Origin of the sequence: Pseudomonas poae (genome assembly GCF_001439785.1) — a bacterium.
GTDB classification, from domain to species: Bacteria; Pseudomonadota; Gammaproteobacteria; order Pseudomonadales; family Pseudomonadaceae; genus Aquipseudomonas; species Aquipseudomonas poae.
Genome location: NZ_JYLI01000004.1, coordinates 57,672 through 173,014 on the forward strand (window position 1 = coordinate 57,672; position 115,343 = coordinate 173,014).

Below are 115,343 nucleotides of genomic sequence, written 5' to 3' on the forward strand. Positions count from 1 at the left end.
AGCGCATCATCACCGTGATCAAGGGCGCAGGTATGGTGCTGACCGTGGACGGCCAAGAGCAGCGCGGCCTGCTGCCGCTGCAACCCTTCGCCTTCAGTGGCGACAGCGAGGTGTCCTGTCGCCTGATCACCGGACCGATTCGCGATTTCAACCTGATCTATTCGCCCCAGCGTTATCACGCGCGTTTGCAGTGGGTGGACGGCTTGCAGCGGTTTTTCAGCACGGCGCAGACGGTGCTGGTGTTCAGCGTGGCGGATGAAGTGAAGGTGCTGAACCAGAAGCTGGGTCATCACGACTGCCTGCAAGTGGAGGGTAATACCGGCTTGCTGGATATTTCCGTGGCAGGCCGTAGCTGCATTATCGAACTGACCGCGCGCGGTTAAACATGTGGGAGGGGCTTGCTCCCGATAGCAGTGGGTCATTGCCAAATGGGCTGACTGACACACCGCCATCGGGAGCAAGCCCCCTTTCACATTTTCTCTGCGGTGTTTACAAAACGGCGCACCAATTTGTTACCGAATGCCCCAGCGTGATGCAGCTCCAGTGTTTCGCCCTCGTTAAAAACACCCACCCGGGAAATTTCAAAAAGCCCCCAAAGCCTTAATTCGCAAGGCTCCCGTGTACTCAAAAAAAATTCCCCATGACTGACTCACCGAGTTGGCCGCTCGATTGCATATGCTTGTACATACAAGTAAAGGTGTGTGTAGGACTCTTCTTCCCACACGCCTGTTCGCGCATCGATCGCCGAGGAGTCAGTGTTGTGACCAAGCCTACCCAGTACCGTGACGTCGAAATCCGTGCCGCCCGCGGTAACAAGCTCACTGCCAAAAGCTGGCTGACCGAAGCGCCGCTGCGCATGTTGATGAATAACCTTGACCCGCAAGTGGCCGAGAACCCGAAAGAACTGGTGGTGTACGGCGGCATTGGCCGTGCGGCGCGCAATTGGGAATGCTACGACCAGATCGTCGAAAGCCTTACCCATCTGAATGATGACGAAACCCTGCTGGTGCAATCGGGCAAGCCGGTCGGCGTGTTCAAAACCCACAGCAACGCGCCGCGCGTGCTCATTGCCAACTCCAACCTGGTACCCCACTGGGCCAGTTGGGAACACTTCAACGAGCTGGATGCCAAGGGCCTGGCCATGTACGGCCAGATGACCGCCGGCAGCTGGATCTACATCGGCAGCCAGGGCATCGTCCAGGGTACCTACGAAACCTTCGTCGAAGCGGGTCGCCAGCATTACGATTCGAACCTCAAGGGCCGCTGGGTACTCACCGCCGGTCTTGGCGGCATGGGCGGCGCGCAACCCTTGGCAGCCACCCTGGCCGGTGCATGCTCGCTGAACATCGAATGCCAGCAGGTCAGCATCGATTTCCGCCTGGCCAGTCGTTATGTCGACGAGCAAGCCACCGACCTCGACGACGCCCTGGCCCGTATCGCCAAATACACCCAGGAAGGCAAAGCCATCTCCATCGCCCTGCTGGGCAACGCGGCAGAAATCCTGCCGGAGCTGGTCAAGCGCGGCGTGCGCCCGGACATGGTCACGGACCAGACCAGCGCCCACGACCCGCTCAACGGCTACCTGCCGGCCGGCTGGAGCTGGGACGAATACCGCGCCCGCGCCAAAACCGAGCCGGCCGTCGTGATTCAGGCCGCCAAGCAGTCGATGGCCGTGCATGTCAAAGCCATGCTCGAATTCCAGAAGCAGGGCATCCCGACCTTCGACTACGGCAACAACATCCGTCAGATGGCGCAGGAAGTGGGCGTGGAAAACGCCTTCGATTTCCCGGGCTTCGTGCCGGCCTATATCCGCCCGCTGTTCTGCCGTGGCATCGGCCCGTTCCGTTGGGCCGCGCTGTCGGGCGACCCGCAGGACATCTACAAGACCGACGCCAAAGTCAAAGCGCTGATCCCGGACGACGCCCACCTGCACAACTGGCTGGACATGGCGCGCGAACGCATCAGCTTCCAGGGCTTGCCGGCGCGTATCTGCTGGGTTGGTTTGGGCCAGCGCGCCAAGCTGGGCCTGGCGTTCAACGAAATGGTGCGCAGCGGCGAGCTGTCGGCCCCGGTGGTGATCGGCCGCGACCACCTGGACTCAGGCTCCGTGGCCAGCCCCAACCGCGAAACCGAATCCATGCAGGACGGCTCCGATGCCGTGTCCGACTGGCCGCTGCTCAACGCCTTGCTCAACACCGCGAGCGGCGCGACCTGGGTCTCGCTGCACCACGGCGGCGGCGTGGGCATGGGCTTCTCTCAGCATTCGGGCATGGTCATCGTCTGCGACGGCACCGATGAAGCGGCCGAACGCATCGCGCGGGTATTGCACAACGACCCGGCCACCGGGGTGATGCGGCATGCGGACGCCGGTTACCAGATCGCGATCGACTGCGCCAGGGAGCAGGGCCTCAATCTCCCGATGATCAAATAGGCAATGTGGAAGAGCTTTTGTGGGAGCTGGCTCCCAAAGATGAGCGGTTTTAGTACCCAACACTCCATCAGAGGTTGAACCCACATGGCGGCAAACGACACCCCACCGCTGATCGAAAAACGTTCGATCGACTACATTCCGGAAGCAGAAAGACACGGTCGTCTCTTGAGCCAGTTCACCCTGTGGCTCGGTGCCAACCTGCAGATCACTGCTATCGTCACCGGGGCCCTGGCCGTGGTGTTGGGCGGTGATGTGTTCTGGTCGTTGATCGGTCTGTTGATCGGCCAGCTGATCGGCGGTGGCGTCATGGCCCTGCATGCGGCACAAGGGCCCAAGCTCGGCCTGCCGCAGATGATCTCCAGTCGTGTGCAGTTCGGGGTATACGGCGCGGCCATCCCGATTGTGCTGGTGTGCCTGATGTACCTGGGCTTCACCGCCACCGGCACCGTGTTGTCCGGCCAGGCACTGGGCCAGCTGTTCGGCGTCAGTGACAGCACCGGTATCCTGATGTTCGCCAGTGTCATCGTGCTGGTCACGGTACTCGGCTACCGGGTGATCCATTTTATCGGCCGCGTCGCCAGCGTCATTGGGGTGATGGCGTTTGTCTATCTGTTCAGCCGTCTGATGAGCCAGGCCGACATTGGCGCGCTCCTGCAAATCCGACACTTCAGCTGGAGCAGTTTCCTGCTGGCGGTGTCGCTCGCGGCCTCATGGCAGATCGCGTTCGGCCCTTACGTGGCGGACTACTCACGCTACCTGCCGAGCCGTACGTCCTCACTGAAAACCTTCCTCGCCGCCGGTGCCGGTTCGGTGATTGGCGCGCAGGTGGCGATGATCCTCGGTGTGTTCGCCGCCGCGTTGTCCAACGGGCAATTCGCCGGTCACGAAGTGGCCTACATCGTCGGCCTGGGCGGCACGGGGGCCACCGCTGCGTTGCTGTATTTCAGCATCGCGTTCGGCAAGGTCACGATTTCCACCCTGAACTCCTACGGCAGCTTCATGTGCATCGCGACCATCATCAGCGGTTTTCGCGGTCGTCTCGACGTCACGCGCTGGCAGCGTCTTGGGTTCGTGCTGGTCATCGTCGGCGCGGCAACCCTGATCGCGCTGCTCGGCCAGCACTCGTTCCTCGGTGCGTTCAAGTCGTTCATCCTGTTTCTGCTGGCGTTCTTCACGCCGTGGAGCGCGATCAACCTGGTCGACTATTACTGCATCACCCGCGAGCGCTATGACGTGCCGGCCCTGGCCGATCCGAACGGACGCTACGGGCGTTGGAACCTGCTGGGCATCAGCGTCTATGTATTTGGCGTGCTGGTGCAGTTGCCGTTCATCTCCACCAAGTTCTACACCGGGCCGCTGGTGGCCGCCCTCGGTGACGTGGATATCTCCTGGATCATCGGCCTGGTGCTGCCCGCCGGCCTGTATTACCTGTGCGCAAAAAAATGGCACAGCGCTGTACCTGACCACCTGATCCTGCCGCCAGAGCAGGGCGCTGCGCCAATAATAACCAGGCCGGTTGCACAGGCCTGATGGGACGTGGACAGGGCAGGACGCCTACTGACTGCCGTCATCCATTTCAAGATTGGGAGCGTCACCACAATGAAAATACATAAGACCCTGCTGGCCACTCTGTTCTTGGCAAGCGCCGGCGCCCAGGCTGCCGGTTGGTGCGAATCCGGCAAGCCGGTGAAGTTCGCAGGCCTCAATTGGGAAAGCGGCATGTTGCTGACCGACATCCTGCAAACCGTGCTGGAAAAAGGCTACGACTGCAAAACCGACAGCCTGCCGGGCAACTCCATCACCATGGAAAACGCCCTGAGCAGTAACGACATTCAGGTATTCGCCGAAGAGTGGGTGGGCCGCAGCGAAGTCTGGAACAAGGCCGAGAAGGCCGGCAAGGTCGTGGGCGTTGGCGCGCCTATCGTCGGTGCGATCGAGGGCTGGTACGTGCCGCGTTACGTGATCGAAGGCGACGCCAAGCGCAAGCTCGCCGCCAAGGCGCCGGACCTGAAGAACATCGCGGATCTCGCCAAGTACGCCTCAGTGTTCAAGGACCAGGAAGAGCCGTCCAAGGGCCGCTTCTACAACTGCCCGGCCGGCTGGACCTGTGAGCTGGACAACAGCGAAATGCTGAAAAGCTACGGTCTGGAGAGCACCTACACCAACTTCCGCCCAGGCACCGGCCCGGCGCTGGATGCGGCGGTGCTGTCGAGCTACAAGCGTGGCGAGCCGATCCTGTTCTACTACTGGTCGCCGACGCCGCTGATGGGTCAGGTCGACCTGGTCAAGCTGCAGGAAAAACCCGGCGTGGATAAAAGCGTGAGCATCAAGGTCGGCCTGTCCAAGGCATTCCACGAGCAGGCGCCGGAACTGGTGGCCGTGCTGGAAAAGGTCAACCTGCCCATCGACCTGCTCAACCAGAACCTGGGTCGCATGGCCAAGGAACGTATCGAATCGCCGAAACTGGCGAAAATATTCCTCAAGGAACATCCTGAGGTCTGGCACGCCTGGGTCAGCGACGAGGCCGCCAAAAAAATCGACGCGGCCTTGTAGGTCAAGCGCGTCCGGCTACCCTGAAGGGCTGGCCGGGCGCCCGGCCACAACCCATTGGACCGAGAGCACGCTATGTTTCCCGAGAGTTTTACGTTTTCCATCGCCGACTGGGTCAACGGTTGGGTGGACTCATTGGTCACCCACTACGGCGATGTGTTCCGGCACATCTCCGACACCCTGCTGTGGGCCATCGTCAACCTGGAAGGTCTGCTGCGCGCCGCGCCCTGGTGGCTGATGCTGGCGATTGTCGGCGCCATTGCCTGGCACGCCACGCGCAAGGTAGTCACCACCGCCGTGATCGTCGGTTTGCTGTTTCTGGTGGGCGCCGTGGGCCTGTGGGACAAGCTGATGCAAACCCTGGCGCTGATGATGGTGGCCACGGTGATCTCGGTGTTCATCGGCATTCCGCTGGGCATCCTGTCGGCGCGCAGCAATCGCCTGCGTGCGGTGCTGATGCCGCTGCTCGACATCATGCAGACCATGCCCAGCTTCGTGTACCTGATCCCGGTGCTGATGCTGTTCGGCCTGGGCAAGGTGCCGGCGATTTTCGCCACGGTGATCTACGCCGCGCCGCCGCTGATTCGCCTCACTGACCTGGGCATTCGCCAGGTTGACCGCGAAGTGATGGAAGCCATCAACGCCTTTGGCGCCAACCGCTGGCAGCAACTGTTCGGCGTGCAATTGCCGCTGGCCCTGCCGAGCATCATGGCCGGTATCAACCAGACCACCATGATGGCGTTGTCGATGGTGGTAATCGCCTCGATGATCGGCGCCCGTGGCTTGGGTGAAGACGTATTGGTCGGCATCCAGACCCTCAACGTTGGCCGTGGTCTTGAAGCCGGCCTTGCGATTGTGATTCTCGCGGTGGTCATCGACCGCATTACCCAGGCCTATGGTCGTCCACGGCATGAGGCGAGCAAATGAGTACCGTCAGCAAAATTGAAGTCAGGAACGTATTCAAGATTTTCGGCAATCGATCCAAAGACGCGCTGGCCATGATCGGCCAGGGCAAGACCAAGGATGAGGTGCTGGCCGAAACCGGTTGCGTGGTCGGCGTGAATGACCTGTCCCTGAGCATCGCCACCGGTGAGATCTTTGTGATCATGGGGTTGTCGGGTTCCGGCAAGTCGACCCTGGTGCGCCACTTCAACCGCCTGATCGACCCCACCAGCGGCGCGATCCTGGTGGACGGTGAAGACATTCTGCAACTGGACATGGATGCCCTGCGCCAATTGCGTCGGCACAAAATCAGCATGGTGTTCCAGAGCTTCGGCCTGCTGCCGCACAAGAGCGTGCTCGACAACGTTGCCTATGGCCTCAAGGTGCGCGGCGAAACCAAACAAGTGTGTGCCGAGCGTGCCCTGCACTGGATCGAAACCGTAGGCCTCAAGGGCTACGAAAACAAATACCCGCACCAGCTTTCCGGTGGCATGCGCCAGCGCGTCGGCCTGGCCCGCGCGTTGGCGGCCGACACCGACATCATCCTGATGGACGAAGCCTTCAGCGCCCTCGACCCGCTGATCCGCGCCGAGATGCAGGACCAGTTGATCGAGCTGCAAAAGACCCTGCACAAGACCATCGTGTTCATCACCCATGACCTGGACGAGGCCGTGCGCATCGGCAACCGCATTGCGATCCTCAAGGACGGCAAGCTGATCCAGGTGGGTACGCCGCGCGAGATTCTGCACTCGCCGGCGGATGAGTATGTAGACCGGTTCGTTCAGCGACGGGCGGCGGTGGTCTGATCAGGGTTTTGTAGTGAGCCGGCCGGCCTCATCGCAGGCAAGCCAGCCCACACATTTGGAATGCATTTCCCTGTGGGAGCTGGCTTGCCTGCGATGAGGCCAGTGAAGCTGCAAAGCAATTGAAGAAGGTACAAAGATGCCCCAGCTCGCAACAATTCTCATCGCCGACGCCCCCCTGCGCTGGCAGGACGTGGTCGCCGTCGCCCGCCACGGCGCCGTGTTCGAACTCTCTGACCAGGCCTGGGCGCGCATCGACAATGCCCAGGCCATCGTGCAGCGCATCGTCGCCAGCGGCGAGCGCGCCTATGGCGTCAACACCGGGCTGGGTGCGCTGTGCAACGTGTCGCTTGAGGGCGAGCAGCTCAGCCAGCTGTCGCGCAACACCCTGCTGAGCCACGCCTGCGGCGTCGGCCCGGCACTGAGTGACGAGCAGACCCGTGCGATCATCTGCGCCGCCATCATCAACTACAGCCACGGCTACTCCGGCCTGCATCGCCAGGTGGTGCAGGCGCTGCTGGCGTTGCTCAACCACGGCATCACCCCGCAAGTGCCGTCCCAGGGTTCGGTGGGTTACCTGACCCATATGGCCCATGTCGGCGTAGCCTTGCTGGGGATTGGCGACGTGAGCTATCGCGGGCAGATCATTGCGGCGCAAGACGCATTGAAAGCCGAAGGGTTGCAGCCCGTGATACTCGGCGCAAAGGACGGCCTGTGCCTGGTCAACGGCACGCCATGCATGACCGGCCTGAGCTGCCTGGCCCTGGCTGACGCGCATCATCTGCTGCAATGGGCCGACGTGATCGGCGCCATGAGCTTCGAGGCCCAGCGCGGCCAGCTCGATGCGTTTGACGAAGAGATCCTCGCCCTCAAGCGCCACCCCGGCATGCAGCGCGTCGGCCATAACCTGCGCGCGCTGCTCGACGGCAGTGAGGTGATCGCCGCGAGCAGGGGCATCCGCACGCAGGACGCCCTGAGCCTGCGCTCGATCCCGCAGATCCACGGTGCCTCGCGCGATCAGGTGGAACACGCCACCCGCCAGATCGAAACCGAGCTCAACGGCGCTACCGACAACCCGCTGCTGCTTGGCACGCCGGACCATTACCGCGTGGTGTCCCAGGCCAACCCCCACGGTCAGTCCGTGGCCATGGCCGCCGACCTGCTCGCCATCGCCATGGCCGAAATCGGCGCGGTGGCCGAGCGCCGCCTGGACCGCCTGATCAACCCGCACGTCAGCGGCCTGCCGGCCTTTCTGGTGAGCGACCCCGGGGTGAACTCGGGGATGATGATCGCGCAATACGTCGCTGCGTCGCTGTGCGGGCAGAACCGGCAACTGGCGCAACCGGCGGTGCTCGACAACTTCGTTACCTCGGGCCTGCAGGAAGACCACCTGAGCCTGGGCACCAACGCCGCGCTCAAGTTGCACCAACTGCTGGCCAACGTGACCCGGATTCTCGCCATTGAGTACCTGCTGGCCGCCCAGGCGTTCGAGTTTCTCAAGGACCAACGCTTCGGCGCAGGCACCGACCGCGCCTGGCGTCTGCTGCGCGAGGTCGTCCCCGCGTATGAGCAGGACCGCTGGCTGGCGCCGGACATTGAAGCCGCCGCCAGGGTGCTCACCGACACTGCATTGCCGAATTTGTATTGAAATCAAAAAATAATTCACAAGGAGCATCAACGTGACTGCACTCAATCTGATTCCAGGCCAACTGAGCCTTGCCCAACTGCGCACCGTCTACCAGCAGTCGGTCACCCTCAGCCTGGATGACAGTGCATCGAGCCAGATCGAAGCCAGCGTCGCCTGCGTGGAACAGATTCTCGCCGAGAACCGCACCGCCTACGGCATCAACACCGGGTTCGGCCTGCTGGCCTCGACCCGCATCGCCAGCGAAGACCTGGAAAACCTGCAGCGCTCACTGGTGCTGTCCCACGCCGCCGGCGTCGGCGAGCCGATCAGCGACGCATTGGTGCGGCTGGTCATGGTGCTCAAGGTCAACAGCCTGAGCCGTGGCTTTTCCGGGATCCGTCGTCAGGTCATCGACGCGCTGATTGCGTTGATCAACGCCGAGGTCTACCCGCACATTCCGCTCAAGGGGTCGGTGGGTGCCTCCGGTGACCTCGCGCCCTTGGCGCACATGTCTCTGGTGCTGCTGGGCGAGGGCAAGGCGCGCTACAAAGGCGAATGGCTGACGACCGTGGACGCGCTGAAAATCGCCGGCCTCACGCCGCTGACCCTCGCCGCCAAGGAAGGTTTGGCGCTGCTCAACGGCACCCAGGTGTCCACCGCCTATGCCTTGCGTGGGCTGTTCGAAGGCGAAGACCTGTTTGCCGGCGCCCTCGTCTGCGGCGGTCTCACGGTGGAGGCGGTGCTGGGCTCGCGCTCGCCATTCGACGCGCGTATTCATGCCGCGCGCGGCCAGCGTGGGCAGATCGATGCGGCGGCGGCCTACCGGACGCTGCTGGGTGACAGCAGCCAGGTGTCGCAGTCGCACCAGAACTGCGACAAGGTGCAGGACCCATACTCCCTGCGCTGCCAGCCGCAAGTGATGGGCGCCTGCCTGACCCAGTTGCGCCAGGCGGCCGAAGTGCTGGTGGTCGAAGCCAACGCTGTGTCGGACAACCCGCTGGTGTTCGCCGCCGAGGGCGACGTGATCTCCGGTGGCAACTTCCACGCCGAGCCGGTGGCGATGGCCGCCGACAACATGGCGCTGGCGCTGGCTGAAATCGGCGCGCTGAGCGAGCGGCGCATCTCGCTGATGATGGACAAGCACATGTCGCAATTGCCGCCGTTTCTGGTGGGCAATGGCGGGGTCAACTCCGGTTTCATGATCGCCCAGGTCACGGCTGCCGCGCTGGCCAGCGAAAACAAGGCCCTGGCCCATCCCCACAGCGTCGACAGCCTGCCCACTTCCGCCAACCAGGAAGACCATGTGTCGATGGCCCCGGCGGCCGGCAAGCGTCTGTGGGAAATGGCCGAGAACACCCGAGGTATCCTTGCCGTGGAGTGGCTGGCAGCCTGCCAGGGCCTGGACCTGCGCGATGGCCTCAAAACCTCGCCGGTGCTTGAACAGGCCCGAGGCTTGCTGCGCGATAAAGTGGCGTTTTATGACAAGGATCGTTTTTTTGCCCCGGACATCATCGCCGCCAGCGAACTGCTTGCCAGCCGCTGCCTCAATGAGCTGGTGCCGGCGCCGTTGCTGCCGAGTCTGTAACGAGGAGGTTGGATGAAAACCCTTTGGCAACACTGTCATGTTGCAACCATGGCTGACGGCAAGTACTCGATCATCGAGGATGCCGCCTTGGTCACCGCCCACTCGCTGATCGAATGGATCGGCCCGCGTAGCCAGTTGCCGGTGGCTGACTACGCTCAGGTGCATGACCTGCAGGGCGCCTGGGTCACCCCCGGGCTGATCGACTGCCATACCCACACGGTGTTCGGCGGCAACCGCAGCGGCGAATTCGAGCAGCGCCTTCAGGGTGTGAGCTATGCCGAGATCGCCGCTCAGGGCGGGGGCATTGCCAGCACCGTGCGCGCCACGCGTGCTGCCAGCGAAGACGAGCTGTTCGCCAGCGGCCACAAGCGCCTGCGCAGCCTGTTGAAAGACGGCGTGACCACAGTGGAGATCAAGTCCGGCTACGGCCTGGACTTGGCCAACGAACGCAAGATGCTGCGCGTGGCCCGGCGCCTCGGTGACGCGCTGCCGGTGAGCGTGCGCGCCACCTGCCTGGCCGCCCATGCGTTGCCACCGGAGTACAAGGACCGTGCCGACGACTACATCGACCACATCTGCAACGAAATGCTGCCGGCCCTGGCAGCAGAAGGCCTGGTAGACGCCGTGGATGCGTTCTGCGAATACCTGGCATTTTCCACGGAGCAAGTGGAGCGCGTGTTCAAGGTCGCCCGGCAACTGGGCCTGCCGGTCAAGCTGCATGCCGAGCAGCTCTCGTCGTTGCACGGTTCCAGTCTGGCTGCGCGCTATCACGCGCTGTCGGCCGATCACCTGGAATTCATGACCGAAGAAGACGCCATCGCCATGGCCGCCGCCGGTACCGTCGCCGTGCTGCTGCCGGGGGCGTTCTATTTTCTGCGCGAAACCCAGTTGCCGCCGATGGATGCCCTGCGCAAACATGGGGTGAAGATCGCTATCGGCAGTGACCTTAACCCCGGCACCTCGCCAGCACTGTCGCTGCGGCTGATGCTCAATATGGCATGCACCCTGTTGCGCATGACCCCGGAAGAAGCGCTGGCCGGCGCCACCCTGCATGCGGCCACCGCGCTGGGCATGGGCGACAGCCATGGTTCGCTGGAGGTGGGCAAGGTCGCTGATTTTGTCGCCTGGCAGATTGATCGCCCCGCCGACCTGGCCTACTGGCTGGGCGGCGAACTGGACAAACGCGTGGTGCGCCACGGCGTCGACGTTACTGTGTAAGGAGCATGGTTGTGGATAAGGTTCTGAACTTCAAACAAGGCCGCACCCCGCTGCTGATCAGCATGCCCCACGCTGGCCTGCGCCTCACGCCTGCGGTCGAGGCCGGATTGGTCGCCGAGGCGCAAAGCCTGCCGGACACCGACTGGCACATCCCGACGCTGTATGACTTTGCCGAGGAACTGGGCGCCAGCACGTTGTCGGCAGAATATTCACGGTTTGTCATCGACCTTAACCGGCCGTCGGACGACAAGCCGCTGTACGCGGGGGCAACAACGGGGCTGTACCCGGCGACGCTGTTCGACGGTGCGCCGTTGTTTCGCGAAGGGCTGGCGCCCTCTGAGGAGGAACGGGTGAGCTACCTGCAAAAGATCTGGGGGCCGTACCACCGTCAACTTCAGGAAGAGCTCGCGCGGCTCAAGGCCGAGTTCGGCTATGCGCTGCTGTTCGACGCGCACTCGATCCGTTCGGTAATCGCGCATCTGTTCGACGGCAAGTTGCCCGACTTCAATCTGGGCACCTTCAACGGGGCGGCCTGCGACCCGCAGCTGGCCGGCCAATTGGAAGCTATTTGCGCTCGGCATCCGCAGTACACCCATGTGCTCAACGGACGCTTCAAGGGCGGCCATATCACTCGCCACTATGGCGATCCGGCGCAGAATATCCACGCGGTGCAACTGGAGCTGTGCCAGAGCACCTATATGGAAGAGGTCGAACCATTCCGCTATCGCCCTGATCTGGCCGAACCGACGCGTGTGGTGCTCAGGCAATTGCTTGAACAGATGCTGGCCTGGGGCCGGGCGCGCTATGCATAGACACAACACAGAACGCCTGTGGAAGGGCGTGAGCCTGCGTTCGGCCAGCGTGTTCGACGGGGCGCCTCAGATCAAAAGCAAAAGCGCGGCGGCCTGTTAGAACCGACCGGTATGGGTGAGTGTGAACGCGATCAAATGTGGGAGCGGGCTTGCCCGCGAAGGCGTCGGCCCAGCAAACATTGATGTTGACTGACCCACAGATCCACTGTGGCGAGCAGGCTTGTCCTGCGTTGGGCTGCGCAGCAGCCCCAAAACCAGGCGCTGAGCCTTATCAGGTACACCGCGTGTTGCTGGATTGGGGGCGCTTCGCACCCCAACGCGGGGCAAGCCCGCTCGCCACAGGGGCTCCAGTTTGCGACGTGACAGCGCTAAGTGCCCCGCATTGGAGGGTATTCACAGCGTTGCCTGCGCAAGGACATGCTCATTGCACAATTCGGGTTTATGATGCCAGACGGCAGAATAATAGAAGTCCCCTCAGGGATGAACCCGACACCCTACGGAGCGCGCAATGCAGACTTGGTACCCGCAGATCAAACCCTACGCTCGGCACGATCTGGCTGTCGATGACACCCACACCCTGTATGTCGATGAAAGTGGCTCACCCGAAGGCTTGCCCGTGGTGTTCATCCACGGTGGCCCGGGCTCCGGTTGCGATGCGCAAAGCCGCTGCTACTTCGATCCGAACCTGTACCGCATCGTCACCTTCGACCAGCGCGGCTGCGGGCGCTCCACCCCACGCGCAAGCCTGGAAAACAACACCACCTGGGACCTGGTCGCCGACCTTGAGCGCATTCGTGAGCACCTGGGCATCGACAAATGGGTACTGTTCGGCGGCTCATGGGGCTCGACGTTGTCCCTGGCCTACGCCCAAACCCACCCCGAGCGCGTGCATGGGCTGATCGTTCGCGGCATTTTCCTGGCGCGCCCGCAGGACATTCACTGGTTCTATCAGGAAGGCGCCAGCCGCCTGTTCCCCGATTACTGGCAGGACTACCTCGCGCCGATCCCGGCGGACGAGCGCCACGACATGATTGCGGCCTACCACAAGCGTCTCACCGGCAACGACCAGATTGCCCAGATGCACGCAGCCAAGGCCTGGTCCGGCTGGGAAGGGCGCATGCTCGGCCTGTGCCCGAGCCCGCAGCATGTGGAGCGGTTCTCCGAACCGCAGCGCGCGCTGTCCATCGCGCGTATCGAGTGCCACTACTTCACCAACAACTCCTTCCTTGAACCCAACCAGCTGATTCGCGACATGCACAAGATCGCCCATCTGCCTGGCGTCATCATCCACGGTCGCTACGACATGATCTGCCCGCTGGATAACGCCTGGGAGCTGCATCAGGCCTGGCCCAACAGCGAGCTGCAAGTGATCCGCGAAGCCGGGCATGCGGCGTCCGAGCCCGGCATCACCGATGCTCTGGTGCGTGCGACCGGCGAGATGGCACGGCGCCTGCTTGATCTGCCGCCAGAAGAAGCATGAAGGGCCTGCTGCAGCGGGTGCGTGGCGCCCGGGTCGAAGTGGCGGGTGAAGTGGTAGGGGCCATTGACCAGGGGTTGCTGGTGCTGGTGGCGGTCGAGCCTTCAGATACCCCGCAAAGCGCCGACAAATTGCTGCACAAGCTGCTTAACTACAGGGTGTTCAGCGATGACGAGGGCAAGATGAACCTGTCGTTGAAGGACATTGACGGCGGCTTGCTGCTGGTGTCGCAGTTCACACTGGCGGCGGATACCAAAAGCGGGCTGCGTCCAAGCTTCAGCACGGCAGCACCGCCGGCCCTGGGCGCGGCGCTTTTTGATCACTTGTTGTTACAAGCGCAACAATTGCATGGCAAGGTGGCTTCGGGGCGTTTCGGCGCCGATATGCAGGTGCATCTGGTCAATGATGGCCCTGTGACCTTTCTGTTACAGACGTGAATGCATCAAAAACGACTTCAATGCCTAAAAAACGTGGGGTTTCGCTATAAATACTTCGTTGACCCTGATGCGTTGTCTCGCGGGCTGCTAGATAATCGCGCGCTACGGGGATCAGCGTGGTTTGGTCCAATTTGACTTATGTAGAGACTTGTCTGACGACCAGCGGGGAATCATTTTGTCCCATGGGAGTCGGAACAATGCTCGCCAACCTGGCATTTAGATAGCTGGCCGTTGGTTTTTTGATCTGTTTTCGGCGAGGGTTGCTCGTGATTGTTAGTCCCTGTAATGCACCAAAATTGTCTGCCAAACGGTTACGAAACGCACTGGTAACGGGCTCTGCCCTGTTTTGCCTGTTCGGCGCGGGTCAACTGTGGGCATTCAGTCTGGACGATGTGTCGGCCAAGGCTAAAGAGCTGGCTGGGCAGAAATACGAAGCTCCGCGCAGCAATCTGCCGAACGAATTCCGCGAAATGAAATTTGCGGACTACCAGAAAATTCGTTTCCGCAACGAAAAAGCCGAGTGGGCCGATCAGAACACCCCGTTCAAGCTGTCCTTCTATCACCAGGGTATGCACTTCGATACACCGGTGAAAATCAACGAAGTGACCGCCGACAGCGTTCAGGAAATCAAATACGACCCGTCGCGCTTCGATTTCGGCGACGTCAAGTTTGATCCAAAAGCCACCGAACAACTGGGTTACGCCGGTTTCCGTGTGCTGTACCCGATCAACCAGAACGACAAGCAAGACGAAATCATGACCATGCTCGGCGCGAGCTACTTCCGCGTCGTCGGCAAGGGCCAGACCTACGGCCTGTCCGCGCGCGGCATGGCGATCGACACTGCCTTGCCGTCCGGCGAAGAATTCCCGCGCTTCACCGAGTTCTGGATCGAGCGCCCGAAGCCGGGTGAAAAACAGCTGGTGATCTTTGCCCTGCTGGATTCGCCACGCGCCACCGGTGCCTACCGCCTGACCCTGCGCCCTGGCAGCGACACCATCGTCGACGTCAAATCGCAAATGTTCCTGCGTGACAAAGTCAGCAAGCTCGGCGTTGCACCGTTGACCAGCATGTTCCTGTTCGGTGCCAATCAGCCGTCCAAAGTGCTCAACTACCGTCGCGAGCTGCACGATTCCAGCGGCCTGTCGATCCATGCCGGCAACGGCGAGTGGATCTGGCGCCCTCTGAACAACCCTAAACACCTGTCGGTCAGCAACTTCGGTGTCGAGAACCCGCGTGGTTTCGGCCTGCTGCAACGGGGTCGCGACTTCAGCCACTATGAAGACCTCGACGACAACTACGACAAGCGCCCAAGCGCCTGGATCGAGCCGGAAGGCGACTGGGGCAAAGGCACCGTCGACCTGGTAGAGATCCCGACCGCTGACGAAACCAACGACAACATCGTTGCGTTCTGGAGCCCGGCCGAGTTGCCGAAAGTCGGCGAGCCGCTGGACGTTTCCTACCGCCTGCACTGGACCATGGACGAAAAAGCCCTGCACCCGACCGACAGCGCCTGGGTCAAGCAGACCCTGCGTTCGACCGGCGACGTCAAGCAGTCCAACCTGATCCGTCAGCCTGACGGCACCGTGGCTTACCTGGTGGACTTCGAGGGCCCGTCCCTGAAGAACCTGCCGGCCGATGCCCCGGTACGCAGCCAGGTGAGCGTTGGCGACAACGCCGAACTGGTTGAAAACAGCGTGCGCTACAACGAGCACACCAAGGGCTGGCGTTTGACCCTGCGCATGAAGATCAAGGACGCCGGCAAACCGACCGAAATGCGTGCCGCGCTGGTGCAGGACGTTGCACCGCCTGCGCCTGAGCAGGACACCAGCCACGTGCTCAAGGCTGACAAAGTTCTGGCCAAGCAACACGAGAAACAGGCCAAGAAAGACGCCAAGGAAGCGAAAGACAAGGAAGCCAAGCAGCCGGACGCCGCCCCAGCCACACCAGAACCGATCAAGACCGAACAAGTCCTGACCGAGACCTGGAGCTACCAGTTGCCAGCCGATGAGTAATTCTCAAGTCAAGCCAGAGACGTTGTCCGAGTACCTGGCGCATCTGCCGATGACCGCTGAGCAACGTGCCGAACTGGCCGGTTGTTCATCCTTCAGCGAGCTGCACGAACGCTTGTCGTCCGCCACCTTCGACGCACCGGTCGACGCTGCCCAGGCGTCGGTTGGCCGGCGCCTGACGCTCAACAGCGCCGAAGAGCTGCAGGACGCGGAAATGCTCGCGCTCGACGCCAGCGGTCGCGTGTGCCTCAAGGCCACGCCGCCGATCCGGCGCACCAAGGTCGTACCGGAGCCATGGCGCACCAATATCCTGGTGCGCGGCTGGCGCCGTATCACCGGGCGCTCCAACCCTCCCGCGCCACCGAAGGACGAGCGCGTATTGCCGGCCGCGCGCTGGCGTACTGTGGGTTCGATCCGCCGCTATATCCTGCTGGTGCTGATGCTCGGCCAGACCATCGTGGCCGGCTGGTACATGAAAGGCATCATGCCGTACCAGGGCTGGTCGCTGGTCGACTTCGACGAGATCCGCAACCAGACCCTGCTGCAAACCGCCACCCAGGTCCTGCCTTACGCCCTGCAAACCAGCATCCTGATCATGTTCGGGATTCTGTTCTGCTGGGTGTCGGCGGGTTTCTGGACCGCGTTGATGGGCTTCCTGGAGTTGCTGACCGGCCACGACAAATACCGGATCTCCGGTAAAAGCGCTGGCGATGAGCCCATTCCGAAAGACGCGCGCACTGCGCTGGTGATGCCGATCTGCAACGAAGACGTGCCGCGTGTATTCGCGGGTTTGCGCGCCACGTTCGAATCGGTGGCCGCCACCGGTGACCTGGATCGCTTCGACTTCTTCGTGCTCAGCGACAGTAACGAAGCCGACATCTGCATCGCCGAACAGCAAGCCTGGCTCGACGTATGCCGCGAAGCCGGCGGTTTCGGCAAGATCTTCTATCGCCGTCGTCGCCGTCGCGTCAAGCGCAAGAGCGGCAACCTCGACGACTTCTGCCGTCGCTGGGGCGGTGAATACAAGTACATGGTGGTGCTCGACGCCGACAGCGTGATGAGCGGCGAATGCCTGACTAGCCTGGTGCGCTTGATGGAAGCCACGCCGGATGCCGGGATCATCCAGACCGCGCCACGGGCGTCGGGCATGGACACCCTGTATGCGCGCATGCAGCAGTTCGCCACCCGTGTGTACGGCCCGTTGTTCACCGCTGGCCTGCACTTCTGGCAGCTGGGTGAATCCCACTACTGGGGTCACAACGCGATCATCCGCATGAAGCCGTTCATCGAACACTGCGCCCTGGCGCCGTTGCCAGGCAAGGGCGCGTTCGCCGGTTCCATTCTGTCCCACGACTTCGTTGAAGCCGCGCTGATGCGCCGTGCCGGCTGGGGCGTGTGGATTGCCTACGACCTGCCGGGCAGCTACGAAGAACTGCCGCCGAACCTGCTGGACGAACTCAAGCGTGACCGTCGCTGGTGCCACGGCAACCTGATGAACTTCCGCCTGTTCCTGGTCAAGGGCATGCACCCGGTGCACCGCGCGGTGTTCCTCACTGGCGTGATGTCCTACCTGTCGGCGCCGTTGTGGTTCCTGTTCCTGGTGATGTCCACGGCGTTGCTGGCGGTGAACACGCTGATGGAACCGCAATACTTCATGGCGCCGCGCCAGTTGTATCCATTGTGGCCGCAATGGCATCCGGACAAGGCAGTGGCGCTGTTCTCCACCACCATCGTGCTGCTGTTCCTGCCTAAACTGCTGAGCATCATCCTGATCTGGGCCAAGGGCGCGAAAGAGTTCGGTGGCAAGTTCAAGGTGACCCTGTCGATGCTGCTGGAGATGCTGTTCTCCATGCTGCTGGCGCCGGTGCGGATGATCTTCCACACCCGCTTCGTGCTCGCCGCGTTCCTCGGCTGGGCTGCGACCTGGAATTCGCCGCAGCGTGACGACGACTCCACACCCTGGAGCGAAGCGGTCAAGCGCCACGGCCCGCAAACCGTGCTGGGCTTCCTCTGGGCATTGCTGGTGGTGTGGTTGAACCCAAGCTTCCTGTGGTGGCTGGTGCCGATTGTCGGTTCGCTGATGCTGTCGATTCCGGTGTCGGTGATTTCCAGCCGGGTCAACCTGGGGCTCAAGTCCCGCGACGAGAGCCTGTTCCTCATCCCTGAGGAATACAACCCGCCGCAGGCGCTGCTGTCGACCGAGAAATACACCCACGAAAACCGCTGGCACGCCCTCAATGACGGGTTCGTGCGTTCGGTGGTCGACCCGCAGCAGAACGCCCTTGCCTGTGCCCTGGCGACCTCGCGGCACCGTGAAGCGGAGCCTGTCGAGTACCTGCGTGTCGAACGTGTTCGCCATGCGTTGAAAGTCGGCCCTGCCGGCCTTACCAACGCTGAGCGTGTGGCGTTGCTCAGCGACCCGGTCGCCCTGGCTCGCCTGCATGAGCAGGTATGGAGCGAAGGGCATGCCGAGTGGCTTGGCGCCTGGCGTACTTCGATCAAGGCTGATCCCCATGCGCCGTTGCTGCCACTGCAGCCGCAAGCGTCGCGGGCCCAACCGGCCTGATTCAGACGCCCCCGAGGGTTCTTCCCGGGGGCGTTTCCAACGCCGGTCCTACAGCGTTTCCGGCTTATTCCTTTAAACATTAACCCCTTGTTATTTCGAAACAAAAGACCTTTGTTCGAGACGTATTGCCGTGCCTGTGGCTGGGGTAGCATCGCCCCCCACATTCAATGCGCCACGGGGGCACTCATGATCAAAAGGTTTTGTTCGGCATTGCTGATGGGCGCAGTCGCATTGATTCACGCCGGCGTGTCGGCGGCGGGTGCGCTGGAGGATGCGGTGCGCCGCGGCGTGCTGAAAGTGGGAACCACGCCCACGTACACGCCTTTCGAAATGAAGGACAAGCAAGGGCGCATTGTCGGTTTCGAGATCGACCTGCTGCGCACCATGAGCCGTGCCCTGGGTGTCGAGCTTGAGCTGGTGGTGGTGCCGTATACGGAGTTGGTGCCGGGTCTGATGGCGAAGAAATTCGACCTCATCGGCAGCGGCATGACCGTCACCCAGGAGCGCAATCTCACGCTCAATTTCAGTGACTCCTTTATCGTGGTGGGCCAGACCGTGCTGCTGCATCCGCGTCTGGCTGGCAAGGTGTCCAGCATCGAAGACCTCGACGAGGCGGGCTATCACATTGCGGTCAATCAGGGCACTACTGGTGAGGCGGCGGCGCGACGCTTTCTGAAGACGGCCCGGTTCAGCAGTTTCGTCACCCCGGAAGAAGGCGTGCGGCAGGTGGTGGAGGGCAAGGCCGACGCGTTCATTCACGACGCCCCCTACAACCTGATCGCCATGGCGCGGCCGGAAAATGCCACTCTGCTCGCGCTGGAGCAACCGTTCACCTTTGAGCCGCTGGCGTTCGGCCTCAAAAAGGGCGACTACGACAGCGTCAACTGGATCAACCACTTTCTCAACCAGGTGGCCCAGGACGGCACCTACGATGACCTGCACGACAAGTGGTTCAAGGACACCGACTGGATGGCGGACGTTGAGTGAAGGTTCTGACGCCGACAAGATTTACCCGTGAAACCTTTGTGACAGGCAGCGAGTGAGTTAGGATCGCACCCCGAAATGGTGCAGCCCTTTTGCGCGCCGACCTTACAAGAATGGTTCAGGGGACTTGATGATGAAAAAGTATCTGTCGATGCTGATGCTCGGCGTCACCGCGCTGGTTGCCGCCACTGCGGTCCAGGCCGGCGCCATCGATGATGCGGTCAAGCGCGGCACGCTCAAGGTCGGCATGGACCCGACCTACATGCCGTTCGAGATGACCGACAAGCGCGGTGAAATCATCGGTTTCGAGGTTGATATCCTAAAGGCCATGGCCAAGTCCATGGGCGTCAAGCTGGAGCTGGTGTCCACCGGCTATGACGGCATTATCCCGGCTTTCCTCACCGGCAAGTTCGACATGATCGGCAGCGGCATGACCCTGACCCAGGAACGCAACCTGCGCCTGAACTTCAGCGAACCCTTCATCGTGGTCGGCCAGACCCTGCTGATTCGCAAGGAGTTGGAAGGCACCATCAAGTCCTACAAAGACCTCAACGACGAGAAGTACCGCCTGACCTCCAAGCTCGGCACCACCGGAGAGATGGTCGCCAAAAAGCTGATCGCCAAAGCCAAGTACCACGGCTATGACAACGAACAGGAAGGCGTGCTGGACGTGGTCAACGGCAAGGCCGATGCGTTTGTCTACGACGCACCGTACAACGTGGTCGCCGAGAAAAAGGTCGGCAACGGCAAGCTGGTGTTCCTTGACGAGCCCTTCACCTTCGAACCCCTGGCGTTCGGTCTGAAGAAGGGCGACTACGACAGTCTCAACTACATCAACAATTTCCTGCACCAGATCCGCAACGACGGCACCTACGATCGCATCCATGACAAGTGGTTCAAGAGCTCCGAGTGGCTCAAGGACATGGAATAAGCCTTAAGACCGGGTTGCCTGTATCGCAGGCACGCCAGCTCCCACTTTTTACGGTGTTCACACCTCAAACGGTGGGAGCGGGCTTGCCCGCGATGGCGGCCTGCCAGGCGACACCCCTCCTGCGGAAAGTGAAATGAAACAGAAAAAAGCCCAATGGCCCTGGCACCTGCTGACCATGGTCGTATTGGTTGGCCTGGCTGGCGCGTTGTACTACGCCACCTCACTGATGGCCTACGAGTGGCGCTGGAACCGCGTGCCGCAGTACTTCGCCTATCAGGCCGAAGAAGCGCAGCGCGCCGCCGACATCTCCACGGTCATCGACCTGGTGCGCAAGGGCGACGTCGCCGAAGTGACCCTGCGCAACGACGCCGGTGCCGAACAACGGGTGAGCGTGGCCGACAACAGCCTGCAAGTGGCGCGCGGCGATGATGTGGCCGAAGGCGATGTGATCGGGGTGAACCGCCATTGGGCGCTCGGCCCTTTGATGTGGGGCTTGTGGACCACGTTGTGGCTGTCGGTGGTCTCCGGGATCCTCGGGTTGGCGATTGGCCTGGCGACCGGGCTGTGCCGACTGTCCAGTAACCCCACCTTGCGCGACCTGTCGACGCTCTATGTCGAACTGGTGCGCGGCACGCCGCTGCTGGTGCAGATCTTCATTTTCTATTTCTTCATCGGCACGGTGCTCAACCTGTCCCGGGAGTTCGCCGGGATCGCCGCGCTGTCGCTGTTCACCGGTGCCTACGTGGCGGAAATCGTGCGGGCCGGCGTGCAGTCCATCACCCGTGGTCAGGACGAAGCCGCGCGTTCCCTCGGCCTGAGCGCCAGCCAGTCGATGCGTCACGTGGTATTGCCGCAGGCCTTCAAGCGCGTGCTGCCGCCCCTGGCCGGGCAATTTATCAGCCTGGTGAAGGACACCTCGCTGGTCTCGGTGATCGCCATCACCGAACTGCTCAAAAGTGGTCGCGAGGTGATCACCACCTCGTTCTCGCCATTCGAAATTTTGTTCTGCGTCGCAGGCCTGTACCTGCTGATCAACCTGCCGCTGTCGAAAATGGCCAGCCGGCTTGAGCGGAGGCTCGCACAAAGTGATTGAAGTCCGCGATCTGGTAAAAGTCTTTGATACCCGTGGGCAAGTGGTGCGCGCGGTCGACCACGTCACCACGCAGGTGGCCAGGGGCGAGGTGCTGGTGGTGATCGGTCCGTCCGGTTCCGGCAAGTCCACCTTCCTGCGCTGCCTCAACGGCCTGGAAGCCTTCGACTCGGGCTCGGTGAGCATCGACGGCCTGCAACTGGCCGACCCGAAGACCGATGTGAACGCCTACCGCCGCGAGGTCGGCATGGTGTTCCAGCACTTCAACCTGTTCCCGCACATGACCGTACTGGAAAACCTCTGCCTGGCGCAAAAAGTCGTGCGCAAGCGCGGTAAAAAGGAGCGCGAAGCCAAGGCCCTGGCGCTGCTGGAAAAGGTTGGCATTGCGCAAAAAGCCAACGAGTTCCCCTCACGCCTCTCCGGCGGGCAGCAACAGCGGGTGGCGATTGCCCGCGCCCTGGCCATGGAGCCCAAGGTGATGCTGTTCGACGAGCCCACCTCGGCGCTGGACCCGGAAATGGTCGGCGAAGTGCTGGACGTGATGAAAACCCTGGCCGTGGAAGGCATGACCATGGTCTGCGTCACCCACGAGATGGGCTTTGCCCGCGAAGTGGCGGACCGGGTGCTGTTCTTCGACCACGGCAAGTTGCTCGAAGACGCGGCACCGTCCGAATTTTTTGCCGCGCCCAGGGACCCGCGCGCCCAGGCGTTTTTGCGTCAGGTCCTGTAGCCGTCAGACCTTGAACCGCTCGACGTACTGCTGCAGGCTCACCCCCAGCCGTGCCAGCTCGATACTCGCCGTTGCCGTCTGTTCACTGGCGGTGGCGGTTTGCTCCGAGGCGTCGCGCACTTTCAACACACTGCGATTGATCTCTTCGGCCACTGCGCTCTGCTGTTCGGCCGCCGCTGCAATCTGCGGATTCATGTCCTGAATAACCGCCACGGTGCGGGCGATCTCCATCAGCGCATCGCCGGCGTTGCGTGCCAGGCCGACGCTGCTGTCGGTGAGCGTGCGACTGTGGTCCATGATGTCGGCCACTTGCTGTGTGCCGCTGTGCAGGCCGCTGATCAGCCCTTCGATTTCCTCCGCAGACTGCTGGGTACGCTGGGCCAGTGTGCGTACTTCGTCGGCGACCACCGCAAACCCCTGACCGGCTTCGCCGGCGCGCGCCGCTTCGATGGCGGCGTTGAGCGCCAGCAGGTTGGTCTGCTGCGAGACGGACTTGATCACGTCCAGCACGCTGCCGATTTTCTGGCTTTCCCGTTGCAGCGCCAGCATGGCCTGGCTTGAGCGTGCCATTTCATGGGCCAGGTGTTCGATTTGCGCCACGGCACCGGTCACTACTTGATCGCCGATTTCGGTCTGTTGATTGGCCGCACCGGCAGCAATTGAAGCCTGCTCGGCATGCCGAGCGACTTCCTGAGCGGTGGCCAGCATCTGGTTCATGGCGGTCGCCACCTGCTCGGTTTCCGCGCGCTGATGGTTCACCCCGGCGCGCGTTTGCTCGGTGACCGTGGACAGCTCCTCGGCCGCGCTGGCGACTTGTCGTGCGTTGTCGCTGATGTTGCCGATCAGCGCGCGCAGGTTCGCCGTCATCTGGTTCATGCTGCGTTGCAACTGGCCCAGCTCGTCCTTGCGCCGGGTCTGCAGGTCGTCGCTGAGGTCGCCCTGGGCAATGCGGTTGGCCATCGACAGTGCCATGCGCAGCGGCTCGACGATTTGCCTGGCAATCAGCCACGCCGCCAGCGCGCCGAACAGCAGGGCGGCAGCGGTGATGAGCAAGGTATGGGTGCGCGCCTGCTCGGCCTCGCGGTCGCGGCGCTGGGTCTGGTCCTGGCTTAACAGATCGCTTTGCCCGAGCAATTGATCCAGCAATGTCTCCAACTGCGTTTGCCCGGCTTCGGTGCTCAATTGAGTGTCCTTGAGCCGTGTGAGGTGGGTGCGCATGCCTTGCACGGTGGTGTTCAACAGGGTGCTGTTGACCGGCAGCTTCGCCACGGCGGCCTGGGCCGTTTCGAGACCGCGCTCGGCATCGCTGACCGATTGTGCATAAGCCTCCAGTGAACTGGCGGCCCAGGCCGGGCTTTGCGCACGGTCGTCGGCCTGTTCGATGGCCTGGCGCAGGTCTTCCACGGCATCCAGGGCTTTTTGATCGTCCTGATCCGGCAGGTCGCTGGCCAATTGCGTCAACACATCACCGGTCTGCGAGGCAGTCTCCTTGAGTTTTTCGCGGGCGGCCTCGCGCTGCTCAACCAGCGTCGGCACCTCCTTGAGTCGCGCTTTGAAGGTGCTGGAAAGACGGGTCATCTCCTGATGGTACTCGGCCGCCTTGGGCGCCTGGAGTCGGCCGGGAAGCTCGGTCAGCAGGTCATCGATTTTCTGCATGCCCGTGCCCAGCTTGTTGAGGCTGTCGGCATTGTTCAGGGTTCGGTAAACAATGCGGTCTGCCCGCAGCTCTTCACCGGCCACCGCCAATTGCGACAGCAGCGTGAGCGTTTGTGAACGGTAGCGGGACGCCTCCAGGGCTTGCCAGCCCGTTGTGGCAATCACAAGGCTCAGGGCAAGTACCAGGGAAAACCCCAGGATCAGTTTGAAGGTGACACTTATATCACCCAGCAGATGAGTCATTCGACGAAGCATGATCGACCTCCAACGAGAGAGTAACCGGCGTGGTTAAACGCTAGTCCCATCGATGGTCGGTCGGGCCTGATAAATGCGTAGGAAATTTCAGAGGTGGCAGGCGGCGACCGAGAACCGGTCGCCGCACAGGCAGATGCGTCAGACCCGGAAGCGGCTGACCAATGCTTGCAGATGGGTGCCCAGACGCGCCAGCTCGGTACTCGAAGCGGCGGTTTCTTCGCTGGCCGCAGCGGTCTGCTCCGAGATGTCGCGCACGTTCAGCACACTGCGGTTGATCTCTTCAGCCACGGCACTTTGCTGCTCGGCGGCGGTGGCGATCTGCGAGTTCATCGCCTGGATGGTCGACACCGTCAGGGTGATGCTCGACAGGGCAGTGCCGGCGCGACGGGTCAGCTCGACGCTGCTGTCGGTGAGGCCACGGCTGTTGTCCATGATGGTTGCCACTTGCTGGGTACCGCTCTGCAGGCCGACGATCAGCTCGGCGATCTCCTCGGTGGACTTCTGGGTACGCTGCGCCAGGCTGCGCACTTCGTCGGCTACCACGGCAAAACCCCGTCCGGCCTCACCCGCACGGGCGGCCTCGATGGCGGCGTTGAGCGCGAGCAGGTTGGTCTGCTGGGCCACGGATTTGATCACGTCGAGCACGCTGCCGATCTTGTCGCTCTCACGCTGCAGATGGCCCATGGCCTCGGTGGAACTGCCGACCTCGGCGGCCAGGCGTTCGATCTGGGCGATGGCTTGCGCCACCACCTTGTCGCCTTCACGGGCCTGCTGGTCGGCAGCCACGGCGGCTTCGGAAGCCTCTTCGGCGTTGCGCGCGACTTCCTGTACGGTGGCGGCCATTTCGTTCATGGCGGTGGCCACCTGGTCGGTCTCGACCTTCTGGCTGTTGACCCCGGCACTGGTCTGTTCGGTAACGGCTGACAGTTGCTCGGCCGCGCTGGCGATCTGGGTCACGCCGTCGCTGATGCCCCCGATCAACGCGCGCAGGCCCAGGGTCATGCTTTGCATGGCCCGTTGCAGTTGGCCCAGTTCGTCCTTGCGGCCGGACTCCAGGTTGTGGCTCAAATCGCCGGAGGCCACGCGCTCGGCGACCTGCAGGGTCTGGTTGAGCGGGATGATGATCTGACGGGTGATCGCCCAGGCGGCGAACAGGCCCACGATCAATGCCAGCGCGGCAGCCAGCAGCAGCAGGTATTTGGCTTGCGCGGCATCCCGGTCGCGCACGGCGGTCTGCGACACGGTGAGCTTTTCGCTGTGCCCCATCAGAATATCGCCCTGGGCGGTGATGGTTTTCAACGCAGCGGCGGCGGCCGTCTGGGAGTCACGGTATTGGCTAACGGCGGCGCGGTAGGCCTGCAGCGACACGCCGGCCTGTTGCAGGTTGGTCTGGTACTGCGCCGGCAGTTGGCCTTCGAGCTCGCTGGCTTTCTTGAGGGCGTTGTCGATGGCATCCAGCGCCGGTTGCTCGGCCTCGACCTTGCCGCTGTAGGTGTAGCCGCGCACCTGGAAGCGTGCCTGCTGGATCAGTTTGCTCAAGCTCACCACGCTGTTGAACTGGCTGACGCTGTCGCCTTGCAGCAGTGAGGCTTCGACCTCGCTGACCTTGGCCACCGCATTGTCAGCGGTGTCGCCCAGTTTGCTGCGTGCGCCTTCACGCTTGAGCCCGGCCTGGACCATGCCAGCGAAGGCCTTTTTGTACTGGCTCAAGGCTTCCTGCTGCTGTTCGACCAGGACCTTGTCTTCGGGTTGTTCGATCAATTGCGCGGCTTTTTTCAGGCCGTCGTCCAACTGTGCGATCAGGCTGTCGACCGCGCCGGTGCCTTGCTCGCCGCGCCGCATTTCGAAGTCCAGGCGCGCCAGACGCAGGTCCTTGGTCACGCCGTTGAGGCTGGAGATATAACCCAGCTTGTCACCCCGACCGATCACATCGCCCACGCTGGTCCAGCCGGTGAAGGTGATCATTAACGTCAGCACCAATACCAGGCCGAAGCCCACGCCCAGTTTGGTTTTGACGCTGACATTGCCCAGCTTTTCGGCTAACCGACGATACATGTTGCAAACTCCCCTGTAACAAGGCTTGGACTTATCGAGGAGCTATCGGCCGGTGCTCAGGATTCTGTAGCAACATAACTGCCGTGGGAGGGCTTTTTTTAGAAAAGGCGGGAGAGCAGGGCGGTGACGGCGGTTTCGACGCGCAGAATGCGCGCGCCCAGTTGCACCGGTTGCAGGCCGGCCTTGGTCAGCAGGTCCACCTCGTAGGGGATCCAGCCGCCTTCTGGGCCAATGGCCAGCGTCACGGACTCGTCGAGTCCGCGCGGGCAGGGCGGATAATCGCCGGGGTGGCCGATCAGGCCGAGGGTGCCCTCGGTCATGGCCGGCAGGCGATCTTCCACGAACGGCTTGAAGCGCTTCTCGATGATGATCTGCGGCAGCACCGTGTCCCGCGCCTGTTCCAGGCCGAGAATCAGTTGCTCGCGTACCGCGTCAGGCTCCAGGAACGGCGTCTGCCAAAAGCTTTTTTCCACCCGGTAACTGTTGAGCAGCACCACCTTCGGCACACCCATGGCGGCTACGGTTTGCAGCACGCGGCGCAGCATCTTGGGACGCGGCAAAGCCAGCAGCAGGGTCAGCGGCAGTTTGGCCGGTGGCGGCTGGTCGAAGCTGACGTGCAGCTCGGCCTCGGCAGCCTCCAGACGCAGCAAGTGTGCGTTGCCCATCAACCCGCCGATGCGTCCAACGCGCAAGCTGTCGCCAACGGCGGCACGGTGGACGTCTTGCATGTGCACCAGGCGCCGGTCGCGCAGCACCACACGGTCGGCCGCGATGAAGTCGGCCTCCTCAAGCAGCAGCAGGTTCACGGCTGGGTCGCTGGCGGCTGGTCGTCGTCGGCGGGCTGGTCTTCGGGGTGTTCGCCACGCTTGCTGATCAAACCGCTGAACAGGATGCCGATCTCGAACAGCATCCACATCGGCACGGCCAGCAGGGTCTGGGAGAAGATGTCCGGCGGCGTGAGGATCATGCCCACCACAAAGCAGCCGATGATCACATACGGGCGGATCTTCTTCAGGTACTTCACGTCGACCACGCCGATCCACACCAGCAGCACCACGGCCACCGGGATCTCGAACGCCACGCCGAAGGCGAAGAACAGCGTCATCACAAAATCAAGGTAGCTGGTGATGTCGGTCATCATTTCCACCCCGGCCGGGGTGGCGGCGGCGAAGAACTTGAAGATCAGCGGGAACACCAGGAAGTAGGCGAAAGCCATGCCGGTGTAGAACAGCAGAATGCTCGACACCAGCAACGGCACCGCAATGCGCTTCTCGTGCTTGTACAGGCCCGGCGCAATAAAACCCCAGATCTGATGCAGGATCACCGGGATCGCCAGGAACAGCGAGACCATCATGGTCAGCTTCAACGGCGTGAGGAACGGCGAGGACACATCGGTGGCGATCATCGTCGCGCCCACCGGCAGGTACTGACGCAGGGGCGTGGAAACGAAGGTGTAGATCTGCTGGGTAAAGGCGAACAGCCCGGCAAAAATGATGAAGATCGCCGCCACGCAACGCAGCAGGCGGGTACGCAGCTCGGTGAGGTGCGAGACCAGCGGCATGTGCTGGTCGTTTTCCGGTTTATCAGCGCTCATGGGGCTCGCGGCGGCAATGTAGGGTCATGGGGAGCGGGCGCTGCAACAGGCGCCGGCACAGGCTCGGTGGGAACGGTCGGTGGCGCGGGCGGGGTTTCAATCACCGGTGCGATGCTGTTGGCCGCAGGCTCCGCCGGTTTGGCGGGCTCCTGCACCGGCGTCAGGATTTTGCGCGCCTCCTGCTCCAGCGACAGGATGTGTTCGTTGTGCAACTGACGGCGGATTTCGTCGGCGCCGATTTCCCGTTCAACTTCCTGTTTGATCGCATTGAAACTGCGTTTCAGGCGACCGATCCACAGGCCCGCCGTGCGTGCTGCACCGGGCAACCGTTCCGGCCCCAGCACCAGCAAGGCAACCAGGCCGACGAGGAGCAGTTCAGAGAAGCTGATACCAAACATTAGTCAGTACTCACAGGTCTTTGCGGGTCGGCTCTTCGACTTTCTCAGCCTGCACGTCGAACGTACGACGCTCGGTGATCGGCTGGGTGGCCTGCGGGTGCACGGGCTGGGCCGGCGGCACGGGATTGACCACGGGGTCGGCCGGTTTTTCATCGTCGTTCATGGCCTTGCGAAAGCCCTTGATCGACTCGCCGACGTCGGTGCCCAGGTTCTTGAGTTTCTTGGTGCCGAATACCAGCACCACCACCACCAGAATGACGATCCAGTGTTTCCAGTCAAAAATGCCCATGCTGCAAATCCTCCAGTCTTAGTTATTCAAGCGGACGGGCGCGAGGCCTTTTCGACGTGCCCGGACAAACCGAAGCGACGGTCCAGCTCATCCAGCACGGCCTGTGGATGCTGCCCCAGTTGGGCGAGCATCACCAGGCTATGAAACCACAGGTCGGCGGTTTCATAGATGACATCGCTGCAATCACCGCTGATCTGCGCATCCTTGGCGGCAATGATCGTCTCGACGGATTCTTCGCCGAGCTTTTCCAGAATCTTGTTCAGGCCCTTGTGGTAAAGGCTGGCGACATAGGAACTGTCGGCGTCCGCGCCTTTGCGCGCTTCCAGCACCTGGGCCACACGGTTGAGGGTATCGCTCATGTTCAGTGTCCTGCCGGGTAGATGGCGTGCGGGTCTTTGAGCACCGGCTCGACCACTTTCCACTCGCCGTTCTCGAACACGCGGTAGAAGCAGCTGTGACGCCCGGTGTGGCAGGCGATGCCGCCGATCTGCTCGACCTTGAGGATCACCACGTCGCCGTCGCAGTCCAGGCGCAGCTCGTGCAGGGTTTGCACATGCCCGGACTCCTCGCCCTTACGCCACAGTTTGCCACGCGAACGTGACCAGTAAATGGCGCGCTGCTCGGCGGCGGTCAGGCTCAGGGCCTCGCGGTTCATCCAGGCCATCATCAATACGCGCCCGGTCTTGTAGTCCTGGGCAATGGCCGGCACCAGGCCGTCACTGTCCCACTTGATCTCGTCCAGCCAGTCTTTCATGTTCGGCTCCGGCAATTTGCGACAGTGTATAACCGGATGGGCTATCGACGCACGATCAGATAAATACCCACGGCCACCATCACACCGGCCGGCCAGAAGCCCAGCTGGTTCAATGGCCCGACGATGGCGAGCATCACGCCGCCCACCAGGTGCGTGGCGCCAAGCAGGCGCAGGAACCAGTCGTCCTTGCGCTTGCGCCACGGCGGCTCCGGGTCCCTGGCATGGGGCTGGGACATGCGCTCGAGCAGGTCACGGGTCATGTTGGCCAGATGGGGCAGTTGCTCCATCTGGCTGTACATATTGCCGATCATGGTCTTGGGGCTCATGCGCTCGCGCATCCAGCGCTCCAGGAACGGTTGGGCGGTGTTCCACAAGTCGAGGTCCGGGTACAGCTGGCGGCCCAGGCCTTCGATGTTGAGCAGGGTTTTTTGCAGCAAGACCAACTGCGGCTGCACTTCCATGTTGAAGCGCCGCGCGGTCTGGAACAGGCGCATCAGCACCTGACCGAAAGAAATATCCTTTAACGGCTTTTCAAAGATCGGCTCGCACACCGTGCGGATCGCCGCTTCGAACTCGTTGAGCTTGGTTTCCGCCGGCACCCAGCCCGAATCGATGTGCAACTGTGCCACGCGGCGGTAGTCACGCTTGAAGAAGGCAAACAGGTTGCGCGCCAAGTAGTCCTGGTCTTCCGGGGTGAGGCTTCCGACGATGCCGCAGTCGATCGCGATGTATTGCGGGCTCCACGGGGTAACGGTGCTGACGAAAATGTTGCCGGGGTGCATGTCGGCGTGGAAGAAGCTGTCGCGAAATACCTGGGTGAAGAAAATCTCCACACCGCGCTCGGCGAGCATCTTCATGTCGGTGCGCTGGTCGGCCAGGGCGGCGAGGTCGGTGACCTGCAGGCCGTAGATGCGCTCCATCACCAGTACTTTTGGGCGGCACCAGTCCCAATACACTTGCGGCACGTACAGCAGTTGTGAGCCTTCGAAGTTGCGGCGCAGCTGGCTCGAGTTGGCGGCTTCGCGCAGCAGGTCGAGTTCGTCGTAGATGGTTTTTTCATAGTCAGCGACCACGTCCACCGGGTGCAGCAGGCGCGCATCGGCGGAGAAGCGTTCGGCGGCGCGGGCGAGGACGAACAGCCACGCCAGGTCCTGACCGATGACCGGCTTGAGGCCCGGGCGAATCACTTTCACCACGACTTCTTCGCCGGTCTTGAGCTGTGCGGCGTGCACCTGTGCAACCGAGGCCGATGCCAGCGGTTCGACGTCGAACCGGCTGAACACCTCGCTGATCTTCTTGCCCAGCTGCGACTCGATCAGCGCCATCGACTGTTGCGAGTCGAACGGCGGCACGCGGTCCTGCAGCAGCATCAGTTCGTCGGCGATGTCTTCGGGCAACAGGTCGCGGCGAGTGGAAAGAATCTGCCCGAACTTGATGAAGATCGGTCCCAGGTCCTGCAATGCCAAGCGCAGGCGCGCGCCACGGCTGAGCTCGAGCTTTTTGCGCGGCAACCAGCGCCACGGCAGCACATAGCGCACCGCCAACAAAAACCACGGCAGTGGCAAGGCGAACAGCAGGTCATCGAGGCGGTAGCGCATGACCACGCGCTGGATACGAAACAAACGGCGGACGGCGAGCAGCTTCATGCGTTATCGCTTGGATCAAGGGAACGGCTCAGGCGCTCGAAGCGTGCCTCAAGGCGTTCCAGGTCGATTTTGGCCTTGTCGAGTTCACGAAAGCGCGCTTGCGCTTCTCGCTCCCCGACCAGGGTGCGCGCTTCTTCGCTCAGGTATTCGGCGAGGTTCTGGTTAAGGCTGGCAAACCCCTGTTGATACCACTGCGCGCGGCTGCGCAGGTGCCCGCTGATCAGTGGGGTGGCCACCGGGCCGAGCCAGCGCGACAGCTCGTATTCCCAGTCCAGTTCAAGGTCCTGCAACACGGCGGCGAGATCCATCAGCACCGCGCTTTCGCCTTCCAGGTGTACCTGCGGGCTGTGCAGGATGGCAGTCTTGTTGCGGCTCAGGGCCAGGTTCAACAGGCTGGAGGCCGGTGCGCGCAGGGTGCAGTCGGCTTCGGCAGCCCATTGTGTGGCGAGCAGCAGGCCTTCGTCGCTGGGCAGGATGAACAGTTGCAGGGCGGGACGGGTGCAATCGACGGCGATCACCTTGCCGTTCAAGTGCCCCAGCCGCGCCAGGGCGGTACTGTCCAGGCGCAACACACGGTTGAGGCCGCGCTCGACGCCGGCAAGAAGGCCCGCGAGCAGCATCAGGGTTTGATGCCGCGGTGCAGGGCGACGATACCCGAGGTCATGTTGTGGTAGGTCACGCGGTCGAAACCGGCTTCCACCATCATCGACTTGAGGGTTTCCTGATCGGGGTGCATGCGGATCGACTCGGCCAGGTAGCGATAGCTCTCGGCGTCATTGGTGATCAGCTTGCCCATCAGCGGCATGAAGGCGAACGAGTAGGTGTCGTAGACCTTGGACATCAGCGCATTGGTCGGCTTGGAGAATTCGAGCACCAGCAGACGACCGCCCGGCTTGAGTACGCGCAGCATCGAGCGGATCGCGTCTTCCTTGCGGGTCACGTTGCGCAGGCCGAAAGCGATGGTCACGCAGTCGAAATGGTTGTCCGGGAACGGCAGTTTTTCCGCGTCGGCCTGGACGAACTCGATGTTGTCGGCCACGCCCTTGTCCAGCAGGCGATCACGGCCGACCTTGAGCATCGACCCGTTGATGTCCGCCAGCACCACCTGACCGGTGGGGCCGACCAGCCTGGAGAATTTGGCCGCCAGATCGCCCGTGCCGCCGGCGATGTCCAGCACGCGGTTGCCGGTGCGTACGCCTGACAACTCGATGGTGAAGCGCTTCCACAGGCGGTGCATGCCGCCCGACAGCACGTCGTTCATCAGGTCGTACTTGGCCGCCACGGAGTGGAACACCTCAGCGACCTTTTCCGCTTTCTGGCTTTGCGGGACGTTCTTGAAGCCGAAGTGAGTGGTGGGTTCGGCATCGCTGCCTTTGCGCTGATCAGTCATATCGCTGTCACCAAAAGAGAATGCGGCACATGATAATCCCCAGGGCCTGCTTTGTCTTGGCAAGGCTGAAGGTAAGATAGGTGCTTATCGAGACCCTTTGCTGCATCGAAGGTTTCTCAGCCCCTCATGAAAGGAGTCATTGGCATGGCCCGTATAACCGTTGAGCGTGAGCATTCCCTGGGTAAGCAAGGGGCGCGGGCGAAGGCCGACACGCTGGCGCAGAAACTCAATGACAAGTATGGCGTGGAGTCGTCGTGGTCCGGCGACACCTTGAACCTCAAGCGCTCGGGGGTTAAAGGCACGGTTGAAGTGGATGATGATTCATTGCGCATCAACGTGGAGTTGGGCCTGTTGATGTCGGCCATGAGTGGCACGCTTAAATCCGAGATCGAGAAAGCACTGGACAAGGCGTTGGCCTGATCGATTGCACTTAGGGTGTCGATTCTAATTTTCCAGCCTACTGTGTGCGCAAGCCCTCAACGACTGCGGGCCGATTCCCGTCCTGACTTGTGAGGTGCACCATGGCCAACGTTGTGCTGCGAAAAAAAATCGATGTTCAGACCCCTGCCGTCAGTGGCGTCAAGCGTTATGCCCGCAAGATCTGGCTGGCGGGCCTTGGCGCTTATGCGAGGGTCGGCAACGAGGGCGGCGAGTACTTCAAGGAACTCGTCAAGAGCGGTCAACGTATTGAAAGTAAAAGCAAAAAAGTTGCAGTTGAACAAGTGGGCGCGGATAACAGTCATATCCACCAAGTAAAGAGTTATGTCTCAAACGTCAAAGATCTGGTTGAAGTTCAACTGGCTAACGTTGAAAGCGCTTTTGACTCGCGTGTTGCAAGTGCCTTGAATCGGATCGGCATTGCGTCTAAACATGACGTTGAGACACTCTCTGCTAAGCTCGAAGAGCTGACGGCATTGCTCGAACGTGTCGCGCGTAAACACTAAGGAGACACCGGAATGGCTGTTAAAAAGACTACTCAGAAAGAAAGCAGCTCGTGGGTCGGGGAAGTTGAAAAATATTCCCGCAAGATCTGGCTTGCTGGTTTAGGCGTGTATTCGAAGGTGAGCAGTGACGGCGGCAAGTACTTCGAGACGCTGGTTAAAGACGGCGAAAAAGCCGAGAAGTTGACCAAGACTTCAGTGGGTAAAAAAGTCGACGCGGCAAAGGCCACCGCCGGCTCTGCCAAGTCGAGCATTTCCGACACCTGGGGCAAGCTGGAAGAGACGTTCGACAAGCGCCTCAACAGTGCCATCTCGCGACTTGGCGTACCGAGCAAGGCAGAGCTGAAAACCCTGCACAGCAAGGTTGATACCCTGACCCGCCAGCTTGAAAAACTCACGGGTGCCAAGGCGACGCCTGTGAAAGCAGCGGCTGCCAAGCCGGCGGCTAAAACGGCAGCGGCCAAACCTGCCGCAAAAAGTGCTGCCAAGCCTGCGGCGAAGGCTCCGGCTAAAGCGGCCGCCAAGCCGGCTGCAAAAACCGCAGCGGCCAAACCGGCCAGCAAGCCGGCGGCCAAACCGGTGGCAGCCAAACCCGCCGCCAAGCCTGCAGCAGTGAAGACTGCGGCAAAACCTGCGGCCAAAACTGCTGCGAAACCTGCAGCAAAAACCGCTGCCGCCAAGCCAGCTGCGAAACCTGCCGCAGCCAAACCTGCCGCCAAGCCAGCAGCCAAACCAACAGCCGCCAGGAAACCTGCAACTGCGAAGACGCCGGCCGCCGCCAAGCCTGCCAGCTCTGCCGCCAACTCGGTCTCTGCGCCTGCTGCAACGCCGACTGCAACGCCGGTAACCCCGACGCCCTCCAGTCAGTCCTGATTTTCCAGGGCACACAAAAACGCCCGGCCTGCGAAGGTCGGGCGTTTTTGCATTCACGGCCTGAGCATCATCAGTTGTAAGTAATCGACACCGTTACCGCGCTGGCCAGCGTACCGTGGGTGATCGGCTTGCCGGTCTTGTGATACGCCGCTTTCAGCGCCAGCACCGCCTTTTTGTCACTCGTGGCAATCGTGCGGCTGCGTTGTGCTGGTGTTCCGTTGGCTGGCAAGGCTTGCCCGCTGGACAGCCCGAGCGCCGTGCCCGCCGACGTCCCGGTATTGGCAAAGAGCACGGGGTTGTCGGTCGACGGCGTGCCCGCGAACAGGAAAATCACATTTTTGACGTCCGAGTCGCAGTCGGCGGCCAGCTCGAAGTCATGTTCGCCGGCGGACATGGCGGTATCGAAGTCTGACACTTTGACCGGCGGCAGGGTGATGGTGCGATTCACATCCCCGGCGATCAGGTTGCAGGTGCCGGCATTGACCACACCGGCAAAGGTCAGGGTGCCCGTTGTGGCCGCCAGTGCATCATGGGTCGCCAGGCTGGCCGTCACGGCCAGCAGCAGGGAGAGTTTGGAAAGGTTCATCAAAGGTCCTTGGGGGGTTAGTTATAGGTGATGTTGACCGTGGCGGTGCTGGTCAGCGTGCCTTGGCTGACCGTGCCGTTGCGGTGATAGGCAGCGCTGAGTGGCAACACGGCACGATCGCCGGATACCGCCAGCGTGCGCTCGTTGTCGCTGCCATCTGCCGAGAGGGTCCGCGCAACGCCGTTTATGCGTGAATACAGCCACAGCGCCACGCCACCGGCGGTGCCCGTGTTGGCGAACAGCAAGGTGTTTTCAGGTGCTGGCGTGCCGGAGAAACGGAATGTGACGCTGGAGGCCTCGCTGCAGTTGGCGCTTAACTCGAAGTCGCGTACGCCGGCAAAAGGCGCCGCTTCAAACGCGCTGGCTTGCACCGGGTCGAGCGAAATGGTGCGATTGACGTCGCCGGCTGCCAGGTCGCAGGTGGCGGCAGGGCTGACGAAGCGCACCGGGCTGTCGAGCAGCAGTTGGTAGCGGCCCAGGATGTTGTTCCTGACATCTCTCATGCGGTAATCGAAAATATTGCCGGCAGGCATGACCCCACCTGTCACCGGCCCGATTTTGTAGAAAATCGCCTCCGCTTTCGTGAAAATCGGGATCCTCCCCGGTGGACCGACGGTCTCGCCGCTCGTCAAAGCGAAGTTGTTGGTCGACCCGCGTGCATCGGTGATTCTGATCGTGATGCCTATGCCGGGCGCCTCGGTAGGGTACGAGAAGGCGATCGGCTCTCTTGGACCTAATTGTCGCGCGATGACCACGATCAGACTGTGGGTGGGGCAGTCGAGAAAACGGTCAGGCAGCACGCCGTTAAAGGGTTGGCGCAGGATTTCGCTGCCCAGGGGCAGGCTGGCCGGTACGCTGATAACGGCTGGCAGCGTCAAGCCATGCTGGGAGTTGGAATAACTCTCACAATAGGCTTGGGCGGCTAATGGAACGCTGGTCAGTAGGACGGCGAACAGGCGTTTGATGGAATGCTTCATCTTCAGTCCCGCAAGAAACAAGAGGTTCATGGGCGCGCGCCGCGTTGCGTGCCGGCTTTGCAAACGCCCGCATCCAACTGGCGCAAGCGGGTGCTCGCGGTGCTGTCAGGTTGTACCGCCAGGTCGTAGTCGAGCTGGCAGGTGTCATCAGCCAGGGGGCCCCATGTGACGCGTAACCGGCCTCGCGTGCCGGCTACACGCACGAATGCTTTTGCGCCCTGGCCGACAATCCCGACAGTGGCGCCGACTTCGTCGAACACATCGGCACCGAACGGCAGCACGCTGCCGTCCTCGCGCAAGGCGCTGATCAATACGGCGTGGCCGCCGATGACCTCAAAGGGCAGCCGCACCACCGAGCCCGCGCGCGGCGCTACGTTTTGCGAGGCCGTCTTAAGCTCGATATCGACGGACAGATCCCCGGGGTCCAGTTCGACCACGTTCTGCCGGTACGGCGTGAGATGGGGCACCACGGCAAAGCCGCTGTTGTCGACCTGCGCACTGCGGTTGCCATTGACTCGGGCACCCTGGGCATTCGGCGCCTGGACGATGCCGAGGGTATCGCCCAGCTCCGGGGCGAAGGTCACGCCGCCTGAATGGGCGACAATGCCGCCGGTGATGCCGAACGCGCTTGAGCGGTACGCATCGCTTTGGCCATACCCGGCCGACATTACGCCGTGGCTGGCCTGATACCGCACATCGGCACTGCTGGCGTTGCCGCCGCCCCGTGCCTGGCTGCTGCTCAGGCCATAGTTCAATTCGTTACGTTCACCCAGGCTGCCACTCAGGCTCACGCGCTCGCCGCTGCTTTGATCGCCGTGGTAGGCGGTGGTGGTCAGGGTCGGTGGGCGTGCGCCGTTGCCCAGTGGCAGACTGAAGGTGAGGTCTACCTGCTTGTCGACCTTTTCACTGAGCAAGTCGCGGGTACGCTGGGCGCTGACGGTGTAGTGAAGACCCTTCCATGAGCCGCTGTAACCGGTGGTGAGCGTCAGATTGCCGTTGGTTCGATTCCAGTAATTCTGCGATGAACCCGTCAGGTACATCGAGCCACTGCCCACGCGCTGGTTGAGGCTGATGTCCATGCGGTCACGCAGGTGCGACACGCTGTCCAGTTTCAGCCCGTCAATGGCGAGGTCGCGCACGCGCGCTGCATCGCTCACGCTCAGGAAGCCTTCAGTGGAATAACGGTAGGCGCCCAGCGCGAAGTGGGTGCCGGAGTCTGCAAAATTCTTGCTGTAGCGCAACTGAACGCTCTGCCCTTGGCGCGCCCCATGGCCCGGCAGGCGCGCGTGGGAGTGCGTGAGGTCCAGCGACAGCGCGCCGAGCGGGGTGTTGAACGCGGCGCCAAGCAAGGGCGAGCGATAGTCCTCGCCCACCACCACGCCGGTGTAGCCCGTCAGCAGGTTGTTCAGCCCGCGCTGGTAGGTGGCTTGCATCAGTGTCGGCGGGTGGTGCAGGCCAATTTCATCCAGCCGGCCGGCGCTCAGCGAATAGCGGCTGGCATCCGGGCGCAGCAGGTTGGCGTTGGCGGCAAACGGTACGATGAATTCGCGTGTGCGGCCATCGGCCTCTGTGACGGTGACCTGGAGGTCGCCGCCGTAGCCGGTGGGAAACAGGTCATTGAGCACAAACGGTCCAGGCGCCACGGACACTTCGTCGAGCAGCACGCCGCGCTGGCGCACGCTGACCCGCGCGTTGGTCTCGGCCACGCCGCGCACCACCGGGGCGAACCCGGTCCGCGAATCGGGCAGCATGCGGTCATCGCTGAACAGGCTGACCCCACGCAGGCGCACGCTGTCGTACAACTCACCCGGCGTGTAGATTTCGCCGATCATCAGTTGCGAACGCAGCAGACTCACGTCGCGTTGCACATAGCTGGCGCTGCTCTGGTAGCCGGCGGCGGTCGAGGTGCGGCTGTAGCTGCCGTTATGGCGCAGGTGCCAATCGCCCAGATTGAGGCCTGTGTTCAGGCCCAGGTAGCTCGACCCCAGCGAATGCCCAGCCGTCTGCGTCACAAAGGTGTTGGCGTTGTAGCGCACAAAGGCCGCGTTGATGCCGTTGTCCCAGTGCTGCGGGTCGACGTAGCCGCGTGGCTGGCGTGCCAGGTAGATCTGCGGAATCTGCAGCTCCAGGCGGTTTTCTCCGGAATCGAACCGGCTGCTGGCGCCAGGCAGGTAAGTGGCGATGTCTGCACAGGTGGAAAACGCCGTCACGGTTTCCAGGCTGATGCCAAACCGTTGCAACGCCTCGCGCTCCAGGCACAGCTGCGCCGCTTCCTGGCCCGGGAGCATGGCGAACGCCACGGTTTCGCGGCCGATCCACTGGCCATTGAGGCGCACGTCGGCGCGGTAGCTGCCGGGCAGCACGACGTTGCCCTGGTTGAAGCGGGAGATATCCACCTGCAAGCCAGCCGCGCGATCGGCAAAGAAAGCCGGGTTGAATTCGACCTGTTCGGCACCTTGTGCACTGTTGGCCAACGACAGGCCCAGCGCCACCGGGTAGAAAAATTGACGTGCGGTTTTTACGCCGATTGGCGTGTTCAGACTCATGGTTGCAGTGCTCGGAAACAGATGCCGATGGAATGTCGGCACAGGCAATCCCTGCCCGGTTGATCGGGCATCGGTACGAAGGCTTTTGATGGGGTTGAACGCTATGGCGACGTCAGGGCGGCGCGGTGGCGCTGTGGGCCACTTTCACGCCGAAATCGTCGAGGGTCTTGAATGCCACGGTGGCCGCAACGCCGGGCGCCGACTTGAGCGTGGGCAGGTCGAAGCGGTTGCGCCCGCCCGGCACCACCATGTTTTCAGCACCTGAAACGGGCGGTTTGCGCGGGTGACGCTGGCCGGCTTCCAGTACGTCAATCTGGTCAAAGGTCACGTAGTAAGGCGTCGGGTTGAACACTTCCACTGCCTGCCCCTGGTGGGTCGACACACGGCGCCATTGCAGTTTTTCGGGCGCGTCTTCGACTCTGTAAGGCAGGTTCGCCGGTCGGAAAAACAGCTTGATCCGCGAGCGAAATGCCAACTGCAGCTGATTGCCTTGAAGGGCTGTCGAGGACTGCGCAGGCACCTCCAGCAGGTTGAACCAGAACAGGCTTTCCTGGGCTTGCGGCAGGGCGTCGCCCGTATAGGCCAGCCGCGCCACCTGCTGTTTGCCGGGCTCCATGCGAAAGATCGGCGGCGTGACCACGAACGGCACGCCCGCCCGTTCCGGCGTTGCCTGCTCGTCGCCGCTGTCCAGCCATACCTGGGCCAGCACCGGTGCCTGGTTCTTGCTTTCCAGGCGCACCGTCACTTCCCTGTCGTTCTGCCCATAGACGATGCGCGTGCTGTTGATCACCACGCTTGCCTGTGCGGTATGGGCGCCTATCAGCGCCATGGCCAACACCGCGCGCCTCACCCGTGTCGATGAAAACAAGGTTGTTTTCATCTCAGCGGGCCTGGGCGTCTAGGTCAGCCGAGTGACGCACGCGGGCGCCGAAGTCGGTGATGGTGGTGAACTCGACCTTGAGCGCGCCGCTTGGGCGACTGCGCAGCAACGGCAGCACAAACTGTTTCACGTCGCCGGCCGGCAGCAGCAGGCTGTCGGTGGCCGACTGGTTCGGCGCTTTGCTGAATCGTTGGCCCGCGTTGAGCAAGTCCACTGACGCGAGCGAAAGATGGTACGGCGTTGGATTGGTGACCTGCAGGGCAAACCCCTGTGCGTGGCTGACCAGCTTCCATTGCAATTTGGCAGCGGCACTGGCCGCCGGGTAGGGCAGCGTGGGCGGGCGCAGGAATACGCGCAGACGGGTGCGAAACGACAATTCGATCTGGTTGTTTTTTTCGGCATCCGCCGCGCGCGGCGGCACTTCCAGCACGTTGAGCCAGTACAGGCTTTCCCGGTCGGTGGGCACCGGGTCACCGGAGTAGCGCAGGCGCAATGCCTGTTGCTGGTAAGGCTCGATGCGAAAGATCGGCGGCGAAACACTGAACGGCGCCTGCGCAGTGGCTGGCCTGGAGTGTCGGTCGCCACTGTCCAGCCAGGTTTGCACCAGTGCCGGGCGACTGCCTCTGTTTTCCAGACGCACGATGACTTCCTGGCGCTGCGCCGGGTAGATCACCCGCGTGCCATGCACAATCACGCCAGCCCGTGCGTCGGGTGTCAGCAGTAACAGCACGGCAAGTGACGCAGCCAGCCATGCAAGGCCGCTCATTGTTTTCATCGTCCGATCTCCTCTCGTCACTCCTTACTCGGCGTACTCGATCATGAAACCGACCCTGGTATTGACCTTGCCCTCAGTGGCGGCGCCGCTGGCGTAAAGCTGCGCCGCGAGGGGGATGGTTGCCTGGTTGTCGGTGATCACCACGGCTTCGGATTTGTCGGTGTAGACATTGAGCGGCGTGCCGGTACGACTGGTGACTTCGACCTGCACGTTCTTGGCATTGGTGGTGTCGGACGGGTCGTCGTAGCCGTCGATATTCAAGCGCCCGGTCGCCACATCGATAGCGGGGCTGGTCGGGTCGAACGCCACCATGGCGGTGCGCCCGTTGGTGCAACTGCCTTCGCCTGGAGCGCCGATGCGAATGGTGAAGCCGGTGAGGTTGGCGCGGCTGCCGGCCGTGGCCAGGCGCGCGGCTGAGACGCCGCCCAGGTTCACATCCTTGACCACCGCCCCTGTGCCGGGCGCGGCGCCTTCGATGGTGCAGGTCACGTCTGTCACCAGGCCGCTGAAATTGATCACGCCATCGGTGGCATGGGTGGTAGTCGACAGCGCTGCACTCAGAATGAGGGCGGCGGGAATTAAAGCCTTAACGTTCATCGTGTTCTCAAGGTTGGGTGTAAATAATGGGTCCTTATAATGTGTATCTAAAAGTGAATGTTCTCTATAGAGAAGTATCGATATTGCGTTCGTAATAGATTGAAATCGTATTGTTTGTATTGAGTATTTTTTAAAGTGCGGCTTGGCTAGGAAGTTTCCCTCGGAATACTCTGTCAGTCGTTACTGTAGTTTTATGTAGTCTTTGTTGTGGGCATATATTGAATGCCCTGTAGGCCTGGGTTATAGCGTTGAACAAGTTACAGGCATTAACGCAGGTATCCCGATGGCAGCTTCAAGTTCCACCCCTTGCACTGTCATGCTGCTGGATGACCACGAGATGGTTCGCCAGGGTATCGAGCTGGGCCTGCGCAACGAGGCCGATATCCGCGTGATCGGCTCGTTCGGCACGGCAAGGGCGTTGCTGGAGGCGCTGGACCGGCACCCTGCGGACGTGGTGGTCATGGACTTCGTGCTGGCGCCCTCGGAGACCGACGGTCTGAACCTGATCCAGGTGCTCAAGCGGCGTTTCAGCCGGTGCAGATCGTTGATCGTGGCGTCGCACTACACGCCCGCGACGGTTGCGCTGTCGTTGAAAGCCGGGTGTTGGGGAATCCTGGGGAAAACCCAGAACCTGCAGACGTTGATCACCGCTATTCGAACCGTCGCCCAGGGCCGCTTGTATGTGCAGCCCGGTATGGTGCCGGCGCTGCAAGGCATGCAATCGATGACGCACGTTGCCGGCCCGCGCTCAAATTTGGATATTTCAACACCGCTGCGCTTGAGCGCCTGCCTCACACCCAAAGAGCAGGAAGTACTGCGCTGTTTTCTCGACGGCATGTCGGTGAGTTCAATTGCCGCCAAGTTTTCCCGCAGTGCAAGTACCATCAGCACGCAAAAACAATCGGCGTATCGAAAGTTGGGTATCAGCAACGACAGCGAACTGTTCAAGTTCAATCAGCAGTTCGGCGAGTTTGAATAATTGCCGGTTAAACCGGGTCTTGCAGGTAACGCAGTGCCAGCCGTTCGGTGGCCTGGCGTATCGGCGGCAACAGGTGCGGTGCCACCAGCATCATGATCTGGTAAACCACCACCCGCACCTCGCCGACACGGCCGAGAACGCGCTGATAATCCAGGGAAAACAGCAGGGTCAGGGTGATTTGCTCCACCAGTTGCCCCAGTGCCTGGGTATCGCTCACCAGTTGCCCATCGGCCTTGAGCCGCGCCAGCAGCGAGGCGAGGGTGCGCTTGAGGGCGGTGAGCAGGTGGCGAATGCCCTTGGCCAGCTTGGGCAGGCGTCCGGCCAGGTTGGACAGGTCCTGGAACAGAAACCGGTAATGCGCCATGCGCTCCACGATCAGGTGCAGAAACAGCCAGTAATCCTGGGGTTCCAGGTGCGCATCGGCGGGCGGGTCGAGCAGCGGCGCCAGCTCGGTCTGAAAGCGCTCGAACAATCCCAGCACCAGCGGCTCCTTGCCATGGAAGTGATAGTAGAGGTTGCCGGGGCTGATCCCCATCTCATTGGCCACCTCCATGGTCGACACATTCGGTTCGCCCTTATGATTGAACAACTGCAGGGCACATTCAAGGATACGGTCGCGGGTCTTCATCCGGGCTTCTTGGGCTGATCGTTGAGTTGAGCGCAGGCGCATACAGGCGGCCGGCGACGCGTTATTACACGGTTGGTCGCGGGTGAATCACGGCGCGCAGGCGCTCCTCCTGAAGGAATTTCATGATGATCGGCGCCACGGCCTCGGCCCGTGTGATCAGGAACAGATGGCCGTCATCGATGATGTGCAACTGCGCATTGGGGATGCGCCAGGCGAGCAGGCGCATGTTGATCAGCGGAATCAGCGGGTCGTCGTCACCGGCCAGCACCAGGGTTGGTTGGCGGATCTTGTGCAGCCAGTGAATGCTGGTCCAGCCCAGCCCTGCGAACAGCTGCCAGTAGTAGCCCAGCTTGCCCGCCGAGCGCACTTTGCTGGCGTGCTCGGCAGCCAGCCTGGCATCCCGGCGGAACGAGCCGCCGTAGATCATCGGTGCAATGCGCACCACGTGGGACGGCTGGATATAGCGGCGCGGGCTTGCCATCAGCCACAGCACCTTGGGTTTGCCCGGCACCATCACCGCACCCGCCGCCGTGGCTGCCAGGATCAGTTTCTTGCAGCGTTCCGGGTAGTCATGAGCGAACTGCTGCGCCAACGCGCCGCCCCAGGACACGCCCACTGCGTTGACCTGGCCGTAATCCAGATAATCGAGCATGCGCGCGGTGAGCCTGGCCAGGCCGGGGAAGCGATACGGCCGGTTGGGCGTCGAAGAGCCGCCGACGCCCGGCACATCGAAGGCTATCACTTCCAGGTCCGGGTCCAGGGCCTGCACGAACGGAAACACCAGCTCCAGGTTGGCGCCGATTCCATTGAAGATCAGTAACGGCGTCAGGTGCGGTTTGCCCGGACGCACCGCCGTGCGCAGGGTCTGGCCGTCCAGGTCGATGGTGCGGAAGATGAACGGTTGCGACATGCTCAAGCCCTGTGCAGTGTGACAGCCGGAATGTGGGCGAACTGTGGGAGGCAGGAGGCTCCCGATGACGGTGCATCAGCAACCGGTGTTGACTGACACATCGCTATCGGGGAGCAAGCCCCTCCCACACTTGATCTCATCCCATCATAAAAGTGTGTTCTAGCGTTCGTGAACGTAAGTGCCCGGCGCCGCTTCGGCTGCGGCGTAGATTTTATTGCCCAGTTTGGCCGGGGCCTTCTTCAATTTGCCTGCGCGCTCCGCCTGCCACGCCTGCCAATGCAGCCACCACGAATCGGTGTGCTTGGTCGCATCCTCCTGCCACTCCAGCGCGGTGCAGTCCAGGCCATCGCTGGTCTGGTAGCGCGCCTTGGGGTTGCCCGGCGGGTTGAGGATGCTCTGGATATGCCCGCTGCTCGACAGCACGAACTCCACCTTGCCGCCAAACAACTGCGCCGACTTGTAGCAGGACTGCCACGGTGTGATGTGGTCGTTGGTGCCGGCCAGGGAGTAGATGTCGGCGGTGATCTGCTTGAGGTCGATGGGCGTGCCGCACACTTCCAGGGCATTGGCGCGCACCAGGGGGTTGTTCTTGAACAGTTCGATCAGGTCCCCGTGGAAAGCCGCCGGCAGGCGCGTGGTGTCGTTGTTCCAGAACAGGATGTCGAACACCGGCGGCTCATTGCCCAGCAGGTAGTTGTTGACCCAGTAATTCCAGATCAGGTCGTTGGGACGCATCCAGGCGAACACCTTGGCCATGTCACGGCCTTCGAGCACGCCGGCCTGATAGGAATGGCGCTTGGCGGCCTCCAGCGTCTGTTCGTCGACGAACAGCGCCACCTGGGTGTCCAGCGTGGTGTCCAGTACGCTCACCAACAGCGTCAGCGCGGTGACCTTGTTCTCGCCCAGCGCCGCGTAGTGGCCCAGCAGCGCCGTGCAGGTGATGCCGCCGGAGCAGGCGCCGAGCATGTTGATATCCTTGCTGCCAGTGATCGCGCTGACCACGTCCACGGCTTCTTTGAGCGCTTCGATGTAGGTCGACAGGCCCCACTCGCGCTGGGCCTTGGTGGGGTTGCGCCAACTGACGATAAAGGTCTGCTGGTTATTGCGCAGGCAGAAGCGCGCCAGGCTTTTTTCCGGGCTCAGGTCGAACACATAGAATTTATTGATCTGCGGCGGCACCACCAGCAGCGGGCGCTCGTGCACCTGTTCGGTGATCGGCTTGTACTGGATCAGCTCCAGCACGTCATTGCGAAACACCACCGCGCCTTCGGTGGTGCCCAGGGTCTTGCCCACTTCGAAGGCGCCCATGTTGACCTGGCTCGGCATGCCGCCGTTGTGCACCATGTCCTTGGCCAGGTGGGACAGGCCATCGAGCAGGCTTTTACCGCCGGTCTCGAAGAAGCGCTTGACCGCCGCCGGGTTCGCCACGCTGTTGGTGGGCGCCATGGCTTCGGTCATCAGGTTGATCACGAAGTGGCCGCGGCTGATGTCCTGGGGCGACAGGCTGCTGTCATCGATCCAGTCGTGCAGTTCCTTGCGCCACGCCAGATAGGTTTGCAGGTAGCGTTTATAGAGCGGGTTCTGGCTCCAGGCCGGGTCGCTGAAGCGACGGTCATCGTGCTCCGGCACCAGCGCGGATTGGCCGAACATCACGTTCTTCAACTCGAGCCCCAGGTGGGCGGCATGCTTGACGCTGTGCAGCGGTTGCCTGATGGCCTGGGTCAGCACCATCTTCGCCGAGGCGAGCAAGTCCTTTTTGCGTAACGCGATGATCGGGTTCAGCCCCAGTGTGTTTTCCGAGGCCTGGCGTTTCAAGTCATCGTTGTTCTTGTTACTCATCTACGACGCTCCATTGTCCGAAAGACGAGTACCGGTTATTGCCGCGCGTCCGGTTTCGCTGCACGGCACAAGCCAGGTACTGCACTTGGGTGACCGTTGCTACCGCATCGTTAAATGCAGGGAACTTGCCAGTCCCATGGGTTACCCGAGTTTAATTTTTTGCGCAAGCGGGCCAATCATTGGCCACACAACAGATCATTCAAGCAGATGAAATTAGAAAATGCCCTCTAACGCGCAGGAGGCCCGAGCTAGAGCATCAGCCGTACGACCGACTCGCTCGGGTCGCGGGTTTTACCGGCGGCCTTGAGTTCGGCCAGGTAATCGGCCCACAGGCTTTCCTGACGCACGGCCAGTTGGTAGAGGTAATCCCAGGTGAACAGTCCGCTGTCATGGCCGTCGTCAAAGGTCAATTTCAGTGCGTACTGGCCGGCCGGTTCCACCTTGATCAACTTAACGTGGAGCTTGCCGAATTGCAGGATGGGTTTGCCGTGGCCCTGGACCTCGGCGGAAGGCGAATGCGTACGCAGCAACTCGGCGGGGAGTTGGTACACCTCGTCAGGCCCGTAGGTGAGGCCGAGGGTGTTGGAGGTTTTGTGCAGGTTTACAGCCGTGGGGAATTTGGACATTGATAATAATCCTGAAGAAACCGGCTCAAAAATGTGGGAGCTGGCTTGCCTGCGATAGCGGTGTTGAATTCACCCTCGCTATCGCGGGCAAGCCAGCTCCCACATTAAAGCAAAGCGGTTCTGTGTGAGGCTTACAGGATATAACGAGACAAATCTTCGTTCTGCGCCAATTCGCCCAAGTGGCTGTTGACGTAATCCGCGTCGATCTTGATCACTTCGCCATTTTGCGCACCGGCCAGGTCGCCGGCACTGAAGGACACTTCCTCCAGCAAACGCTCAAGCAGCGTGTGCAGGCGACGGGCCCCGATGTTCTCGGTCTTCTCGTTGACCTGCCAGGCAATCTCGGCCAGGCGCTTGATACCGTCCGGCTGAAACTCGATGCCCAGGCCTTCGGTTTTCAGCAACTCACGGTACTGCTCGGTGAGCGAGGCGTGCGGCTCGCTGAGGATGCGCTCGAAGTCACCTGGCGTCAGCGCCTTGAGCTCCACGCGAATCGGCAGACGGCCTTGCAGCTCGGGTACCAGGTCGCTTGGCTTGCTCAGGTGGAAGGCGCCGGAAGCGATAAACAGGATGTGGTCGGTCTTGACCATGCCCAGCTTGGTGTTCACGGTACAGCCTTCGATCAGCGGCAGCAGGTCGCGCTGCACGCCTTCGCGGGATACATCGACGCCCCCGGAGTTACCGCGCTTGGCCACCTTGTCGATCTCGTCGATGAACACGATGCCGTGCTGCTCGACCGCTTCCAGGGCCTTGGCCTTGAGTTCTTCCTCATTGACCAGGCGCCCGGCTTCTTCGTCGCGCACCAGTTTGAGCGCGTCCTTGACCTTGAGCTTGCGGCTTTTCTTCTTGCCCTTGCCCATGTTGGCGAACAGGTTCTGCAACTGGCTGGTCATTTCTTCCATGCCAGGCGGTGCGGAGATGTCGACGCCGGAGACTTCGGCGACTTCGATCTCGATTTCCTTGTCGTCCAGTTGCCCTTCACGCAGACGCTTGCGGAACAGCTGGCGTGTATTGGAATCGGTCGACTGCGCCGAGTCCTCGTTGAAACCCATGCGTGCCGGTGGCAGCAGGGCGTCGAGGATGCGTTCTTCGGCGGCGTCTTCGGCGCGATGGCTGACCTTGGTCACTTCCTGTTCGCGCAGCATCTTCAGGGCGGCGTCGGCCAGATCACGGATGATCGACTCGACGTCGCGGCCCACGTAGCCCACTTCGGTGAACTTGGTCGCTTCGACCTTGATGAACGGTGCGTTGGCCAACTTGGCCAGGCGCCGGGCGATCTCGGTTTTGCCTACGCCGGTGGGTCCGATCATCAGGATGTTCTTGGGCGTTACTTCAACGCGCAGTTCTTCGGGCAGTTGCATCCGGCGCCAGCGGTTACGCAGGGCAATGGCGACGGCGCGCTTGGCATCGTCCTGGCCGATGATATGGCGGTTGAGTTCATGGACGATTTCGCGGGGAGTCATGGACATAGTGTTTGGCGGCCTCAAGCGCAAATAAGCCTACGGCTTACTCGGCGAGGTCCTGCTCCTCAATGGTGAAGTTGTGGTTGGTGAACACGCAGATATCGCCAGCGATGCCCAGCGCGGTCTCGACGACTTCGCGGGCCGACAGGTCGGTCTTCTTCAACAGTGCGCTGGCCGCTGCCTGGGCGTAGCCACCGCCAGAACCCATGGCGATCAGGCCGTGTTCAGGCTCAACCACATCGCCGTTGCCAGTGATGATCAGGGACGCGTCCTTGTTGGCGACGGCCAGCATGGCTTCGAGGCGGCTGAGGGAGCGGTCGGTGCGCCATTCTTTGGCAAGTTCGACTGCGGCGCGCACGAGGTGGCCCTGGTGTTTTTCCAGCTGGCCTTCGAAACGTTCGAAAAGGGTGAAAGCGTCGGCGGTGGCACCGGCGAAACCGGCAAGCACCTGGCCGTGGTACAGGCGACGCACCTTCTTGGCGTTGCCTTTCATCACGGTGTTGCCCAGGGAAACCTGGCCATCGCCGCCCATGACGACTTTGCCGTGGCGACGTACTGAAACGATGGTGGTCAAGGGGAGAGTCTCCACGCAGCGGGGCGAAAATGCCCTGATGGAAACTGATATGGGGGTGGTGGGGGGGATTTCAACCGTAGGAAGGGTGTGCGGACGAGTGGTGTTTATGAGCCTTATACATTTTCCAGAGGCCCATAAAACCAATGTGGGAGCTGGCTTGCCTGCGATGGCGGTGTGTCAGTCACTGAAAATATTGACTGTTACACCGCCATCGCAGGCAAGCCAGCTCCCACATTTTGAGCGGCGTCAAGCTTGAATCAACGGCTTTGGCGTTGTTGTAACAACAGGTTGCTAAAGCCGGCGCCCGCCAGTTGCTTCTGCGCCACGGTCAGTTGCTCGCGGTTGCTGAACGGTCCCACCAGCACGCGATACCAGGTCGCTTCCTTCACCGTGCCGGACTCCACCGAAACGGTCTGCCCCAGCAGAATGATCTGCGCGCGAACGCGCTCGGCATCCGCCTGTTTCGGGAACGAGCCCGCCTGCAGGAAGAACTTGGTCACCGGCGCGGCCTTGGTTTCGGCAACCGGCGGAGCCGGCGGCGGGGTGATCCCGGCCAGCGCAGCCTGGGCGCGGGCGGTGTCGATTTTCGCGGCTTCCGCCGGGGTCACCGGTGTGGTCGGCACCTGTGGCGTCGGCAGGGTTTTTTCCGGCACCGCATCAGGCGGCACGATCACTTCCGACTCGGGCAGCAGCGTGTAGAAGTCGTATTTCGGCTTCACCGGGGCGGTCGGGCTGGGCGCGGTCTTGTTGGCCTCGGCCATTTTGCTGGCCTTCTGCTGTTCCAGCTTGACCCGTTTGACGTCGTCGCCCTGGCCCGGATCCAGTTTCATGAGGAACACGACGAACGCGCCGACCGTAAGGCCGATCGCCATCCACAGCCAGCCCGGAATCGGCTGCTTTGCGGGGGCCTGATAGCGGCTCGCGCCGCGCTTGGGTGCAGGTTTCTTCTTGGCAGCCAACTTACATACGCTCCAGGGTTTCCAGGCCTAACAGTTCCAGGCCTTGCTTGAGGGTCCGTCCAGCCAGTGCGGCGAGGCGCAGGCGACTGTGCTTCTGGGCTTCGTCGTCGGCGGTGAGGATCGGGCAGTTCTCGTAGAAGCTGGAGAACAACCCGGCCACTTCGTACAGATAGGTGCACAGAATGTGCGGCGTGCCTTTTTCGCCGACGCTGTTCAGCACTTCGCCGAACTGCGCCAGTTTGGCCGCCAGTTCGTGTTCCTGGGGGGCTTGAAGATCGATCTGGCCCTGGACTTCACTGAAGTCCTTGCCCAGTTTACGGAACACACCGGCCACGCGGGTGTAGGCATAAAGAAGGTAGGGCGCGGTGTTGCCTTCGAAGTTGAGCATCAGCTCAAAGTTGAAGCTGTAGTCGCTGGTGCGGTGCTTGGACAGGTCGGCGTATTTCACCGCGCCAATGCCCACCACGCGGGCGATGTTGCGCAGGTCGGCCTCGGCCAGCTCCGGGTTCTTTTCCTTCACCAGGGTGTAGGCACGTTCCTGGGCTTCGGTCAGCAGGTCGATCAGCTTCACGGTGCCGCCGTCGCGGGTCTTGAACGGGCGGCCATCGGCGCCGTTCATGGTGCCGAAACCCATGTGCTCCATGTGCATCGGGTGGGTGACGAAGCCTGCACGGCGGGCCACTTCGAACACCTGCTGGAAATGCAGGGCCTGGCGCTGGTCGACGAAGTACAAGGCGCGGTCGGCCTTGAGCACGCCGCTGCGGTAGCGCACGGCGGCGAGGTCGGTGGTGGCGTAGAGATAGCCGCCGTCGGCCTTGACGATGATCACCGGCAGCGGCTCGCCGTCGGCGGTCTTGAATTCTTCGAGGAACACGCACTGCGCGCCGTTGCTCTCGACCAGCAGGCCTGCGGCCTTGAGGTCGTTGACCACGTTGATCAGGTCGTCGTTGTAGGCGCTTTCGCCCATCACATCGGCCATGGTCAGTTTGACGTTGAGCAGCTCGTAGATGTCCTGGCAGTGGGACAGGGAAATCTCGCGGAAGCGGTTCCACAGCGCCAGGCATTCGGCATCACCGGCTTGCAGCTTGACCACCAGGCCACGGGCGCGATCGGCAAACGCCTCGGATTCGTCGAAGCGCTTTTTGGCCGCGCGGTAGAAATTCTCGAGATCGGCCAGCTCGTTGCTGGTGATCGGGTTTTCCTGCAGATAGGCCATCAGCATGCCGAACTGGGTGCCCCAGTCGCCTACGTGGTTCTGCCGGATCACGGTGTCGCCGAGAAACTCCAGCACCCGCGCTACGCCGTCGCCGATGATAGTCGAGCGCAGGTGGCCGACGTGCATCTCCTTGGCCAGGTTGGGCGCCGACAGGTCGACGACCACGCGCTGGCTGTCGCCCGCTTTGCGTGCACCGATGCGGGCGTCTGCCAGGGCTGCGTCCAGGCGCGAGGCCAGGGCCTGGGTGTTCTGGAAGAAGTTTATAAAGCCCGGGCCGGCAATGTCGGCCTTGGTGACGCTGGCGTCGGCCGGCAGCGCGGCGATGATTTTTTCCGCCAGGTCGCGCGGTTTCATGCCCGCAGGCTTGGACAGCATCATCGCGATATTGCTGGCGAAGTCGCCGTGGGTCTTGTCGCGGGTGTTCTCCACCTGGATCGCCGGCGACAGGCCTTCAGGCAACACACCTTCGTTGACGAGTTGGGTGAGGGCTTGCTGGATCAGCTGGCGAATGGTGTCTTTCATGGTGTTCTCTTTCAACCGCAAGCGGCGGCGCGCGATGCGCAGGTGGAAAAACTGGGCATTATCCGTGGCGCGGGCGGGCTTGCCAACCGTTCAGACCAGATGGCGGACCTGCGGGCCCATCGCAGGCCAGCCCGCTCTCACATTTAAAGGCGGTTACATTGCAAACGAGGGAGCCGCCAGGCTACCCATCAATACAAATCCACCGGATCCACATCCAGCGACCATCGCACCTGCCGGCCACCGGGCATTTGCTCCAGGGCCAGCAACCAGCTGCTCAACAGTCGATGCAACGGCGCGCGGGAAGTCGCCTGCAACAGCAGCTGGGCGCGATAACGTCCGGCGCGGCGTTCCATGGGGGCCGGCACCGGGCCGAGCAATTCGATGCCGCTCAGACCCAGCTCTGCCAGCAAACGTTCAGCGGCGCTGCACGCCTCATCGAGGAAGCCTTCGGCCTGCCCCGGTTTATGGGCTTCGGCACGCAGCAGGGCCAGGTGGGCAAACGGCGGCAGGCCGGCGGAACGGCGTTCGCTCAGGGCCTGTTCGGCGAAGGCAAAATAGCCCTGTTCGGTCAGCTGGATCAGCAGCGGATGATCGGCCAGGTGCGTCTGGATAATCACCCGCCCCGGCTCTTCGGCGCGGCCTGCGCGGCCCGCGACCTGCACGATCAACTGCGCCATGCGCTCGCTGGCGCGAAAATCCCCGGAGAACAGGCCGCCGTCCGCATCCAGGATCGACACCAGGGTGACCCTTGGAAAGTGGTGCCCCTTGGCGAGCATCTGCGTGCCCACCAGGATGCACGGCTGGCCTTTCTGGATGGTGGCAAACAGCTGGTTCATGGCGTCTTTGCGCGAGGTGCTGTCGCGGTCGACCCGCAGCACCGGGTAATCCGGAAACAGGATGCCCAGGCGCTCTTCGGCGCGCTCGGTGCCCGCGCCGACGGGGCGCAGGTCGACTTTGCCGCACTGCGGGCAATGGCGCGGCACCCGCTCCACATGGCCGCAATGATGGCAGCGCAGTTCGCCGTGGCGCTGGTGCACGGTCATGCGCGCATCGCAACGCTCACACTCGGACATCCAGCCGCAGTCGTGGCACAAAAGCGTCGGCGCGAAGCCGCGTCGATTGAGAAACACCAGCACCTGCTGGCCAGCGGCGAGGGTCTGGCCGATGGCTTGTTGCATCGGCCCGGAAATGCCGCTGTCCAGCGGACGGCTTTTGACGTCCAGGCGCAGGAAGCGTGGCTGTTTGGCACCGCCGGCGCGTTCGTTCAAACGCAGCAGGCCATAGCGGCCGGTGTAGGCGTTGTGCAGGCTTTCAAGGGACGGCGTGGCCGAACCCAGCACAATCGGGATGTCTTCCTGGCGCGCGCGCACCAGCGCAAGGTCGCGGGCGTGATAGCGCAGGCCTTCCTGCTGTTTATAGGAGCCGTCGTGCTCCTCGTCGATGATGATCAGTCCGGGGTTTTTCATCGGCGTGAACAGCGCCGAACGGGTGCCGATAATAATGTCGGCCTCGCCGTCCCGCGCCGCCAACCATGACTCCAGGCGCTCACGGTCGTTGACTGCCGAATGCACCAAGGCGATGCGCGCATTGAAGCGCTGCTCGAAGCGCGCCAGGGTCTGTGGGCCCAGGTTGATCTCGGGGATCAGCACCAGCGCCTGTTTGCCGGCCTGCAGGGTCTCGCGGATCAACTGCAGATAGACTTCGGTCTTGCCGCTGCCGGTGACGCCAGCCAGCAAGAATGCATGGAAGCTGTCGAAGCCTGCGCGGATCGCTTCATAGGCAGCGCGTTGCTCGGCGTTCAGCGGCAGCTCCGGCTGTGCCAGCCAGTGTTCATGGCGCGGATCGGGCGCATGCTTGCGGATTTCCACCTGCACCAGACCCTTGGCCAGCAGCAGGTCGAGGCTGTCCTTGCTCAGCATCAGCTTGCTTAACAGTTGATGCGCCACGCCATGAGGGTGCTGCGCCAGGGTGGCGAGGGCCTCACGCTGACGCGGCGCGCGGGCGATGCGTGGATCGTCGAGGCGCGCGCCAGGCACCGTGGACCAGAAGCGTTCCTGGCGCGCTTCGGCCAGTTCGCCCTGACGCAGCAGCACTGGCAGCGCCCAGCTCAAGGTGTCACCCAGGCTGTGCTGGTAATACTGGGCGGTCCACAGGCACAGCTTGAACAGTGCCGGTGGCAGCGGCGCGGTGGCGTCGATGATCGCCAGTGCGGGTTTGAGCTTTTCTGCCGGGACTTCGCTGTGGTCGGCAATTTCCACCAGGATGCCGATCATTTCCCGGCGGCCGAACGGTACGCGCACGCGCATGCCTGGCTGCAACTGCGTGCGCAGCACACCGGCCGGCGCCCGGTAATCGAACAGGCGGCGCAGGGGCGAGGGCAGGGCTAGGCGCAAAATGGCGTCGGGCACGCGAGAGGTCTCATCTATAAAGGCAGGCGGTGGCGCAGGGGCGCGAGCCTAGCAGACAGGGGGAGGCTTGGGGTAGCCGACAGTTTTCTGATGAAAGGACGGGTTGGGCTGTCAGCGCCGCTTGCGCGATTTGAAAGGTCTGTTAGAATTCGCGGCCTAATTACGTGCGGTATTCGACAATAGTGTCGAGTGGCGGCACGCTAGCCCGAGGAAGTGCCATGAAAGCCGATATCCATCCAGCGTACGAAACCATCGAAGTTACCTGCAGCTGCGGCAACAAGTTCGAAACCCGTTCGAACCTGTGCAAGCCACTGGGTACTGACGTATGCAACGAGTGCCACCCGTTCTACACCGGTAAGCAGAAAACTCTGGACACCGGCGGCCGTGTACAGCGCTTCGCAGATCGCTTTGGTGCTTTCGGCAAGAAACCTGCTGCTGCCACTCCGGCAGAGTAAGGTTCAAAAGCCTTATGGGCTTTTGCCAGCTGTTGAAAAAGGCGTCCCTTGTGGGCGCCTTTTTTGTGTCTGGAATTTGGCTGTCTGCCGCCCAGGCCGAGGTTTTCTGCCCGGCGCCGGCCTCACTGGCCCATGTGCAGGTCAAGCGCGTGGTGGATGGCGACACGGTGCGCCTCACCGATGGCCGCAGCGTGCGCATGATCGGCCTCAATGCGCCGGAAACCGCCAAAAAGGGCCGCCCCGACGAGCCCTATGCCGTCGCCGCGCGTCAGCGTTTGCAGGCCTTGGTGCGGGCCAGTGACGGGCGCGTCGGGCTCGTGCCGGGGCGCGAGCGCAAGGATCATTATGGCCGTACCCTGGCCCATCTCTATGGCGCCGATGGCAACAACCTGGAAGCGCAGCTGCTCGCCGAAGGCCTGGGGTTTCAGGTGGGCGTTGCACCCAATGTCGACCTCATCGCGTGCCAACAGGCAGCTGAAAACGCTGCGCGCCAACGCCGCCTGGGGCTGTGGCGCACATCACCCGTGCGCAGCGTGGCGCAGGTCCGGCGCGCAGGGTTTGCCCTGATCAGCGGCCGAGTGAGCAAGGTAGAACGCAATCGCGGCGGTATCTGGATTCAACTACCGGGTTCGCTGGCACTGCGCATTGCGCCTAATGTGGCCGGGAAATTCGACCCAGCCACGCTCAGCGGTCTGCAAGGCCAGACTATAGAGGCGCGTGGCTGGGTGCAGGATCGCGCTCGACGTGGCCGTGTTGAAAATGGACGGGCGCGCTGGGTGCTGCCGTTGAGTGATCCGGCCATGCTCAAGGTGTCTCGACAATAAAAACTGTAGACATTTTCAGTCTTGATTGTGAACAGTTGCGCCCTCGTATCCCGTGGCCTGCGCTCAAAATGCGCAGTTGCAGGGACTTGAGGCCCGTGACTGCCCAGTCTTGTAGGGAAATTGCTTCGCGCGTATCCTCGGCGGTCCGTCGACCAACAGTAAAAGCGGAATGCCGATATGTCTGATTTGAAAACTGCCGCTCTCGAATATCATGCCCATCCTCGTCCAGGAAAGCTGAGTGTAGAGCTCACCAAAGCCACTGCCACTGCTCGCGACCTGTCGCTGGCCTACAGCCCTGGTGTTGCCGAGCCCGTACGTGAAATCGCCCGTGACCCTGAACTGGCGTACAAGTACACCGGCAAAGGCAACCTGGTTGCAGTGATTTCCGATGGCACCGCGATTCTCGGCCTGGGCAACCTCGGCCCATTGGCGTCCAAGCCCGTCATGGAAGGCAAGGGCGTGCTGTTCAAGCGCTTTGCCGGCATTGACGTGTTCGACATCGAAGTCGACTCCGAGAGCCCGCAGGCCTTCATCGACACGGTCAAGCGCATTTCCATCACCTTCGGTGGCATCAACCTGGAAGACATCAAGGCACCCGAGTGCTTCGAAATCGAAAAGGCGTTGATCGAACAGTGCGACATTCCAGTATTCCATGATGACCAGCACGGCACCGCGATCGTTACCGCGGCCGGCATGATCAACGCTCTGGAAATCGCCGGCAAAACCCTGGCCGAGGCGAAAATCGTCTGCCTGGGCGCCGGCGCCGCCGCCATCTCCTGCATGAAGCTGATCATCAGCATGGGTGCGAAGCTGGAAAACATCTACATGGTCGACAGCAAGGGCGTGATCCAGTCCGAGCGTACCGACCTGAACCAGTACAAGGCGATGTTTGCCCACCCGTCCTCCAAGCGCACCCTGGCTGACGCTCTCAACGGCGCCGACGTGTTCGTTGGCCTGTCCGGCCCGAACCTGCTGAGCGCCGAAGGCCTCAAGTCCATGGCAGCGAACCCGATCGTGTTCGCCTGCTCCAACCCGGACCCGGAGATCTCGCCTGAGCTGGCCCACGCCACCCGCAGCGACGTTATCATGGCCACCGGTCGTTCGGACTACCCGAACCAGGTCAACAACGTGCTGGGCTTCCCGTTCATCTTCCGTGGCGCCCTTGACGTTCGCGCCAAGCGCATCAACGAAGAAATGAAAGTCGCCGCCGCCAACGCCCTGCGCGAACTGGCCAAGCTGCCGGTCCCTCAGGACGTCTGCGACGCCTACGGTGGTGCTCCACTGGCATTCGGTCGTGAGTACATCATCCCCAAGCCCATGGACAAGCGCCTGATCACCCTGATCTCCGATGCCGTGGCCAAAGCCGCTATCGAGACCGGTGTGGCCACCCTGCCGTATCCGAAGCACTACCCGCTGCAAAGCGTGGATGATGTGTTCAACGGCTAAGTCGTTGTAGCGCAACAACAAAAAGCCCCGGCTCATGCGAGCCGGGGCTTTTTTTGTGGAGGGTGGTTAACTTCGAGCCTTGCAGAGATCCAAATGTGGGAGCGGGCTTGCCCGCGAAGACGTCGACCCAGTAAACATTGACGTTGACTGACCCACCGCTTTCGCGAGCAAGCCCGCTCCCACAGGGGGGCCGCGTTAAGCCGCAGATCGGGTTAGAACAAATCGATCGGCGCTGCCTCATCCGCCGGCAGCGGGCTGCCCGGTACGACGCCGTTACCCAGTTCGTTGACTGACGGCGGCGTGTCTTCGCTCTTGAACAGTTCAAAGTACGCATTCGGCGTGCTCGGCGATGCAGCGCGGCCACTTACCGGGTCGATCCGCAAGCTGAGGATGCCTTCCGGCTCCGGCTGGGTGTGCAAGGGCTTGTCCTTCAGCGCGGCGCCCATGTAGCTCATCCAGATCGGCAGCGCCACGGTGCCGCCGAACTCACGGCGGCCCAGGCTTTCCGGCTGGTCATAGCCGGTCCACACGGTAGTCACGTAGTCGCTGTTGTAGCCGGAGAACCAGGCGTCCTTGGATTCGTTGGTGGTACCGGTCTTGCCTGCGATGTCCGCGCGGCCCAGGGCCAGGGCGCGACGGCCGGTGCCTTTCTTGATCACGTCTTCGAGGATGCTGTTGAGGATATAAGTGGTGCGACCATCCACAATGCGCTCTGCCACCGCAGGTGCCTGAGGCTCGGCCGGGTTGCCGGCACTCGCCGCTGGCGCTGCGCCCGGCGTCGGCTCGATGGTGATGCCGCCGTTGCTCGGCGCCGCCAGGCCGTCGGTAGCGGCCACGCCGTTGACCACGTCACCTGGCACGCGTGGCGGGTTGGCGGTGAACAGCGTATCGCCATTGCGGCTCTCGATCTTGTCGATCAGGTACGGCGCGATCTTGTAGCCGCCGTTGGCAAAGGTGCTCCAGCCTGTGGCGATTTCCATCGGCGTGAGGGTCGCGGTGCCCAGGGCCAGGGACAGGTTGGGCGGCAGGTCCGACTTGGCAAAGCCGAAGCGCGTGATGTAATCGATGGTCTTGCCCACACCCATCGCCTGCAACAGGCGGATCGACACCAGGTTACGCGACTTGTACAGCGCCTCGCGGATGCGGATCGGGCCAAGGAAGGTGTTGGTGTCGTTCTTCGGACGCCAGACCTTGTCCAGGTACTCGTCGACAAACACGATCGGTGCATCGTTGACCAGGCTGGCGGCGGTGTAGCCGTTGTCCAGCGCAGCGCTGTAGATGAACGGCTTGAAGCTCGAGCCCGGTTGGCGCTTGGCCTGGGTGGCGCGGTTGTAGTTGCTCTGCTCGAACGCAAAGCCGCCGACCAGCGCGCGAATCGCGCCATTCTGCGGGTCCAGGGACACCAGGGCGCCCTGTGCTACAGGCACCTGGCTGAATTTGAGGCTGTCGTCCTTCTGGCGCTGCACGCGGATCAAGTCACCCACCTGCGCCACGTCCGATGGCTGCTTGGGCAGCGCGCCCATGCTGTTGGTGTTCAGGAACGGACGCGCCCATTTCATGCTGTCCCAGGCCACATGTGCTTCACCGGTGCGGGTCAGCACCTGGACGCCATCTTTTTTCACCTGGGTGACGATAGCCGGCTCCAGGCCGCTGATCGTGCGTTGTTTGCCAAGTTCGGTGGTCCAGGCGCTGAGGGTCTTGCCCGGCAGGCGCGATTCGGGGCCGCGATAGCCGTGGCGCTGGTCGTAGGCGACCAGACCTGAGTGCACCGCGTCATTGGCGATGTCCTGCAGGTCGCTCGGTACGGTGGTGGTTACGCGGAAACCTTCGGTGTAGGCCTCGCTGCCATAGCGCCCGACCATTTCGGCGCGGGCCATTTCGGCGATATACGGCGCGTTCACTTCGGGCGTCGGCACGTGGTAGCTGGCGTTCAGCGGCTCGGCCACCGCGCTTTCGTAGGCGGCCTGATCGATCTTGCCCAATTTGTACATGCGCCCCAGGATCCAGTCGCGGCGTTCTTTGCTGCGCGCCGGGTTAGCCAGGGGGTTGAAGCGCGAAGGGGCCTTGGGCAGGCCGGCGATCATCGCCATCTGCGCCAGGCTCGCGTCACGAATCGACTTGCCGTAGTACACCTGCGACGCGGCTTCGATACCGTACGCGCGGTTGCCCAGGTAGATCTTGTTGACGTACAGCTCGAGGATCTCGTCCTTGGTCAACTGTCGCTCGATCTGCAAGGCCAGCAAAATCTCGGTGGCCTTGCGCGAAAAACTGCGCTCACTGGTAAGGAAGAAGTTCTTCGCCACCTGCATGGTGATGGTGCTGCCACCGGATTGAATGTGTCCGCTTTTTACCAGCTGTGTGGCCGCGCGCACCAGGCTACTGGGGTCGACGCCATAGTGGTTGGCGAAATTATCGTCCTCGGCAGACAGCAGTGCGCTAATAAAATTGGGTGGAATGTCGGCGAAACGGATCGGTGTGCGGCGCATTTCGCCGAACTCCGCGATCAGTTTTTCATCGCTGCTGTAGACCCGCAAAGGAATCTGCAACTGGATACTTCTGAGTGCCTCTACGGAGGGCAAACCCGGACTAAGGTAGAGGTAGGCCCCGCTGAGGACGAGCAGGAGCCCGCAAACGATGGCGACAATGGAGTACCCGAAAAACTTCAGCAGACGAATCAAGGCTTTTGGATTTCCAGAGAAAAGAATGAGTTAGGCGCCGGGGCATGCATGACAAACGATGGATCGACCCGGGCAGCAGATAAAAGCGGAAAAAAACGCTGGGCATTAAAGCATTTTTCGACTTGGGGCGTCATTCGTGCCGGTTCAACAAGCCGACCGAACGCACGGCGCCAGCGCCAATCAGGCGGTAAGACAGGCAAAGGTTTAGGGAGTTTTATGGCAAAGGGATTTTTCAGGCGAAAAGTCGACACCGTACTGGGCGTCGACATCAATGACAGCGGGATCAAACTGATTGAACTGAGCCGTTCGGCCAGCGGCTATACCGTTGAAGGCTATGCCACGCAATCGCTGCCGAGCCGGGCGGTGGTCGATGGCAGCTTGCTCGATCTTGAGCGGATCGGCCAGGCCCTGCACCAGGCCCTGTCACGCCTGCGCACCTCGGCCCGACAGGCGGCGGTGGCGGTAGCGGGGTCATCGGTGATCACGCGGGTGATCGACCTGCAGGCGCGGCTCAGCGACCAGGAGATGGCCCGGCAGATCCAGCTCGAAGCCGACCAGTACATTCCTTACCCGCTGGACGACGTTGCCATCGACTTTCAAGTGCGCGGCCCCTGTGTCGACAATCCGCAGCGGGTGCAGGTATTGCTGGCGGCGTGTCTGAAGGAACAGGTCGAAACCCGCGAGGCGGTTTTGGCCCTGGCGGGGCTTGTGCCGAGGGTGGTGGATGTCGAAGGGTTTGCATTGGAGCGCGCATGCAGTCAGGATTTCGCCAGCTTCACGCCGGGCCGTCGTGTCGATGGCGCACAATGGGCCGCGGATGCCCACGGGATGGGAGTGGCTTGCGGATTGGCCCTGAGGAGTTTCGCTGGATGACACGAATCAATCTTTTGCCCTGGCGCCAGGCGCTGGCGCAGCGGCGGCGCAAATACTTCCTGGTATTTTTGCTGGCGTTCGTCTGTGTGGCGCTGGCGGCGGTGTGGCTGGCGGATCAGGTCATCGACCAGGCCATCGACCGCCAGGTAACGCGCAACAGCCATGTGGGCAAGGACGTCGCCGCCCAGGATGCTCGGATCAATACCATCGACGACCTGCAGGAGCAAAGCCAGCAACTGGCCGAGCGCATGAAGGTCGTGCAGGACCTGCACGAAGCCCGCTCTGCCGGCGCGCAGTTGCTGGACCAGTTGGCCCGCGCCGTGCCCGAGGGCGTGCATCTGCACGAGGTGGTTGCCCGCGGTGACAGCGTCAGCATCAGCGGCAGCGCTGAATCCAGCCAGGATATCGCTCAACTGATGCGCAGCCTGGAAGCCTCCCAGGGCGCCCACGCGACGCGGCTGCAACATGTGCGGGCGGAGGGGGCAGATGGCCGCAACGAATTTCAATTGATGGTGCGCCAGGGGGAATCCACCGAGGCCCAGCCATGAGCCTGCCCAGGCTCGATCTTTACGCACTCACTCACCACGCTGCCACATGGCCCTTGCCCGGCAAGGTTTTGCTCGGTTGCGCGCTGGCCGGCCTGGCGCTGGTGGTGGGCAACAGTGTGGTGCTGGCGCCGTCCCGCGAGCGGCTGCAAGTGCTCCAGGCGCAGGAAGTGGCCCTGCAACAGGCGCTCGCGCAAAAGGCCGACCTTGCGTCGAGCCTTGAGCGTCGCAGCCATGAGGCCCAGGCGCTGCGGGCGCGGGTTGGCGGGCTGTTCCGGCAATTATCCGCTGAGTCCGATATGCCCGGCCTGCTCGAAGACATCGACCGGCTGGCGGCCGGCAACGGTCTGCTGGTCGACGGCGTGAAGGTGTTGGACGAGCAGCCTCAGCCGTTCTATATCGAGGCGCCGGTGCAGATTGGCGTGGTTGGCACCTACCATGACCTGGCAACCTTCGTCAGCGGCTTGGGCGGGCTGGCGCGGATTGTCACCGTGCATGATCTTGCGCTTGCGTCTGACGGGGCCTTGCTGCGTCTGGAGCTGCTGGCCAAGACCTACCGCCGTCTGTCGCCCCACGGCGAGCCTGGGCCGGTCACGCAGTGGGGGCCGCGCTTTGCCTACAACGCAGCCTCCCTGCGTGATCCGTTCCAACCCCCGGCCTTGCAGGTCGAATACGCCCCCGGCAAACCTGCGCCCGCGCCTGACCTTTCACGGCAGCGCGGTCTGCTGGAAAGCCTGCCCATCGAGCACTTCGAAATGGTCGGCACCCTGTCTCGTGGTGCTCAACGTTTCGTCCTGCTGCGCGCGGCCTCCAGCGTGCACCGCGTGGCGATCGGCGACTACCTGGGGCCGAACCACGGCCGCGTCACAGCCATCCATGACGGCCACGTCGAGCTGGCCGAGCTGTTTCCCGATGAACAGGGCGCCTGGTTGCAGCGCTCGCGAACCCTTGTGTTGAACGTCAACTCATAACGGAATCGAACAATGAAAAGGACTTTCTCGTCCTTCGGTGTGGCGCTATGGATAGCGTTCACGGCACCGATGGCTGCCGCTGTGCCCAATCGTGTGGACCTGATCCAGTTGCCGCCACCCGGCGGCGCAGGGGCGGGCGCCTATACCGGCGACACACTGAACCTCAATTTCCAGAACATCGACCTGCGCGCCGCGTTGCAGCAGATCGCCGACGTGGCAGGCCTCAATCTGGTTGCCAGTGACGAGGTGCAAGGCTCGGTCACCCTGCGCCTGAAGAATGTGCCCTGGGACCAGGCGCTGGACCTGGTGCTGCAAAGCAAGGGCCTGGACAAACGGGTGAAAGCCGGCGTGCTGCTGGTGGCGCCCGCTGACGAGCTGGCCGCGCGCGAACTGCTGACCCTGGAGGCGCGGCGGCAGATGGCCGACCTGGCGCCGTTGCGCCGCGAACTGCTGCAGGTCAATTACGCCAAGGCGGCCGACCTGGCCAAGCTGTTCCAGTCGGTGAACGGCCTCGAGGGCGCCATCGATGAACGCGGTTCGGTGGCCGTTGATGACCGCACCAACAACATCATTGCCTACCAGACCGGTGAACGGCTCGAAGAGCTGCGGCGCATCGTGGCGCAGCTGGACATTCCGGTGCGCCAGGTGATGATCGAGGCGCGGATCGTCGAGGCCAATGTCGACTATGACAAAAGCCTGGGCGTACGTTGGGGTGGCCGGCTCAGCCGCGGTAATTGGGGCGCGGGAGGTCTCTCGAAATCCCTGGCCGAAGGCGCGAAGCCACCGGAAAACCCGACCGCCTCACCCTTCGTCGACCTCGGCTCGCTCGCCGGCGCGTCGGGGCTGGGCGTCGCCTTTATCACCGATAATTTCCTGCTGGACCTGGAACTGAGCGCCATGGAAAAAACCGGCAATGGCGAAATCGTCTCCCAGCCCAAGGTGGTCACGTCCGACAAGGAGACCGCGCGCATCCTCAAGGGCACCGAAATTCCTTATCAGGAGTCCAGCTCCAGCGGCGCCACCTCGGTGTCGTTCAAGGAGGCTTCGCTGTCGCTGGAAGTCACTCCACAGATCACCCCCGACGACCGCGTGATCATGGAGGTGAAAGTCACCAAGGATGAGCCCGATTATTTGAACAAACTCAACGACGTGCCGCCGATCAAGAAAAACGAGGTCAACGCCAAGGTGCTGGTCCGGGACGGCGAGACCATCGTCATCGGTGGGGTTTTCTCCAATACCCAGAGCAAAGTGGTAGATAAAGTGCCATTTTTGGGCGATGTGCCGTATCTTGGCCGCCTTTTCCGGCGTGATGTGCTGGCGGAGAAAAAATCCGAGCTGCTGGTGTTCTTGACTCCGCGTATCATGAATAACCAGGCGATTGCTGTGAGTCGTTGATTCTGTGCGAAATTTGATTCTTGTAGGGCCGATGGGGGCTGGAAAAAGCACCATCGGCCGTTTGCTGGCCAAAGAGCTGCGCCTGCCGTTCAAAGATTCCGACAAGGAAATTGAATTGCGCACGGGCGCCAATATCCCATGGATCTTCGACAAGGAAGGCGAACTGGGCTTTCGCGACCGCGAGCAGGCGATGATTGCCGAGTTGTGCGAGTGCGACGGCGTGGTATTGGCCACCGGTGGTGGCGCGGTGATGCGTGACGAGAATCGTCGAGCACTGCATGCCGGTGGTCGGGTTGTTTATCTGCATGCGTCGGTCGAGCAGCAGGTGGGCCGCACCGCCCGCGACCGCAATCGCCCATTGTTGCGCACGGCCAACCCGGAAAAAACCCTGCGGGACCTGCTTACCCTGCGCGATCCGCTGTATCGGGAAATTGCCGATCTGGTGGTGCAAACCGATGAACGGCCGCCGCGGATGGTGGTGGTCGAGATTCTTGAACGCCTGCATCGGCTGCCGCCCCGTTAAAGCCTGGCCCGAAATGCGCTATTCTCGGCGGCGCGTCATCACCTCGGGGTGTGGCGTAGAGCCATCAGGCAGCGGACGTTGCCGGTCGTCAATCCATCTCTCACGCGGGGACACATGCAGACACTTAAGGTCGATTTAGGCGAGCGCAGCTACCCGATCCATATTGGCGAAGGTCTGCTGGACCAGCCCGACTTGCTCACGCCGCACATTGCCGGGCGGCAGGTGGCGATCATCTCCAATGAAACGGTCGCGCCGCTGTATCTTGAACGTCTGAGCCGCAGCCTTTCGGCGTACTCGGTGATTTCCGTGGTGCTGCCCGATGGCGAAGCCCACAAGAACTGGGAAACCCTGCAACTGATCTTTGATGGTTTGCTGTCTGCGCGGCATGACCGCCGTACCACCGTGGTCGCCCTTGGCGGCGGCGTGATTGGCGACATGGCGGGCTTCGCGGCCGCCTGCTACCAGCGTGGCGTGGATTTTATCCAGGTGCCGACCACCTTGCTGTCTCAGGTTGATTCGTCGGTGGGCGGCAAGACCGGTATCAACCATCCGCTGGGCAAGAACATGGTCGGTGCCTTTTACCAGCCGCAGGCCGTGCTGATCGACACCACGACGCTCAATACCTTGCCGCCGCGCGAGCTGTCGGCGGGGCTGGCGGAAGTCATCAAGTACGGGTTGATCTGCGACGAACCGTTCCTGACCTGGCTGGAAGAACATGTGGATGCCCTGCGCGCCCTTGATCAGGTGGCGCTCACCGAAGCCATTTCGCGCTCCTGCGCGGCCAAGGCGCTGGTGGTGAATGCCGATGAAAGAGAGTCCGGCGTGCGCGCCACCCTCAATCTGGGCCACACATTCGGCCATGCGATCGAAACGCACATGGGCTATGGTGTGTGGTTGCACGGGGAGGCTGTCGCGGCGGGCACCGTAATGGCGCTGGAGATGTCCCAGCGACTGGGCTGGATCAGCGCTCAGGAGCGTGATCGTGGTATCCGCCTGTTGCAACGTGCCGGTTTGCCGGTGATTCCCCCCGCGCAGATGACCGAGGCGGACTTCCTCGAACATATGGCGGTAGACAAGAAAGTGATCGACGGTCGACTTCGACTGGTGCTGCTGCGCCGCATGGGCGAAGCGGTGGTGACCGACGATTATCCGAAAGAGATTTTACAGGCCACGCTGGGAGCGGATTACCGCGCCCTGGCCCAGCTTAAAGGTTAATAAGATCGCGATGACTAGTTTGCACGCCGACGAGGCGTTCCTCGGCCACTACCAGTTGAGCCACGACCCCTTTGCTCCACGGGTACCTGGTTTCAAATTCTTCCCGGCCCAGCGCAAGCCGGTGCTGGGTCAGTTGCATCATCTTGCGCGCTACAGCCAGCTGCTGCTGGTGGTGACGGGCCCGCTGGGCAGCGGCAAGACCTTGCTGCGCCAGGCGCTGGTCGCCAGCACCAACAAGCAGTCGGTGCAGAGCGTGGTGGTGTCGGCCCGTGGTGCCGGCGATGCGGCGGGCGTGTTGCGTCAGGTCGCCCAGGCACTGGACGTGGCCAATGCCGAGCCCAATGCCATCCTCAAGCAGGTGGTGCAGTTGGGCCTGACCGGTCAGGAAGTCTACCTGCTGGTGGACGACGCCGAGCAGCTCGACGAGTCCGCCCTGGAAGCGCTGCTGGCGCTGGCCGCCGGTACGCCGGAAGGCCGTCCGCACGTGTTCCTGTTTGGTGAATCGTCGTTGATCGCCGATCTGGAGCAGATCAGCGGCGAACAGGAGCTCTTCCACGTTATCGAGTTGCAGCCCTACGAAGAGGAAGAAACCCGCGAATACCTGGCCCAGCGCCTTGAAGGCGCAGGGGCGGGTATCGAACTTTTCACGGCAAATCAGATCTCTGATATTCACGAAAGCTCCGATGGCTGGCCTGGAAACATCAACCAGGTTGCCCGCGATGCGATGATCGAAGCCATGATTGCCAGCCGCTCCGCGGTCAAGCGTCCAAAGATGGGGTTCACTATGCCTAAGAAGCACGTATTGGCCATTTCCGCTGTTGTCGTGGTCGCCGTTGCCGCCGCCTGGCTGATCCCGGGTCGCAGCAAGGCGCCGACCACGGCCGGCGCGCCAACGGAACAGGCGCAGTTGCCATTGGGCAAGCCCACACCGAACGTCGAGTTCGCTAATTCCGGGCAACCGACCAACCTGCCGATGGTCGGCCAGCCGGTCATGCGCGGTCCGCTCGCCGAGGAGGCCGGTGGTATCTCCGAAGGTGACGACGGCGTTCCGGTGGAAGGCTCCAGCGCCACTCCGCCGACCGTGACCACCACCGCGCCGCCTGCTGGCGTGCCGGCGGGCAAGCCTGCACCGGCACCTGCCGCAACCCCGACTCCGGCACCGACGGTCGCCACCGCCAAGCCTGCGCCGGTGACCAAGCCGGTCACGGCTGCACCCGCCGCCAAGCCTGCACCGACCGCCGCCGCCAAGCCGGCCGAAAAGCCAGCCACGGTCGCCAAGGCCGGCGCCGCTGGCAGTGGCTGGTACGCCAGCCAGCCCACCGGCAACTTCGTGGTGCAGATCCTGGGCACCAGCTCCGAAGCCAACGCCCAGGCGTTCGTGAAAGAGCAGGGCGGCGAGTACCGTTATTTCAAGAAAGTGCTCAACGGCAAGCCTCTCTACGTGATCACCTACGGCAACTTCGCCAGCCGCGCCGCAGCTGATTCCGCGATCAAAACCTTGCCAGCGAAGGTTCAGGCTGGTAAACCTTGGCCTCGCACCGTTGCCAGCGTTCAACAAGAACTGGCAACTGCTCGCTGAAGATCCGGCGGCCTTACCCAGGCCGCCCTCCCGGCACCTCAAAAAACTACAACAGCGTGCAGCCCTGAAGGCCGCGCGCTTTGTGGTGTCTGCGTCACGGTAGCTTTTGAGTCGTGGCAGTCAAAATTAAAAAAGTTTTGACTAGCACAGCATATCGCTTTAAACCTTTCATAAATGCGACATAGATTTGCGACATTTCGTCGCTAAATTTGTGAGCGTCTGTGTCGGTGTGTACAATGACCTCCCTTTTGCCCCCGCTAAGCCGGCGTACGTTCGGCGTGGAAGGTAACCGGTTGAATTGAAAAGAAATTTGCCTCGGTATAAGAGGCAGCCTGGTGAGAAAGTGTCTATGAAAGCAGGTCTGTACCAACCCGATGAATTCAAGGATAACTGCGGTTTCGGCCTGATAGCCCACATGCAGGGCGAGCCCAGTCATACCCTTTTACAAACGGCCATCGAAGCCCTGACCTGCATGACCCACCGCGGTGGGATCAACGCCGACGGCAAGACCGGTGACGGTTGCGGCTTGCTGATTCAAAAGCCCGACCTGTTCCTGCGCGCTGTCGCCAAACAGCATTTTTCGGTCGACCTGCCCAAGCAATATGCCGTGGGCATGGTGTTTTTCAACCAGGACCCGGTCAAAGCCGAAGCCGCTCGCGAAAACATGAACCGCGAGATCCTGGCTGCCGGCCTGCAACTCGTTGGCTGGCGCAAAGTGCCCATCGACACCAGCGTGCTCGGCCGTCTGGCCCATGATCGCCTGCCGCTGATCGAGCAAGTGTTCATCGCAGGCGAAGGCCTGAGCGACCAGGACATGGCGATCAAACTGTTCACCTCCCGCCGTCGTTCCTCGGTGCTCAACGCCGCCGACGCCGATCACTACATCTGCAGCTTTTCCCACAAGACCATCATTTATAAAGGCCTGATGATGCCGGCGGACCTTACCGCCTTCTATCCGGACCTGAGCGATGAGCGCCTGCAAACCGCAATCTGCGTGTTCCACCAGCGCTTCTCCACCAACACCCTGCCGAAATGGCCGCTGGCCCAGCCATTCCGCTTCCTCGCCCACAACGGCGAGATCAACACCATCACCGGCAACCGCAACTGGGCCGTGGCTCGTCGCACCAAGTTCGCCAACGACCTGATGGACCTCGAAGAGCTCGGCCCGCTGGTCAACCGCGTGGGTTCCGACTCCTCCAGCATGGACAACATGCTCGAGCTGATGGTCACCGGCGGCATCGACCTGTTCCGTGGCGTGCGCATGATCATTCCGCCTGCGTGGCAGAACGTCGAAACCATGGACCCGGACCTGCGTGCGTTCTACGAGTACAACTCGATGCACATGGAACCGTGGGACGGCCCGGCCGGCGTGGTCATGACCGACGGCCGCTACGCGGTATGCCTGCTCGACCGTAACGGCCTGCGCCCGGCGCGTTGGGTGACCACCACCAACGGTTTCATCACCCTGGCCTCGGAAATCGGCGTGTGGGACTACAAGCCCGAAGACGTGATCGCCAAAGGCCGCGTAGGCCCTGGCCAGATCCTGGCCGTGGACACCGAAACCGGGCAGATCCTCGACACCGACGCCATCGACAACCGCTTGAAGTCGCGTCACCCGTACAAGCAATGGCTGCGCAAGAATGCCCTGCGTATCCAGGCGACCATGGAAGACAACGACCACGGTTCGGCTTTCTACGACGTCGACCAGCTCAAGCAGTACATGAAGATGTATCAGGTCACGTTCGAAGAGCGCGACCAGGTGCTGCGCCCGCTCGGCGAGCAGGGCTACGAGGCGGTCGGCTCCATGGGCGACGACACGCCGATGGCCGTGCTGTCTCAGCGTGTGCGCACGCCGTACGACTATTTCCGCCAGCAGTTCGCCCAGGTGACCAACCCGCCGATCGACCCGCTGCGCGAGGCCATCGTGATGTCCCTGGAAGTGTGCCTCGGTGCCGAGCGCAACATCTTCCAGGAATCGCCTGAGCACGCCTCCCGCGTCATCCTCAGCTCGCCGGTCATTTCCCCGGCCAAGTGGCGCTCGTTGATGACCCTGGAGCGTCCGGGCTTCGACCGCCAGATCATCGACCTGAACTACGACGAGAGCGTCGGCCTGGAAGCCGCCGTGCGCAACGTTGCTGATCAGGCCGAAGAAGCCGTGCGCGCCGGGCGTACCCAGATCGTGCTGACCGACCGCCATATCGCGCCGGGCAAGTTGCCGATCCACGCATCACTCGCCACCGGTGCGGTGCACCACCGCCTGACCGAGAAAGGCCTGCGCTGTGACTCCAACATCCTGGTAGAAACCGCGACCGCCCGTGATCCGCATCACTTTGCGGTGCTGATCGGGTTCGGCGCGTCGGCGGTGTACCCGTTCCTGGCCTACGAAGTGCTGGGCGACCTGATCCGTACCGGTGAAGTGCTGGGCGACCTCTATGAGGTGTTCAAGAACTACCGTAAAGGCATCACCAAAGGCCTGCTCAAGATCCTGTCGAAGATGGGCATCTCCACCGTCACGTCCTATCGCGGCGCGCAGCTGTTCGAAGCCATCGGCCTGTCCGAAGAAGTCTGCGAGTTGAGCTTCCGTGGCGTGCCGAGCCGCATCAAGGGCGCGCGTTTCGTCGATATCGAAGCCGAACAGAAAGCCCTGGCGTCGGAGGCCTGGAGCGCGCGCAAGCCGATCCAGCAAGGTGGTCTGCTCAAGTTCGTGCACGGTGGCGAATACCACGCCTACAACCCGGACGTGGTCAGCACCCTGCAAGCCGCCGTGCAGCAGGGCGACTACGCCAAGTTCAAGGCCTACACCGCGCTGGTGGATAACCGCCCGGTATCGATGATCCGCGACCTGTTCAAGGTGAAGACCCTGGACACGCCGATGGACATCAGCGAAGTCGAGCCGCTGGAATCGATCCTCAAACGCTTCGACTCCGCCGGTATTTCCCTGGGCGCCTTGTCGCCCGAGGCTCACGAAGCCCTGGCCGAAGCCATGAACCGCCTGGGTGCGCGTTCCAACTCCGGCGAAGGCGGCGAAGACCCGGCGCGCTACGGCACGCTGAAAAGCTCGAAGATCAAGCAGGTGGCGACCGGCCGGTTCGGCGTGACCCCGGAATACCTGGTCAACGCCGAAGTGCTGCAGATCAAGGTGGCCCAGGGCGCCAAGCCGGGCGAGGGCGGGCAACTGCCGGGCGGCAAGGTCAACGGTCTGATCGCCAAACTGCGTTACGCGGTGCCGGGCGTGACCCTGATTTCGCCGCCGCCGCACCACGACATCTATTCGATTGAGGACTTGTCGCAGCTGATTTTCGACTTGAAACAAGTCAACCCGCAGGCGCTGGTCTCGGTGAAACTGGTCGCGGAAGCCGGCGTCGGCACCATTGCCGCCGGTGTGGCCAAGGCCTATGCCGACCTGATCACCATCTCCGGTTATGACGGCGGCACCGGCGCTTCGCCGCTGACCTCCATCAAGTACGCCGGTGCACCGTGGGAACTGGGCCTGGCCGAAACCCACCAGACCCTGCGCGGCAACGACCTGCGCGGCAAGGTGCGGGTGCAGACCGACGGCGGCCTGAAAACCGGCCTCGACGTGATCAAGGCTGCGATCCTTGGCGCCGAGAGCTTCGGCTTCGGCACCGCGCCGATGATCGCCCTGGGCTGCAAATACCTGCGCATCTGCCACCTGAACAACTGCGCCACCGGTGTTGCCACGCAGAACGAGAAACTGCGCAAGGACCACTACATCGGCACCGTCGACATGGTGGTGAACTTCTTCACCTACGTCGCCGAAGAGACCCGCGAGTGGCTGGCCAAGCTGGGCGTACGCTCCCTGGAAGAGCTGATCGGGCGCACCGACCTGCTGGAAATCCTTCAGGGCCAGACCGCCAAGCAACAGCACCTGGACCTCACGCCGCTGTTGGGCAGCGATCACATCCCTGCCGACAAGCCGCAGTTCTGCGGCGTGGAGCGTAACCCGCCGTTCGACAAGGGCCTGTTGGCCGAGAAGATGGTCGATATGGCCGGCTCCTCGATCAATGACGCCAGCGGTGGCGAATTCGCTCTGGACATCTGCAACTGCGACCGTTCCATCGGCGCCCGCGTCTCCGGCGAAATCGCGCGCAGGCACGGCAATCAGGGCATGGCCAAAGCGCCGATCACCTTCCGCTTCAAGGGCACTGCCGGCCAGAGCTTCGGCGTGTGGAACGCCGGCGGCCTGCATATGTATCTGGAAGGCGACGCCAACGACTACGTGGGCAAGGGCATGACCGGCGGCAAGCTGGTGATCGTTCCGCCAATCGGCAGCGTCTACAAGTCGCAGGAAAGCGCGATCATCGGCAACACCTGCCTGTACGGCGCCACCGGTGGCAAGCTGTTCGCCGCCGGCACCGCCGGTGAACGTTTTGCCGTGCGTAACTCCGGCGCCCACACCGTGGTGGAAGGCACTGGCGATCACTGCTGCGAGTACATGACCGGGGGCTTTGTCGCGGTACTGGGCAAGACCGGTTACAACTTCGGTTCGGGCATGACCGGCGGTTTCGCCTACGTACTCGACCAGGACAACACCTTCGTCGACAAGGTCAACCACGAGTTGGTCGAGATCCAGCGCATCAGCGGCGAAGCCATGGAATCCTACCGCAACCACTTGCAGCACGTGCTGGACGAGTACGTCGAGGAGACTGGCAGCGAATGGGGTCGTAACCTCGCCGAAAACCTCGATGATTACCTGCGTCGTTTCTGGCTGGTCAAGCCCAAGGCTGCCAACCTGAAATCGTTGCTTTCCAGCATCCGTGCCAACCCGCAGTGATATGCGCCTGAAGAGTTTGATGAGGTTTTAACATGGCTGAACGTCTGAATAACGACTTCCAGTTCATCGATGTCGGGCGCAAAGATCCGAAGAAGAAACTGTTGCGTCAACGCAAGAAAGAGTTCGTGGAAATCTACGAACCCTTCAAGCCCCAGCACTCGGCCGATCAGGCCCACCGCTGCCTGGGGTGCGGTAACCCGTATTGCGAATGGAAGTGCCCGGTGCACAACTTCATTCCCAACTGGCTCAAGCTGGTGGCCGAGGGCAACATCCTCGCCGCCGCCGAGCTGTCGCACCAGACCAACACCCTGCCGGAAGTGTGCGGCCGGGTGTGCCCGCAAGACCGTCTGTGTGAAGGTGCCTGCACCCTCAACGACGGCTTCGGCGCGGTAACCATCGGTTCGGTGGAGAAGTACATCACCGACACCGCGTTCGCCATGGGCTGGCGCCCGGACATGTCCAAGGTCAAGCCGACCGGTAAACGTGTCGCGATCATTGGTGCCGGCCCGGCGGGCCTGGGTTGCGCCGACGTGCTGGTGCGTGGCGGCGTGACCCCGGTGGTGTTCGACAAGAACCCGGAAATCGGCGGCCTGCTGACCTTCGGCATCCCCGAGTTCAAGCTGGAAAAGACCGTACTGAGCCACCGTCGTGAAGTGTTCACCGGCATGGGTATCGAGTTTCGCCTCAATACCGAGATCGGCAAGGACATCACCATGGAGCAGTTGCTCGCCGAATACGACGCCGTGTTCATGGGCATGGGCACCTACACCTACATGAAGGGCGGCTTTGCCGGTGAGGACCTGCCGGGCGTGCATGATGCGCTCGACTTCCTGATCGCCAACGTCAACCGCAACCTGGGCTTTGAGAAGTCGCTGGAAGATTTCGTCGACATGAAAGGCAAGAAGGTCGTGGTGCTCGGCGGTGGTGACACCGCGATGGACTGCAACCGTACTTCGATCCGCCAGGGCGCCAAGTCGGTGACCTGCGCTTATCGCCGTGACGAAGCCAACATGCCCGGCTCGCGCAAAGAGGTGAAGAACGCCAAGGAAGAAGGCGTGAAATTCCTCTACAACCGCCAGCCGATTGCCATTGTCGGTGAAGACAAGGTGGAAGGCGTGAAGGTGGTCGAGACTCGTCTCGGCGAACCGGACGCCCGTGGCCGTCGCAGCCCCGAGCCGATTCCGGGTTCCGAAGAGATCATCCCGGCCGACGCCGTGGTCATCGCCTTCGGTTTCCGCCCAAGCCCGGCGCCGTGGTTCGAGCAGTTCACCATCCAGACCGACAGCCAGGGCCGCGTGGTGGCCCCGGAACAAGGCCAGTACAAGCACCAGACCAGCAACCCGAAGATCTTCGCCGGTGGCGATATGGTGCGCGGTTCTGACCTGGTAGTCACCGCGATCTTCGAAGGCCGCAACGCCGCCGAAGGCATCCTGGATTACCTTCAAGTTTGATTTGAAACACGGTCAACTGTGGGAGCTGGCTTGCCTGCGATAGCGATAGTGAATTAACCACCGCCATCGCAGGCAAGCCAGCTCCCACACAAACCCCATTCCAGATAGGGTTTGGTGGTGTCTGTCATACCGCAAGCTACCGCGACAAATTGACCCGATAGACAAAAGGCACGGTGCATTCCGTGCCTTTTGCGTCGTGCTCTGAGAAAATGCCCGCACTTTTTTTGCGGATGCCGACATGACTGCCCTCAAGAACGACCGTTTCCTTCGTGCCCTGCTCAAGCAGCCCGTAGACGTCACGCCCGTGTGGATGATGCGTCAAGCCGGTCGTTACCTGCCGGAATACCGTGCCAGTCGTGCCCACGCCGGCGACTTCATGAGCCTGTGCATGAACCCGCAATTCGCCTGCGAAGTCACGATGCAGCCGCTGGACCGCTACCCGCAACTGGACGCGGCCATCCTCTTCTCCGATATCCTCACCATCCCCGACGCCATGGGCCAGGGCCTGTACTTCGAGACCGGCGAAGGCCCGCGCTTCAAGAAAGTGGTCAGCACCCTGGCCGACATCGAAGCCCTGCCGATTCCTGATCCGCACAAGGACCTCGGCTATGTGATGGATGCCGTCAGCACCATCCGCCGCGAGCTTAACGGCCGCGTGCCGCTGATCGGCTTCTCCGGCAGCCCCTGGACCCTGGCCACCTACATGGTCGAAGGCGGCTCGTCGAAAGACTTCCGCAAGACCAAGGCCATGCTCTACGACAACCCGCAGGCCATGCACCTGCTGCTGGACAAGCTGGCGCAGTCAGTCACGGCTTACCTCAACGGCCAGATCATGGCCGGCGCCCAGGCCGTGCAGATTTTCGACACCTGGGGCGGCAACCTTTCGGCGGCGGCATATCAGGAATTCTCCCTGGCCTACATGCGCAAGATCGTCAGCGGCCTGATTCGCGAACATGAAGGCCGCAAAGTACCGGTCATTCTCTTCACCAAGGGCGGCGGCCTGTGGCTGGAAAGCATCGCCGACGCCGGTGCCGACGCCCTGGGCCTGGACTGGACCTGCGACATTGGCGAAGCCCGCCACCGCGTAGGCAACCGCGTCGCGCTGCAAGGCAACATGGACCCGACCGTTCTGTACGCCAACCCCGAGGCGATCCGCAGCGAAGTCGGCCGCATCCTGGCCAGCTACGGCAAGGGCACCGGGCATGTGTTCAACCTCGGCCATGGCATTACGCCGGAAGTGAACCCGGAGCACGCCGGCGCGTTCCTGCGGGCGGTGCACGAACTCTCGGCGCAGTACCACGAATAAAACACAGAGCAAAAATGTGGGAAGGGGCTTGCCCCCTCCCACATTAAAAGCCAGAAACCTTCAGACCTTTCTCAGCGGCGCCAGCTTGGCCAGCCTCAGCGCCACCAGCAGCGCACCGATCAACAACGCCACGATAAACCCGCCAATCCCGTTCCAGCCGCCCAGGTGCCAGAAGAAGCCACCCGCCGTGCCGGCAATGCTTGACCCGGCGTAATAGCTGAACAGGTACAACGAAGACGCTTGCCCCTTGGCCTTGACGGCGCGGCGGCCGATCCAGCTGCTGGCGACCGAGTGGGCGGCGAAGAAGCCAAAAGTGAAGATCAGCATGCCGGGCACGATCAGCCATAGCGGGCTGAACAGGGTCAGAACGAACCCGGCCAGCATCAATACGATGGTGGCCCAGAGCACGCGGCGGCGGCCGAGGCGATCGGCCAGGGAGCCGATTTTCGCCGAGCTGTAGATGCCCGAGAGGTACACCAGCGACAGCAGGCCCACCACGGCCTGGCTCAAGTCATAGGGATCGGCCAGCAGCCGGTAGCCGATGTAGTTGAACAGCGTCACGAAGGCGCCCATCAGCAAAAAGGCCTCAAGAAACAACCACGGCAGGCCGGCGTCCCTGAAGTGCATGACAAAGCCGTTCATCAGGCTGCGCGGCTTGAGGCTGCTGGCGCGGAAGTTGCGCGATTCGGGGAGGATCTTCCAGAACACGGTCGCCGCGATCAGTGCCAGGGCGCCGATGATCAGCGTGGCGGTGTGCCAACTGACGAAGTCGATCAGCACGCCCATGATCAGCCGCCCACTCATGCCGCCGATCGCGTTGCCGGCGATGTACAGGCCCATCGCCAAGCCGATGTGCTGCGGGTGAATCTCCTCACTGAGGTAAGTCATCGCCACGGCGGCCAGGCCGCTGAGGGACAGGCCGACCAGCGCACGCATCAGCAGAATGCCTTCCCAGCCTGGCATCAGGCCGCTGGCAATCGTCGCCAGGGCCGCGCAAAACAACGCCGCCACCATCACCGGTTTGCGCCCCAGCCGGTCGGATATCGGCCCGGTGATCAGCAAGCCGAACGCAAGCATTGCCGTGGACACCGACAGGATCAGGCTACTCTGCGCGGCATTGATGGCGAACTCATGGGACAGCGCCGGCATCATCGGCTGCACGCAATACAACAAGGCAAACGTGGCAAAGCCACCGCAGAACAGCGCCAGCACCGTGCGCATGAACATCGGCGTGCCTTTTTCGATGAACGCGTCAGTGAGTTCGGCGACCACCTCATCCAAGGCGGTGGGCGGGACTTGCTGGGCGAACGGAGCGACGGCAGATTTCACGGGGACCTCAGTGGACAGACTGCCATGGGCGGCAATGCAAAAAAGAATATAGCTGGCTAATGATTCTTTCCAATATATTGTTCGACCTGTTTGATAGCTTCTGCGACTTAATGGTGAGGGTATGGAATTACGTCATTTGCGCTACTTCATCGCAGTGGCCGAGGAACTGCACTTCGGCCGCGCCGCCCAAGTCCTGGGCATCTCGCAACCGCCGCTGAGCCAGCAGATTCAGGCGCTGGAGCAGCAAGTGGGCGCGCGTTTGTTCGAACGCACCAACCGTCGTGTCGAGCTGAGCGAGGCGGGGCGCTTGTTCCTGCACGAGGCGCGTCTGGTGCTGGCGCAGGTCGACAAGGCGGCGGATGTAGCGCGGCGTGCGCACATGGGGGAGCTGGGTGAGCTGAAGATCGGCTTCACCTCATCGGCGCCGATCAACGCCAGCATCCCCCAGGCCATTCATGCGTTTCGCCAGGCGTTCCCGGCTGTTCACCTGACGTTGCGGGAAATGAGCAGTACTCAGGTCGCCGAGGCCCTGGTGGACGAATCGATTCAGGTCGGCTTGATGCGTCCGTTGCCGTTGCCCGACTCCCTGAGTGCCGTTGAGCTGATGCGTGAGCCACTCGTGGCCGTATTGAACACCGGCCATCCGTTGACGGCGCGCAGTGAACACGGCTTGCACCTGGCGCAACTGGCCGAGGAACCCTTCGTGTTCTTCCCGCGCAGCTACGGCAGCGGCCTGTACGCCCAACTGCTCGACCTGGCTCGCGACGCAGGCTTCAGCCCGCGCTTTGCCCAAGAGGCTGGCGAAGCGATGACCATCATCGGCCTGGTGGCGGCGGGGCTTGGGGTGTCGGTATTGCCGGCGTCGTACCAGCGCATCCGGATCGATGGGGTGGTCTATCGCACCTTGCTGGACCCTGCCGCGGTGTCAGCAGTGTGGCTGGTGCAGCGCAAGGGTGTGCAGTCGCCAATGGCGAAAGCGTTTGTGGCGTTGTTGGTGGCGAACGGGATTGTCCCAGGGTCGATCAGTTAAACGCAGATTCCCTGTGGCGAGCAGGCTTGTCGTGGCGAGCGGGCTTGCCCCGCGTTGGGCTGCGAAGCAGCCCCAAAACCAGGCTCCGAGCAATATTAGGTACACCGTGTTTTCCTTAATTGGGGGCGCTTCGCACCCCAACGCGGGACAAGCCCGCTCGCCACATTTACGGCGTTTTGCCACCGATTGGGGAGACTGCACACGCTCACTCGTTTCCGGGTGAACCGTCAGCACCAGCGCCGAAAGATCAGCGAGGTATTCACGCCGCCAAAAGCGAAGTTGTTGTTCATCACGTAGTCATGGTGCATCTCGCGAAAGCCTCCTTGGAGGTAATCCAGTTCACCACATTGCGGGTCGACGGTGTCCAGGTTGAAGGTGTGTACGTACTGGTCGCGGTTCATCATTTCGATGCTGAACCATGACTCCAGTGCGCCGCACGCGCCCAGGGTGTGGCCAAGGAAACTCTTCTGCGAGCTGATGGGCATGCGGCTGCCGAACAGGCTACTGGTGGCCAGGGTTTCGGCGATATCGCCCTGGTCGGTGGCGGTGCCGTGGCCGTTCACGTAGCCGATAGCCGACGGCTCCAGCCCGGCGTCTTCGAGGGCCAGTTCCATGGCGCGGCGCATGGTTTTCTGTTCCGGGCGGGTGGTGTGCTGACCGTCGGCATTGCTACCAAAGCCGACCAGTTCGGCATGGATATGCGCGCCGCGCGCCAGGGCGTGTTCCAGTTCCTCCAGTACCAGCATGCCGCCGCCTTCACCAATCACCAGGCCGTCGCGGCCGCTGTCGTAGGGGCGCGGGCTGGTCTGCGGGGCGTCATTCTTCAAACTGGTGGCGTAGAGCGCATCGAACACCATGGCCTCGGTGGGGCACAGCTCTTCGGCGCCACCGGCGAGCATCAACGGCAGGCGTCCGAACTTGATCGCCTCGTAGGCATAACCGATGCCCTGGCTGCCGCTGGTGCAGGCGCTGGAGGTGGGGATCAGCCGCCCGGTAAGGCCAAAGAAAATACTGATATTCGCCGCCGTGGTGTGCGGCATCATGCGCACGTAGGAGTTGGCGTTGAGCCCCTCGGCCACCGAGTTCAGCAGCATATTGCCGAACGCCTTGATCTCGTCGGTGCTGCCGGTGGACGAGCCACAGGCCACGCCCATGCGCCCGTCCTTGATCGACTCGTCGCCGAGCAGCCCGGCGTCCTGCAACGCTTGCTCCGCTGCCCACACCGCCAGGCGCGAGACGCGGCCCATGCTGCGCAATTGCTTGCGTGTCCAGTGCGCAGGCACCTGGAAATCATCGATGGGCCCGGCCAGTCGTGTGTTCAGTTCAACAAAACGGTCCCACTCATCCATGCGCCGGATGCCGCTGCGGTTGGCGCGAAAGTTGGCTGCGATGGTCTCCCAGTCACAACCCAGGGAGGTCATGCCGGCCATGCCGGTGACGACGACGCGCTTCATCAGCACAAGCCTCCGTTCACCGCCAATACCTGGCGCGTGATGTAGCCGGCTTCGGCCGACATCAGGAAGTTCACGGCGCCCGCAACTTCCTCCGGGGTGCCCATGCGCTGCGCCGGGATCATCTTCATCAGTTCTTCCACCGGCACGTTTTCATCCAGCATGGCGGTGTCGATCAGGCCGGGGGCGACGCAGTTGACGGTGATTTTGCGCTTGCCCAGCTCGATGGCCAGCGCCTTGGCCGCACCGATCAGACCGGCCTTGGACGCGCTGTAGTTGACCTGGCCCCGGTTGCCGATCAGTCCTGAAACAGAGGTGATGCACACGATGCGCCCGGGCGCGCGGCGCCGAATCATCGGCATCATCACCGGGTGCAGCACGTTGTAGAAACCGTCGAGGTTGGTGCGCAGCACCACGTCCCAATCGTCTTCCGACAAGGCCGGAAAAGCACCGTCACGGGTCAGGCCGGCGTTGAGTACCACGCCGTAATAGGCGCCGTGTTGTTCCACGTCGGCTTCGAGCATTTCGCGGCACGCGGTGCGGTCGGCAACATCGAATTGCAGCACGCGGGCGTTGCGTCCCAACGCCTGGATCTCGACCTGCACCGCATCGGCTTCGGCGCGCCCGCTGCGGCAGTGCAGCACGATGTCATGCCCGGCCTGGGCCAGGCGCAAGGCGATAGCGCGGCCGATGCCGCGGCTGGAGCCAGTGACCAGTACGGAGTGAGTCATGACGTTGCGTCCTTCGATTCAGCTAAATAGTTGGCCGCCAGGGGCGGTCGAAATACGTTCAAGCGTGCGCTGGCCTGGATGCCGTCGCCGGTGAGGTGGCATTCGAACACCCCCATGCCGTTGTCGTCTTCCAGCGAGCGCAGGCCGTGAATGGTCAGCTCGGCGCCCGCCGGAAAACCATCCACGTTGCATTCGAACTTGCGTGTACCGAGCAGGAAGCCCAGCTCCACTGCTTCGCCGTTCTTGCGTGCGCGACAACCGGCATAGGCGGCGACGCTTTGCGCCATCAGTTCGATGCCCACCCACGCCGGCAGGCTGCCGTCCGCGCGGTTGAACAGGCCGCCGGGCTTTACGGTGAGACGGGTATGTACCTGCTCTTCATCGAACGACAGCACCTGGTCGATCAGGATCATGTCGCCCGCGTGGGGCAGCAGTTCGGCGAGTGGCCAATCGATCATGGGGCCTCTCCGATAATCAGGCTGACATTGTTGCCGCCGAAGGCAAACGAGTTGCTCATCAGGCGCGGTTGTTTCAGGGCGTCACCGCAGCGGGCCCACTGCAACGCGGGCAGCGCCGGGTCGGCCTGGCCGTCCCACACGTGCGGCGGCACCCCACCGTGGGTGAGGCTCAGCCAGCAGAACGCCGCTTCCAACGCACCGGCTGCACCGAGGGTGTGGCCGCTCATGGGTTTGGTCGACGAGCACGCCACGCCATGCGGGAACAGGTGGGCGACGGCCAGGCTTTCCATGGCGTCGTTATGCTGGGTGGCGGTGCCGTGCAGGTTCAGGTAGCCGATGTGTTCAGGGTTGAGCCCGGCGCTGCTCAACGCCTTGCTCATGGCCTGCAGCGCGCCTTTGCCCGTAGGCTCAGGTGCGGAAATATGGTGTGCGTCGCTGCTCGCGCCGCTGCCCAGCAACGCAATGGGGGCCGGCTCGCGCGTCATCAGAAACAACACCGCCGCTTCGCCGATATTGATGCCGTTGCGGTTCACCGAAAACGGATTGCAGCGCTCGGCGGACACCGCTTCCAGCGAGGTGAAACCATTGAGGGTCAGCTTGCACAGGCTGTCGACGCCACCACAGATCACCGCATCGCACACCCCCAGGTCCAGCAGGCGCCGGGCGCTCATCAGGGCACGGGCACTGGAGGTGCACGCGGTGGAAATCACATAGGCCGGGCCGCTCAGTTGCAGCCAGTCGGCGAGAAAATTGGCCGGCGCGCTGAGTTCCTGTTGCTGGTAGTCGTAAGTGTTGGGGAACTGCCGGTCACGCAGGTACTGGGCAATGCCACGACTGGCTTCGTCGATGCCCGAGGTGCTGGTGCCCAGCACAATACCCACCCGCGATTCGCCATAGGTATGGATCGCCTGGCGCATCTCGCCCTCGATCTGCAGCGCAGCCTCCAGCAGCAGTTGATTGTTACGGCTGCTTTGCTGGCCCAGTTGTAGCGGGATCGGCGCCAGATCACCGTGCACAGCGCCCACCGGCAGCACTCGGTCCGGCACCCAGCCGCTTTCGGCGCGCATGCCGGCGCAGTCACCAGCAAACAGGCTGCGCGCAACCTCGGCTTGCCCTCGGCCGAGGGCACAGATCACCCCCAGAGCATTGAGATAGGCGGTCATCGCTCAACCCCAAGCGGGGTGATGCGATAGCTCAACGGCTGACCCGCCATGTTCACGCTGAACACCTCGGAGGACTGATAAACGATTTGCCAATGGCCTGGCAGGGTGCGGGTCAGGTCCCTGGCCTGGGCGCCCGGGTACAGGGCGCGCAGGTCGTCCGCCGAGGCCAGCGCAAACAGCAGGGCGGCGAACAGCTCGCGTGCCTGCGGATTGGGCGGCAGCAAGCCGTCGGCCTGCCACGCGCCGTCAAGCAACTTTTGCCGCGCCAGGGGAATGCCCAGCGGGTCCATCATCGACCAGCGAAGGGCGGCGCCTTCCCGCTGGATCACCAGCAGCCAATCCTGGCGCTGGTTGCCTTCGCTGCGCTGCACATGCAATTGCAGCGGTAAATTCAGGGCCGGGATTTTTTCCGGCAACGGCGCCTGGCTGGCGCACGCGCCCAGCAGCAACAGGCAACCCATCAGCAACAGACGCATCATGGTGCACTGCTCGCCAGCGGCTTGCGCGCCACGCAGTTGACCAGGGTTTCTTCGCGCTGGCCCACCGGCGGTGCCTTGCGCAGGCCCAGGCGCTCCAGCAGGCCGAAATCCGTGGCGCGGCTCCACCACAGATACGGGTAGGAAACGTTCTGCGGGCCAAATTCAAAGCCCTGCTCGCGGATCATCGCGAGGTACGCCTCGGCGCTTTTCTGCACCTGCATGGGATGGCGGAACAGCCAGCGAATCACCCAGGTGTCGATATAGGCTTCGGTGGACTCGGCAAACAGCAGGTAGCCGCCGGGCTTGAGCACGCGATAGAACTCTGCAAGGGCGCGATGCTGCTCCACCAGATGGTGGAACGTCTGGTGGCAGAACAGAATATCCACGCTCGCGTCCGGCACTTGCAGGGTGGCGCAGTCGCTGCCGATCAGCTCGATGGCGAGGTCCTGGCGCGCCGCTTCGGCCTTGCTCTGGTCGAGGCTGTGGGGGTCGGCATCCAGGCCGATCAGGCGTTCCGGGGCGAACACCTGTTGCAGGTACGCAAAGGATTTACCCTGGCCGCAGCCGGCGTCCAGCAGCACCGGGGCCTGCGGCACAGGCTCGGTGAACAGGCTGCGCAGGTCGTCAATTGCCACGCGCAACACATAATGTTGCCAGGTGCGGCTGCGCAGAAACCAAAGACCGAAGCGGGTTTCTTCGACGTAGTGTTTACTCAGGTAGTGGCTGCTCATACCGCGTCACTCGCACAAATTTCCGACAACATCCGCAGGCGTCGCTTGGGCTCGCTGACAAACGGGTTGCGCTCGTCCCAGGCATAACCGGCGAGGATCGCGCTGATCATGCGGCGAATCTCCGGCGAGCTGCCGGGATGGAAGATTACATCCTGGAACGTCCCGGCGTACCAGCCTTCGACATAGCAGCGAAAGGTGTCGACGCCGCGTTTGAGCGGCTCGGCGAATTCGGTTTGCCAGTTGACGGTTTCGCCCGTGAGCTGACGATGCAGCAGCCCGGCCGCCATGCTTGCCGAACGCATGGCAATGGTCACACCGGACGAAAACACCGGATCGAGAAATTCCGCCGCATTGCCCAGCAAGGCAAAACCAGGGCCGTGCAGGGTTTTGACGTTGGCCGCGTAGCCGCCGATGCTGCGCGCCGGGGTATCCCACACGGCATTTTGCAGCACGCCGGACAGGCTTGGGGTTTCATCGATAAAACCGCGCAGGCACGCATCGAGGTCGCTGTCGCGCCCGTCGAAATGCGTCTGCGCCGCCACCACGCCCACCGAACAGCGGCCGTTGCTGAACGGGATGGTCCAGAACCAGATATCGCGCTTCACAGGATGGGTGGTGATAAGGATTTTGCTGCGGTCGAAGCCTGGGTGTTCGATGCGGTCTTCAACATGGGTGAACACCGCCCGGCGCAGCGGGAAATTCGACGGTGCCTCGAGGTCCAGCAGGCGCGACAGCACGCGGCCGTAACCGCTGGCGTCGAGCACGAATTTGGCCTTGAGGTGATACTTGCTGCCGTTTTGTCGAAGCACTTGCAGGTAGCGGCAGTCGCCGCTGAAATCCGCGCCGACGATGGTTTGGCCATAGCGAATGTCGACGCCCTGCAGCGCCGCCTGATCGGCCAGCAGCTTGTCGAACTCGCCGCGCTGCACCTGATAGGTAGTCGGCTTGCCGTTGCTGAACGTGTCGCCAAAATCGAACGCGCTGTAGCGCTCGCCCCAGGCGAACGCAGCGCCGGTTTTCACCTGGAACCCGGCTGCCTGCACGGCCTCGAACATGCCCGCTTCTTCGATAAAGTCGATGCAGTGCGACAGCAGGCTTTCGCCGATCGAGAACCGCGGAAAATGCTCGCGCTCGATGATCACGACGTCATGGCCCTTGCGCTTGAGCAGCGCGGCGGCGATGGCGCCGGACGGGCCGGCACCGATCACCACCACCTGGCGACGTTCCATTTCAACTGTGGGCACTGAGGCTCCTTGCCGCATGGGCGATAATCATATTCATAAGGCGGGTTTGCGCGGCCCGGCCCAGGGCGCCAGCATAAAGCTGAATGCCAGGCCGAGGCTCACCGACAGGCCGAAATTACTCACCGCCGGCGTACTCGATACCGCCAGCAGACCGAACGACAACCAGGTCGTCAATGCCGCCAGTAACGTACCCAGCAGGCTGACCGCCGGACCGCCGATCTGCTCGCGCATCAGGATCGCATAGTCGACGCTGATGGCCGTAACCAGCAACAGGCCGAACAGGCTGAACAGGGTCAGCGGCTGGCCCAGCCAGCCCAGGCTGGACAGGCTGCACAGCGCAGCCAGCAACGGCAACGCGACGATGCGCACGGCACCGCCGAAGCCGAACGGCACCATCAGCAGCAACACGATCAGCCCACACGACAGTAATTTGAGCTCGGCGGCGCTGATTTGCGTGGCGGCGAACACGCGGTTCAAGTCGCCCAGGCGATCCACCAATTGCACACCGGGCAAATCCACGGCCTGTACCCGCAGCAGCGCGGGGTTGTTCAGACCCTGCAGGCTGACCATCGCCGCCACGCCGCCTTTCACCGGCCCCAGCCACAGCGTACGCCAGGGTTCGGCCAGCGGACCTGTGAGGGCGGCGTCGATATCTTCGGTGGGCAGTGCCTGCAACTGCGCCACTTCGGCTTGCAGGGCGCTGGCTGGCACGCCGAGGTCCACCAGCGGCTGCCAGTGTTGCGCCAGATTGCTCAGCGCATCGCGCAGTCGCTGCTGCTCGGCCGGCAGGTTGACCAGTTGGTTGAGCACCAGGTAACCCTGAAGCTTGTCCATATTCACCAGTTGCTCCAGACGCTGGCCCAGCGCGGCCTGACGCTCCAGCAACTGCTGTTGGTTGTCTGCGCGCACCAGAAAGAACTGGCTGGTGGGCTGAAAGCCGGTGATCCGTGCCACGGCCTGGGCTTCCTGCAGCAAGTGAGGCGGCGCGCCGATCCATTGGCGAATGTCGTTTTTGCTGTTCAGGTGCCACACACCGCCGGCGCAGAACAGCAGCACCAGCGCCAGCAACAGTGGGCTCGGCACGCGCTGGAGCAACGACTCGCGCAGCCGCCACAGGCCCTCGGCAACCCGCAGCGGCCACTGCGCCGGGCGTAATTCGACGCCCTTGAGCAGCGCTGGCAGCAGGCACACGGCGCACAGGTAAGCGCCCACCAGCCCTGCGGCGGAAAACACTGCAATCTGCGTCAGCGCCGGAAACGGTGTCCAGGCCAGCGCCAGATAACCGATGCAACTGGTCGCCAGGCTCAGGCTCAGCCCTGGCAAGGTCAGGCGCAACGCCGGCCAGCTCTGCCATGGCTTCAAACTCCAGCTTTTGGACAGGTAATGCAGCGGGTAATCCACCGCCACGCCGATCAGGCTGGAGCCCAGCACCAGGGTCATCACATGCACATGGCCGAACAGCGCCACACAGGCCACCGCCCCAAACAGCATGCCGACGATGACCGGCACGAAAGCCAGCAATACGCGCCAGCGGCGGAACGCCAATAGCAGCAACAGCAGAATGCCGACGGTCGCGCCGCCGCCGACCCAGGTGATTTCCCGCGTGGCTTGCTGCTGCCCATTGGCCGCATAGAGCAGGCCGCTGGCCGCGAGCAATTGCGCACCGTGCACGGCGGCCTCGGCGCGGCTGGCCTGGAGCAGGTCCGTCACTTGCAGCGGCAGGTGCATATCGAAGGCATTGCCGGTGGTGCGCGCACGCAGCAGCACCCAGCTTTTGCCGTCGGCATCGGCGATCAGCGCGCCGCTGCCGATGTCCAGCTGCACCGAACCCTGCTGCGGCTGGCTGTTCTGGATACGCCCGGTGAGGCCCAGCCAGTCATCCTGGCTCGGCACCAGGCTGAAGCCGGTGAAGGGGTCGAACAGTGATTGCACGCGCTGTTGGATAAACGCCTCGGGATGCTCGATGAGCTGCTCGCGGTCCTTGGCCGCGAGCATCGCCAGTCGGCCGCGCAGCAGTTGCTCGCGCAGTGCCGGCAGGTCGGCTTGCAGGTTCCATTGCACTTTTTCAAACAGCCCGCTGGCCTGCCAGCGCTCGCCCAGCTGTTGCGCCACGGCCACCGCCTGCTGGCGGTCGGCATGCCCCACCAGCACCAGCATCTCGCGGTTAAGCGGCTCTTGCATGCGTTGTTCGGCTTGCTGTTCCAGCGCATCCGGCGCACTGCCCGGCACCAGTTCCATCAGATTGGCCGAAAGCGGCGCGCCCTGGCGCCACTGCCAGCCGGCCAGCGCCAGCACGGCCACCAGCAGAATCAGGAACAGGCGCGGCAGCAGGCGCTCACTGGGCAAAGTCATGTTGCTCCGCGTCGGTCAGGGGCAGGCCCGCGGTGCTGTCCCGCAGGCGCAGCACGGTGCTGTCGCCCTGGGTCTCCTGCAGTTCGATGGTGTGTACCAGCGCGCCGCCCTCAATGTTGATTTGGTTGAACACCTGCTTGAGCAGCAGCGAGCGTGGAATCAAGGTCAGCGCCCACTGCGTGGACTCACCTTGCAGCTGCAGCTCGAAGTCACGCTGCAAGCCGCTGCTGTCGCCCTGCAACACGGCGAGAAACAGACGGTTCTGCTCAGCCCCGGCGCTCTTGTTCGGCAGCCATTGCCAGCCGTTGCCTTCACGCCGGGCGATGCCCTGGGCGCTGATGCGGTAGTCCTGTTGCAGCGGGGTTTTCAGCAGCCAGAGCAGGCCGTGGTCCTTGGCGAGCACGAAGGTGCCCTTGCTGACCAGGGGTTGGGGCAGGGCGCGCAGGTGTTTTTCCTGGGTGAAGCTGCCGTGGATCACGGAGGGCTTGGCCAGTTGATCGCTGAGTTGTTGCAGGTCGAAAGCGTGGGCGCTGAAGCTCAGCAACAACCCGATCAATGTGGCAGCGGGCTTGCCCGCGAAGAACCTGAGGACGCTGCGCAGTGCCAGGCGGATCGCATTCTCGTTGACGATTTTCGCGGGCAGGCCCGCTGCCACAGGAGATCTCATTTCAAGGCCCTCTCGACGGCGTCGGTGAAGACTGTGGGGGAGGCCAGTTGCATCTCGCGGCTGGCGATTTCCACCGCTACCTGCACGGTGCTGGCGCGGGTCATACGTTCGCCGCTGGCGAGGTCGGTGATCAGGTAGTTGATCTTCAAGCGGTTCTCCCACTCCACCAGGCTGGCGCGCACGTTGATGGTCTGGCCGAACACCGCGCCGCGCACGTAGCGCAGTTGCATGTCGATCACCGGCCAGGCGTAGCCGGCTTCGCGCATAGCGTTGTAGTTGTGGCCAATTTTGTCGAGCAAGGCGCAGCGCGCGACTTCCAGGTATTTGACGTAATGGCCGTGCCATACCACGTGCAGAGTGTCGACGTCGAAAAACGGCACGAGGATTTCAGTGTCGCAGTGCAACACGCCGGGGCTACGCATGCAGCCTCCAGTGTTGCGCGGCGATGCGTTGCAGGCACAGGCGCAACTCGCCTTCCAGGGCACGGTCTTCGATCACGGGCGGGAAGTCTTTGGCCAGCTCGACGTGCATGGCGGCCAGGGCCGGCGGCAGGGGGCGCGCATCCTCGGCCCGAGCACGAAGCCACACCCCCTGGTTGGCGGCCAGCAGGGCGGCGGCGGCCACTTGCTCGGTCAGTTCCAGCACGCGGATCGCGTCGCGGGCGGCGATGGTGCCCATGCTCACCTTGTCCTGGTTATGGCACTCGGTGGAACGTGAGAACACGCTCGCCGGCATGGTGTTTTTCAGCGCTTCGGCGGTCCAGGCGCTGGTGCCGATCTGCACGGCCTTGAAGCCATGGTTGATCATCGCGCGGTCGGCCGGCGCGCCGGACAGGTTGCTCGGCAGTCCGTGGTTGTAACGCACGTCCACCAGCAACGCGAGCTGCCGGTCGAGCAGGTCGGCGACGTTGGCCACCAGGGTCTTGAGGCTGTCCATGGCAAAGGCAATATGCCCGCCGTAGAAGTGCCCGCCGTGCAGCACGCGTTCCTGCTCGGCGTCGATGATCGGGTTGTCATTGGCGCTGTTCAGCTCGATCTCGATGAATGAGCGCAGCCAGTTCAGGCTGTCGGCCAATACGCCGAGCACATGGGGCGCGCAGCGCAGCGAGTAGCGGTCCTGCAGGCGATGCAATGGCGCGGTCGGCGCGTCGATGGCCAAATCCTTGCGCAGCCAGGCGGCGACCTGCATCTGCCCCGGGTGCGGCTTGGCGGCGAACAGGCGTTCGTCGAAGTGTTCCGGGTTGCCTTGCAGGGCCACCACGTTGAGAGCGGTGATACGTGTGGCCAGCTGCAGCAGGTAGTCGGCGCGGGCGAAGGCCAGACAGGCGAGGCCGGTCATCACGGCGGTGCCGTTCATCAAGGCCAGGGCTTCCTTGGGGCGTAGCACCAGTGGCGTCCAACCCAGCTCGCGGTGCACGTCGGCGGCCGGGCGCCGTTCGCCCTGGAACAACACCTCGCGCTCACCGGACAAGGTAGCCGCCACATAGGACAGCGGCGTCAGGTCACCGCTGGCGCCCACCGAGCCTTCCTCGGGGATCAGCGGCAGCACATCGTGTTCAAGGAAGGCATGCAGACGCTCCAGCAGCTCCACGCGCACGCCGGACACGCCGTGGCACAGCGACTGCAAACGCGCTGCCAGCACTGCGCGCGTAGCCTGGGCGTCGAGCAGTTTGCCCAGCCCGCAGCCGTGGAAGGTGTACAGGTGACGCGGCAGCGCCTCGACGTGCTGCAACGGCACCGCCACCACGCAGGAGTCGCCGTAGCCGGTGGTCACGCCGTAGATCACGCCTTCCTTGTCCAGCAGCGAATCGAGGAACTGCGCGCCCTTGGCAATGCGCTGGCGATAGGCTGCATCGTCCTGCAACCGCGTGGGTGCCTGACGGTTGGCCAGGGCCAGCACGTCTTCGATGCGCAGGGGGCGTTCGCCAAAGGTGACCGGCTCAGGATGCGGGATCATGGGTCTTCCAGAAGGGGTAAAAGTTGAACCATTGTTGGGGCGCCTGCAGGCAGAACTCGCCCAGGCGTGCGGCGTAACGCGCGGTCCACAGGGCGATCACCTGTTCGCGGGTGCTGCGCTTCCATTCGATCCGTTGCGCGAAGGGCTCGATGGTCAGGCGATAGCGGCCCTGGTGCTTGAGGCACATCAGCAGATTGACCCGGCATTGGAGCAGGCCGGCCAGCAACCACGGGCCTTGGGGGAACGCGGCGGCATGCCCGAGAAAGTCCACGCGCACCGTGCGCCCGCCATGCAGCGGCACGCGGTCGCCGGCAATCGCCAGCCATTCGCCGTCGTCCAGGCGCTGGCTCAGCAGCAGCATGGTGGCCGGGTCCAGCTCGCTGACCTGGATCAGGCGCAAGTGGGTCGCGCCAGCCTCGCCCAGCAGGCGATTGAAGTGTTCGGCGTGCTTGGTGTGCACCAGCACGTTCATGGTCACCTGTTCGCCGATCTCCGCCAGCGCGCGGCATACCTCGAGATTGCCCAGGTGCGCACCCACCAGCATCTGCCCGCGTTCGCCGCGCAATTGCCCGCGCAGTTGCGCCGGGTCATTGATTTCGATCTGTTCCAGACGCAGCTTGCCGTTCCACACGTCGAGCTTGTCTAGCAGGGAGTCGGCGAAGGCCATGAACTGGCCGAAAACCTTGCGCCGGGTGGGGCGCAACTCATCGCGTCCGCTCCACTGCGCCAGGCGCTGCTGGTATTGCCATGCGCTCTGGCGTGCGGTGCGGCCGAACAGGAAAAAGTAGAACACGATGCTGTACAGCAACGGGCTAAGCAGGCGCCGGCCGAGCACCCTGGCAGCGACGGCGGTGAATTTCATCAGCCAGAAGCTGCCGCGTTCTTCGCGGTCGGCCCAGTGTTTGGTGTTGTCGGTCATGCCTGCCACCGTCGCCACAGGATCATCGGCGCGCGTACCAGCATGCCGAAGAACAGCCGGGTATGCATGGCGCTGATGCGCAGGTTGTCGTGGAACAGGCGAAAGTGCGACAAGCCGTCGGCGGGGTAATGCACCTGGGTCGGCAGCCAGCGCATCGGCTGGTTGCGCCAGGCCAGGCGTACAAGGATGTCCGAATCGAAATCCATGCGCGTGCCGATGTAGGCAGAGTCCATCAGCGCCAGCACCGGTGCCAGCGGGTACACGCGAAAACCGCACATCGAGTCGCGGATCTGCAGCGACAGGGTGTTGATCCACACCCAGACGTGGGTGAGGTAGCGCGCGTAGAGGCGGCCCTTGGGCACGCTGTCGTCGTATTCGGGGTAGCCGCAGATGAGTGCGTCGGGGTGCCGGCGCGAGGTGTCGATAAAGGTTTCGACCTCACGCAGATCATGCTGGCCGTCGGCGTCGACTTGCAGCGCATGGCTGTAGCCCAGGCGCGCGGCCTCGCGGAAACCGGCCATGACCGCGCCGCCCTTGCCGAGGTTGTGGGGCAGGCTGATCAGGGTGACGTGTTCCAGGGTTGCCAGTTGCACCAGCACCGTCGCGCAGGCCGGGCTGCTGCCGTCGTCCACCAGCAGGCAGGGCAGGCCGCTGGCGAGCAGGCTACGGACCACGGCGGGCACGGCGGCTTCGTGGTTGTAGACGGGGATCAGGGCGCAGGGGTTATGCATGATGGGCGGCACCTGAGGGACCGAGTCGTCCGCATCGCAGGCAAGCCAGCGCCCACATTGTGAAGTGTGAACCCAGGCCAATGTGGGAGCGGGCTTGCCCGCGATTGAGCGCGAAGCGCTCACCCGGCTGATGCATGTGCAGCCTCCAACTGAATCCTGCCGCTGGAGCAGGCGGTGTCGTCATTGCGATAGGCGAAGTACAGCTTGCTGCGCTGCGGGTCAAAGCGCAGATGCAGTTCGAGGGTATCGCCAGGGCGCACCAGTTGCTGGAACTTGAGCACTTCCATGCCGGCAAACCGGGTCGGCACGGCCATCAGTTGCTGGCCCAGATTGAATGCCCACTCCACCTGCACCACGCCTGGCAGCACGGGCGTGACCGGGAAGTGACCGCTGAAATAGGCGAGGTCCGGCGGGATGCTCAGTTGCAGCGTCCATTCGCCATTGGCTTCGACCTGCTCCAGTACCTCGGGCGCTTTGGGCCGTGGCGCCAGCAATAGCGCATCTATCTCGGCCTGGGGCAGCTTGCCCTGGCTGTTGAGCGGCAACTGACGCAGCAGGCGCCAACGCCGTGGCAAGGCGAGGGCTTCGCAATGCTGGCTCAACTGTTGGCGCAGGGTTTGGGTCACCGTGCGTCGGCCTTGATTGCGCAGGGCATGCAGGCCTTCGGCGCTCAGCACCACCAGGGCGCCCAGGGAGGCGCGGTTTTCCTGGACCACGCCCAGGCGGTTTTCGGTGACCCAGGGATGAGCCATCAGCGCCTGTTCGAGCATGGGCAGGGAGATGCGTTTTTCTTCCAGCTTGACGATGCGGTCCAGGCGGCCCAGCAGTTCGAAGCGGCCATCGGCATGGATGCGTGCGGCGTCGGCGGTGTGCTCGATATGCCCGGCAGGCAAATAAGGCGAGGCGATACGCAGCGCGCCGTCGGCATCCTGGCTCAGCGCAACGCCGGCAAAGGGCTGCCAGGGTTGTGCGCCCTGGCGCCAGGCGATGCCACCGGTTTCCGAGCTGCCGAGGATTTCCGTCGGCCATTGCCCCAGGCGATCGTACAGGCTGCCGGCGGCCTCGACGGGCAACGCGCCGCCGGAGGAAAACACTCGCGACACCTGGCTCAGCGCCGGCCAATCGAGGTTGTCGCCCATGCGCTTGAGCAGCGCGGGGCTGGCGACCCAGGCGAACCTAGGATGCTCGCGGCTGGCGCGCTGCAGGTCTTCGGAAAACGCCAGTTGGGTGCGACCAAAGCGGCGTCCGGCGCACAGCGGCCACAGCACGCGGAACAGCAGGCCGTAGATATGTTGAGTGGCGACGCTGCCGATGATGCAGGCGTCCTTGAGGTCGGCGCCCCACAGGGCTTCCAGCGCGTCGACTTCGTTGGCCAACTGGCGCAGGGTCTTGTCGATGCGCTTGGGTTCACCGCTGGAGCCGGAGGTGCACAGGCTCAGTTGGCAGGCGTCCAGGTCGAGGGCGGCGCCGGGCAGGGGCGCCTGGTACAGCGCGTCCAGGTCCGAAGCCTGGGTTAGCCAAGCGTCAACGGATTCATCCCAGCGTTGGCGCGTGTGCGGCTGCAGGTCGGCGGGCAGCAGCACGCTCACGCCGGCGCGCCAGGCGCCCAGCAGGGCAATCGCCAGCACGCCGGCGTCTTCCAGGTGCACCGCCAGGCGGCGGATACCGCGCGCCTGCAGGCCTGCCGCCAGGCTCAAGGCGTGCGTCCACAACTGGGCATGGTTCATCGCAGGCGCGGTGGTGACCAGGCGCAGCTCCAGCGGCTCAAGCAGCAGGTGCTCAAGTTTCAAACCTTTCATAGGCGGCCTCGAACCCTTTGTCGTATCAGCCATTCCACGGCAAACAACAGCCCCATCAGCCCGTAGGCGATGAACCCGTTGTACAACGTCCACCAGCTCAGCGGCGCCCACAAGGTGAGGGCAGCGGCGAGCAGGCCGTTACACAGAAAAAACACGCTCCACACCACGGTGACCTGGCGCGTGTACGCAACCACTTTGGGCGCCAGCACAGGCTCGGTGATGCGCGCAATGCGCTCGACCATCGGCGGGCCGTATTTGAGGCTCAGGCCGAACAGGGCCAGCATGAACGCACTGACCAGGCTTGGGTACCAGCGCAGCAGGTAGGGGTTGTCGAACCAGGCCAGTAACAGGCAGAAGAGGATCACGGCCAGCGCCATCCAGCGGCTGCCGGTGCTTCGCGCGCCGGCAAGGGCGCGCAACAGCCACAGGCTGCCCAGCAGCAGGCCGAACTGCCACGGGGCAAAGTGCTCGGTGCCGTAGTACACCGCAAAGGGGTACAGCAGCCCCGCCAGCAACAGGCCAAGGCCGATCAATCGGCTCATGCGACAGGCTGGACCAGGCGGTACACCGCCTCAACCACGTCGTTGACGGTGCGCACTGCCTTGAATTCCTCGGCGGCGATCTTCTTGCCGGTCTGGCGTTTGATATGGTCGATCAGGTCCACGGCATCGATGCTGTCGATTTCCAGGTCCTGATACAGGTTGGCGTCGAGGGTGACGCGCTCCGGCGTCAGTTCAAACAGTTCCACCATTGCATCGCGCAGGGTGTTGAAAATATCGTCACGAGTTTGCATGGTCCGGTCTCAAGCTGCCTGTCTGGCTGTGACGAACGCCGCGAGGCAGGCCACGTTGGTGAAGTGGTTGCGGGTGTCCTTGGCGTCGGCATCGATCTTGATGCCGTAGGTTTTCTGGATCGCCAGGCCCAATTCCAGGGCGTCGACCGAGTCCAGGCCCAGGCCTTCGCCGAACAGGGTCTGTTCGCTGTCAATGTCATCGACGCTGATGTCTTCCAGGCCCAGGGCCTCGATGATCAGCATCTTTATGTCGCGCTCAAGGCGTTGTTTGTCGCTCATCTTCGGCGAGCTCCTTAATGAAATAGTGGTGCAGGTAATCGTTGAGCTTGCGCGAGGCCTGAGGCGCTGGCCCCAGTGAGGCGAACGCCTGTGGTTCTATATCGGCACCCACACGCAAACTGAAGTGAAATCGACGTTTGGGAATGCGATACCAGGGTTCGGCCTTGGTCAGGGTGGTGGGGCTGACCTTGATCACCACGGGCGTGATGACCGATGCGCCCCGCAGCGCGATGGCGGCGGCGCCGCGATGAAAGGACGGCGGCGCGCCGGGCGTGGTGCGGGTGCCTTCGGGAAAGATGATCAGGGTCTGGCCGGCGCGCAGGGCGTCGGCGGCGGCATCGAGCATGTCAGCGCTGCCGTCGTTGCTGAGGTAGCCGGCATCGCGCACAGGGCCACGGGTGAACGGGTTTTGAAACAGGCTGCGTTTGATCACGCAGTTGGTCTGGCGCATCAGGCCGATCAGAAACACCACGTCGATCAGCGACGGGTGGTTGGCGACGATCATTTGGCCGGGGCGTCCGAGCTGTTCCGCGCCTTCGACGCTATAGGTCAGCACGCCGACGCGCTGCATCAGGCGAATGAAGAACCAGAACAGCCGGCTGATGGTGTGGCGGGCGCGGCGCTGGTGTCGCGCCGCGCCGCCGGGCAGGCAACTGAGCAGCGGAAACACCAGCAGACGCAGACACAGGCCGCCCAGGCCGAACAGGAAAAAGCTCGCGGCGGTGGCGAACAGGCGCCAGTAGTAGGCGTCCCGGGGTTTGGCGTTCACAGCTTGCGTTGCCAATTCCATACTCGGTTCTTCCAGGCATGTTGGCAGGCGCCCTGTTCAGTGAGCAGGGTGCGCAGCAGGTTCAGCGCGTGGGGCCACTGGGCGACAGTCGAGGGTTGGACAGTGCTGCCGGTGAGTTCCAGCTGCCACTCGTCGCCGGGTGTAAGCAGCAGACCGAGGGCATAGGGGAACGGTACGTCGTGGATCCAGCCGGCATAGGCAGCGGGCGGCTGTTCTTCGGTGATCACCAGCAACACCGCCGGCGCGCCTTCGTTGAGCAGCGCGGCGGCTTCGAGTACGCCGTGTTCGAGGCCATCGCCGGCGGCGGCGAGGGCGGTCATTTCGCTGGTCTCGTTGCGCAGGATCGACCACAGCCCCACCACCGCATTGTGCACTGACAGACTGAACTGGGTGGGCGACAGGGGCGCTTCATTGGCCAGGTCACTAAGGATGTCGAGGGTGCGAGGGGTTTCGCCATGCCGGGAAATAAACACCAGCGGCATGTCCGGCAGGCCCTCGGCCAGCGGCCAGCCCACGCTGAACGCCATGCGCGCCAGGCGGCTGAGGCGTCGACGCTGCATGGCCGGTAAAAATGATACGTCAGGGGAGGCTTCGCTGGCGGGCAGCAACACCGGGGCCCGGCACCAGGCGTGCCAGTCGTCCGCGCTGTCGAGACCTGGAGCCCAGGCGCGCCATTGGGCGATGCTGAAGTTGATCACTGAGAAGTTATCCCGCCCCTGCGGGCTTCCATGTGCCACCGATGCCCCGGTTTTCCGGGACGGCGAAGGGCCGAATGGCGCGCATTATCCCGGTGCTGCGGGGTTCTAGCAAACATTGGTAAATAATTGTTCACGATTTATTGAACTTTGCCTGGGAAGGGTTACGGATTGTGCTTGACCGCCGACAGGAATGGGTTGTCGGACTTTTCCTTTTTTAGCGTATGGGGCTGGCCTCCAATGCGTTGATCAACGAGGTAGCGAACAGTCGCTTTTGCCCTCTACACTCGGGCATTCATTGATACCCGGAGGTTTTCCCATGCGGCGTGTGGTGTTCAATCAAAAAGGCGGGGTCGGCAAGTCCAGCATCGCCTGCAACCTGGCGGCGGTCAGCGCCAGCGAAGGCTATCGAACGCTGTTGGTCGACCTCGATGCACAAGCCAACTCTACCCAGTACCTCACCGGGCTGACCGGCAACGATATCCCCATGGGGATCGCCGATTTTTTCAAGCAAACCCTGTCTTCCGGGCCGTTTTCCAAGAAGAACAAGGTGGATATCTACGAAACGCCGTTCGACAACCTGCATGTGATTACCGCAACGCCGGAACTGGCCGACCTGCAACCGAAGCTGGAGGCCAAGCACAAGATCAACAAACTGCGAAAGTTGCTGGACGAGTTGAGCGAAGATTACGACCGCATCTACCTCGACACGCCGCCGGCTCTGAACTTTTATGCGGTGTCGGCGCTGATCGCCGCCGATCGTGTATTGATCCCCTTTGACTGTGACAGTTTTTCGCGCCAGGCCCTCTACGGTCTGCTGGCGGAAATCGAAGAGTTGAAGGAAGACCACAATGAAAGCCTCGAAGTGGAAGGCATCGTGGTCAACCAGTTTCAGGCCCGGGCGAGCCTGCCGCAGCAGATGCTGGACGAGTTGATCGCCGAAGGGCTGCCGGTGCTGCCGGTGTACCTGGCCAGTTCGGTGCGTATGCGCGAGTCGCATCAGGAGAGCAAACCGCTGATTCACCTGGACCCACGGCACAAGCTGACGCAGCAGTTTGTGCAGTTGCATAACTTGCTTGAGAGCACTTGAGTTTTAAGTGCGCTGCACAACCCTGTGGGAGCTGGCTTGCCTGCGATGGCATCACCTGGGTTTAGCTGAAAGACCGAGTCGCCTGCATCGCAGGCAAGCCAGCTCCCACACAAGCCAGCTCCCACACAAGCAGCTCCACTCTCAACCGGGTTTACACCCCCTGGCTTCGCAACCAGCTCATCAACTGCGGCAATGGAAACGCTCCACTCTGGCGCGCCACTTCCCGGCCATTCCTGAACAGGATCAAACTCGGAATCGACCGAATCCCCAGCTGCGCCGACAGTTGCTGGTTCGCTTCACTGTCCAGCTTGGCCAGCCGGCATTTGCCCTCGAGCTGCCCGGCCGCCTGTTCGAACACCGGCGCAAACGATTTGCACGGCCCACACCACTCGGCCCACACATCCACCAGCAAAGGCAAGTCGCCCTTGATCTGGCTGGCGTAATCGCCCTGTTTCAGTTCAAACGGCTTTTTCAGCAACACCGGCTGTTTGCAGCGCCCGCATTTTGGTGCATCGCTCAGGCGTTCACTGGGGATGCGGTTGAGGCCATTGCAATGAGGGCAGGGGATTACAAGCGGTTCGGACATGGTGGGCTCCTCGGATTTGGCCAATGCGTTCAATCTGGAGCCGGACGGTCGGTTTATCAAGCCTCTACAAGAAGTGACAACCCATGAACGACGATCTAAAACTCGCGATTGACACTGGCCCTTTGTTTCATCGCTGCTGACCAAGCCCCAAAACGAACGCGACTATGACGGCTTGGTGAAAGCGCTCGATGATTTACTCGATATTGTGGGCGAAAGCGAAGCTCACCCGCTGAAAGGGCTGCTGGATATCATGGCTGACTGGATCGAAGGCTACGATCATGAGCATCGCCCAATGCCCGTCGCCAGCGGGGTCGACGTGTTGCGCTCGATGATGCGAGAGCGTGGCCTGAGACCCGGCGATCTTTCGGGCATTGGCACCCAGGCCGTCGTCGCTGAAATCGTCGACGGCAAACGCCAGCTCAACCTGCGGCAGATCCGCTGGCTGGCGGAGCATTTTGGCGTGTCGGTGGAAACTTTTATCTAGATGCGCCTTTGAATACATACACACAGGTGTCGTCCACCACCCCTGCCTTATCGACCCGCGCATTGGACAGCACCGCCTCGCATTCGAACCCGCACCGCTCTGCCACCTTGATGCTGCGGGTGTTGCGGCGGGCGGTGGTGAGGTCGATTCGTTTGGCGTTGAAGAACTCGACGGCAAGGTCGCGCACCAGGGCGCAGGCTTCGCTCGCGTAGCCTTTGCCCATGCTGTCGGTGCCGATCCAGTAGCCGATTTCCAGGTGAGGGATGCGCAGGTCGCGGATAAACAGGCTGATGCAGCCGACCAGTGCGTCGGAACTGTTTTCGATAATCAGGAACTTGTATTCGTTCTGATCGGCGTTGAAGTTATCCACAGCCGTTTGCAGGTTGGCGCGGGCATCTTCCAGGCTGTTGCGGCCTTTTGCCCACACCAGAAAGTCGGTGTGGGGTTGGGTGAAGTCCTGGATCAGCCGGTGCATCTGTGCTGCTTTGTCGATTGTCGGCGCGGCAAGCTGTAAATGGGTGCTGCGTAACAGTGCTGCTGGTATGTCGGAAAACCTCACGATCCGTCTCCTTACGACGAACAACTAATCTCCAAATGCTTGCCCCAATCCGGCGGGCGCTGTGCGTACTGCTCCATCCCCGCCTGTTCTTCGAACGGTTTGGTCAGCACCTCATGCAACCGTCTTACCTCGCTGTAATCCCCCGCCTCGGCGGCGGCGATGGCGTTTTGTGCGAGGTAGTTGCGCAGGATGTACAGCGGGTTGACCGCGTGCATCCGTACACGGCGCTGTTCTTCGCTGTATTCGCCATCCCGCGCAACGCGGGCTTTGTACAGGTCGGCCCAGGCATCAAAGCCGGCCATGTCGACAAAATCATCGCGCAAGCGCGCCACGGCCAGTGTCGCCGACTCATCCCCCAGACGGCGGAAGAACAACGTGTAGTCCACGCCACTGTTCTGCATCAGCGCGAGCAGCCGCTCCACCAGTTTCTGGTCCTCATCTTCGGCGGTGGTCAGCCCCAGTCTGCGGCGCATCAGGTCCAGGTAGTGGGCCTGGTACAGCGGCAGGTACAGGCCCAAGGCCTCTTTCAAGGCATCCACGCTGATAAACGGCGTGAGCGCCTGGGCCAGCGCGCTGAGGTTCCATTGGCCGATGGGCACCTGATTGCTGAAGGAGTAGCGCCCTTCGTGATCGGAGTGGTTGCAGATGAAGTGCGCATCAAAATCGTCGAGAAACGCGAACGGGCCAAAGTCGAAGGTAATGCCGAGGATCGACATGTTGTCGGTGTTCATCACGCCATGGCAGAAGCCGTATGCCTGCCACTTGGCGATCATCTCGGCGTTGCGTTCGACGATTTCGCGGAACATGGCCAGGTACGGCTCGGGCTGCTCGCGGCATTCGGGGTAGTGCAGGTTGAGTACGTGTTCGGCCAGTTGGGCCTGCTGCTCGGTTTTTTTGGTGTAGTAGAAATACTCGAAATGCCCGAAGCGGATATGGCTGGGCGCCAGGCGTAACACCATCGCGCCGCGCTCCTGTTTCTCGCGCCACACCGGCGTGCTGGAGCCGATCACGCACAATGCGCGGCTGCTGGGGATGCCCAGGGCATGCAGGGCTTCGGAGGCGAGGAACTCGCGAATCGAGGAGCGCAGCACGGCGCGACCATCGCCCATGCGCGAGTAAGGCGTCATGCCGGCGCCCTTCAAGTGCAGGTCCCAGTGCTCGCCGGCCGCGTTATACACCTCGCCCAGCAGCAGCCCGCGACCATCACCCAATTGCGGGCTGTAGCCGCCGAACTGATGCCCCGAATAGACCATCGCCCGGGGTTCTGCTTCTTCCCACAGCTTATGGCCGCTGAACAGTTCGGCAAACACCGGGGTTTGCGCCACGGCCGGGTCAAGGTCGAGCAATGCCAGGGCGGCATCGCTCGCCACCACGAGGCGTGGTTCGTCGAGGGGCTCTGGCAGCACGTGGGTTGAGAACGCATCGCCCAGGCGTGCGAAGCGGTTGTCGAAGGTCAGTTCGTCGAGGGCTTTCACCGGCCATCTCCAGCAGAATGTCCGAGCATTCTGCTGGGGAAGGGCGATTTAGTCGAGTTTGCTGGGCGGCGGTTCCGGTGCGTCCACCACGTTGGCGGCAGGCGGCTCGGGTACTTCAGGCTCTGGAATCGGGCCAGCGAGGGTCTTGCGCTCGTCTTCCACCGGGACCAGTTTGTATTCCTGGCCGTGCATGTTTTTCAGGTACACCTCCATCTGGCGGAACGAGATGTTGATGTGCTGCTTTTTGAATTCGCTGTTGATATAGCGGTTGACCTCGTCCAGCACCGGGTTGCGGTCGCCCAGGTCGCGCACGTGCATGCGCAGCTCGTGGTCGAGGGTGCTTTCGCCGAAGTTGAGGAAATACACGTGGGGCTCCGGGTCTTTCAACACCCGTGGGTTTTCCCGCGCGGCCTTGAGCAGCAATTCCCTCACCAGATCCAGATCGGAGCCATAGTCCACACCCAGTTTCAAGGTGACACGGGTGATGGTGTCGGTCAGCGACCAGTTGATCAGTTGCCCGGTGATGAAGGTTTTGTTCGGGACGATGATGTCCTTGCGGTCGAAGTCGGTGATGGTAGTGGCGCGGATGCGGATCTTGCTCACCGTGCCCGACAGGTTGCCGATGGTGATGGTGTCGCCAATGCGCACCGGACGCTCGAACAGAATCATGATGCCGGAGATGAAGTTGGCGAAGATTTCCTGCATCCCGAAGCCGATACCCAGCGACAGCGCCGCGACCAGCCACTGCAACTTGTCCCAGCTCACGCCGAGGGTGGCCAGGGTGGACACAATACCGAAACCGGCAATCACGTAGGACAGCAGGGTGGTGATGGCGTAGGCGCTGCCCTGGGCCAGCTCCAGCTTGGACAGCACCAGCACTTCGAGCAGGCCGGGCAGGTTACGCGCCAGGGCAAAGGTGATGCCGACAATGATCAGCGCGCCGAGCAGGTCGCCAATGCTGATGGGCACCATGCTGATATTGGCGCCGGTGCCGCTGGTGTATTCGTAGAGCGTGACGTTGTCGAGGTAGGAAAATACCGAAATCAGGTCCGACCACACCCAGTACAACGCGGCGATAAAGCCACCCAGCAGGGCCAGGCGGATCAGGCGCAGGGACTGTTCGTTGACCTTCTCGATGTCCAGGGTTGGCTCTTCAACCACCGCTTCGCCTTCACCAGCTTCCTTGGCGGCCTGGCGTTTGGCCAGGGCCCGCGCATACGCCAGGCGCCGCGCGGCGACGCTGAGCCAGCGCACGAACGTGGCTTCGATCACCAGCCACAGCATCAGCAGGTACAGGGTGTTGATCAAACGGTCGCTGAGTTTGAGCGCGGTGTAGTAGTAGCCGAAGCACACCGCGACAAACAGCGCGACGGGCAGGGCGGTGAACAGAATGCCCGCAGCCTTGCGAAACAGTGAAGCTTTCTCGTGGGTCGGGCTGTTGAGCAGCAGACGGCTCAGCAGCCAGGCCATCAAGGCGTAGCAGGTGAGTACCACGGCGATGCCCAGCACGTCGTCTGCCAGCGCCGCCGGTTGGTGTTCGGCAATCGCCACCACGGCCACCAGGGCCAGCACCACCAGCCCGAGCTTGCGTACCCAGCCCTGCAGGAATTGGACCTGGGGTTTCTCCCAGCGAAAGTGCAGTTCGGCCACACCGCCCGGGGCGAGGATGCGATAGGCGGTATAGAACACCAGCCATGCCTGGGCGAGCTGCAGCAGAGCCGAGCCCAGGTTGGCGTTTTGCCCACGGGCGTCGATCTGCAGCGCATACCCACACAGCGCCAGGCCCAGGGACACCGGCATTGCCAGCAGGATATTGATCAGAAGGGCCTGCGGCGTGTGCCATTGGCTGTCGCGCTTGAAGTGGCCGATGTCCAGGTGGACCCGGTTCAAACGGTGGTACAGCGCCTTGCGCCGCCACAGCAGTGCGCCGATCAACAGCAGCAAGGGCAGAAACAGCAGCGGGCGTTGAGTCAGGCCGTCATACAGTTCGCTGACGCTGGAAGCCCACGGCAGCGTGGTGACCTGCTTGCTCAGGTGCGCCGGCACGGTTTCCAGCCACTCGGCGTCCAGCGGCTTGTTGCTGGGGATCCAGAACATCTGCTCATCGAGCGTGGCGCGCAGGGTGGTGGCGGTGCTCAGCAGTTGTTTCTGGTTCAGTTGCAGGGTGATGGATTCGTTGAGCAGTGCGCTCAGCTCGCGGCTCAGGCGTTCGAGCAGGTCGCTGCGGGTGACCGCCAGTTCCAGCAGGGTGCGCCGCAGTTGCGGGGTGACATCGTCCGGCGGCTGGTTGGCCAGCAGGTTATCCACATAGGCACTGGGCGAACTGATCAACTCGCGCTGCTGGTTGACCTCGAACTGGTACAGGCGAATGTTGGCGATATCGTCGGCCAGGTCACGGTCCACGGTAAGGTGGGGCAGGGCCTGTTTCTGTTTATAGAGAATCTTGGAGAGCAGCAGGCTGCCCTTGAGCACGTTGATCTGCTCGTCCAGCGCCGAATCGCTTTGGGTGACGGTGTCCAGTTGCTGCTTGGTCTGCAGGTTTTTCTGCGTCAGGTCGTTGAGGCGGTCGGTACTTTTGAGCAGGTAGTCGGAGAGCTTGAGGTTCTCGGCACTTTCGGTCGCGAGGATGCTGCTGCCACCGGCTTTCTGCGCTTCGATGGACTGTTGGGTCACCGTCTGTTGCGACTGGGCCAGGCGTTTCTGGTTGATCAGGGTTTGCAGGTCCTGGATTTCCTGTTCCAGGCGTGCGGTTTTTTCCTGGATCAGGTCGTGCTGGCTGTTGCCCAGGTCCTGCAACTGGCTGTTGCCGGCCAGTTCCTGGCGGCGCAGCGGGATCAGCGCATTCAGGGCGGCGAGTTCGGCGTTCAGTTGGTTGCGCTGGTCGGCGTTGATCGCCTTGCCGTTATCCTTGCCGGTCTTGAGGATCGAATTGATCTGCAGAATGCGCGTCTGGCTGCTGCTGATTTCGGTCTGGGCGCGTTCCGGGCGGGTCTGGGCGGCGATGGTCAGGCTGTTGGCATCGGCCAGCGCCTTTTGCAGATCACCTTGTTGCGTGGTGCGTTGCACCAGCAACTGTTCGAGCTGCGACACGGGCTGGTTGGCGTAGCGTTGGGCCACGGGGATCGGTTTGGTGGCCTTGAGGCGCGCCAGTTCGCGCTGATTGTCGATCGTCTCGCGCGGCGCTTCGGCCAGCTGGCGCTTGAGGTCGGCGAGGCGTTGCTCGTAATCCTGCCGATTGCCCAGGTAGGTCAGGGTCTGTTGCAGGATGCCCTGCAACGCCTTCATGTCGGCGTCGGGCAGCTTGCGGTCGGGCAGCTTGTCCAGGGTTTGCTGGATGGCATCGGCGCTGGGCGGTTCGGCAGCGTTGACGGTGCCGACACAAAGGGTCAGGCCCAGCAGGGCGGAAGCGAGAAAAGTGCGCAGGGTTGGCATAGAGACCGGTCGTGCTAGGTGGAGAATCGGGGGCGTCGTGGCCCCGCAGTTTAGAGGAAGAGTCCGGGACCCGGGCGACTTCCTTCGGGGAATTTGACGCCGACTTTTCCGATTCTGTTCCCGTCCATGACCGCGACCGTCCACAAGGTGTTGTTCCACTCCACCTGGTCGCCCACCACTGGCGCGCCGCCGACTTTCTGCGTAATGAAGCGGCTGAGCGGCATGTCCGGGTCGATGCCGTCGAGCTTGAGCCCGTACAGCGCCGAGACCGCGCCCAGCTGGGCGTCGCCTTCAAGAACGAAGTCGCCGAAGAAGCGCAGGTCGAGGCCGCGTTGCGGCGCCTGGCTGAACAGTTTGCCGAGGGCCGGCAGGTTGTGTTCGTGGCCGATCACGCAGAGCAGATCGCCCACTTCCAGCACCGTACTACCCGACGGATGGAGCAGTTGCTGGCCACGGAACAGCGCGGCAATCCGTGTGCCCTCGGGCATTTTCAGCTCACGCAGGGCCGCGCCGATGCACCATTTTTCCGCGCCCAGGCGGTAGACGAAGAGCTCCCATTCGCTGGTGACGTGTACTTCCAGGGCGGCGCGGGAGATGGGCGCGGGGTCTGGCGGAACCGTGACTTTGAGCAGCTTGGCCACCCACGGCAGGCTCGTGCCCTGCACCAGCAGCGAGACCAGCACGATAAAGAATGCCAGGTTGAAATACAGCTGCGCATGGGGCAGGCCAGCCATCAGCGGAAACACCGCGAGGATGATCGGCACCGCGCCGCGCAGGCCGACCCAGGCGATAAAGGCTTTTTCGCGGCCATGGAAGGCCTTGAACGGCAGCAGGCCGACCATCACCGACAGCGGCCGCGCAAACAGGATCATCCACAGCGCCAGCCCCAGCGCGGGCAACGCGATAGGCAGCAAATCATGGGGCGTGACCAACAGGCCCAGTACCAGGAACATGCCGATCTGTGCCAGCCAGGCCATGCCGTCGAGCATATGCAAAATGCCATGACGGCTGCGCACCGGTCGGTTGCCGATCACCAGGCCGCACAGGTAAACGGCGAGGAAGCCACTGCCGTGCAGGGCGTTGGTCAGGGCGAACACGAACAGGCCGCCGGCGATCACCAGGATCGGATACAGGCCCGCCGCCAGGTTGATGCGGTTGACCATCTGCAGCATCAGCCAGCCGCCGCCCAGGCCGATGATGCCGCCGATGCCGAACTCGCGCACCAGGTGCGTCAGCAGGCTCCAGTGCAGGCCGGTCTGGCCGCTGGCGAGCATGTCGATCAGGGTGACCGTGAGAAACACCGCCATCGGGTCGTTACTGCCGGATTCGATTTCCAGGCTGGCGGTGACCCGCTCGTTCAGGCCCTTGCCGCCCAGCAGCGAAAACACGGCTGCGGCGTCGGTGGAGCCGACAATCGCGCCGATCAGCAGGCCTTGAATGATATTGAGGTCGAACAGCCAGGCCGCCGCCATGCCAGTGAGGCCAGTAGTGATCAGCACCCCCACCGTGGCCAGCGACAAGGCCGGCCACAGCGCCACGCGAAAACTCGCCACCCGCGTGCGCAGGCCGCCGTCGAGCAGGATCACGGCAAGGGCGAGGTTGCCCACCAGGTAGGCGGTCGGGTAGTTATCGAAGATGATGCCGCCGCCGTCGACGCCGGCGACCATGCCCACGGCCAGGATGATCACCAGAATCGGGATGCCCAGGCGGGACGAAAGAGAACTCACCAGAATGCTCGCACTCACCAGCAACGCGCCGATCAAGAACAGGCTGTTGATGGTTGTCGCATTCAAAGGCAGTTACTCCGTGAGCAAATAGGACAGGGCGCAAACTGACCATGCAGTCTGCGTGCCAGGGATTCTAACCTGTTGAATTGCTGCGCTGTCAAAAAGCTTCTTCTGATTCGCGCAGAGCAAATGGGGGAGTGGGCTTGCTCCCGATGGCCGTGTGTCGGTATCAAATGTATCGACTAACTGCTTCAGGAAACCAATGTCCCCGTGGCAAGCCCTGATGCCAGTCAGGCAAGCCCGCTCCCACAGGGGTTTTCGTCGCTTTGAGCATTGCGTCCGCTTGACTGAACGGCATTAGGGCAAGCCCGCTCGCTACCGTTCGAAGACCTTGAAGGCCCCACATTTTTGAACCGGTGCAGCCCGTCAGAGGCGGAAGCGGCCGACCATCCCGTTCAGATCCACCGCCAGGCGCGACAACTCGCTGCTGGCCGCGCTGGTCTGGCTGGCGCCGGTCGCCGATTGCACCGACAGGTCACGGATATTCACCAGGTTGCGGTCCACTTCCCGCGCCACCTGAGCCTGTTCTTCAGCGGCGCTGGCGATCACCAGGTTGCGCTCGTTGATCTCCACAATCGCCGTGTTGATGGTGTCGAGCGACAGCCCCGCCCCTTTGGCGATGCTTAATGTCGATTCGGCGCGTTCGGTGCTGTTGCGCATCGAATCCACCGCGTGTTCGGTGCCGGACTGAATGCTGCCGATCATGCGTTCGATCTCGCTGGTCGATTGCTGGGTACGATGGGCCAGCGCCCGCACTTCGTCGGCCACCACGGCAAAGCCACGCCCGGCTTCTCCGGCCCGCGCGGCTTCAATCGCCGCGTTCAGGGCCAACAGGTTGGTCTGGTCGGCGAGGCCGCGGATCACGTCGAGTACCTTGCCAATATCGCGGGACTCATTGGCCAGTTCACCGATCAGGGTGGCGGTGGCTTGCACATCACCGCTCATGCGCTCGATGGCGCTGACGGTTTCCTGCACCAGGTCGCGGCCGTCACCGGCGGAGGTGGTGGCGTTGCGTGACGCTTCGGAGGTGCTGACGGCATTGCGCGCGACTTCTTCCACGGCGCTGGTCATCTCGTTGACGGCCGTGGCGGCCTGTTCGATTTCGTTGTTCTGCCGGGTCAGGCCACGGGCGCTTTCGTCGGTCACCACGTTCAGCTCTTCGGCGGCTGACGCAAGTTGGGTGGCGGAGCCGGAAATACGTTGCAGCGTGTCGCGCAGTTTTTCCTGCATCTTGGCCATGGCCGCCAGCAGGCGACCGGCTTCGTCGTTGCCGTCAACCTTGATTGGACGTGTAAGGTTGCCTTCGGCGATTTCTTCAGCGGCCTCCAGCGCCTGGGAGATCGGCGCGGTGATGCTGCGGGTCAGCAGCCAGGCGAACAGCACCGTCATCAGGGTGGTGATCAGCAGCAGGCCCACCACCAGATTGAAGGCCGAGCTGTACTGATCCGTAGCCTCCTGATTGGTGGCCAGTGCCATCTTGTTATTGAGGTGGAGCAGACGCGCCAATACCGCATTGACCTGCTCGGAGTTGCTCAGCAGCTCGGTGTTGAGCAATACGCGCAGTTCGTCGATCTGGTTGGCCTGTGACAGGCTCTTCATGCGCGCTTCGATCTGGTGGTACTGGCCGAGCAAGCGCACGTAATCGTCGTAGGCAGCGCGTTCTTCCTGGCCTTCGATCAGCTTTTCATAGACGCCCTGGGCCGAGCGGATCTGCTGATTGCGCAGGTCGAAGGCTTCCAGGGTTTTTTGCTGCACCTCCGGCTCGCGGTTGGTCAGCAGGCGGTACGACAGCACCCGCAGGCGCAGGGTCAGTTGGGTGAAGTCATCAAGGGCGCGAATGCTGGGCACGCTGGCCAGGGTGATGTCTTCGGTGGCCGCGCGAATCTTGCTCATCTGGTTCAGGGCGAACACGCCGAGAAACAACATGAGTGCACCAATCAGCGCAAAGCCTAAAAACGCGCGCGGCGCGATATTCATATTACGAAGAGACATGCTGGAATCCTGGGGTGAAGCGCGATCCATGCGGCCATGAGACGGGGTATGCCTGCGCTATCGGCGCGGTGGCCGAAGTCTGAAGTGGGCGTGCGCTTTTGTCGCAGCCGGTCAGGGGTTTGACCGATTCAGGAACCAGATGGGGTAATTGCAGTCACTAAGGCTCGAACGCGCGTCCGGGCCCCTGAATATCGGGCCGCGCGCCGGGGATAACCCCTGGCATCCGAGGTGAATTTTCTTTATCGTCACCGCCCTTTTAAAAAGCTCGAGAAATCAAAATGTTAGAAGCATCCCTCAGCCAACTGGAACAACTGGTCAGCGACCTGGTACAACACAATCAAGACCTGCTGAGCAGCAACGAATCCCTCAAGGCCGAACTGGCCAGTGCCAGGGATGAAAACGACAGCCTGCAACTGAACCTGATGGAGCAGGAAGAAAAACACGGCGCCACCGCCGCGCGTATCCAGGCCTTGGTTGAGCGCGTGAGCGCAGGGCCTGTCAGCGCATGAGTGATGGGATAAAGGTCGTTTCGATTCTCGGTGAGGATTACTCGATCAAGGCGCCGGGCGGGGAAGATCAGACCCTGTTGCACGCCGTGACGATGCTCAAGGCATCCCTGGCCACCACCAAGAAAAAGTACCCGACCCTGATCGGTGACAAGTTACTGGTACTGGCCGCGCTCAATCTGTGCGCCGAGCAGATCGAAATGCAGCAGCGCCACCAGCAGGAACTCGACCGTTACCAAGAGCAAGTCAGCGCCACGGTCGAAGTGATTTCCAAGGCGATCCAGTCCTAGAACCACTCATCCTGCATCCCCAGGCACGTGTCGTCGCGCGCCTCCAGAATGTCCAGTTCGTGATGGCAACCCGGTACTTCCCAGGTCAGGAAGTACCGGGCGGCCTGGAGCTTGCCTTTATAGAAGGCCGCGTCCGCGGCATTGCCTTTGGCCAGCCCTTCCTCGGCGCGAATCGCCTGTTCCAGCCAGCGCCAGCCGATCACCGTGTGCCCGAACACTTTCAGGTACAGCGCCGAGTTCGCCAGGCTGCTGTTGACCTTGCCCTGGGCGAGATCGGTAAGCAGACCAATCGTTACGGTTTGCAGGCGGTTGACCAACTGTTCCAGTGGTTCGCGCAGCGCGGTCAGTGACGCGTATTGCTGGGCTCGTGCGCCGGTCTCGGCGATCAATCGAATCAGCTGCTTGAGGCCAGCACCGCCATTCTGCGCCAGCTTGCGCCCCAGCAAGTCCAGCGACTGAATGCCGTGGGTGCCCTCGTGAATCGGGTTCAAACGGTTGTCGCGGTAATACTGCTCCACCGGGTATTCGCGGGTGTAGCCATGGCCGCCAAGGATCTGGATCGCCAGTTCGTTGGCCTTGAGACAGAACTCCGAAGGCCAGGATTTGACGATGGGGGTGAGCAGGTCCAGCAGTTCGTGGGCGCTCTTGCGCTCGGCTTCGGTGTGCAGGGTCGTGGTGTCATCAAACAGCCGCGCGGCATAGAGGCCGAGGTCGAAGGCGCCTTCGACGTAGGCTTTTTGCGTCAGCAGCATGCGCTTGATGTCAGCGTGCTGGATGATCGCGACCGGCGCCGTTGCGGGGTCTTTGCTGTCAGGCAGCCGGCCTTGCGGGCGTTCGCGAGCATATTCCAGCGAATAGAGGTAACCGGCGTAACCGAGCATTACGGCGCCCATGCCCACGCCAATCCGCGCTTCGTTCATCATCTGGAACATGCAGCTCAGGCCCTGGTGCGGTTTGCCCACCAGATAGCCGACGCAGTTACCGTTATCGCCGAAGTTGAGCGCGGTTGAAGTGGTGCCACGCCAGCCCATCTTGTGAAACAGCCCGGCCAGCAGCACATCGTTGCGCTCGCCCAGGCTGCCGTCGTCGTTGACCAGGAATTTGGGCACGATAAACAGCGAAATGCCCTTCACCCCGGCCGGCGCATCCGGCAGCTTGGCCAGCACCATGTGCACGATGTTTTCCGACAGCGGGTGGTCGCCGCCGGAGATAAAGATCTTGTTGCCCTTGAGGCGGTAGCTGCCGTCAGCCGCAGGCTCGGCACGCGTACGAATATCCGACAGGGACGAACCGGCATGGGGTTCAGTGAGGGCCATGGTGCCGAAGAAGCGCCCGTCGATCATCGGTTGCAGGAAGCGCTGTTTCTGCTCCTCGGTGCCGAAACTCTCGATCAGGTTGGCGGCGCCCATGGTCAGGAACGGGTAAGACGTGGACGCCGCGTTAGCCGACTGGAAGTGCGCGAAACAGGCTTGCGACAGCAGGGTGGGCAGTTGCATGCCGCCCGCTTCGAAACTGCGTGCGGCATTGAGAAAGCCCGCTTCGAGAAACGCGTCCACGGCCGGTTTGACTTCCGGAATCAGGATGGCCTTGCCGTCTTCGTAGCGCGGTTCGTTTTCGTCGTTTTTGCGGTTATGCGGCGCGAAATATTTTTCGGCAATGGAGCGCGCGGTGCTGATGGCCGCATCGAAGGTTTCGCGGTTGTGCTCGGCAAACCGCTCGCGCTGGGTCAGGCCCTCGGCATCGAGGACTTCATACAGCTCAAAAGCCAGATTGCGGGAACTGAGCAGCGTCTCGGACATGGCGGCTTACCTGTGTGGGAATAGGCCGAGTCTAAGTGCGTAAATAGAGGCTGCATAGCAAGATTGATTTGGGTGATAGAGGGGCAGAACGCCACAGGGTAGTTGAGATCACTCCACTCTCGTCAATTATCGAAAAAACTTCTGATTTTTAAGGATTAACATTTCACGTTCAGGTCTTGAGCGTCAATGAGCTTTCCAGGCGAGCGAATTTTGTGGCGAACAGGCTTATACCGTATTGGCTGTGTAACCCGCACTTGAATTGGCTCGCCAACAAACCGGCATTTTCCTGCGGTGATAGTTCCCTGCCCCCTGCAACTGTAGGGTGTCAGCGGTGCATGCAGAACTTTATTCTTTGCTATCGTGCGACGGTAAATACTAACGATCTTTGCACGCTAAGTCAGACGATAGTGGCAGATAACTCAAGCCATTGTGTGTGGTCGGTCTCACTCAGGCCGAGCCAGCATGAGGCTTCTAATTTTTATGGGGTAAGCGAATGCGTAAATTGACATCTGATGAAATTGAAAAAGTCACAGGAGCGGTTGGGCCGTGGGGGGCCGCGGCAGGAGCTGTAGCGGGAGGGCTGGCATATGTAGGAAGCCAGGCCGGTGCCGGCCAGTCTGCGAATGTGAGTGGTGCTATTGCGGCAATGACAACGGGTGCAGTCGCAGGTTTTTATACGCCGACCACGACAGCCCAGTCTTTAGGCGTTGCTATGAGCAGCCTTTACGCAGGGCTGGCTGGAGGGTATGTCACTAGATTTACTGGTCCAAACAGCGCCGCCTGATATTGGCAGGTGAGTGACCCTTCGCGGTCATGGCGCGAGCTGAAACTTTATTAATTACCTGATGTTTTCGTATTGGCTTGAGAGGCTTTATGGGTGATTTTTCATTTGAAGAGTTCTTTAATGTTTTTTGTTGGGGCCTAGTTGTAGTGGGAGCTGCACGGTTGCTGATTATTGGCTTTGAGAAAATCAAGGGGCACGCAATTCCTCAGGCAATAAGGGCCGTCATTCTAATTCCCGTTGCACTGTCCATAGCATTTTATTGTGCGGCTAATTTTCCTTTGCCAATTTAGATTTAAATATGAAGCGAGACCCAATGTGGGAGCGGGCTTGCTCGCGAATGCGGTGGATCAGCCAGCACATCTGGCGACTGACACCGTGCCTTCGCGAGCAAGCTCGCTCCCACATTTTTACCGCGTTAGCCGATGGTCATCAGGCTGGCGTTACCGCCTGCCGCGGCGGTGTTCACGCTCAACGCGCGCTCGATGACCAGGCGTTCCAGGGCAATCGACGTTTCGCCCTGTGACAAACCATGCACCCCGACAATCGCCCCGCCACGCTGCGCCACTTGCTGGCACACCGCTCGCAGTTGGTCGGAGTCGCCATGGTGCAGGACTGCGTCGAACACCACCTCGTCCCTTGTCCAGTCGGCCACGCGCTTGATCTTCGCCTGAATATCCTTCGGCAAGCGTGGGAACAAGGCCTTGGTCAGGTCGGTTTCCGGCCATACCGCCGAGCCGCCCACCGCCAGTACCGCCGCCAGTTGCGTCAACAGGTCGCCCTCTATTTGCGCCAGACACAACACGTGCTCACGGGGCAGGATGGCGTAGCTGTTGCGCTCGCCGGTCGGGCCGGCCAGTGAGCGGGTGATGCCGCTTTGCGACTGCGCGGCGAACTGGGTGCACAAAGTGCTCAGTTCACTGAACGTGTTGCTGTCGGCCCAGGTTTTCAGGGCGTTCAGTGGCTGGCTCATGGCATCGCGCAGACGTACGTCCGGTGCGGCCAGGTTGTCGCCGCGCACGAAGGACTGCTCGATGGCATCCGTAGGACGGGTCGACAGCAAGCGGTACAGGTACAACGGGCCACCGGCTTTCGGACCGGTGCCCGACAGGCCTTCGCCGCCGAACGGCTGCACGCCAACCACGGCACCCACGATATTGCGGTTGACGTAGACGTTACCGGCATTGACGTTGTCGATCACCTTGGCGATGGTCTCGTCGATGCGGGTGTGCACGCCCAGGGTCAGGCCGTAGCCGGACGCGTTGATCTGGCTGATCAACTGGTCGATCTCTTTGCGCTTGTAGCGCACCACGTGCAGCACCGGACCGAAGATCTCCCGTTGCAGTTCGTCGAAGCTTTCCAGCTCGATCAGGGTAGGCATCACGAAAGTGCCGCGCTTGATCTCTTCGCCGTCGGCAATCGCCACCTGATAGACGTTGCGGCCTTTGTCGCGCATGGCTTGGATGTGTTTCTCGATGCCGGCCTTGGCGTCGGCGTCGATCACCGGGCCGATGTCCACCGACAGGCGTTCCGGGTTGCCCAGGCGGCATTCAGCCATGGCGCCCTTGAGCATTTCGATGACACGGTCTGCCGAATCTTCCTGCAAGCACAATACGCGCAGGGCCGAGCAACGCTGGCCGGCGCTGTCGAAAGCCGAGGACACCACGTCGATCACCACTTGTTCGGTGAGCGCCGACGAGTCGACGATCATCGCGTTCTGGCCGCCGGTCTCGGCGATCAGCGGGATCGGGCGGCCCTGGGCATCGAGGCGACCGGCGACATTGCGTTGCAGCAGGCGCGCCACCTCAGTGGAGCCGGTGAACATCACGCCTTTGACGCGCTCATCGCCCACCAGACGGGCACCGACGCTTTCGCCCTGGCCCGGCAGCAGTTGCAGCACGCCTTCGGGAATGCCGGCTTCGAGCAGGATGCGCACCGCTTGGGCGGCGACCAGCGGCGTCTGCTCAGCCGGCTTGGCCAATACCGGGTTGCCGGCGGCCAATGCGGCAGCGACTTGACCGCTGAAGATCGCCAGCGGGAAGTTCCACGGGCTGATGCACACCACGGGGCCCAGCGGACGATGGGCGTCGTTGGTGAAATCGTTGCGCGCCTGCACCGCGTAATAACGCAGGAAGTCCACGGCTTCGCGCACTTCGGCGATGGCATTAGCGAAGGTCTTGCCGGCTTCGCGGGCCAGCAGGCCCATCAGCGGCTGGATTTCGCCTTCCATCAGGTCGGCGGCGCGCTCCAGGATGGCGGCACGTTCGGCCGGCGGGGTGGCCTGCCAGATCGGTCCGGCGCTGATTGCGCACTGGATCGCATTGTCGACGTCTTCGACGGTGGCTTCTTGCACATGGCCAACGATGTCACGCAGATCGGACGGGTTGAGCACCGCCGCCGCCGCCTGATCGCTGGAGGCGCAACCGAGCATCGGCGCGGCTTTCCAGTCATTGTGGGCCGTGGCAAGCAGGGCGCAGGACAGCGACGCCAACCGGTGTTCGTTGGCCAGATCGATGCCGGCCGAGTTGGCGCGGTCGCTGCCGTACAGGTCGCGCGGCAACGGAATGCGCGGGTGCGGCAGGCCGAAGCCGCCTTCCAGCGTGGCCATGTGCTCGATGCTGGCCACCGGGTCGGCCACCAGCTCCTGAATGGAGATGGACTGGTCGGCAATGCGGTTGACGAACGAGGTGTTGGCGCCGTTTTCCAGCAGGCGGCGCACCAGGTAGGCCAGCAATGTTTCATGGGTGCCGACCGGGGCGTACACGCGGCACGGACGGTTCAGCTTGCCCTCGGAAACCTTGCCCACCACCTGCTCGTACAACGGTTCGCCCATGCCGTGCAGGCACTGGAACTCGTACTGGCCGGGGTAATAGTTCTGACCGGCGATATGGTAGATGGCCGACAGAGTGTGGGCGTTGTGCGTGGCGAACTGCGGGTAGATGGCTTCCGGCACCGACAACAGTTTGCGCGCGCAGGCAACGTAGGACACATCGGTGTACACCTTGCGGGTATATACCGGGTAGCCTTCCAGGCCTTCGACCTGGGCGCGCTTGATCTCGCTGTCCCAGTACGCGCCTTTGACCAGGCGGATCATCAGGCGATGGCGGCTGCGGCGCGCCAGGTCGATCACATAATCGATCACGTACGGGCAGCGCTTCTGGTAGGCCTGGATCACAAAGCCGATGCCGTTCCAGCCGGTCAGCTGCGGCTCGAAGCACAGGCGTTCGAGCAGGTCCAGGGACAGCTCCAGGCGGTCCGCTTCTTCGGCATCGATGTTCAGGCCGATGTCGTACTGCTTGGCCAGCAGGGTCAGCGAGAGCAGGCGCGGGTACAACTCGTCCATCACGCGCTCGTACTGTGCACGGCTGTAGCGTGGGTGCAGGGCCGACAGCTTGATGGAGATGCCCGGGCCTTCATAAATCCCCCGGCCGTGGGACGCCTTGCCGATGGAGTGAATGGCTTGCTCGTACGACGCGAGGTATTTCTGTGCGTCGTGTTCGGTGAGCGCGGCTTCACCGAGCATGTCGTAGGAATAGCGGAAGCCCTTGGCTTCGAACTTGCTGGCATTGGCCAGGGCTTCGGCGATGGTTTCGCCGGTGACGAACTGTTCGCCCATCAGGCGCATGGCCATGTCGACGCCCTTGCGGATCATCGGCTCGCCGCTCTTGCCGATGATGCGGCTCAGGGAAGAGGTCAAGCCTGCCTCGTTATGGGTGGCGACCAGCTTGCCGGTCAGCAGCAGGCCCCAGGTGGCGGCGTTGACGAACAGCGACGGGCTGTTGCCCAGGTGCGGGTGCCAGTTGCCGGTGCTGATCTTGTCGCGGATCAGCGCGTCGCGGGTGCCCTTGTCCGGGATGCGCAGCAGCGCTTCGGCCAGGCACATCAGCGCCACGCCTTCCTGAGACGACAGGGAAAACTCCTGCAGCAAGCCCTGAACAATCCCTGCACGGCCGCCAGCGCTTTTCTGATTGCGCAGCTTCTCGGCAATCGAGGCGGCCAGCTTGTTGGTGGCTTCGGCCATCGACGCCGGCAGGCGTGCCTGTTCGATCAGCATCGGCACCACTTCCGGCTCCGGGCGACGGTACGCGGCGGTGATGGAGGCGCGCAGCACGGACTGGGGCAGGATGCTTTCGGCGAACTCAAGGAAGCATTGGTGTGCGTGGTCGGCCTGGACCTCGCCCGCTTCATCGAATTCCTTGCCGCTCAAACCGTTGAGTTCGGTCAGGGTTGCACCACCCTCCAGTTTCTCCAGGTAATTGAAAATCGCCTGCTTGATCAGCCAGTGCGGCGTGCGATCAATGGAGGTCGCGGCGGCCTTGAGGCGTTCGCGGGTCGGGTCGTCGAGTTTGACCCCAAGGGTGGTCGTAGCCATTTTTTTATCCTCATGGGTGCCACTAACCGAGTGGCATCTGCTGGCGGCAAGATTAGCGTTAGCACAGTCGAAGGTGCAACCGGGTGCAACCCTTTTTATGCATGAAACATTCGACGTTTCATCCGAAACATTCAGCGCATGGCTGGGCGTGTTTCTTGCTGGTGCATTTTGCTTCTGAGGCGTGCATGGCTTGCTCCGAAAAGGAGCAAGAAACCGGCTTTTTGACTGAAAGTCCCAAAGGTGCAACTTATTCTCAAGAAACTGGTTGCACCTTATTTGCTTTGTTGAATAGCATTCGCGCCAAGGTGCAACCACCTTCGAGGTTCGGTTCATCGGCTGGCGGCTTTCCTGGGGAAACGCCAGTCATAAATGCGCGGCACGCAGATTCGTCTACCCGCTACACGGTGGGTAGCATGCGAGACCGTCGCTACATAAAAACAATGCCAGGGCGTCACTCTTATGAGCGTTAGCAATCCAACCCTGATCACGTTCGTGATCTACATCGCAGCAATGGTGCTGATCGGCCTGATGGCCTATCGCTCCACCAACAACCTTTCCGATTACATTCTTGGCGGTCGCAGCCTCGGTAGCGTGGTAACTGCGTTGTCGGCCGGTGCTTCCGATATGAGCGGCTGGTTGCTGATGGGCCTGCCGGGCGCGATCTACATGTCCGGCCTGTCGGAAAGCTGGATCGCCATCGGCCTGATCGTCGGGGCCTACCTCAACTGGCTGTTCGTGGCCGGTCGCCTGCGGGTTCAGACCGAGCACAACGGCGACGCGCTGACCCTGCCGGACTACTTCTCCAGCCGCTTCGAGGACAACAGCGGTCTGCTGCGCATCATCTCTGCAGTGGTGATCCTGGTGTTCTTCACCATTTACTGCGCTTCCGGCATCGTGGCCGGTGCCCGCCTGTTCGAAAGCACCTTCGGCATGTCCTACGAGACGGCCTTGTGGGCTGGTGCTGCGGCGACGATTGCCTACACCTTCATCGGTGGTTTCCTGGCCGTGAGTTGGACCGATACCGTGCAGGCCACCCTGATGATCTTCGCGTTGATCCTCACGCCGATCATCGTGCTGCTAGCCACCGGCGGTGTCGACACCACGTTCCTGGCGATTGAAGCCAAGGACCCGAGCCACTTCGACATGCTCAAAAACACCACCTTCATCGGCATCATCTCGCTGATGGGCTGGGGCCTGGGTTACTTCGGCCAGCCGCATATCCTGGCGCGTTTCATGGCGGCGGATTCGGTGAAGTCGATCGCCAAGGCGCGCCGCATCTCCATGACCTGGATGATCCTTTGCCTGGGCGGCACCGTGGCGGTGGGCTTCTTCGGGATTGCCTATTTCTCGGCGCACCCGGAAGTGGCCGGTCCCGTCACCGAAAACCCTGAGCGTGTGTTCATTGAACTGGCCAAGATTCTGTTCAACCCTTGGGTCGCCGGTGTGTTGCTGTCGGCCATCCTCGCGGCCGTGATGAGCACCCTGAGCTGCCAACTGCTGGTGTGTTCCAGCGCCCTGACCGAAGACTTCTACAAGGCGTTTCTGCGCAAGGGTGCTTCCCAGCTTGAGCTGGTGTGGGTGGGCCGCATCATGGTGCTGGTGGTGGCGTTGATCGCCATCGCCATGGCCGCCAATCCGGAAAACCGCGTACTCGGGCTGGTGAGCTACGCCTGGGCCGGTTTCGGTGCTGCGTTCGGCCCTGTGGTGCTGATTTCCGTGATCTGGAAGCACATGACCCGCAACGGCGCGCTGGCCGGCATCCTGGTCGGTGCAATCACCGTGATCGTGTGGAAGCACTTCGAGTTGCTGGGGCTCTACGAAATCATCCCCGGCTTTATTTTCGCCAGCCTGGCGATCTATTTCGTGAGCAAGATGGGCGCACCGACCACCGCGATGGTCGAGCGTTTTGATGCTGCGGAAAAAGACTACAACCTCAACAAGTAATTCGTTGGGCGTTAAGCGCCCGTTGAGTTAGCACAAAGGCCCGCATCCTCTGGATGGCGGGCTTTTTTGTATGCGGTTTACCTGGGTTTGGCGAAGACTCATACGCGCCCATGTAGGCTTTTACTGATTTGCCTGGCGCGTGTTCGGTGGAGCAGGGCAGTGGTGCAGAATCGCTCGCCTACCCCTTCGCAGAGAAACACCGGATGTTTGCGCCTGCCTATGAAAGTGTTTTTACCCTCACCATCGACGGGCAGCCCAGTGAGCTGAAAGTCTTAAGTTTTCGGGGTGACGAATTTATCAGCATGACTTTCCTATATGAGCTTGAACTGGTCAGCGATCGATCCGATCTGGACATTGAAAGCTTGATGCACCGCCAGGCTTTTCTTTCATTTGATGTGCAGGGTCGAGGCGTTCACGGTCAGGTCTATCAGGTGGGGCAGGGTGACTCCGGAACGCGTCTTACCCGCTATCACATGGTCCTGTCGCCTCAGTTGGCTTATTTGGAAAGCAGTACTCACCAGCGGATTTTCCAGAAAAAAACCGTGCCGCAAATCATTGCGCTGGTGTTGGAGACGCAAGCCATCCAGGCCGACAATTTCACATTCAAACTGAGCGGGAAGTACCCCGAGCGTGAGTACTGTGTGCAGTTCGGCGAAACCGATCTGGATTTCATTCAGCGCCTGTGTGTCGAGTCGGGCATTCACTACCATTTTCAACATAGCCCCGAGCGCCATCTGTTGGTATTTGGCGACGATCAAAGCGTGTTTGCCCAGCCGGCCGACCCTATTCCGTATTCGCCGGGTTTCGGATTGGTCGCCGACACGCCTGCTATCAAGAGCTTCATCCTGCGGATGGAGACGCGCAGCACGGGTGTAAACCTGCGGGACTACGATTTCAGGAAGCCGAACCTGGCATTGGAGGGCGCTGCCTCGGATGAGCAGCTTCCCGTGCTGAATGTTCAGGACTATCCCGGGTACTTTACGGACCGCGACCACGGCAAGTATTTGGCGCGACGTCTGCTGGAGCGTCATCGCAGCGATTATTGCCAGGCCAAGGGGGAAAGTGACCAATCGTCGTTGGCGTGCGGACAGTTTTTTAAAATGACCGGCCACCCGCGTCAGGACTGGAATGATTTGTGGCTGATCACGCATTTGGGGCATTCAGGGATTCAGGCTCAAGTGCTGGAGGGCTCGGTGCCTGACGATGTCAACCACCGAGTGCCTCAGGGCTACAGAAACGAATTTACGGTAACGCCGTGGAGCGCAGTGTTTCGAACACCGCTGATATCGTCTCGGCCGCAAATCTCCGGCTTCCAGAACGCAGTGGTCACCGGCCCCGTCGACAGCGATATCCATTGCGACGAATACGGCCGGGTCAAGGTTCAGATGACCTGGGATCGCGATGGTCAACATAACGAACATTCCAGTTGCTGGCTGAGAGTTGCCAGCACGTGGGCCCATGATCGCTACGGTTCTGTACTGATTCCTCGCGTGGGCATGGAAGTGCTGGTGGGCTTCGTCAATGGCGATATTGATATGCCGGTCGTCATGGGTTGCCTGCCCAACGCCGCCACACCCGTGCCCCTCGACCTGCCGGCGGACAAGACCCGCAGCATTTTCCGCAGCCAGAGCAGCCCTGGCGGTGGGGGTTACAACGAGTTGCGCATCGAGGACCGCAAGGGCGCCGAGGAAATCTACCTGCGCGCCCAGCGGGATTGGACCCAGCATGTGCTCAATGACCAGCAGGTGCAGGTCGACCAGCATCGGCGGGTGAAGGTGGGCGGCGAGTCGCACCACGAGTTGCAGGGCGAAGAACAACGCATCACCCATGGCAACCGGCTCACCGAACTCAAGCAGGACGATCATCTGGTGGTCGGTGGTTCGCAGCAGATGCAGGCCGGGCGCACCATCCGTATTGGCGCGGGGCAAAGCGTGGTCATCGATGCCGGAGCCACCGTCACTATCCAGGCCGGAGGGCAGTCGATCACGCTGTCGTCCGCCGGGATCTTCAGCAGCGTGCCGATTCAGGTCGGTGGCGGGCCTGCGCCGACGGCGCCGCCGTTGCT

Annotated in this window: 97 protein-coding genes and 3 pseudogenes (2 of these 100 cut by a window edge); 43 read left to right on the plus strand and 57 right to left on the minus strand. The window is 62.3% G+C overall.

All coding sequences use genetic code 11. The annotated features are described in order from the left end of the window. From TU75_RS05745 to TU75_RS05830, 18 genes are all read left to right on the plus strand, one after another. Positions 1–383, plus strand: the 3' portion of a protein-coding gene (locus TU75_RS05745) for a HutD/Ves family protein (protein WP_060548409.1). The gene continues 178 nt to the left of window position 1, outside the view; the window shows 383 of its 561 coding nt (coding positions 179–561); its start codon lies off the left edge, out of view; its stop codon occupies positions 381–383. Between the two features lie 377 nt (positions 384–760). Further along, positions 761–2,431, plus strand: a complete 1,671-nt coding sequence (gene hutU / locus TU75_RS05750) for a urocanate hydratase (protein ID WP_015373550.1) — start codon at positions 761–763, stop codon at positions 2,429–2,431. Positions 2,432–2,515: 84 nt separating this feature from the next. Next, positions 2,516–3,961 (plus strand): purine-cytosine permease family protein, encoded by a 1,446-nt coding sequence (locus TU75_RS05755; RefSeq protein ID WP_060548410.1) that lies wholly within the window; start codon positions 2,516–2,518, stop codon positions 3,959–3,961. A 69-nt stretch (positions 3,962–4,030) separates the two neighbouring features. Then, positions 4,031–4,984 carry an ABC transporter substrate-binding protein gene (locus TU75_RS05760; protein ID WP_015373552.1) on the plus strand — a complete coding sequence of 318 codons (954 nt, stop codon included), beginning with the start codon at positions 4,031–4,033 and terminating at the stop codon, positions 4,982–4,984. Positions 4,985–5,056: 72 nt separating this feature from the next. After that, positions 5,057–5,908 carry an ABC transporter permease gene (locus TU75_RS05765; RefSeq protein ID WP_060548411.1) on the plus strand — a complete coding sequence of 284 codons (852 nt, stop codon included), beginning with the start codon at positions 5,057–5,059 and terminating at the stop codon, positions 5,906–5,908. Next, a complete protein-coding gene (locus TU75_RS05770; RefSeq protein ID WP_015373554.1) occupies positions 5,905–6,729 on the plus strand; it encodes a quaternary amine ABC transporter ATP-binding protein in 825 nt (274 codons plus the stop codon). Before TU75_RS05765 ends, TU75_RS05770 begins: the two co-directional genes overlap by 4 nt. A 136-nt stretch (positions 6,730–6,865) precedes the next feature. After that, on the plus strand, positions 6,866–8,374 hold the full coding sequence (locus tag TU75_RS05775) for an HAL/PAL/TAL family ammonia-lyase (protein ID WP_060548412.1): 1,509 nt from the start codon (positions 6,866–6,868) through the stop codon (positions 8,372–8,374). Between the two features lie 31 nt (positions 8,375–8,405). After that, the gene (gene hutH, locus TU75_RS05780) at positions 8,406–9,938 is read left to right on the plus strand and encodes a histidine ammonia-lyase (protein ID WP_060548413.1); all 1,533 of its coding nucleotides are present in this window, start codon (positions 8,406–8,408) and stop codon (positions 9,936–9,938) included. A gap of 12 nt (positions 9,939–9,950) precedes the next feature. Then, positions 9,951–11,156, plus strand: a complete 1,206-nt coding sequence (gene hutI / locus TU75_RS05785) for an imidazolonepropionase (protein WP_060548414.1) — start codon at positions 9,951–9,953, stop codon at positions 11,154–11,156. An 11-nt stretch (positions 11,157–11,167) separates the two neighbouring features. Further along, positions 11,168–11,968, plus strand: a complete 801-nt coding sequence (gene hutG, locus TU75_RS05790) for an N-formylglutamate deformylase (RefSeq protein ID WP_015373558.1) — start codon at positions 11,168–11,170, stop codon at positions 11,966–11,968. A gap of 508 nt (positions 11,969–12,476) precedes the next feature. After that, on the plus strand, positions 12,477–13,448 hold the full coding sequence (gene pip, locus TU75_RS05795) for a prolyl aminopeptidase (RefSeq protein ID WP_003237417.1): 972 nt from the start codon (positions 12,477–12,479) through the stop codon (positions 13,446–13,448). Next, positions 13,445–13,882: a D-aminoacyl-tRNA deacylase gene (gene dtd / locus TU75_RS05800; RefSeq protein ID WP_015373560.1), complete on the plus strand. Its 438-nt coding sequence runs from the start codon at positions 13,445–13,447 to the stop codon at positions 13,880–13,882. Before pip ends, dtd begins: the two co-directional genes overlap by 4 nt. 266 nt (positions 13,883–14,148) lie before the next feature. Then, positions 14,149–15,894 carry a glucan biosynthesis protein G gene (locus TU75_RS05805; protein ID WP_003237414.1) on the plus strand — a complete coding sequence of 582 codons (1,746 nt, stop codon included), beginning with the start codon at positions 14,149–14,151 and terminating at the stop codon, positions 15,892–15,894. After that, positions 15,887–18,457, plus strand: a complete 2,571-nt coding sequence (mdoH, locus tag TU75_RS05810) for a glucans biosynthesis glucosyltransferase MdoH (RefSeq protein WP_060548415.1) — start codon at positions 15,887–15,889, stop codon at positions 18,455–18,457. Before TU75_RS05805 ends, mdoH begins: the two co-directional genes overlap by 8 nt. A gap of 186 nt (positions 18,458–18,643) precedes the next feature. Continuing rightward, positions 18,644–19,444, plus strand: a complete 801-nt coding sequence (locus tag TU75_RS05815; RefSeq protein WP_060548416.1) for a transporter substrate-binding domain-containing protein — start codon at positions 18,644–18,646, stop codon at positions 19,442–19,444. A 130-nt stretch (positions 19,445–19,574) separates the two neighbouring features. Then, on the plus strand, positions 19,575–20,372 hold the full coding sequence (locus TU75_RS05820) for a transporter substrate-binding domain-containing protein (protein ID WP_003237402.1): 798 nt from the start codon (positions 19,575–19,577) through the stop codon (positions 20,370–20,372). Between the two features lie 133 nt (positions 20,373–20,505). Next, complete coding sequence (locus tag TU75_RS05825; protein ID WP_060548417.1) at positions 20,506–21,465, plus strand: amino acid ABC transporter permease; 960 nt, start codon at positions 20,506–20,508, stop codon at positions 21,463–21,465. After that, positions 21,458–22,192 (plus strand): amino acid ABC transporter ATP-binding protein, encoded by a 735-nt coding sequence (locus TU75_RS05830; RefSeq protein ID WP_003237400.1) that lies wholly within the window; start codon positions 21,458–21,460, stop codon positions 22,190–22,192. Before TU75_RS05825 ends, TU75_RS05830 begins: the two co-directional genes overlap by 8 nt. 3 nt (positions 22,193–22,195) lie before the next feature. On the opposite strand, the gene TU75_RS05835 is transcribed toward TU75_RS05830, so the two are convergent. The 12 genes and pseudogenes from TU75_RS05835 to ubiE form a co-directional block, all read right to left on the minus strand. Continuing rightward, a complete protein-coding gene (locus tag TU75_RS05835; RefSeq protein WP_060548418.1) occupies positions 22,196–24,103 on the minus strand; it encodes a methyl-accepting chemotaxis protein in 1,908 nt (635 codons plus the stop codon). A gap of 138 nt (positions 24,104–24,241) precedes the next feature. Next, positions 24,242–25,114, minus strand: a complete 873-nt coding sequence (locus tag TU75_RS28465) for a methyl-accepting chemotaxis protein (protein ID WP_370671333.1) — start codon at positions 25,112–25,114, stop codon at positions 24,242–24,244. A 33-nt stretch (positions 25,115–25,147) separates the two neighbouring features. After that, positions 25,148–26,158 (minus strand): annotated as a pseudogene (locus tag TU75_RS28470) (methyl-accepting chemotaxis protein); the annotation flags it as partial. Positions 26,159–26,256: 98 nt separating this feature from the next. After that, positions 26,257–26,964: a 16S rRNA (uracil(1498)-N(3))-methyltransferase gene (locus tag TU75_RS05845; RefSeq protein WP_003237395.1), complete on the minus strand. Its 708-nt coding sequence runs from the start codon at positions 26,962–26,964 to the stop codon at positions 26,257–26,259. Further along, positions 26,961–27,752, minus strand: a complete 792-nt coding sequence (gene tatC / locus TU75_RS05850) for a twin-arginine translocase subunit TatC (RefSeq protein WP_003237393.1) — start codon at positions 27,750–27,752, stop codon at positions 26,961–26,963. Before tatC ends, TU75_RS05845 begins: the two co-directional genes overlap by 4 nt. After that, the gene (gene tatB / locus TU75_RS05855; RefSeq protein WP_060548419.1) at positions 27,749–28,150 is read right to left on the minus strand and encodes a Sec-independent protein translocase protein TatB; all 402 of its coding nucleotides are present in this window, start codon (positions 28,148–28,150) and stop codon (positions 27,749–27,751) included. Before tatB ends, tatC begins: the two co-directional genes overlap by 4 nt. Positions 28,151–28,160: 10 nt before the next feature. Further along, positions 28,161–28,439, minus strand: a complete 279-nt coding sequence (locus tag TU75_RS05860; protein WP_003237389.1) for a twin-arginine translocase TatA/TatE family subunit — start codon at positions 28,437–28,439, stop codon at positions 28,161–28,163. 26 nt (positions 28,440–28,465) lie between these two features. Beyond that, the gene (locus TU75_RS05865; RefSeq protein WP_003237387.1) at positions 28,466–28,798 is read right to left on the minus strand and encodes a phosphoribosyl-ATP diphosphatase; all 333 of its coding nucleotides are present in this window, start codon (positions 28,796–28,798) and stop codon (positions 28,466–28,468) included. A 2-nt stretch (positions 28,799–28,800) separates the two neighbouring features. Continuing rightward, positions 28,801–29,193, minus strand: coding sequence for a phosphoribosyl-AMP cyclohydrolase (gene hisI, locus TU75_RS05870; RefSeq protein WP_003237374.1), 393 nt, complete (start codon positions 29,191–29,193; stop codon positions 28,801–28,803). Positions 29,194–29,234: 41 nt separating this feature from the next. Continuing rightward, entirely contained in the window at positions 29,235–30,839 is a 1,605-nt protein-coding gene (ubiB, locus tag TU75_RS05875; protein ID WP_003237372.1) for a ubiquinone biosynthesis regulatory protein kinase UbiB, read from the minus strand. Beyond that, the gene (locus tag TU75_RS05880; RefSeq protein ID WP_003237370.1) at positions 30,836–31,459 is read right to left on the minus strand and encodes a ubiquinone biosynthesis accessory factor UbiJ; all 624 of its coding nucleotides are present in this window, start codon (positions 31,457–31,459) and stop codon (positions 30,836–30,838) included. The genes ubiB and TU75_RS05880 overlap by 4 nt, the downstream gene beginning before the upstream one ends. Next, positions 31,459–32,229 (minus strand): bifunctional demethylmenaquinone methyltransferase/2-methoxy-6-polyprenyl-1,4-benzoquinol methylase UbiE, encoded by a 771-nt coding sequence (ubiE, locus tag TU75_RS05885; protein ID WP_003237369.1) that lies wholly within the window; start codon positions 32,227–32,229, stop codon positions 31,459–31,461. The genes TU75_RS05880 and ubiE overlap by 1 nt, the downstream gene beginning before the upstream one ends. A 144-nt stretch (positions 32,230–32,373) precedes the next feature. On the opposite strand from ubiE, the gene TU75_RS05890 reads away from it, so the two are divergent. From TU75_RS05890 to TU75_RS05900, 3 genes are all read left to right on the plus strand, one after another. Beyond that, positions 32,374–32,649 carry a polyhydroxyalkanoic acid system family protein gene (locus TU75_RS05890; RefSeq protein WP_015373565.1) on the plus strand — a complete coding sequence of 92 codons (276 nt, stop codon included), beginning with the start codon at positions 32,374–32,376 and terminating at the stop codon, positions 32,647–32,649. A 101-nt stretch (positions 32,650–32,750) separates the two neighbouring features. Continuing rightward, positions 32,751–33,173: a phasin family protein gene (locus TU75_RS05895; RefSeq protein WP_060548420.1), complete on the plus strand. Its 423-nt coding sequence runs from the start codon at positions 32,751–32,753 to the stop codon at positions 33,171–33,173. Positions 33,174–33,185: 12 nt separating this feature from the next. Continuing rightward, positions 33,186–34,043: a phasin family protein gene (locus tag TU75_RS05900; protein ID WP_060548421.1), complete on the plus strand. Its 858-nt coding sequence runs from the start codon at positions 33,186–33,188 to the stop codon at positions 34,041–34,043. A gap of 70 nt (positions 34,044–34,113) precedes the next feature. On the opposite strand, the gene TU75_RS05905 is transcribed toward TU75_RS05900, so the two are convergent. The 6 genes from TU75_RS05905 to TU75_RS05930 all read right to left on the minus strand — a co-directional run bounded on the left by TU75_RS05905 (position 34,114) and on the right by TU75_RS05930 (position 40,404). After that, positions 34,114–34,629 carry a fimbrial protein gene (locus tag TU75_RS05905; protein ID WP_060548422.1) on the minus strand — a complete coding sequence of 172 codons (516 nt, stop codon included), beginning with the start codon at positions 34,627–34,629 and terminating at the stop codon, positions 34,114–34,116. Between the two features lie 17 nt (positions 34,630–34,646). Beyond that, on the minus strand, positions 34,647–35,636 hold the full coding sequence (locus tag TU75_RS05910; RefSeq protein WP_082630312.1) for a fimbrial protein: 990 nt from the start codon (positions 35,634–35,636) through the stop codon (positions 34,647–34,649). Beyond that, on the minus strand, positions 35,633–38,152 hold the full coding sequence (locus tag TU75_RS05915; protein WP_060548423.1) for a fimbria/pilus outer membrane usher protein: 2,520 nt from the start codon (positions 38,150–38,152) through the stop codon (positions 35,633–35,635). Before TU75_RS05915 ends, TU75_RS05910 begins: the two co-directional genes overlap by 4 nt. Positions 38,153–38,264: 112 nt before the next feature. Continuing rightward, positions 38,265–39,032, minus strand: coding sequence for a fimbrial biogenesis chaperone (locus tag TU75_RS05920; protein ID WP_060548424.1), 768 nt, complete (start codon positions 39,030–39,032; stop codon positions 38,265–38,267). Position 39,033: 1 nt separating this feature from the next. Next, positions 39,034–39,807, minus strand: coding sequence for a fimbrial biogenesis chaperone (locus TU75_RS05925; protein ID WP_060548425.1), 774 nt, complete (start codon positions 39,805–39,807; stop codon positions 39,034–39,036). 24 nt (positions 39,808–39,831) lie between these two features. Next, complete coding sequence (locus TU75_RS05930; RefSeq protein WP_003237351.1) at positions 39,832–40,404, minus strand: fimbrial protein; 573 nt, start codon at positions 40,402–40,404, stop codon at positions 39,832–39,834. A gap of 316 nt (positions 40,405–40,720) precedes the next feature. Between TU75_RS05930 and TU75_RS05935 the strand changes: the two genes are divergently transcribed. Beyond that, positions 40,721–41,383, plus strand: coding sequence for a response regulator transcription factor (locus tag TU75_RS05935; protein ID WP_060548426.1), 663 nt, complete (start codon positions 40,721–40,723; stop codon positions 41,381–41,383). 7 nt (positions 41,384–41,390) lie between these two features. On the opposite strand, the gene TU75_RS05940 is transcribed toward TU75_RS05935, so the two are convergent. The 9 genes from TU75_RS05940 to TU75_RS05980 form a co-directional block, all read right to left on the minus strand. Beyond that, positions 41,391–42,011 carry a TetR/AcrR family transcriptional regulator gene (locus tag TU75_RS05940; RefSeq protein WP_060548427.1) on the minus strand — a complete coding sequence of 207 codons (621 nt, stop codon included), beginning with the start codon at positions 42,009–42,011 and terminating at the stop codon, positions 41,391–41,393. Positions 42,012–42,075: 64 nt separating this feature from the next. Next, positions 42,076–42,921 (minus strand): poly(3-hydroxyalkanoate) depolymerase, encoded by an 846-nt coding sequence (gene phaZ / locus TU75_RS05945; RefSeq protein ID WP_003237345.1) that lies wholly within the window; start codon positions 42,919–42,921, stop codon positions 42,076–42,078. A 159-nt stretch (positions 42,922–43,080) separates the two neighbouring features. Beyond that, complete coding sequence (gene phaC, locus TU75_RS05950; protein WP_060548428.1) at positions 43,081–44,760, minus strand: class II poly(R)-hydroxyalkanoic acid synthase; 1,680 nt, start codon at positions 44,758–44,760, stop codon at positions 43,081–43,083. Positions 44,761–45,008: 248 nt separating this feature from the next. Continuing rightward, entirely contained in the window at positions 45,009–45,386 is a 378-nt protein-coding gene (locus TU75_RS05955; protein WP_060548429.1) for a gamma-butyrobetaine hydroxylase family protein, read from the minus strand. A gap of 131 nt (positions 45,387–45,517) precedes the next feature. Beyond that, positions 45,518–46,855, minus strand: coding sequence for an ATP-dependent protease ATPase subunit HslU (gene hslU / locus TU75_RS05960; RefSeq protein ID WP_003237340.1), 1,338 nt, complete (start codon positions 46,853–46,855; stop codon positions 45,518–45,520). Between the two features lie 37 nt (positions 46,856–46,892). Further along, positions 46,893–47,423, minus strand: coding sequence for an ATP-dependent protease subunit HslV (hslV, locus tag TU75_RS05965; RefSeq protein ID WP_003237338.1), 531 nt, complete (start codon positions 47,421–47,423; stop codon positions 46,893–46,895). A gap of 257 nt (positions 47,424–47,680) precedes the next feature. Beyond that, positions 47,681–48,382, minus strand: coding sequence for an SPOR domain-containing protein (locus TU75_RS05970; RefSeq protein ID WP_060548430.1), 702 nt, complete (start codon positions 48,380–48,382; stop codon positions 47,681–47,683). A gap of 1 nt (position 48,383) precedes the next feature. Then, positions 48,384–50,120 carry an arginine--tRNA ligase gene (gene argS, locus TU75_RS05975; protein ID WP_015373576.1) on the minus strand — a complete coding sequence of 579 codons (1,737 nt, stop codon included), beginning with the start codon at positions 50,118–50,120 and terminating at the stop codon, positions 48,384–48,386. Between the two features lie 188 nt (positions 50,121–50,308). Beyond that, positions 50,309–52,528 (minus strand): primosomal protein N', encoded by a 2,220-nt coding sequence (locus tag TU75_RS05980; protein ID WP_060548431.1) that lies wholly within the window; start codon positions 52,526–52,528, stop codon positions 50,309–50,311. Positions 52,529–52,746: 218 nt separating this feature from the next. Here TU75_RS05980 and rpmE point away from each other — a divergent pair, with 218 nt between their 5' ends. The 3 genes from rpmE to TU75_RS05995 all read left to right on the plus strand — a co-directional run bounded on the left by rpmE (position 52,747) and on the right by TU75_RS05995 (position 55,253). Beyond that, entirely contained in the window at positions 52,747–52,983 is a 237-nt protein-coding gene (gene rpmE / locus TU75_RS05985) for a 50S ribosomal protein L31 (protein WP_003237330.1), read from the plus strand. A gap of 14 nt (positions 52,984–52,997) precedes the next feature. Further along, positions 52,998–53,807 (plus strand): thermonuclease family protein, encoded by an 810-nt coding sequence (locus TU75_RS05990; RefSeq protein WP_060548432.1) that lies wholly within the window; start codon positions 52,998–53,000, stop codon positions 53,805–53,807. A 177-nt stretch (positions 53,808–53,984) separates the two neighbouring features. Then, the gene (locus tag TU75_RS05995; protein ID WP_003237326.1) at positions 53,985–55,253 is read left to right on the plus strand and encodes a malic enzyme-like NAD(P)-binding protein; all 1,269 of its coding nucleotides are present in this window, start codon (positions 53,985–53,987) and stop codon (positions 55,251–55,253) included. A 212-nt stretch (positions 55,254–55,465) separates the two neighbouring features. On the opposite strand, the gene TU75_RS06000 is transcribed toward TU75_RS05995, so the two are convergent. Beyond that, entirely contained in the window at positions 55,466–57,928 is a 2,463-nt protein-coding gene (locus TU75_RS06000; protein ID WP_370671334.1) for a penicillin-binding protein 1A, read from the minus strand. A 219-nt stretch (positions 57,929–58,147) separates the two neighbouring features. Here TU75_RS06000 and pilM point away from each other — a divergent pair, with 219 nt between their 5' ends. The 10 genes and pseudogenes from pilM (at position 58,148) to hemE (ending at position 72,584) form a co-directional block, all read left to right on the plus strand. Beyond that, positions 58,148–58,804, plus strand: coding sequence for a type IV pilus biogenesis protein PilM (pilM, locus tag TU75_RS06005; protein ID WP_015373579.1), 657 nt, complete (start codon positions 58,148–58,150; stop codon positions 58,802–58,804). Next, positions 58,801–59,352 carry a PilN domain-containing protein gene (locus TU75_RS06010; protein ID WP_003237320.1) on the plus strand — a complete coding sequence of 184 codons (552 nt, stop codon included), beginning with the start codon at positions 58,801–58,803 and terminating at the stop codon, positions 59,350–59,352. The genes pilM and TU75_RS06010 overlap by 4 nt, the downstream gene beginning before the upstream one ends. After that, positions 59,349–60,320, plus strand: a complete 972-nt coding sequence (locus TU75_RS06015) for a pilus assembly protein PilP (protein ID WP_060548433.1) — start codon at positions 59,349–59,351, stop codon at positions 60,318–60,320. The genes TU75_RS06010 and TU75_RS06015 overlap by 4 nt, the downstream gene beginning before the upstream one ends. A 138-nt stretch (positions 60,321–60,458) precedes the next feature. Then, positions 60,459–61,715: pseudogene (locus tag TU75_RS06020) on the plus strand (type IV pilus secretin PilQ); the annotation flags it as partial. A gap of 4 nt (positions 61,716–61,719) precedes the next feature. Further along, a complete protein-coding gene (gene aroK / locus TU75_RS06025) occupies positions 61,720–62,238 on the plus strand; it encodes a shikimate kinase AroK (RefSeq protein ID WP_003237314.1) in 519 nt (172 codons plus the stop codon). Positions 62,239–62,352: 114 nt separating this feature from the next. Continuing rightward, entirely contained in the window at positions 62,353–63,453 is a 1,101-nt protein-coding gene (gene aroB, locus TU75_RS06030; RefSeq protein WP_003237313.1) for a 3-dehydroquinate synthase, read from the plus strand. Between the two features lie 10 nt (positions 63,454–63,463). After that, the gene (locus TU75_RS06035; protein WP_060548435.1) at positions 63,464–65,032 is read left to right on the plus strand and encodes an SPOR domain-containing protein; all 1,569 of its coding nucleotides are present in this window, start codon (positions 63,464–63,466) and stop codon (positions 65,030–65,032) included. A gap of 349 nt (positions 65,033–65,381) precedes the next feature. After that, positions 65,382–69,827, plus strand: a complete 4,446-nt coding sequence (gene gltB, locus TU75_RS06045; protein ID WP_003237309.1) for a glutamate synthase large subunit — start codon at positions 65,382–65,384, stop codon at positions 69,825–69,827. A gap of 32 nt (positions 69,828–69,859) precedes the next feature. Continuing rightward, the gene (locus tag TU75_RS06050; RefSeq protein WP_060548436.1) at positions 69,860–71,278 is read left to right on the plus strand and encodes an FAD-dependent oxidoreductase; all 1,419 of its coding nucleotides are present in this window, start codon (positions 69,860–69,862) and stop codon (positions 71,276–71,278) included. A 238-nt stretch (positions 71,279–71,516) separates the two neighbouring features. Beyond that, a complete protein-coding gene (gene hemE, locus TU75_RS06055; RefSeq protein WP_015373584.1) occupies positions 71,517–72,584 on the plus strand; it encodes a uroporphyrinogen decarboxylase in 1,068 nt (355 codons plus the stop codon). Between the two features lie 60 nt (positions 72,585–72,644). Here hemE and TU75_RS06060 read toward each other — a convergent pair whose 3' ends face one another. Beyond that, the gene (locus TU75_RS06060) at positions 72,645–73,913 is read right to left on the minus strand and encodes an MFS transporter (protein WP_060548437.1); all 1,269 of its coding nucleotides are present in this window, start codon (positions 73,911–73,913) and stop codon (positions 72,645–72,647) included. Between the two features lie 121 nt (positions 73,914–74,034). On the opposite strand from TU75_RS06060, the gene TU75_RS06065 reads away from it, so the two are divergent. Next, a complete protein-coding gene (locus TU75_RS06065; RefSeq protein ID WP_003237301.1) occupies positions 74,035–74,943 on the plus strand; it encodes a LysR family transcriptional regulator in 909 nt (302 codons plus the stop codon). Between the two features lie 227 nt (positions 74,944–75,170). Here the strand turns inward: TU75_RS06065 and TU75_RS06070 are convergent, their stop codons facing one another. From TU75_RS06070 to TU75_RS06160, 19 genes are all read right to left on the minus strand, one after another. Beyond that, positions 75,171–76,397, minus strand: coding sequence for a beta-ketoacyl-ACP synthase (locus tag TU75_RS06070; protein WP_003237299.1), 1,227 nt, complete (start codon positions 76,395–76,397; stop codon positions 75,171–75,173). Beyond that, positions 76,397–77,125 carry a 3-ketoacyl-ACP reductase FabG2 gene (locus tag TU75_RS06075; RefSeq protein ID WP_015373586.1) on the minus strand — a complete coding sequence of 243 codons (729 nt, stop codon included), beginning with the start codon at positions 77,123–77,125 and terminating at the stop codon, positions 76,397–76,399. Before TU75_RS06075 ends, TU75_RS06070 begins: the two co-directional genes overlap by 1 nt. Then, positions 77,122–77,583, minus strand: a complete 462-nt coding sequence (locus TU75_RS06080) for a hotdog family protein (RefSeq protein ID WP_060548438.1) — start codon at positions 77,581–77,583, stop codon at positions 77,122–77,124. The genes TU75_RS06075 and TU75_RS06080 overlap by 4 nt, the downstream gene beginning before the upstream one ends. Beyond that, a complete protein-coding gene (locus TU75_RS06085) occupies positions 77,580–78,746 on the minus strand; it encodes a beta-ketoacyl-[acyl-carrier-protein] synthase family protein (protein ID WP_060548439.1) in 1,167 nt (388 codons plus the stop codon). The genes TU75_RS06080 and TU75_RS06085 overlap by 4 nt, the downstream gene beginning before the upstream one ends. Beyond that, complete coding sequence (locus tag TU75_RS06090) at positions 78,743–79,225, minus strand: DUF3261 domain-containing protein (RefSeq protein WP_060548440.1); 483 nt, start codon at positions 79,223–79,225, stop codon at positions 78,743–78,745. Before TU75_RS06090 ends, TU75_RS06085 begins: the two co-directional genes overlap by 4 nt. After that, positions 79,222–79,956, minus strand: a complete 735-nt coding sequence (locus TU75_RS06095) for a class I SAM-dependent methyltransferase (protein ID WP_015373588.1) — start codon at positions 79,954–79,956, stop codon at positions 79,222–79,224. Before TU75_RS06095 ends, TU75_RS06090 begins: the two co-directional genes overlap by 4 nt. Beyond that, the gene (locus TU75_RS06100) at positions 79,953–81,200 is read right to left on the minus strand and encodes an NAD(P)/FAD-dependent oxidoreductase (RefSeq protein WP_082630314.1); all 1,248 of its coding nucleotides are present in this window, start codon (positions 81,198–81,200) and stop codon (positions 79,953–79,955) included. The genes TU75_RS06095 and TU75_RS06100 overlap by 4 nt, the downstream gene beginning before the upstream one ends. A gap of 33 nt (positions 81,201–81,233) precedes the next feature. Further along, a complete protein-coding gene (locus tag TU75_RS06105; protein WP_060548442.1) occupies positions 81,234–83,552 on the minus strand; it encodes an MMPL family transporter in 2,319 nt (772 codons plus the stop codon). Further along, the gene (locus tag TU75_RS06110; RefSeq protein WP_050557272.1) at positions 83,536–84,219 is read right to left on the minus strand and encodes an outer membrane lipoprotein carrier protein LolA; all 684 of its coding nucleotides are present in this window, start codon (positions 84,217–84,219) and stop codon (positions 83,536–83,538) included. The genes TU75_RS06105 and TU75_RS06110 overlap by 17 nt, the downstream gene beginning before the upstream one ends. Beyond that, the gene (locus TU75_RS06115; RefSeq protein ID WP_003237282.1) at positions 84,216–84,641 is read right to left on the minus strand and encodes an acyl-CoA thioesterase; all 426 of its coding nucleotides are present in this window, start codon (positions 84,639–84,641) and stop codon (positions 84,216–84,218) included. Before TU75_RS06115 ends, TU75_RS06110 begins: the two co-directional genes overlap by 4 nt. Continuing rightward, the gene (locus TU75_RS06120; RefSeq protein WP_003237280.1) at positions 84,634–86,175 is read right to left on the minus strand and encodes an HAL/PAL/TAL family ammonia-lyase; all 1,542 of its coding nucleotides are present in this window, start codon (positions 86,173–86,175) and stop codon (positions 84,634–84,636) included. Before TU75_RS06120 ends, TU75_RS06115 begins: the two co-directional genes overlap by 8 nt. Further along, on the minus strand, positions 86,159–87,094 hold the full coding sequence (locus TU75_RS06125; protein ID WP_003237278.1) for a lysophospholipid acyltransferase family protein: 936 nt from the start codon (positions 87,092–87,094) through the stop codon (positions 86,159–86,161). The genes TU75_RS06120 and TU75_RS06125 overlap by 17 nt, the downstream gene beginning before the upstream one ends. Next, positions 87,091–87,825, minus strand: a complete 735-nt coding sequence (locus TU75_RS06130; RefSeq protein WP_003237275.1) for a glycosyltransferase family 2 protein — start codon at positions 87,823–87,825, stop codon at positions 87,091–87,093. Before TU75_RS06130 ends, TU75_RS06125 begins: the two co-directional genes overlap by 4 nt. 119 nt (positions 87,826–87,944) lie before the next feature. Next, positions 87,945–89,624 (minus strand): acyl-CoA synthetase family protein, encoded by a 1,680-nt coding sequence (locus TU75_RS06135; protein WP_060548443.1) that lies wholly within the window; start codon positions 89,622–89,624, stop codon positions 87,945–87,947. Next, a complete protein-coding gene (locus TU75_RS06140; RefSeq protein ID WP_060548444.1) occupies positions 89,621–90,166 on the minus strand; it encodes a COG4648 family protein in 546 nt (181 codons plus the stop codon). Before TU75_RS06140 ends, TU75_RS06135 begins: the two co-directional genes overlap by 4 nt. After that, complete coding sequence (locus TU75_RS06145) at positions 90,163–90,417, minus strand: acyl carrier protein (protein WP_060548445.1); 255 nt, start codon at positions 90,415–90,417, stop codon at positions 90,163–90,165. The genes TU75_RS06140 and TU75_RS06145 overlap by 4 nt, the downstream gene beginning before the upstream one ends. Before the next feature lie 9 nt (positions 90,418–90,426). Further along, the gene (locus TU75_RS06150) at positions 90,427–90,696 is read right to left on the minus strand and encodes a phosphopantetheine-binding protein (RefSeq protein ID WP_060548446.1); all 270 of its coding nucleotides are present in this window, start codon (positions 90,694–90,696) and stop codon (positions 90,427–90,429) included. After that, the gene (locus TU75_RS06155; protein WP_060548447.1) at positions 90,674–91,486 is read right to left on the minus strand and encodes a lysophospholipid acyltransferase family protein; all 813 of its coding nucleotides are present in this window, start codon (positions 91,484–91,486) and stop codon (positions 90,674–90,676) included. Before TU75_RS06155 ends, TU75_RS06150 begins: the two co-directional genes overlap by 23 nt. Next, positions 91,462–92,184: a beta-ketoacyl synthase chain length factor gene (locus tag TU75_RS06160; RefSeq protein ID WP_060548448.1), complete on the minus strand. Its 723-nt coding sequence runs from the start codon at positions 92,182–92,184 to the stop codon at positions 91,462–91,464. Before TU75_RS06160 ends, TU75_RS06155 begins: the two co-directional genes overlap by 25 nt. A gap of 316 nt (positions 92,185–92,500) precedes the next feature. Between TU75_RS06160 and TU75_RS06165 the strand changes: the two genes are divergently transcribed. Beyond that, complete coding sequence (locus tag TU75_RS06165; protein WP_003237260.1) at positions 92,501–93,271, plus strand: ParA family protein; 771 nt, start codon at positions 92,501–92,503, stop codon at positions 93,269–93,271. A gap of 151 nt (positions 93,272–93,422) precedes the next feature. On the opposite strand, the gene trxC is transcribed toward TU75_RS06165, so the two are convergent. Next, positions 93,423–93,857 (minus strand): thioredoxin TrxC, encoded by a 435-nt coding sequence (gene trxC, locus TU75_RS06170; RefSeq protein WP_060548449.1) that lies wholly within the window; start codon positions 93,855–93,857, stop codon positions 93,423–93,425. A 133-nt stretch (positions 93,858–93,990) separates the two neighbouring features. On the opposite strand from trxC, the gene TU75_RS06175 reads away from it, so the two are divergent. Next, positions 93,991–94,341 (plus strand): helix-turn-helix domain-containing protein, encoded by a 351-nt coding sequence (locus TU75_RS06175; RefSeq protein WP_060548450.1) that lies wholly within the window; start codon positions 93,991–93,993, stop codon positions 94,339–94,341. Here TU75_RS06175 and TU75_RS06180 read toward each other — a convergent pair. From TU75_RS06180 to TU75_RS28480, 6 genes and pseudogenes are all read right to left on the minus strand, one after another. Then, positions 94,334–94,900 carry a GNAT family N-acetyltransferase gene (locus TU75_RS06180; RefSeq protein WP_082630318.1) on the minus strand — a complete coding sequence of 189 codons (567 nt, stop codon included), beginning with the start codon at positions 94,898–94,900 and terminating at the stop codon, positions 94,334–94,336. The two genes, TU75_RS06175 and TU75_RS06180, sit on opposite strands and share 8 nt — an antisense overlap. Positions 94,901–94,911: 11 nt before the next feature. Further along, on the minus strand, positions 94,912–96,375 hold the full coding sequence (gene selO / locus TU75_RS06185) for a protein adenylyltransferase SelO (RefSeq protein ID WP_060548452.1): 1,464 nt from the start codon (positions 96,373–96,375) through the stop codon (positions 94,912–94,914). 48 nt (positions 96,376–96,423) lie between these two features. Then, positions 96,424–99,807 (minus strand): mechanosensitive channel MscK, encoded by a 3,384-nt coding sequence (gene mscK, locus TU75_RS06190; protein ID WP_060548453.1) that lies wholly within the window; start codon positions 99,805–99,807, stop codon positions 96,424–96,426. Between the two features lie 50 nt (positions 99,808–99,857). Next, complete coding sequence (locus TU75_RS06195; protein ID WP_003237249.1) at positions 99,858–101,600, minus strand: potassium/proton antiporter; 1,743 nt, start codon at positions 101,598–101,600, stop codon at positions 99,858–99,860. A gap of 360 nt (positions 101,601–101,960) precedes the next feature. Further along, complete coding sequence (locus tag TU75_RS28475) at positions 101,961–102,833, minus strand: methyl-accepting chemotaxis protein (RefSeq protein WP_414896186.1); 873 nt, start codon at positions 102,831–102,833, stop codon at positions 101,961–101,963. A gap of 30 nt (positions 102,834–102,863) precedes the next feature. Beyond that, positions 102,864–103,616: pseudogene (locus TU75_RS28480) on the minus strand (MCP four helix bundle domain-containing protein); the annotation flags it as partial. A gap of 248 nt (positions 103,617–103,864) precedes the next feature. On the opposite strand from TU75_RS28480, the gene TU75_RS06205 reads away from it, so the two are divergent. After that, positions 103,865–104,095, plus strand: a complete 231-nt coding sequence (locus TU75_RS06205) for a hypothetical protein (protein WP_003237245.1) — start codon at positions 103,865–103,867, stop codon at positions 104,093–104,095. Then, a complete protein-coding gene (locus TU75_RS06210; protein WP_060548455.1) occupies positions 104,092–104,382 on the plus strand; it encodes a cell division protein ZapA in 291 nt (96 codons plus the stop codon). Before TU75_RS06205 ends, TU75_RS06210 begins: the two co-directional genes overlap by 4 nt. On the opposite strand, the gene TU75_RS06215 is transcribed toward TU75_RS06210, so the two are convergent. Continuing rightward, complete coding sequence (locus tag TU75_RS06215) at positions 104,379–106,181, minus strand: acyl-CoA dehydrogenase (protein WP_060548456.1); 1,803 nt, start codon at positions 106,179–106,181, stop codon at positions 104,379–104,381. The two genes, TU75_RS06210 and TU75_RS06215, sit on opposite strands and share 4 nt — an antisense overlap. An 873-nt stretch (positions 106,182–107,054) precedes the next feature. Here TU75_RS06215 and TU75_RS27300 point away from each other — a divergent pair. Next, on the plus strand, positions 107,055–107,255 hold the full coding sequence (locus tag TU75_RS27300) for a hypothetical protein (protein ID WP_141719210.1): 201 nt from the start codon (positions 107,055–107,057) through the stop codon (positions 107,253–107,255). A 125-nt stretch (positions 107,256–107,380) separates the two neighbouring features. On the opposite strand, the gene putA is transcribed toward TU75_RS27300, so the two are convergent. Beyond that, the gene (gene putA, locus TU75_RS06220) at positions 107,381–111,334 is read right to left on the minus strand and encodes a trifunctional transcriptional regulator/proline dehydrogenase/L-glutamate gamma-semialdehyde dehydrogenase (RefSeq protein ID WP_060548457.1); all 3,954 of its coding nucleotides are present in this window, start codon (positions 111,332–111,334) and stop codon (positions 107,381–107,383) included. 459 nt (positions 111,335–111,793) lie between these two features. On the opposite strand from putA, the gene putP reads away from it, so the two are divergent. Both putP and tssI read left to right on the plus strand, forming a co-directional pair. Next, positions 111,794–113,278 (plus strand): sodium/proline symporter PutP, encoded by a 1,485-nt coding sequence (gene putP, locus TU75_RS06225; RefSeq protein ID WP_060548458.1) that lies wholly within the window; start codon positions 111,794–111,796, stop codon positions 113,276–113,278. Positions 113,279–113,481: 203 nt separating this feature from the next. After that, positions 113,482–115,343: the 5' portion of a type VI secretion system tip protein TssI/VgrG gene (gene tssI, locus TU75_RS06230; RefSeq protein WP_060548459.1), read on the plus strand. The gene runs 166 nt beyond the window's last position; only the first 1,862 of its 2,028 coding nucleotides appear in the window; its start codon is at positions 113,482–113,484; the stop codon falls past the right edge of the window.

Coding starts and splice junctions, on each gene's coding strand:
- TU75_RS05760 (WP_015373552.1), top strand. CDS start 4,031: ATGAAAATACATAAGACCCTGCTGGCCACTCTGTTCTTGGCAAGCGCC.
- hemE (WP_015373584.1), top strand. CDS start 71,517: ATGACTGCCCTCAAGAACGACCGTTTCCTTCGTGCCCTGCTCAAGCAG.
- TU75_RS06080 (WP_060548438.1), bottom strand. CDS start 77,583: ATGATCGATTGGCCACTCGCCGAACTGCTGCCCCACGCGGGCGACATG.
- TU75_RS05915 (WP_060548423.1), bottom strand. CDS start 38,152: ATGAGTCTGAACACGCCAATCGGCGTAAAAACCGCACGTCAATTTTTC.
- gltB (WP_003237309.1), top strand. CDS start 65,382: ATGAAAGCAGGTCTGTACCAACCCGATGAATTCAAGGATAACTGCGGT.
- TU75_RS27300 (WP_141719210.1), top strand. CDS start 107,055: ATGGGTGATTTTTCATTTGAAGAGTTCTTTAATGTTTTTTGTTGGGGC.
- dtd (WP_015373560.1), top strand. CDS start 13,445: ATGAAGGGCCTGCTGCAGCGGGTGCGTGGCGCCCGGGTCGAAGTGGCG.
- hutI (WP_060548414.1), top strand. CDS start 9,951: ATGAAAACCCTTTGGCAACACTGTCATGTTGCAACCATGGCTGACGGC.
- TU75_RS06210 (WP_060548455.1), top strand. CDS start 104,092: ATGAGTGATGGGATAAAGGTCGTTTCGATTCTCGGTGAGGATTACTCG.
- TU75_RS06065 (WP_003237301.1), top strand. CDS start 74,035: ATGGAATTACGTCATTTGCGCTACTTCATCGCAGTGGCCGAGGAACTG.
- hslU (WP_003237340.1), bottom strand. CDS start 46,855: ATGTCCATGACTCCCCGCGAAATCGTCCATGAACTCAACCGCCATATC.
- mscK (WP_060548453.1), bottom strand. CDS start 99,807: ATGCCAACCCTGCGCACTTTTCTCGCTTCCGCCCTGCTGGGCCTGACC.
- TU75_RS05765 (WP_060548411.1), top strand. CDS start 5,057: ATGTTTCCCGAGAGTTTTACGTTTTCCATCGCCGACTGGGTCAACGGT.
- TU75_RS06130 (WP_003237275.1), bottom strand. CDS start 87,825: ATGCATAACCCCTGCGCCCTGATCCCCGTCTACAACCACGAAGCCGCC.
- TU75_RS05825 (WP_060548417.1), top strand. CDS start 20,506: ATGAAACAGAAAAAAGCCCAATGGCCCTGGCACCTGCTGACCATGGTC.
- pilM (WP_015373579.1), top strand. CDS start 58,148: ATGGCAAAGGGATTTTTCAGGCGAAAAGTCGACACCGTACTGGGCGTC.
- trxC (WP_060548449.1), bottom strand. CDS start 93,857: ATGTCCGAACCGCTTGTAATCCCCTGCCCTCATTGCAATGGCCTCAAC.
- TU75_RS06050 (WP_060548436.1), top strand. CDS start 69,860: ATGGCTGAACGTCTGAATAACGACTTCCAGTTCATCGATGTCGGGCGC.
- tatB (WP_060548419.1), bottom strand. CDS start 28,150: ATGTTTGGTATCAGCTTCTCTGAACTGCTCCTCGTCGGCCTGGTTGCC.
- TU75_RS05755 (WP_060548410.1), top strand. CDS start 2,516: ATGGCGGCAAACGACACCCCACCGCTGATCGAAAAACGTTCGATCGAC.
- TU75_RS05930 (WP_003237351.1), bottom strand. CDS start 40,404: ATGAACGTTAAGGCTTTAATTCCCGCCGCCCTCATTCTGAGTGCAGCG.
- TU75_RS05895 (WP_060548420.1), top strand. CDS start 32,751: ATGGCCAACGTTGTGCTGCGAAAAAAAATCGATGTTCAGACCCCTGCC.
- ubiB (WP_003237372.1), bottom strand. CDS start 30,839: ATGAAGCTGCTCGCCGTCCGCCGTTTGTTTCGTATCCAGCGCGTGGTC.
- TU75_RS05905 (WP_060548422.1), bottom strand. CDS start 34,629: ATGAACCTTTCCAAACTCTCCCTGCTGCTGGCCGTGACGGCCAGCCTG.
- TU75_RS06155 (WP_060548447.1), bottom strand. CDS start 91,486: ATGGAATTGGCAACGCAAGCTGTGAACGCCAAACCCCGGGACGCCTAC.
- TU75_RS05835 (WP_060548418.1), bottom strand. CDS start 24,103: ATGCTTCGTCGAATGACTCATCTGCTGGGTGATATAAGTGTCACCTTC.
- TU75_RS06140 (WP_060548444.1), bottom strand. CDS start 90,166: ATGAGCCGATTGATCGGCCTTGGCCTGTTGCTGGCGGGGCTGCTGTAC.
- TU75_RS06135 (WP_060548443.1), bottom strand. CDS start 89,624: ATGAAAGGTTTGAAACTTGAGCACCTGCTGCTTGAGCCGCTGGAGCTG.
- TU75_RS06015 (WP_060548433.1), top strand. CDS start 59,349: ATGAGCCTGCCCAGGCTCGATCTTTACGCACTCACTCACCACGCTGCC.
- TU75_RS05900 (WP_060548421.1), top strand. CDS start 33,186: ATGGCTGTTAAAAAGACTACTCAGAAAGAAAGCAGCTCGTGGGTCGGG.
- TU75_RS05910 (WP_082630312.1), bottom strand. CDS start 35,636: ATGAACCTCTTGTTTCTTGCGGGACTGAAGATGAAGCATTCCATCAAA.
- TU75_RS06205 (WP_003237245.1), top strand. CDS start 103,865: ATGTTAGAAGCATCCCTCAGCCAACTGGAACAACTGGTCAGCGACCTG.
- TU75_RS05940 (WP_060548427.1), bottom strand. CDS start 42,011: ATGAAGACCCGCGACCGTATCCTTGAATGTGCCCTGCAGTTGTTCAAT.
- aroB (WP_003237313.1), top strand. CDS start 62,353: ATGCAGACACTTAAGGTCGATTTAGGCGAGCGCAGCTACCCGATCCAT.
- TU75_RS06215 (WP_060548456.1), bottom strand. CDS start 106,181: ATGTCCGAGACGCTGCTCAGTTCCCGCAATCTGGCTTTTGAGCTGTAT.
- TU75_RS28475 (WP_414896186.1), bottom strand. CDS start 102,833: ATGGCCAAGATGCAGGAAAAACTGCGCGACACGCTGCAACGTATTTCC.
- ubiE (WP_003237369.1), bottom strand. CDS start 32,229: ATGACTGATCAGCGCAAAGGCAGCGATGCCGAACCCACCACTCACTTC.
- putA (WP_060548457.1), bottom strand. CDS start 111,334: ATGGCTACGACCACCCTTGGGGTCAAACTCGACGACCCGACCCGCGAA.
- TU75_RS06145 (WP_060548445.1), bottom strand. CDS start 90,417: ATGCAAACTCGTGACGATATTTTCAACACCCTGCGCGATGCAATGGTG.
- TU75_RS05775 (WP_060548412.1), top strand. CDS start 6,866: ATGCCCCAGCTCGCAACAATTCTCATCGCCGACGCCCCCCTGCGCTGG.
- phaC (WP_060548428.1), bottom strand. CDS start 44,760: ATGAGTAACAAGAACAACGATGACTTGAAACGCCAGGCCTCGGAAAAC.
- TU75_RS06010 (WP_003237320.1), top strand. CDS start 58,801: ATGACACGAATCAATCTTTTGCCCTGGCGCCAGGCGCTGGCGCAGCGG.
- argS (WP_015373576.1), bottom strand. CDS start 50,120: ATGAAAGACACCATTCGCCAGCTGATCCAGCAAGCCCTCACCCAACTC.
- TU75_RS05990 (WP_060548432.1), top strand. CDS start 52,998: ATGGGCTTTTGCCAGCTGTTGAAAAAGGCGTCCCTTGTGGGCGCCTTT.
- rpmE (WP_003237330.1), top strand. CDS start 52,747: ATGAAAGCCGATATCCATCCAGCGTACGAAACCATCGAAGTTACCTGC.
- TU75_RS06150 (WP_060548446.1), bottom strand. CDS start 90,696: ATGAGCGACAAACAACGCCTTGAGCGCGACATAAAGATGCTGATCATC.
- TU75_RS06120 (WP_003237280.1), bottom strand. CDS start 86,175: ATGATCCCGCATCCTGAGCCGGTCACCTTTGGCGAACGCCCCCTGCGC.
- TU75_RS06115 (WP_003237282.1), bottom strand. CDS start 84,641: ATGCGTAGCCCCGGCGTGTTGCACTGCGACACTGAAATCCTCGTGCCG.
- TU75_RS28465 (WP_370671333.1), bottom strand. CDS start 25,114: ATGCAAAGCATGACCCTGGGCCTGCGCGCGTTGATCGGGGGCATCAGC.
- mdoH (WP_060548415.1), top strand. CDS start 15,887: ATGAGTAATTCTCAAGTCAAGCCAGAGACGTTGTCCGAGTACCTGGCG.
- TU75_RS05890 (WP_015373565.1), top strand. CDS start 32,374: ATGGCCCGTATAACCGTTGAGCGTGAGCATTCCCTGGGTAAGCAAGGG.
- phaZ (WP_003237345.1), bottom strand. CDS start 42,921: ATGTCGCAACCGTTCATCTTCCGCACCATCGACCTGGACGGCCAGACC.
- TU75_RS06095 (WP_015373588.1), bottom strand. CDS start 79,956: ATGAGCAGCCACTACCTGAGTAAACACTACGTCGAAGAAACCCGCTTC.
- TU75_RS05820 (WP_003237402.1), top strand. CDS start 19,575: ATGAAAAAGTATCTGTCGATGCTGATGCTCGGCGTCACCGCGCTGGTT.
- TU75_RS05770 (WP_015373554.1), top strand. CDS start 5,905: ATGAGTACCGTCAGCAAAATTGAAGTCAGGAACGTATTCAAGATTTTC.
- TU75_RS06085 (WP_060548439.1), bottom strand. CDS start 78,746: ATGACCGCCTATCTCAATGCTCTGGGGGTGATCTGTGCCCTCGGCCGA.
- TU75_RS06105 (WP_060548442.1), bottom strand. CDS start 83,552: ATGACTTTGCCCAGTGAGCGCCTGCTGCCGCGCCTGTTCCTGATTCTG.
- hisI (WP_003237374.1), bottom strand. CDS start 29,193: ATGAAAGACTGGCTGGACGAGATCAAGTGGGACAGTGACGGCCTGGTG.
- TU75_RS05920 (WP_060548424.1), bottom strand. CDS start 39,032: ATGAAAACAACCTTGTTTTCATCGACACGGGTGAGGCGCGCGGTGTTG.
- tatC (WP_003237393.1), bottom strand. CDS start 27,752: ATGAGCGCTGATAAACCGGAAAACGACCAGCACATGCCGCTGGTCTCG.
- TU75_RS06075 (WP_015373586.1), bottom strand. CDS start 77,125: ATGACTCACTCCGTACTGGTCACTGGCTCCAGCCGCGGCATCGGCCGC.
- TU75_RS05995 (WP_003237326.1), top strand. CDS start 53,985: ATGTCTGATTTGAAAACTGCCGCTCTCGAATATCATGCCCATCCTCGT.
- putP (WP_060548458.1), top strand. CDS start 111,794: ATGAGCGTTAGCAATCCAACCCTGATCACGTTCGTGATCTACATCGCA.
- TU75_RS06070 (WP_003237299.1), bottom strand. CDS start 76,397: ATGAAGCGCGTCGTCGTCACCGGCATGGCCGGCATGACCTCCCTGGGT.
- TU75_RS05925 (WP_060548425.1), bottom strand. CDS start 39,807: ATGAAAACAATGAGCGGCCTTGCATGGCTGGCTGCGTCACTTGCCGTG.
- TU75_RS06035 (WP_060548435.1), top strand. CDS start 63,464: ATGACTAGTTTGCACGCCGACGAGGCGTTCCTCGGCCACTACCAGTTG.
- TU75_RS06125 (WP_003237278.1), bottom strand. CDS start 87,094: ATGACCGACAACACCAAACACTGGGCCGACCGCGAAGAACGCGGCAGC.
- TU75_RS05860 (WP_003237389.1), bottom strand. CDS start 28,439: ATGGGCATTTTTGACTGGAAACACTGGATCGTCATTCTGGTGGTGGTG.
- pip (WP_003237417.1), top strand. CDS start 12,477: ATGCAGACTTGGTACCCGCAGATCAAACCCTACGCTCGGCACGATCTG.
- TU75_RS06165 (WP_003237260.1), top strand. CDS start 92,501: ATGCGGCGTGTGGTGTTCAATCAAAAAGGCGGGGTCGGCAAGTCCAGC.
- TU75_RS05815 (WP_060548416.1), top strand. CDS start 18,644: ATGATCAAAAGGTTTTGTTCGGCATTGCTGATGGGCGCAGTCGCATTG.
- TU75_RS05935 (WP_060548426.1), top strand. CDS start 40,721: ATGCTGCTGGATGACCACGAGATGGTTCGCCAGGGTATCGAGCTGGGC.
- TU75_RS05880 (WP_003237370.1), bottom strand. CDS start 31,459: ATGCTGCTCGCGGGCCTTCTTGCCGGCGTCGAGCGCGGCCTCAACCGT.
- TU75_RS05955 (WP_060548429.1), bottom strand. CDS start 45,386: ATGTCCAAATTCCCCACGGCTGTAAACCTGCACAAAACCTCCAACACC.
- TU75_RS06110 (WP_050557272.1), bottom strand. CDS start 84,219: ATGAGATCTCCTGTGGCAGCGGGCCTGCCCGCGAAAATCGTCAACGAG.
- TU75_RS05865 (WP_003237387.1), bottom strand. CDS start 28,798: ATGAGCGATACCCTCAACCGTGTGGCCCAGGTGCTGGAAGCGCGCAAA.
- TU75_RS06090 (WP_060548440.1), bottom strand. CDS start 79,225: ATGATGCGTCTGTTGCTGATGGGTTGCCTGTTGCTGCTGGGCGCGTGC.